Origin of the sequence: Altererythrobacter litoralis, assembly GCF_036324225.1 — a bacterium.
Lineage (GTDB): Bacteria > Pseudomonadota > Alphaproteobacteria > Sphingomonadales > Sphingomonadaceae > Erythrobacter > Erythrobacter litoralis_A.
Genome location: NZ_JAZDQV010000001.1, coordinates 284,042 through 397,665, shown reverse-complemented (window position 1 = coordinate 397,665; position 113,624 = coordinate 284,042). Strand labels below are relative to the sequence as shown.

Sequence of the window (113,624 nt, the reverse complement as noted above, 5' to 3'; positions counted from 1 at the left end):
ATCGGGTCTTCCTTGATGTCGCCTGCCGCGATGAGGCCATTGATCGCCAAGCGCAGCGCGATCCATGCGCCTGTGATCGAAGCGGTGCGGGTGCCGCCGTCAGCCTGGATCACATCGCAATCGAGCGTGATCTGGCGTTCGCCCAGCTTGCGCAGGTCGACCACGGCGCGAAGGCTGCGTCCGATCAGGCGCTGGATTTCCTGCGTGCGGCCCGATTGCTTGCCCTTGGCAGCCTCGCGCGCACCGCGGGTGTGCGTGGCACGCGGGAGCATCGAATATTCGCCCGTGACCCAGCCTTCGCCCTTGCCGCGCAGCCATGGCGGCACATTGCGCTCGACGCTGGCGGTGCAGAGCACGCGAGTGTCACCGAAACTGATCAGGCACGAACCTTCCGCGTGCTTGGTGAAACCGGTTTCGATGTTGATGGCGCGCATTTCGTCGGGCGCGCGGCCTGAAGGTCGCATATATTGCTCCAATATCTTCCCGAGACCCGCTCACCCTGAGCCTGTCGAAGGGTTGTTCTTCACTTCTCAGCCCGCGCTAAAGGAAAATCCAGTGCTTCGACAAGCTCAGCACGAACGGAAATTGAGTATGGAGCAAAGATTGCTTAGGTGAACACCATGTCTTCGCCGCCCATCTCCGAGCTGACCGACCGTGCGCGCGAGATCTTTCGCCTTGTGGTCGAAGGCTATCTCGAAAGCGGGCAGCCGGTCGGCTCGAAGACGCTCGCGCATGACAGCGGCATCAACCTTTCACCGGCTTCGATCCGCTCGGTGCTGGCCGATCTGGAGTCTGCCGGGCTCCTGGCTGCACCGCATACCAGCGCAGGGCGGATGCCGACCGAAAGCGGCCTCAGGCTGTTTGTCGACGGAATGATGCGCGTTGCGGAGCCGACACCCGAAGAGCGCGCGGCGATCGAAGGGCGGCTGAGCGGTAGCGGGCCGATCGAGCAAGCGCTGGAGCAAACCAGCGCGATCCTGTCCGACCTGTCGGGCGCGGCGGGAATGGTGATGGTGCCGACGCGCGAGGCGCGTCTGGCGCAGTTCAGCCTGCTGAAGCTCGGCCAAGGGCGGGCGCTGGCGGTGCTGGTGAGCGAAGATGGCGCCGTTGAAAATCGCGTGATCGAAATCGGGCGCGGCATCACGCCCTCCGCGCTCGAACAGGCAAGCAATTACATCACGGCACGGCTCGCGGGGCGCACAATGGCCGAGGCGTCGCGGGCGATTTCGCGCGAAATCGCGGCGGGGCAGACGCAGCTTGATGCGGCGAGCCGCGAACTGGTTGAGCGCGGCCTCGCGATCTGGAGCCGCGACGCGGCGCAGCGCCCGGTGCTGATCGTGCGCGGGCAGGCGAACCTGCTCGATGAGGCTGCGCTCCACGATATCGAGCGCGTACGCAGCCTGATCGAGGATTTGGAAAGCAAGCAATCGGTCGCCGAACTGCTTGAAACCGCGCGCGAAGCCGAAGCTACGCGCATTTTCATCGGCAGCGAGAACCGGCTGTTCGCGCTGTCGGGATCTTCTGTGATCGCTTCTCCCTATCGCGATCGCGAGGGCAGGGTGGTAGGAGTGCTGGGGGTGATCGGGCCAACGCGGTTGAATTACGCGCGCGTGATCCCCATGGTGGATTTGACCGCCCGTTCGCTGGGCAAGCTCATCGGATAGCTTTGGAACATTACGACATGAACGAGAACGACAAACCGCGCGACGAAGCGGTTGAAAAGGAACTGGAAGGCGTGCCGGAGGAATTCCTCGACAAGTCCGACGCGGAAACCGTCGAAGAAGAAACCAGCGGCCTCGACAAGGCGCTCGACCGCCTGCGCGAAGACCTGGAAGTTGCCAAGCAGGAAGTGCTCTATGCCAAGGCGGAAACGCAGAATGTGCGTCGCCGCATGGAGAAGGACATCCAGGATGCACGCGCCTATGCCGCGACCGGTTTCGCCCGCGACATGCTGAGCGTGCTCGACAATCTGGAGCGCGCCACTGCCGCGATCCCCGCCGAACTGCGCGAGGATGACAAGATGAAGGCGCTGGTCACCGGCATCGACGCAACTTTGCGCGAGCTTGAGAAGGTGTTCGGCCAGCATGGCATCAGTCGGATCGCGTCGGTCGGGCTTCCGCTCGATCCCAACCAGCACCAGGCGATGATGGAAATCCCGAGCGACGGTCATGCCCCCGGCACGGTCGTGCAGGAAATGCAGTCGGGCTACATGATCCGCGACCGTTTGCTGCGCCCCGCGATGGTGGCCGTGGCGAAGAAGCCGGACTGATAGAATTCCAATTCGGGAGAGGATGATGGGAACTGCGGTTGCGAGGGCGGCGGTTCTCGCTCTCCTGTTCACTGGCGCACCGGCATTTGCGCAAGATAGCGCAGATGACCAGCTGGCGGCGCTTGCCGACAGCTATCGCGATCACCGGCTCGCTTCGTGGGAGCGGGTCGAAAAGCCCGATGGCAGCAGCGAAGCGAGCGAGCGTATGCCATCGGTCACTCCCGAGGCATATGCGGAGCGCGCGCGCTTTGCGTCCGACGTATTGGCGAAGCTCAATGCGATCGATGAGGGCGGGTTGTCGGAAAAGGCCAGGGTCGACGCCGCTGTCCTGCGCACTCTTCTGAATGTAGAAATCGGCGACGCGCAGTTCCGTGAATGGGAAATGCCGTTCGATTCTGACAATAATTTCTGGAGCTATCTCGCTGCACCATTCCCGCTCCAATCGGTCGAAGAGTACGAGCGTTACATTTCCCGATTGCGCGACTTGCCGCGCTATTTCGAGGAGCAGAAGGCCAACGCGCGCGCCGGGTTGAAGCGTGGCTTCAGCGTACCGCGTGTCACGCTTGAAGGCCGCGATGTGTCGCTGGCGGCCTATGTCGTCGACGATCCGGAAAAGAGCGCTTTCTGGGCGGCGTTTTCGATCATGAACCCCTCAAGGATACCCACTGGCGAAGGCGTTCGTCTGCAACTGGAAGGACGCGAGGTTATCGAGCAGTCCGTTATTCCGGCCTATCGCGATTTACTGGATTTTTTCCGCAAGGAATATCTTCCCCAGACGCGCGAGACGCTCGCGGCAGAAGCGATGCCCGATGGGCCGGACTACTATCAACAGCAGATCCGGCAATATACCACGCTCGACCTGACGGCGGAGCAAATCCACCAGATCGGGCTGGAAGAGGTGGCGCGGATCACCGCCGAAATGGAGAAGGTGAAAGCGGAAGCGGGTTTCGAAGGCTCGCTGGACGAATTCGTCCATTTCCTGCGCACAGACCCGCAATTCGTCGCGCGCAACCCCGACGAGTTGATGGGCGTCTCAGCCTATGTCGCAAAGCGCGTCGACGGCAAGATCGGCGATTATTTCGGCTTCCTGCCGCGGCATCGCTTCTCGATCATCGAAGTCGATCCTGCGATCGCGCCGTTCTACACCGCAGGGCGGGGCGGGCTGAAATCCTGCCAGATGAACACTTACGACCTGCCTTCGCGCCCGCTCTACAACATTCCCGCGCTCACGCTGCACGAGTGCGCCCCGGGGCACAGTTTCCAGGCGGCGGTGGGGCTTGAGCAGCCCGAGGCGGCGCGGTTCCGGCGCGGGGTCTATTTCTCAGGGTTTGGCGAGGGCTGGGGCCTCTACACTGAGTATCTCGGCGAAGAGATGGGCATCTATCGCACGCCCTATGAGCGTTTCGGCAAGCTGAGCTACGAGATGTGGCGCGCGGTGAGGCTGGTGATCGATACCGGTATCCACCACTATGGCTGGAGCCGCGAGCAGGCGGTCGATTATCTTGCGGCGCGCACCGCGCTATCGACGCATGAAGTGAATACCGAAGTCGATCGATACATCAGTTGGCCGGGGCAGGCGCTTGCCTACAAGCTGGGCGAAATGACTATCCGCCGCGTGCGCGCCAAGGCCGAGGCCGAACTCGGGCGCAAGTTCGACATCCGCAAGTTCCACGATGTGGCGCTGTCGCTCGGCTCGGTCCCGCTATCCGTCCTGGAAGAGCGGATTGATGACTTCATCGCCGATGGCGGGCAGGGGCTTGAGGGCGTGACTTACGATTGAGCTTTCCGGGCTGCCCCTGCGATAAAGGCAGCCCGTAGTCACGTTAGACTAGCTGCGCGGCGTTCTCGTCGCGGTGTTTCTTCAGGTATTTCATGAAGGGCGTACCGCCGGTGCCGACATCGGGGTCGTTCCCTGCGATGCTGCCCATCTGCTTGTTGATATAGCTGGCCGCATATTCGAGGTGCCGTGTACGGAACCGCGCCGATTGCTCGAGGCAGGCATTGAACGCGTCCTTGAGCGACTGCGACCCTGATCCGCTGACGAAAGTGCGCAGGTTCGATTGCGCCGCGAGATCTTCGATGAAGCGGCGATGCGGCACCGGGCGATAGTGATGCAATTCGTCGAGGAACGACTTAAGCGGATCTTCACTGTGACCGACCTGGAACAGCGCATCCATCGCCGGGACGATGCTTGACTGGCTGCCCGTCTGGCCGCGCAGCGCCTGCGGCTTGCCGCCCAGCTTTTCCACGCCCTCATAAATCAGGCCGCCACCTGCCAGCGCCGGATTGTTGGCCCAGCCATGAATGTAGGGGCGCACACGGTGGAAATAGATGTAAGGATCGCAGCGTTCGGGCATGCGCGCGAAATGGCCATAAATGCGCTCCCAAGCTTGGTCCATTTCGACCAGCAACCGTTCGGCTTCCGCTTCGTCGCCTTGCTGCGCCGCAGCTACCAGCCTGGCCGCATTGTCGAGCAGCACGCCCGCTTCGGCTTCGATCGCGACATGGACCAGCACGAACCAGTTCTCGTCATCGCCACCGGCGAAGTTCTGGTACATGTAGATATTGTCGAGCGACACAGGTGCAGACTTGTCGAGCCGCGCCCAATTGTCGAGCACATAGCCCGAATAGGGCAGCAGCGGCGCCTGGCCCAGTCGGTTCGAAATCGCCACCATCGGGCGCGCAAGGTTGGCCGGGAGATAGGGCGGCGGGGTCGCTTCGCCCCAAACATAGGCCTGCACCAGGAAGGAATAATGCACCATCGCGGTGCGGACTTCTTCGTCCGGCGCCTCGACGGCCCATTCCTCAAGGACGGGGTCGGCCAACTGGTTGAGCCAATGGCGCACGCGCCCGCTCGAGATCAGGCCGGAGAGGTTACCAGCTGCCTGCTTCACGCCCGCGAAATGCGAGGGCAGGGTGACTTCATCGATTTCGTAATGCGAAAGATAGCCTCGCTCACGCGATAGGCCGTACTCCTTGATATCCATGTGGGACTCATTGGCCGGGCGCGGGTTGGGCCGCCCGGAACGGCGATTTGGTATCAATTGAAACCGACTTGCTCAAGCCGGGCCGGTGGAAAACCCTGCGCGGAGCCGGTCAGAGATGAAGCACCATCTGCAGGTTGCAGCGATCATAGGGCGTGGGCCAAACCTCCTCCGGCCCGAGCGCACGAAAACCGTAGCTTTCGTAAAGCGCAGTCGCGGCCTCAAGCTTGACATTGGTTTCAAGCCAGATCGCATCGGCCTGCCGTTCGCGGGCGAATTCGATCAGCCGCTGCAGGATGGCGGAACCGATCCCGCGCCTTTGCGCGGCGAGGTCCGTCGTCATCTTGATAACTTCGAGCCATTTCCTGCCATCGTCGGGACAATTCGACGCAGGCAAGATCGCTCCGGTGCCAACAACCCAGCCATTGGCATCGGCAATCGCGATAAAGCCGCCCTTGTCGAGGATTGCCGTTTGCGGGTGCTCAAGCTGGCGCAGGTCGGACTCTTCCAGTTCGAACAACTCTTCGATCCAGCGCTTGTTGAGCGCGGCAAAGGCCGGCGCATCGGCCGGTCGAAAGGCGCGAATATCCCAATTCCTGATCGTCACGCTCTCTCCCCTCCGAAGTCCAACAGCGCCTCATAAACGGCGGCATCGGCCACGCCTGCAACGCTTGCCCCTTTGCGCAGCAGGAATGCATGCTTCACGATCTCGGCCTGTTGTTCAATACCATAATGCGACAGGGGCCGGCCGGGCACCAGACTGTAGTCATAGCGTGCCCATGGCATGCGGTTAAGGATCAGGTGCCAGCGCCCGCGCTTCTGCACCTGCCACACATGCACCATCTCGTGGATGAAGAACCCCTGCAGCGGCAGGCTGGCAAGCGCAAAATCGTCGCAATATGCCCTGCTTAGCGGGTGGAAATGCAAGTGCCCCAGCGGCGCCATGACCATGCGGCGAGGCTGGAACGGAAACCATTTTCGCCGCCGGATGCGCACGGGCTCATAGTCGATTGCGCTTCCGAATACGGAGCGCGCCAGCGCGACTTCGCTGGAAGTAAGGGGCCGCTCGCCGCCGGGTGGGCAGGCATGGGCGGCCCCGCTTTGCTTCAAATCAACGAAAGGTCCGCTCAGCGATCATCCCCCGCAGCCTTCACATCGGCCTCGAACGAATATTTGTCGCCGCCCGAAACGGTCAGAGTCACCTCCACCTTGCCGCCCGGCTGCACGTCCGGAGACAGGTTGAATGCCATGATGTGATAACCACCCGGTTCGAAGGCAATCTTCGTGCCCTTGGTAATGGCGATCGGCATGGTCTCGCCCATCTCCATCTTGCCATTGTATTCGGCATAGGCGTGCAGCTGCGACTGTTCGGCACCGGCCACGTCGGCGCGGCGGATCGAAAGACCGCGGTCGCCCTCATAGGTCAGGTCGAAATAGACCGCCGCCGGATTGCCTGCGACTGGCGGCAGGACGAGCCGCGCGTTTTCCACACTGAGGCCCGGCACGCCCGCAGGCGCTTCAGCTACCGGTTCGGTCGTTTCGCCACACGCGGCAAGCGCCATGCTGGATGCGAGCAAGGCAGCGGCGGCAAGACGGGTCATTTTCATGCTAGGTTTCTCCCCTTGGTACAGCGTGAAAAACTAGAGTGCTGCGTCCCTTGTGCCAAGCGAAACCGCACCTATATCACCCGCATAACACACCGGACGGACTGAGCCGCCGAGCTGCTTTGCCGCTTTTGGAAAGCACATTGCGCGGTGTCCAAGAACTGAATGGATGGGAACAGAATGGCCAAAGTTATCGGTATCGACCTCGGCACCACCAACTCCTGCGTGTCGGTCATGGATGGGGGCAAGCCCAAGGTAGTCGAGAATTCGGAAGGCGCGCGCACCACGCCTTCGATCGTCGCCTTCACCAAGGATGGCGAGCGGCTCATCGGCCAGCCGGCCAAGCGCCAGGCGGTGACCAACCCCGACAACACGATTTTCGCGGTGAAGCGCCTGATCGGCCGCCGCTTCGACGATCCCATGACCAAGAAGGACATGGAACTCGTCCCCTACAACATCGTCAAGGGCAAGAATGGCGACGCCTGGGTCAATGCCGGCGGCGAAGACTATTCCCCTTCGCAGATTTCCGCCTTCATCCTGCAGAAGATGAAGGAAACCGCCGAGAGCTATCTCGGCGAAACCGTGACGCAGGCGGTCATTACCGTTCCCGCATACTTCAACGACGCGCAGCGCCAGGCGACCAAGGACGCCGGCCAGATCGCAGGCCTCGAAGTGCTGCGCATCATCAACGAGCCGACTGCTGCGGCGCTCGCCTACGGCCTCGAGAAGGACGATGGCAAGACCATCGCGGTTTACGACCTTGGTGGCGGCACCTTCGACGTCTCGATCCTCGAAATCGGTGACGGCGTGTTCGAGGTGAAGTCGACCAATGGCGACACCTTCCTGGGCGGTGAAGACTTCGACAGCACGATCGTCGAGTACCTCGCAGACGAGTTCAAGAAGAAGGAGAACATGGATCTCCGTTCGGACAAGCTCGCGTTGCAGCGTCTGAAGGAAGCTGCCGAAAAGGCGAAGATCGAGCTTTCGAGCTCGGCGCAGACCGAAATCAACCTGCCCTTCATCACCGCGCGTATGGAAGGCGGCAGCTCGACGCCGCTCCACCTCGTCGAAACGCTGACCCGCTCGAAGCTCGAACAGCTCGTGGGCGACCTCATCAAGCGCACGCTTGAGCCGTGCAAGAAGGCGCTGGCCGATGCCGGCATCGACAAGGGCGCGGTTGACGAAGTGATCCTGGTCGGCGGGATGACCCGCATGCCCAAGGTGCGCGAAGTGGTCGAAGAATTCTTCGGCAAGAAGCCGCACACCGGCGTGAACCCGGACGAAGTCGTTGCCATGGGCGCTGCGATCCAGGCCGGCGTGCTGCAGGGCGACGTCAAGGACGTGCTGCTTCTCGACGTGACTCCGCTGTCGCTGGGCATCGAAACGCTGGGTGGCGTGTTCACCCGCATGATCGATCGCAACACCACGATCCCGACCAAGAAGACGCAGGTCTATTCGACTGCCGAAGACAACCAGCAGGCAGTGACGATCCGCGTGTTCCAGGGCGAGCGCGAAATGGCGGCGGACAACAAGCTGCTCGGCCAGTTCGACCTCGTCGGCATCCCGGCCGCGCCGCGCGGCGTTCCGCAGATCGAAGTGACTTTCGACATCGACGCCAACGGCATCGTCAACGTCTCGGCGAAGGACAAGGGCACCGGCAAGGAACAGCAGATTCGCATCCAGGCTTCGGGCGGCCTTTCGGACGCCGACATCGACCAGATGGTCCGCGATGCCGAGAAGTTCGCCGAGGAAGACAAGAAGCGCCGCGAGTCCGCGGAAGCGCGCAACCAGGCGGACAGCCTGGTCCACGCGACCGAAAAGCAGCTCGAAGAGCATGGCGACAAGGTCGATGCCGATACCAGGGCAGCGGTCGAAACCGCTCTGGCCGAAGCCAAGTCTGCACTGGAAGGTGACGATGTTGCGGCGATTACCGCCAAGGCGCAGGCGCTGACCGAAGCGGCCATGAAGATGGGCCAGCAGATCTACGAGAAGGAGCAAGCTTCGGCATCGACCGCCGGTGCAGGTGATGCGGGCGCTTCGGAGCAGGCAGCTGACGAAGAAGTCGTCGACGCCGAGTTCTCCGAAGTCGACGAAGACAACAACAAGGGCTGAAGTCCTGATGAAAACCTTGCTCGCCACCGGTGCATCCCGTGCTGGTGGCGGCTAGGTTTCAAGAGGGCGGGTTCCTATGGCTTCTACCGACATCGACTATTACGAGCTGCTCGAGGTCAGTCGCGACGCCGATGGCGCGACGATCAAGAGTGCCTATCGCAAGCTGGCGATGAAGTATCACCCGGATCGCAATTCCGGGTGCACCGACAGCGAAGCGAAGTTCAAGGCGATCAACGAGGCATATGACTGCCTCAAGGATCCGCAAAAGCGCGCGACTTACGACCGCTTCGGCCATGCTGCTTTCCAGCAAGGTATGGGCAATGGCGGCGGCTTCGGCGGCGGGCGCGGGCATGGCGCTTCGGACTTCGGCGACATTGGGGACATCTTCGAAACGATCTTCGGCACTGCCTTTGGCGGTGGCGGCGGGCGGGCGCAGCCAAGGCGCGGCGCCGACCTGCGCTATGACCTTGAAGTGACGCTGGACGAGGCGTTCCACGGCAAGACAATCGAACTCGAGATCGAAGTCTCGCAGAATTGCGAAAGCTGCTCAGGTTCGGGCGCCAAACCGGGCACAGGCGAGCGTGAATGCCGCATGTGCGACGGCCATGGCAAGGTCCGCGCCAAGCAGGGCTTCTTCGTGATCGAACGCCCATGCCCGACCTGCCATGCGCGGGGCAGGGTGATCGAGGATCCGTGCAAGGAATGTCGCGGTGAAGGGCGGGTCGACCGTCCGCGTGCGATCGAGGTGGAAGTTCCGCCGGGGGTCGATACAGGTACCCGCATCCGCCTGGCAGGCAAGGGCGAGGCCGGGCCGCGCGGCGCGCCTCCGGGCGATCTCTACATCTTTGTGCATGTGAAGCCGCATCCGGTGTTCCAGCGCGACGGCACCACGCTGGCGACCCGCGTTCCGATCAGTTTCACGACAGCAGCGCTGGGTGGCACGGTCGAAATTCCCGACCTTGGCGGCGAAACCAACACGGTCGAGATTCCGGTCGGGATCCAGTCGGGCAGGCAATTGCGCGTCCGCGGTGCGGGTATGCCGGTACTTCAGGGCCGGGGCCGCGGCGATCTTGTGGTCGAAATCGCGGTCGAAACGCCCACCAGGCTTTCGAAAAAGCAGAAGGAACTGCTCCAGCAATTCCGCGATACCGAAACCGGCGAGGAATGCCCCGAAAGCAAGGGCTTCTTCGACAAGATCAAGGACGCGTTCGGCGGATAGCTAGAGTCTCGAGGTGAAGCGGGCGGCAATTTCTGCCCGCAAACCCTCGAGCAGTTTGCGCGAGCAGCGCCCGGCGGCGAGTTCTTGCTCGATGATTGCTTCGAAGGCGACGCGCTTGAAGCTGCGGCAATCGTGCTCATCGATCCCGCTCCCGCCCCCGATTGTCGAACAGACCAGGTCGATCATGCGTTCCGCGCCGTGCAGACGGCCCCAGAGATAGTCGTTCTCGCGGTAAGCGCGGCTGAAGAAGGCTCCGAAACTGTAGAATTCGATGCCTCTCAGCGTGGCACGAGCTCCACCTTCGCGGATCGACTGAGCATCCACCGGAGAAATCCGGTCGACCTTGATTGGATCGTACTCGATCACGCCTTCCTGTTGGAGGATGGGTAGCGTCGCCACATCGTAATAGGGAAAACCGAGATAGCCGAGCAGCATGCGCCGTCGCAGCGGCTTCGGCATTCGCGCCAGGGCATCCGCCAATCGGTCCTCGGCAGCATCGTCTACCTCGGGAAGCAGGCGCGTATTGGCCATGTAATCGAGCACTGCGCCCGGATCGTCGAACACTCGGCGCGCCACCGCGGGAAATTCGCTGCCGAGCGCGGCGAGCGTGTCGCGTTCGTAATAGTGGCTCAGAATCAAATAGATCTCGTTTCGGGCCGGGTCGAGCGCAACGTCCGGTATTTCGGGGTCGCGCTCCCAGTCGCGCGACAGCCTTTGCGCCAGCAGGCGCAGCCGACGGATACGGAACCCGATGTCATGCGCACGGAAGAAGGCGATTGCAGCGTCACTGGCGCCTGCTTTCGGGTCCGACAATTCGTGCAGGCCGCGCTTCAGGAGCTCTTCGCGCAAAGCGGCTTCGATGGCGCTGGGATCGGGCTGGTCCAGATCTGGAACTGCTTCGTGCACCAGTCTCGCGAGCCGTTCGACAATGCCGGTGAATTTCACATGGGCATAGGAATGGAAGGCATAGCCGGAATTCTCCGCCGCGGCCTGTTGCGCTTTGGCCCGCCACGCATGCAGCCGTTTGGGTGTGGGACGATCGAGGAAGAAGGTCCGCCCGAACAGCTTCTCGACTTCGCGGTCCACCTCTGGCCGCAGGCCCGCGAGCGTTTGCTGCAAGCGCGCGGCGTCGCGCGACTGCCGCTGGAGATGTTCCAGATTGTCGCGGATCGGCTGTTCACGCGGGAGGATCGAGATCGAACCGAAAAGCGCTGAAAAGAAACCAACCGGTTTGGGATCAGGGTCGTTCATCACCGCCACACGATCCGGGCGTGGATCGATATAGACGAAGCGGCGATCCACTTCGCGATGGCTCGGGCGGCCGTGCAGCGCAGAAATTGCGCCTTCGAAGGGCGCGTTGACCAGCACCGAACCATCGATCAACGCCACTTTTTCAGCCTCGCCCCGCCTCATGCGGACCGGCATGATCCGGTGCAGGAAGTCCGACCGTGTGGGCCATTCGCGCCCTCGCTTGGCGGCCAAGCGGTCGATCTCTGACAGTTCGAGAGGGGGAAAGGCTCCGGGAAAACTCGCGGTGGCGCGGGCGGCAAATGTCAGTTCGAGCGGATCGGCCAGTCCCATCCCGGATTGCGTGGGCGTTTGCCCGCGAAAATGGATCGGCAACCGGTGTTCGCTCTCCTCCACAACGGGCGGGCTGTTGAGCCGCAGCATGACCCGGTGGCCGCGAAAATCGGTCGAGGTCACAAACAGGTCGAGCGGATGATAGGGCGGCAGCAGGGGCGGACCCGATGGCTCGTTATGCATCGCTTCAAGTGCGTCGAACAGGAGCTTCGAAAAATTGTCGCCCGAGAACGGCGGTTGGAACCAGCGGCTGCGAATGAAGCGCGAAACCTTGCGGCGAACTTCGCTGCGCGTTTCGGGCGCGACGCTTTCCGAAACGGCATTGCCCGGACGGGTGAACAGCCACCAGGCGATCGGTTGCGCCCAGAACTTTGCGAAGCGCCACACCGGTCGGGCGTCTGGGTCCAGCAGCTTTTCAACATCGGCGTTTTTCAGCCAGAGGTCGGTGAGCGGCTCCAGCGAATGCCCTGCATAGAGCGCCTGCGACAGGAACACCGCATTGATTCCGCCAGCGCTCGCGCCCGAAAGGATGTCCGGGATGACCCGCAGCCGCATGCCGCGGTGGAGTTCAACGTGCTCAAGCAGGTCCTGGTACACCTTGCCGACCCCGCCACCGATCTTTTCGCCGGTATGGTGCGCCCGGCTCGCGCGAGCGAGATGCCACAACTCCTTGGTTACGCCGTGCATGTAGACTGCAAGGCTGACGCCGCCATAGCAGACCAGGGCAATCCGGAGTTCCTTCTGGTGCATGATGCCTTGATGGCGGGGATATCGCGCGAAGGCAATTGCGTTCTATCTATGTTCTGTTTATCGAGCGCGAATGGCCAAGACCAAGAAGCGCTATGTTTGCCAGGCTTGCGGCGGTGTGTCCCCCCGCTGGCAGGGCCAATGCCCCGAGTGTGCCGAGTGGAACACGCTGGTGGAAGACGTGCCCGCGACGGTTTTCTCGCAGAAGCACGATCTGTCGCGCGGGGGGCGCGCGGTCGATTTCGTCGAACTGAACTCACCATCCGAACTGCCGGTGCGGCGCGCCACGGGCCTTGCCGAATTCGACCGCGCGCTAGGCGGCGGACTAGTTCCGGGCTCCGCCGTGCTGATGGGCGGCGATCCTGGCATCGGCAAATCAACCCTGCTTCTCCAGACGGCCGCAACGATCGCACGAACCGGTGCGCCGGTGGTATATGTCAGCGGCGAGGAAGCCGCCGGGCAGGTACGTATGCGCGCGGCGCGCCTTGGCCTGGCCGATGCGCCGATCCGGCTCGCAGCGGAAACCTCGGTTCGCGATATACTGACCACGCTCGGGCATATGGAGCCGCCCGCACTGCTGGTGATCGATTCGATCCAGACGATGTATTCGGACACAATCGAAGGCGCGCCGGGAACGGTCAGCCAGGTGCGCGGCTGCGCTTTCGAACTGATCCGCTATGCCAAGGAAAATGGTGTCGCGCTGGTGCTGGTCGGCCATGTCACCAAGGACGGGTCGATCGCCGGCCCTCGCGTGCTCGAACACATGGTCGATGTGGTGATGAGTTTCGAAGGCGAGCGGAGCCACCAGTACCGCATCCTGCGCGCGCTCAAGAATCGCTTCGGCGCGGTCGACGAAATCGGCGTATTCTCGATGGTGAGCGAAGGACTGGATGAGGTCAGCAATCCTTCGATGCTGTTCCTTTCCGGTCGCGACCAGCCTTTGGCCGGGAGCGCAGTTTTCCCCGCGCTGGAAGGAACGCGGCCCGTGCTGGTCGAGATACAGGCGCTGATCGTGCGGCTGCAATCGGGGGCAACCCCGCGCCGCGCGGTAGTGGGCTGGGACAGCAGCCGACTTGCGATGCTGCTGGCCGTGCTGGAATCGCGCTGCGGGCTCAATTTCAGCTCCGCCGAAGTCTATCTCAATATCGCAGGTGGCTATCGCCTGTCAGATCCCGCGGCCGACCTTGCAGTGGCAGCGGCACTCGTTTCGGCGCTTGCCGACCGGCCACTGCCCGATCGCTCGGTATGGTTCGGCGAAATATCATTGGCTGGCGAGATTCGCCCCGTGGCGCATGCATCCTTGCGGCTGCGTGAAGCCGAGAAACTCGGCTTCGGCATGGCTTTCGGACCGTCCGATGTCGCGAACGGTTCGGCGAAGCTCGATTACCGCGGTATGGGACAAGTCGCGAAGCTCGTTGACCGAGTGATGGCAAACCCATAATCCACGGCGAATGAACGGTTTCGACATCATCGTGGCGATCGTGGTCGGCGTTGCGGCCATCGGCGGCTTCATGCGTGGACTGGTGCAGGAGGTGCTCTCGCTGGCAGCCTGGTTCCTGGCAGCCTTTGCGATCTATTACCTCCACACGCCGCTGACCGAGCAATTGAGCGAGTTCCTCGATACCGAGCCTGCGACATCGCTGCTCGCCTTCGCCTTGCTGCTGCTGATCCCCTATGCGGCGATGAAGGTCATCGCCAACAATGTCGGCGAGGCGTCGCGTGGATCGATCATGGGACCGATCGACCGTGTGCTGGGTTTCGGCTTCGGCCTGCTCAAGGGCGGGCTGATCATGGTTTTCGCTTTTTCCCTGCTTGTGCTCGGGTTCGATACGGTCTGGGGCTACAAGGGCCGACCGGACTGGATCACGACCGCGCGCACCTATCATGTCGTCGATGCCAGTTCGCGTGCGCTGGTCGAAACCATTTCCGAACGTCGTGAACGCTTGAAGAGCGAAGCGGAAGCGATGGAATGACCGCCGGCGCTGCGGGCAAGCTTTACACAACCGAACTGCTCTCGCTGGCGACGGAGCTTTCAGCATTTCCATTGACGGGCGATTGGGTGCTGGCTGGCGAGGCGCGATCGCGCACCTGTGGCAGCAGCATCAGGATCGGTATCGAGCCGGACGACCAGGGAAGGATCGGGAAGGTAGGGCTGGCGGTCACGGCTTGTGCGGTAGGGCAGGGGGCGGCGACGATTTTCGCCCGCGAGGCCCACCGAAAGAACGCGGGCGAAATCGCTACGGCGCTCGAAGAGATAGAGAACTGGCTCGAAGCCTCCGACGCATCCGCGCCGCAATGGCCGGGCTTCTCGGCGCTCGACGCCGCGCGCGCGCATCCGGGCAGGCATGGCGCCCTGCTGCTGCCGTGGAAGGCCGCTGTGGACGCGCTTTGCAAGGCCGGGGACTCACGCTAGAGCCAAGACACATCGCAATGGGGAGAGCGTGAAAACCATGTCAGAGGTCGCCAAACCGGCTGTTCGAGAGCCGAGCGAAAAAGAAGTCCGGCTTGTTATCGGGGCCAGTTCCGCCGGCACGATCTTCGAATGGTATGACTTCTTCATCTACGGCACGCTCGCCTACATCCTTAAGGATGCGTTCTACAACGTCGAGAACGAGACGCTTGGCCTGCTGCTGGTGTGGTCGACCTTTGCCGTCGGCTTTGCCTTCCGCCCGATCGGCGCCGTTCTCTTCGGCTATCTCGGTGACAAGCTTGGGCGCAAATACACCTTCCTCGTCACAGTGACCCTGATGGGGATCGCGACTGCAGGCGTAGGCCTGATCCCGACAGTCGATACGATCGGCGTCGTCGCGCCCATCATCGTGATCTTCCTGCGCGTGATCCAAGGGCTTGCGCTGGGCGGCGAATATGGCGGGGCCGCCATCTATGTCGCCGAACATGCGCCGCCTGAGAAGCGCGGATTCTACACGAGCTTCATCCAGGCCAGCGTGGCAGGCGGTTTCGTACTGTCGATTGCTGTGGTGCTCGCATGTCGCTTCCTGATCCCGGAAGACGATTTTGCCGCATGGGGCTGGCGCGTACCCTTCCTGCTGTCGATCATCCTGCTCGGCATTTCGCTGTGGATGCGGCTGAAGCTGTCGGAAAGCCCGGTGTTCCAGGCGATGAAGGAAGAGGGCACTATTGCCGGCAATCCCTTCATCGAAAGCTTCACCTATCCCGGGAACAAGAAGCGCATCTTCGTCGCGCTGTTCGGCATTGCCGGGATCCTGACCACGATCTGGTACACCGCCTTCTTCTCCAGCATGAGTTTCCTGCGCGGGCCGATGCATGTCGACGACCTGACGGTTGAACTGATCCTGTTCTTCGCCGGGTTGATCGTGATGAGCTTCTACCTCGTCATCGGCAAATGGTCCGACACGGTCGGGCGCAAGAAACCAATCATGATCGGTGCGGTGCTGACGCTAATCCTGCTGTTCCCCGCCTTCTGGGGCCTTGGAGCCTTCGCCAACCCCGGCCTTGAGAAGGCTGCGAAGGAAACGCCGATCGTCGTCTACGGCAGCGAGTGCACCACCGATCCGTTCGCTGAGATGTTCAACCGCGACCAGACGCGCTGCGGCAAGGTGCTCGAAACGCTAACCGCTTCGGGCGTCACCTACACCGTAGAGCCCGCGGCAGAGCTTTTGCTCACCTCGGGCGGCGAGGAAATCGCGCTCGATGAAAGCTGGTTCACCGATGGCAATGCGCGCCGCGACGGAATTCGCGCCGCGTTGTCCGAGCACGGTTTCGATTTCTCGAAGCAGCAGCCTTCCGCCGCAAACATCATCGGGATCGTGGCGGTCCTGCTTCTGCTCGGCATGCTTTCAGCGCTGACTTATGGTTCGGTCGCGGCGCTGCTGTGCGAGATGTTCCCCCCGAGCATACGCTACAGCTCGATGTCGATCCCATACCACATTGGTGCGGGATATCTCGGCGGTTTCCTGCCGCTGATTGCCGGAGTGATCGTGGCCAGCACTGGCAATATCTATTCCGGCCTCTGGTATACCTGGGGCGTAGTCGCGATCGGGATCGTAGTGCTGTGGTGGGGCGTACCCGATGGCCCACCGAGAGATTTCGAAGACTCGCATGGCTGAAGCCCCGCCGCCAAGCTTGCGGCTGACGATCGACCGGGACGCGCTGGCTCATAACTGGCGCGCGCTTGATCGCCTGTCAGGCCGTGCAAGCGCCGGAGCGGCGGTGAAGGCCGATTGCTATGGCCTTGGCTTCGACACCTGCTTGCCTGTATTGCGAGACGCTGGAGCAAAGGACTTCTTCGTGGCGCATTGGAGCGAAGTCGCGACCGTCGCGCGTCACGTCGATCCGCGCAGTATCGCTGTGCTGCATGGTCCAGCCAATCGCGCTGACGCGGATTATGCGAGGGCTAGTGGCGCAGTGCCCGTGATCAATTCGCTGCACCAGGCGAAGCAGTGGCTGGATAGCGGCGGCGGACCTTGCGACCTGATGGTCGACAGCGGGATCAACCGGCTCGGGATTTCGCTGAGCGAGGCGGGCGATCTGCTGGTTGCGCAGCTCGACGTGCGCGTTCTGATGTCGCACCTTGCCTCGTCCGATGAAGACAGCGCGTTGAATGCATGGCAGCTTGGGGCATTCCGCGAAGTGCTGCCGATGATTGCGCATAAGCGCGCCAGCCTGGCCAATAGCGCGGGGATCGCGCTTGGGCCGGATTACCATTTTGACATGACCCGCCCGGGACTGGCGCTTTATGGCGGCGTGCCGCGTGGTGAGCTGGAAAATGCCATCCGTCAGGTGGCCTATCCCGAGGCAGCCATCATCCAGACCCGCAGCATCGCGCCGGGCGATACGGTGGGATACAACGCCACCTTCACTGCTGATCGAGACATGCGAGTGGGCGTTGTCTCGATCGGATATGCAGACGGAATTCTGCGCTGCTGGGGAAATTCAGGCGCGCTGAAGCATGGCGAGCATGCGCTTCCGATACTCGGCAAGGTGTCGATGGACATGGTGGTGATCGACCTGTCTGCCGCGCCCGAATTGTCCGAAGGCGATTGGGTGCAATTGCCCTATCGCTTGCCAGACGCTGCGCAGCATACCGGCCTGTCGCAGTATGAATTGCTCACCGTCCTGGGACGGCGCCTGAAAAGCGGATAGCGCCATGTTGCGCTGCACATTGTGCAAGTGCTAAGGCCGCAGCATCGGACGCACAGGAATGCATCACATGGCCAAGAAGAATGCAGGCGAAGGCGACACCGTCATCGTCAAGAAATATGCCAATCGGCGGCTCTACAACACCAGCACTTCGAGCTACATCACGCTGGAAGACCTTGCCGCGATGGTGCGCGACAATGTCGAATTCCAGGTGCTCGATGCGAAGACGGGTGAAGACATCACCCATTCGATCCTGACCCAGATCATCATGGACGAGGAATCGAGCGGAGAGCAGATGCTGCCCGTCAGCTTCCTGCGCCAGCTGATCAGCATGTATGGCAATTCGATGCAGGCCATGATGCCCAGCTATCTCGATGCGGCGATGGCCAATTTCCGCGAGAACCAGGGCAAGATCCGCGAAGCCTTCGAAAAGGGCATCAGCAACACGCCCTTCGCCAAGATTCATGAGACAAACGTGGCCATGATGCGCGCGGCCACCGATGTGCTGATGCCCGGCACGGCCAAGCGCAGCGAGAAGCCTGCGGCCGGTTCGAGCGACGAAATTGCGGCGCTGCGCAAGCAGATGGCCGAGATGCAGAAGAAGCTGGACGAGCTGAGCAAATAGAGCAAAGGGCGGCACCCGCCGTCCGGTCCATATCCGTTACAGAAAGTATCCCCGTGTCCCAGATCCGCCACGCCCTTAACATCAAGCGCGAGGACGATTTCGCCGCCTGGTATCAGGAAGTCATCACCGCCGCAGACATGGCCGAGGAATCGGGTGTGCGCGGCTGCATGGTGATCAAGCCATGGGGCTATGGCATTTGGGAACGCATCCAGCGCCTGATGGATGATCGCATCAAGGCGGCAGGGGTGCAGAACTGCTATTTCCCGATCTTCATTCCGCTGCGCAATTTCGAGCGCGAAGCCGAGCACGTCGAAGGCTTTGCGAAGGAAATGGCGGTCGTCACCCATCACCGCCTGATCTCGGACGGGAAGGGCGGGCTGATCCCTGATCCGGAAGCAAAGCTCGAGGAACCGCTGGTTGTCCGCCCGACGTCGGAAACCATCATTGGTGACGCCATGGCGCGCTGGGTGCAGAGCTGGCGCGACCTGCCGCTTCTGACCAACCAATGGGCAAATGTCGTACGCTGGGAAATGCGCACCCGCATGTTCCTACGCACCACCGAATTCCTGTGGCAGGAAGGGCATACCGCGCATGCGGATCGCGCGGACGCTCTGGCCGAAACGCACCGCGCGCTGGAAATGTATCGCGCATGTGCCGAGGAAGACCTCGCGCTTCCGGTAATCGCTGGCGAGAAGCCCGAGAATGAGCGTTTCCCGGGCGCGGTCGAAACATGGTCGATCGAGGCCATGATGCAGGACGGCAAGGCCCTGCAGGCTGGCACCAGTCATTACCTCGGCACCAATTTCGCCCATGCCGCCGGTATCAAATACCAGGACCGCGAAGGCACCGAGCAATATTGCCACACCACCAGCTGGGGCGTTTCCACCCGCATGATCGGCGGCGTGATCATGACGCATGGCGACGATGACGGGCTGCGTGTGCCGCCGCGCATCGCGCCGCACCAGGTTGTGATCCTGCCGATGCTTCGCGAAACTCCCGAAGACGAAGCGCTGCTGGCCTATTGCGAGGAACTGCGCGCCAGGCTGGCATCGCAAAGCGCGATGGGCGAGCCCGTTCGCGTCCTGCTCGACAAGTCGCCGGGCAAGGCGGCGGGCAAGCGTTGGGACTGGGTGCGCAAGGGCGCGCCGGTGATCATCGAAGTGGGTCCGCGCGACATGGCCGAAGGCAAGGTCGCGCAGATCCGCCGCGACCGGCTGTGGAACCCTGACAATGGCAAGCCTGCCTTTGCTTTCATCGCCCGCGAGGACGCGATCGGCGCGATCGGCACCTTGCTCACCGACATCCAGCAATCGCTGTTCGATGAAGCGCGCGAACGGCGCGATGCGAACATCACTCGCGGTGTGAACTCGCTGGCAGAGGTCGAAGCGTTCTTCTCGGGCTCGGCGAAGTTCCCGGGCTGGGTCGAAGTGCAATGGTCAAAGCCGACCGGCGCTGCGCTCGAAAAGGTCGTCGAAACGCTCAAGGGGACAAAGCTAACCATCCGCAACGTGCCGCGCGATGCTGCACCGGCGGACGGCGCCTGCATCTTCACGGGCGAACCGGCCGTCGAGCGCATCCTGGTCGCGCGGGCATATTGATCCCCGCACCGTTCGCCCTGAGCTTGTCGAGGGGCCGTATTTCACTTTTGAAATCTGGCCAAAAGAAGTGCAGGGCTTCGACAGGCTCAGCCCGAACGGATTTTTGATGGCGCAAAAGCGACAAAAGCAAGGTTTTCCCAGCAAGGAACAGGTTCTCGAGTTCCTCCAGACGTCCGACACACCGGCCGGCAAGCGCGAGATCGCCAAGGCGTTCGGTCTGAAGGGGCAGGAAAAGATCGCGCTCAAGCGGCTGCTCAAGGACATGGCCGAAGAGGGCATGATCGACGGCAAGCGGACGGCCTATCACCGCATGGGCGGCGTTCCCAAGGTCACTGTACTGCGCGTGGTCGAGATCGAGGATGGTGAAGCGGTTGCCATTCCCGACAATTGGTCACCCGAGGCCCCGGGTGAACCGCCCAGGCTCACCATGCGCGAGGTCCGCGGGAAGGGTGGCAAGCAGGTTGCCGCTCTCAAGCGGGGCGACCGCGTGCTGGCGCGGACCGAAGAGACAGATCGGGGGTGGATCGCGCATCCGATGAAGAAGCTGCCCGCCCGCACCGAAGGGCTGCTGGGCGTGGTGGAGATCGACGGCAGCGGCAAGGCATGGCTCGCGCCGGTCGACAAGCGTATCCGCAATTCGTCTCCCATCACCGACCTCGGCGAGGCGGAGGAAGGCCAGCTGGTGATCGCTGAGCGCGCCGGGCGTTCCGACCGCGCCGGAGTGAAAGTGATCGAAGTGGTTGGCGATCCGCTGGCGCCTCGCAGCTTCAGCCTGATCGCCATCGCCAAGCACGGCATCCCGCACATCTTCCCTGAGCAGGCGCTGCGCGAAGCCGAAAAGGCCGTTGAACTGCCGCTGAGCGTGGACCGGCGCGAAGACCTGCGGCACTTGCCGATCGTCGCGATCGACCCCGCCGATGCGCGCGACCATGACGATGCAATCTGGGCCGAGCCGGACGGGCAGGGCGGCTTCAACGCCGTTGTCGCGATTGCCGACGTCAGCTTCTACGTTCGCGCTGGCGGCACGCTCGACCGCGAAGCGCGCAAACGCGGCAATTCGGTCTATTTCCCCGACCGCGTGGTGCCGATGCTTCCCGAAGTTCTCAGCGCCGACGTCTGCTCGCTGCGCGAAGGCGAAGACCGGGCGGCTATGGCCTGCCATTTGCGCGTGGACGAACACGGCAATGTCACCAAGTTCCGCTTCACCCGCGCCTTGGTCCGCATCTCGCACAACATTGCTTACGAAGCGGCACAGGCCGAAATCGACAGCGGGAACGCGCCCGAGCACCTGCTGAATTTGTGGGCCTGCTGGCGCGCGCTTGAACGGGCACGGCACGCGCGCGACCCGCTTGAACTGGAACTGCCCGAACGCCGCGTGGCGCTCGACGAGAAGGGGCAGATCGCCGAAATCGCGATCCGCGAGCGGCTCGATGCACACCGCGTGGTCGAGGATTTCATGATCGCGGCCAATGTTGCTGCGGCGCGCGCACTCGAGGCCAAGACCGCACCGGTGGTATATCGCCTGCACGAAGCGCCGGGGCGCGAGAAGCTGCTCGCCCTGCGCGACTACCTCGCGACTTTCGGGCGCAAGCTGTCGCTGGGCCAGGTGATCACGCCTTCGCTGTTCAACCGCATGCTCAAGGATGTGACCGACGAAAGCGAGAAGGCGCAAGTGATGGAAGCGGTGCTGCGCAGCCAGATGCAGGCCTATTACGGGCCGGCCAATGTCGGGCACTTCGGGCTGGCGCTGGGTAGCTACGCACACTTTACGTCGCCGATCCGCCGCTATGCGGACTTGCTGGTCCATCGCGCGCTGGTCGATGCCTACAAGCTCGAGCAGCCCAAGCCGAAGGGTAACCTCCCCGAAAGCACCGGCCTGTCGGACCGCGACCGGGCCAGCCTGCAGCAAGTGAGCGACGCCATCAGCCAGGCCGAGCGCCGCGCGATGGAGGCCGAGCGCGAGACGATCGACCGCTATGTGGCAGCATGGCTATCGCACCGCGTCGGCGAAGTGTTCGACACCCGTATCACCGGGGTGCAGGCGTTCGGTTTCTTCGCCACGATAGTCGGGCTGGGCGGCGACGGGCTGGTGCCTGTCTCGACGCTTGGCCGCGAGCACTTCCGTTACGAGGAAGCGGCACAAGTGCTGGTCGGCGAGACCAGCGGCACGCGCTATGCGATGGGCGACAAGCTGAAGCTGAAACTGGCTGAATCCAACCCGCTCACCGGCGCGCTCAAATTCGTGCCGGTCGATAGCGACGGGATGGAAATCGAGCCGCGCGGCAACCGGCCCCCGCCGCGCCGCGGTCCGCCCAAGGGCAAGCATATGGTCGGCAAGCGCGGCCGCCCCGGAAATATCCGGCATCAGGGCAGGGGCAAACGCTGACGCTAGCGCCTAAGCGTCGTTGGCTGCCTCGTCGAATTCCTCGGGGATAATGTAGAGCGGGCAGGGCAGTGCCCCGGCGTGCGTCGAGAAGTGGGTCACCAGCGGGCCGGGATTGCCGCCCTTGGCTGCCCCCAGCACCAGCGCGGCGATATTGCCGTGCTCGTCGAGGAATTCGCGAATCACCTTCTGGCCGCCGCCCACGGCGACTGAAATCGCGGGCATGATTCCCATCTCCGCCAGCAGGCTGCCCGCCGCCCCATGCGCCAGCATTTCCGCGCGGTCGCGCGCTTCCTGTTCGATCGTCGCCTGGATGCCGCCAAAGGCGCTGACGTTCTGTTGGGGGACCAGCGCAAGGATGTGAACGCCGCCGTCGACCGCGCCCGCGCGCCTTGCAGCATAGCGCAAGGCGGAGCGCGCCTCATCGGTTTCGTCGATCACCACCAGGAAGACCCGCATCCCCAACTCCTTCGCTGCGGGGTATCCGCTGAAAACGTATTCTTCGCAAGGTTCTTGCCCCGTGGCCCCGAATTCGGCACAGGCTTCCGTTGCGTAAAGGAAAGGGAATCTCTCCAGCAATGCCTATCGAAATCAAGATGCCTGCGCTTTCGCCGACGATGGAGGAGGGCACCCTCGCAAGATGGCTGGTGAAGCCGGGCGACGAGGTGAAGGCTGGCGACATCATGGCCGAGATCGAGACAGACAAGGCTACGATGGAATTCGAGGCCGTGGATGAAGGCACGCTGGTGTCGATCGCGGTCGAAGAAGGCAGCGAGAATGTGAAGGTCGGCACGGTGATCGCGCTGCTGGCGGAAGAGGGCGAGGATGCCAGCACCGCTGCTGCAGCCCCGGCTTCAAAGCCTGCCCCCGCACCCGCAGCTCCGGCGAGCGAAGCCCCGCAAGAAGCACCGGCGCCTGTCGCGGCTCCGGCTCCTGCGCCCGCTCCTGCAACCTCGGGCGACCGCATCGTGGCCTCGCCGCTGGCCAAGCGGATCGCCGAGCAGAAGGGGATCGACCTTTCCGGCGTGACGGGCAGCGGGCCCAATGGGCGGATCGTGAAGGCCGATGTGGAGGGCGCCAAGCCCGGTGCAGCGCCTGCTGCGACCCCTGCCGCTGCGCCTGCTCCCACGCCGTCGGTCTCGCCCACCGATCGCGGTGCGCCTTACGAAGAGCAGAAGCTCAACAATGTTCGCAAGGTCATCGCGCGGCGCCTTACCGAGGCCAAGCAGCAGATCCCGCATATCTACCTCACCGTGGATGTCCGGCTCGATGCGCTGCTCAAGTTGCGCAGCCAACTTAATGCCTCGCTCGAACCCGATGGCGTGAAGCTTTCGGTCAACGACCTGCTGATCAAGGCGCTGGCCCGCGCGCTCCAGCGCGTGCCCAAGTGCAACGTCAGTTTCCAGGGCGACGTGCTGCACCAGTACACGCGCGAGGACATCTCGGTTGCAGTAGCCGCGCCTTCGGGCCTGATCACCCCGATCATCAAGGATGCCGGGCGCAAGGGGCTGGCCCAGATCAGCACCGAGATGAAGGAACTGGCGAACAAGGCGCGCGACGGTAAGCTGCAGCCGCATGAGTACCAGGGCGGCACCGCTTCGCTTTCCAACCTCGGCATGTTCGGCACCAAGCAGTTTGACGCAGTGATCAACCCGCCGCAGGGCATGATCCTGGCGGTGGGCGCGGGCGAACAGCGGCCATGGGTGGTCGATGGCGCGCTCGCCATCGCGACCGTGATGAGCGTGACCGGCAGCTTCGATCACCGCGCCATCGACGGCGCGGACGGCGCGCAGCTGATGGACGCCTTCCGTCAGCTGGTCGAAAACCCGATGGGTCTGGTGGTTTGACGGCGGGGCTGTCCTACAGCCCGGCGGATATGCGATGGAGGCGGCATGACTTGCCTGTCGAACCGCGCCAGTTGCAGCCATTCCGCGCATTCGCACCAGCCCGAAGTTTTTAACTTCTGTACTGTGTCGCATGTGTCGCATCAGATAGAGCTTAGTCAGAGGTAATTGCAGTAATGTCAGCCAGTTATGACGTCATCGTTCTCGGCTCCGGACCCGGCGGCTATGTCGCGGCGATCCGCTGTGCGCAGCTGGGGCTGAAGACTGCCATCGTCGAGCGTGAGAACCTCGGCGGCATCTGCCTCAATTGGGGCTGCATCCCCACCAAGGCGCTGCTGCGCAGTGCCGAGATCAAGCATTACATGGACCATGCGGCCTCTTATGGATTGAAGGTGGCTGGCACGATCGAGGCTGACCTTGATGCAGTGGTGAAGCGCAGCCGCGGTGTTGCAGCACAGCTCAACCGCGGGGTCACCGGGTTGATGAAGAAGAACAAGATCACGGTGCATATGGGCGAGGGCACGCTAACCGGCCCCACGTCGCTGACGGTTAAGGGCGAGAAGGGTGAGGAAAAGCTCACCGCCAAGCATGTGATCGTCGCCACCGGTGCCCGTGCGCGCGACCTTCCTTTCGCCCCGGCTGACGGCAAGCGCATCTGGACTTATCGCACCGCGATGACTCCGCCCGAAATGCCCAAGAAGCTGCTGGTCATCGGCAGTGGGGCGATCGGAATAGAATTCGCAAGCTTCTACAATGACATGGGAGCCGAAGTTACCGTGGTCGAGATGCTCGACCGGATCGTGCCGGTTGAGGACAAGGACGTTTCGACCTTTCTTGAGAAGGCGCTGACCAAGCAAGGCATGACAATCATGACCGGGGCGGGGGTCGAGGACCTCAAGGCTAACGCGACCGGAGTAAAGGCCAAGATCAAGGACAAGGCGGGCGAGGTCAGCGAGCAGGACTTCAACCATTGCATCGTCGCTATCGGTATCGTCCCGAACACCGAGAACATCGGGCTCGAAAAGCTGGCCGATATGGATCGCGGCTTCATTCAGATCGACCCCTATGGCCGCACCAAGTCGAAGGGGCTGTGGGCGATCGGCGATTGCACGCCCGGCCCGTGGCTGGCGCATAAGGCGAGCCACGAAGGCGTGACCGCCGCCGAAGCCATCGCCAAAGAGCTCGGCAACAAGGACATGCATCCGCACCCGCTCGACCGCAACAACATCCCCGGCTGCACCTACTGCCACCCGCAAATCGCCAGCGTCGGCATGACCGAGGCCAAGGCGAAGGAAGCCGGATACGCGGTCAAGGTCGGCAACTTCCCCTTCATCGGCAATGGCAAGGCGATCGCGCTGGGCGAGGCAGAAGGCTTCATCAAGACCGTGTTCGACGCCAAGACCGGCGAACTGCTCGGCGCGCATATGATCGGCGCCGAAGTGACCGAACTGATCCAGGGCTATGTCGTGGGCAAGCAGCTCGAAACGACCGAAGCCGAATTGATGCAGGCGGTGTTCCCGCACCCGACGCTGAGCGAGATGATGCACGAAAGCGTGCTGTCGGCCTACGGGCGGGCCTTGCACATCTGACCGGTAAGGCGGAGGAGAGACGATGGCCGAATTTCTCCTCCTCGCCTTCATCCTGCTGATTGCGGGAGTCATCTCGGTCCCCATCGCGACGCGGCTCGGGCTGGGTTCGGTGCTGGGCTACCTCCTAGCAGGCATGGTGCTCGCCCCGCTGTTGGGCTTCCTTGGCGTCAACGTCACGCAGCTCCAGCATTTCGCCGAGTTCGGCGTGGTGATGATGCTGTTCATCATCGGGCTTGAGCTTGAGCCGAAGCGGCTGTGGGCCATGCGCCAGCGGCTGGTAGGGCTGGGTGGCGGCATCTATGGCCCAAAGGTCATGCTCATCGACCAGGACGCAGGTTCGGGTGGCGACTGGATGCCCTATGCATTCCGAGAAGCGGGGCTGGGCACACTGATCGGCACACACACCTGGGGCGGCTTGATCGGGATCAGCGCCAATCCTGACCTGATCGATGGCGGCTTCCTGACGGTCCCGTTCTTCCGCTTCTTCGATACGAACGGACGTTGGTCGATCGAGAACGAGGGCGTCGCGTCGGATATCCGCGTCGATCTCGATCCCGTCGCGCTGGATCGCGGACAGGACACGCAGCTCGACGCCGCGATCGCTGTGGTTCTGCAGCAGATGGAAAGCGCGACTTCCCCGGTTAAGCCGGCACCGGCCTATCCGACCGAGATTGGCTAGTGAGCGCGTAGGCAGTTCAGGCCCTTTAGACTTGCGCCGGGAGGGGGAAACCACCTTCCTGCGCAGTCTATGAAGCCGGCAATTCGTGCACGCTTGTTTGGCGTCACAGTGTGTTCTGATTTCCGCGCCCTCGCATCGACAGCGCAAAACTGTCAGAATGGAGGTTGCAAAGGCTCCAAAATTTCGATTTACTCGCCTCATAAGGAATAAACTGTGCCCGAAAATCGGGCTGGATAGTGGGGAGGAGTTTTCAATGAAGAGACTCGAATTGTATCTGGGCACCGCGGTGGTCGCCCTGGTCGCGACCCCGGTCGCGGCTCAGGACGAAACGACAGGTAACGTCATTATCGTTACCGCCCAGCGTCAGGCGCAAAGCCTGCAGGAAGTCCCGATCGCGGTTAGCGCCTTCGACGCCGAAGCGCTCGAAGCGCAACAGATCGAAAACGCCAGCGACCTTCAGCTGACGCTGCCCAACGTAACCTTCTCGAAGGGCAACTTCACCGGTTCGAGCTTCACCATCCGCGGCATCGGCGACCTTTGCGTCGGCTTCAGCTGCGACAGCGCCACCGCCATCCACATGAACTCCGCGCCACTTTTCGGCACGCGACTGTTCGAAACCGAATATTTCGACCTTGAACGGATCGAAGTCCTTCGCGGCCCGCAGGGCACACTGTTCGGACGCAACGCAACGTCGGGCGTGGTCAATATCGTGACTGCGAAGCCTGACCTGTCGGGCTTCAGCGGCGCCGCCGAATTCGAATACGGCAATTTCAACAGCATCAAGGCGAAGGGCATGATCAACATGCCCATCGGCGATACGCTGGGCATGCGCGTGGCGGGCTTCTACCTGAAGCGCGATGGCTACACCGAGAACGTCTTGGATGGACGCGACTTCGACGACCGTGACATGTATGCGGTGCGCGGTTCGCTGCGGTGGGAACCGGGCCCGGATACGACGCTGGACCTGATGGCGTTCTATTTCCGCGAAGACGACAGCCGTATGCGCATCCAGAAGCAGCTGTGCCAACGCGACCCCACTGGCGTGCTGGGCTGTCTCAATGCACGGCGCGACTTCGCCAAGACCAATTCGAACTCGACCTTCACCGGGACTTTGGGCTCTCAGGAATTCCTCAACCTTAACCTCGGCTCGCTTGGAGCTGGGTTGGGGCTCAACAGCCTGTATGGCAATGACGCGTACTGGAATTTCCAGGAGCCGGAGGACGTTCGCAAGGTCAGAACTGCGTTCAAGCCGGAATACTTCACCGACGAGCTGCAACTGCAGGCGCACCTCGACCATAATTTCGAGAACTTCAAGGTGTCGCTCGGGGCGACCTACCAGGAAACCAGCGTCGACTCGCGCCAAGATTATAACAATGGGGTCGGCGACCGTACGTTGCTTGCAACTGCCCTCGGCACCTTAAGTGGCGTATGGGCCAATCCGCTTGCGGTCGGCCCGGATATTGCGGGTTATTTCACGCCTATCACCAACGCGCTCATTCCCAACGGGCCGACCGGCGAGCTTTGCGTGTCCGACACCCGCCTCGACAATCGCGGCGCCTATGAAGGCTATTCGGTCTGTTCGGATGATTTGCTTCAGTTCGACCGTTCGACCGGCAAGGGTGAATCCTGGTCGGCAGAAGCCATCATCTCCTCGGACTTTGACGGGCCATTCAACTTCCTGCTCGGCGGTATCTACGCGCAGTCAAAGGCGACCGATGGCGACTATTTCGTCAACAGCTTCGCGATCGACTATATTACGGGTGTCCTCGGGTCGTTCACGGCCTTGGGTGCGGAACTTCCTCCGTCCTACTTGGCGACTTCATTCTATCGCAACAACACGCAGAAGTTCCAGCTCGACAGCTGGGGCATCTTTGCAGAGGGCTATCTCGAAATTTCCGATCGCCTGAAGTTGACTGCCGGTCTGCGCTACAATGACGACAAGAAGAAGCTGACGGCACGCACAACGCTCGCCAACTTCCTCAATCCTTATTCTAACGACGGTGATCCCTTCGACTCGCCGTTCGTGGGGTCTTTCGACGCTGATCCCGGGCTTGATGGAAACCAGCTGGTCCAAAGCCGCAAGGTTGCATTCAATGAGGTTACCGGGCGCGCGGTCCTCGACTACCAGATCACGCCCGACAATCTGCTCTATGCGTCCTATTCACGGGGCTACAAATCGGGAGGTATCAACCCGCCGCTGTCGCCCGTGTTCGAAGTTCCGGAAGGCTTCGGCCCTGAAAAGGTCGATGCTTTCGAAATCGGCAGCAAGAACACGATTGCCAACGGCGCGATCCAGCTGAATGCGACGGCCTTCTTCTACAAGTACAAGGGCCTGCAGCTCAGCCGCATTATCGCTCGTACGTCGGTCAACGACACGATCGACGCGGATATCTGGGGCCTCGAGCTCGAATCGATCATCCGCCCGTCGGACAACTGGTTGATCAACATGAACTTCAGCTACCTCAATGCAGAGGTGGCGGGTGACCAGTTCTTCAGCAATCCGCGCGATCCGGGCGGCGGCGATCCGAACGCTGTGATTATCAAGGACATCACCAATGGTGCCTTGTGTGCAGTTACCGGCGGCGCTGCTGGCGGGCCTGATGCCTTCGTCAATGCGATCAACCCGGCTCTGGGCCTGCAGGGTGTTACCGAGTTCCCGGCTGATGGTGGGATCGCTTCCTCGGGTGCCTTCAGCATCTGTAGTGCCCTGACAGCCCAGGCTGCCGCCATTGGTGCTTCTTTTGGTGGCATAGAAGTACTCAGCCCCGGTGTGGAACTCAACCTCAAGGGCAACAAACTGCCACAGGCGCCGACCACAAAGGCCTCTGTGGGCGCCCAATACACGCATGACTTTGCCAACGGCATGACGTTGGCACCGCGTGTGGACATCACCTATACCGGCGAACAGTATGGCAACGTGTTCAACGGCAATGTGAACCGGCTTGAATCCTTCGTACAGGCCAATGCCCAGATCCAGCTCAATTCGGCGAATGGCAGCTGGTTCCTGCGCGGTTTCGTGCAGAACATCTTCGACAGCAGCTCGGTGACTGGCCTTTATGTCACTGACGCATCGTCGGGCCTGTTCACCAACATCTTCACGCTCGAACCACGCCGCTATGGCGCTGCATTCGGCATGAAGTTCTAACACCGGATATCCGGACAGAAGGGGGCGTCGCGGTCAGCCGCGGCGCCCCTTTTTCGTGCCCACGGCGCAGTGATGATACTGAAAGTGGCGGACAGGGTGGGATTCGAACCCACGGTGAGCGTGAACCCACGGCGGTTTTCAAGACCGCTGCCTTAAACCACTCGGCCACCTGTCCGTTGGCGAAGCTCGCTAGCGCGCTTGCATGCTATTGTCACCCGCTATCAAGCGCCTAGAACCGCTTCATGGCACACGGAACCCACGACTTCGCGCCAGATCCGCGAAACCAGTCCATCCTGATCAACGTCAACGGCACTCTAGTGCCGCGGCCAGAGGCAACCGTATCGGTCTTCGATAGCGGTTTCATGCTGGGCGATGGGGTTTGGGAGGGGTTGCGTGTGCACAAGGGCCGCATCGCATTCCTCAATGCGCACCTCGACCGGCTTTACGAGGGCGCAAAGGCGATCGCGATGGACATCGGGCTCACCAAGGATGAACTCGCCGAGCGGCTTTTTGCCACCATCGACGCCAATGCGATGCGGGGTGAAGAGAGCGTGCACATACGCCTTATGGTGACGCGCGGGATCCGCTCGACCCCTTACCAGGATCCGCGCGTGGTGATTTCCCCCGCAACGATCGTGATCATTCCAGAGTACAAGGCGCCGCTTCCGGCGACGGTGGAGAAGGGCATCCGGCTCTTCACTGTCCACGTTCGCCGCGGCGATCCCGCAGTGCAGGACCAGAAGCTCAACTCGCATTCGAAGCTCAACTGCATCACTGCCTGCATCCAGGCCGCGCAAGCAGGGGCGGACGAGGCATTGATGCTCGATCCGCACGGCTTTGTTGCGACCTGCAATTCGACCCACTTCTTCATTGTGCGCAAGGGTGAGGTTTGGACCTCGACCGGTGATTATTGTCTTGGGGGGATTACGCGCGCCAATGTGATCAGAATTTGCCGGGAAGAGGGCATTCCGGTGTTCGAGAAGAATTTCTCGCTGACTGATGTCTATGGTGCGGACGAGGCGTTCGTAACCGGCACGTTCGCCGGCGTCGTTCCCGTGACCGAAGTCGATGGCCGCAAGTTGACCGAGGGAAGGGGAGCGATGGTCGAACGCCTGCAAGGGCTCTACCGTGCGCTGGTTGACCGGGACGTCGCGGAATGAGCGAAGCCATCCGCATCGCGATGTGGAGCGGCCCTCGCAATATCTCCACCGCGATGATGCGCAGTTTCGGCTCGCGGGCGGACTGCGCTGTTTCGGATGAGCCGTTCTACGGAGCGTTCCTCAAAGACAGTCGGGAAGCGCACCCCATGGCGGAAGAAGTCATCGCCGATATGGATTGCGACTGGAACAGCGTCATTGAGAAACTATCGGGCCCAATTCCCGCCGGAAAAACCGCGTGGTACCAGAAACATATGCCGCACCACATGGTCGGGCCGATCGGTATCGCAGACTTCCCGCAGCATCGCCATGCCTTCCTGATCCGTGCGCCTGAGCGGGTGGTGGCGAGCTATCGCAACAAGAACGAGCTCCACTCGCCCGAGATGCTCGGCTTTGCCAAATTGCGGGCCTATTTCGATCAGGAGGCGAACCGCATCGGGAGTCCTCCGCCGGTGGTCGATTCCGATGACATTCTCCGCAATCCGGCCGGTGTGCTGGAGAAGTTGTGCGAGGTGCTGGGCATATCCTGGGATCCGGCGATGCTTTCCTGGGCCAAAGGGCCGCATCCCGAAGATGGTATCTGGGGGGCGCATTGGTACGACAAGGTCAACGCCTCCACGGGTTTTGGTGCATCACCAGGTCCTTTGCCACTGCTGGATGATGACTTTGGCAGGCTGGCGGACGCTTGCCGGGAAGATTACGAGGCTCTGAAGCACTACGCGCTTTGTGCATGACCATGGAAAAGCCCAGTCTGAATCATGGACCATTCATCACAGGCGTGGCACTTTAGATTTATGTTCCTGAAACGCCTTGCAATTGCCGCATCACTCATCTCATTGCCCGGCGCTGCGATGCCTTTGGTTGCGCAGGATGTGGAGCAACCCCGAACTGAGCTTGGCGCAATTTCATTCGACGCATACCTGCAATTGCTGATCGCGCGGGCGCGGGCCGAGGGCGTGAGCGAACCTACCATCCAGCGCATGACCGAAGGGCTGACCCCCAACGATCGCGTGATACGGCTCGATCGCAGCCAACCGGGCACACCCTCAAGCAGCGGATATCCTCCGCTTGCACCCTATATTGCCACCCATGTGAACGCCGCGCGGATCGCGGGCGGGCGTGACGTCGTGGCATCGAACCGTTCGGCCCTACAAGCTGTCGAGGCCGAGTACGGCGTACCGGGCAGGATCATCGTCGCCATCTTCGGGCACGAGACCAGTTATGGACGGATCAGGGGCAATTTCGATCTCGCCCGTTCCTTGGCAACGCTCGCTTGGGAAGGCCGACGCCGTGAGCTTTTTGCTAATGAATTCGTCGCCTTGTTGAAGGTTGCTGACAAAGGATATGATCGTCAGGAACTCGTCGGCAGCTGGGCTGGCGCCTTTGGCAACCCGCAATTCCTGCCGAGCATTTATTTGAAGCTCGCTCGCGACGGGGATGGAGATGGCCGCGCCAATATCTTCAGCAACCGGGCCGACACCTTCGCTTCGATCGGAAACTATTTGCGCTATGCAGGCTGGCGCGAGGGACAGCCATGGGGCGTCCGCGCCATGGTTCCTGCGGGTTTTGACTGGAACGCCGTCGAAACCGAGCTTGTGTCGCCAGTTTGCCCAAGGGTTCATGGCCGGCACAGCCAATGGAAGTCGACAGCGGAATGGCGCGCCCTGGGCGTGCAGCCCCAACAGGCCATGGGCGACAATGTCCTCTCAACTCTGTTCCAGCCAGACGGGCCAGGGACGCCATCGTGGCTCCTGACGTCGAACTTCCGCGCCATCCTCGAATACAATTGCTCGAATTACTACGCGATGAGCGTTGGGCTGCTGGCTGACGAGATCGCGCGCTGAAACCACAAGAGGGAAGGGGAAACATCGCCCCGGAGCGCTCGCCTTGGCATAGCCACCTGGCTATAGCTCCGTAGCGGAGCCGAGGAGCACAAGTTGCGGGTATTTTCGATTATTGCTGGTGCCGTTGCGGTCTCGCTCGGTTTTGCGAGCGCACCAGTGCAGGCAGAGGCATCGCGACCTGCGACTTATCGCCCGCCGCTCGTGGCAGAAGCGCCGATTGCCATTCTCGTCGACATGTCGAGTGGGCAGGTTCTGCATCAACGCAATCCGGATCGGCGCTTCATGCCAGCCTCGATCACCAAGGTAATGACGGCTTTCCTTGCCTTCGAACTGATTGAGCAAGACAAACTGCGGCTCGACCAGCGTTTCACCTTTGCGCCCGCCTCGTTCAAGGTGTGGGGGAACAATGGCTCGACTATGTTCCTCAGCGCCAATGACGAATTGTCGGTTTCGGACTTGCTGCTGGGTGTTAACACCGTTTCAGCAAATGACGCCGCTGTCGTCCTTGGCGAAGGGGCGGCTGGATCGCTGGGTGGTTGGACTCACCTGATGAACGCCAAAGCTGCAGAAATCGGCATGACGCAAAGCCATTTCGGTACGCCCAACGGCCTGCCTGACGAAGGGCGCACTTTCGTTACGGCTCGCGACCTCGTGACCCTTGCAACCGCCCTGGTGGAGCGACATCCCGAACTTTACGCGCGTTACTTCGGCCATCGGCGGCTGACATATCGGGGAATCACCCAGGCCAATCACGAACCATTCACTGGCTTCGTGCGCGGAGGTGACGGGATCAAGACCGGCTTTACCAATGAAGCTGGATATGGCGTGCTTGGCTCGGCCAAAAGGGACGGCAGGCGCCTTGTTGTGGTGGTCGCAGGGGCTGACCGTGCACGGATCCGTGATCGTGCAGCGCGGGCCTATCTCGAGTGGGGATTCCGCGCCTTCGACAGCCGCCCACTGTTCGGCGAAGGGGCCAAGGTGGGTTCTGCCAAGGTACAGGATGGTGACCGCCGCAGCCTGTCACTGGTTGCCGGGAATAACATAGCCGCCGCAATGCCCCGCGGGACCAACCGCCCGATCAGCCTTGCCATTCACTACGAAGGGCCGCTGCGAGCGCCGATCGCGAAGGGCCAACGTGTTGCGGAGCTCGAGATCAGAGTCGAAGGCATGGCTTCGTCTCGTGTCCCGTTGATGGCTGGCGAGGATGTGAAGGTGGCAGGTCCGCTTGACCGCCTCGTCAACGGCTTTGCCGGGTGGCTGTCATGAACCGCGGCAAGTTTATCGCATTCGAAGGGGGCGAAGGCGCGGGCAAATCGACCCAGGCGCGGATGCTCGTCGATGCGCTGCGCGCGCGGGGGCTATTGGTCGATTTGACACGAGAGCCGGGCGGCACGCCGGGTGCCGAGGCAATTCGCGCCCTGCTGCTGGACCCACCGGGGGAGGGCTGGGGCGCCGAAGCCGAGGCGCTGCTGTTTGCCGCTGCACGTGCCGACCATGTCGCCCGGCGCATACGTCCGGCCATCGAGCGCGGCGAATGGATAATCTCGGACCGTTTCGTCGATTCAAGTCGCGCCTACCAGGGCGGGGCAGGGGCGCTGGGCGACGAGACGATCACTGCTCTCCACTCCATCGGCAGTGGTGGGTTGCGTCCTGACCTTACGATTTTGCTCGAAGCGCGCGAGGAACACGTCGCGGCAAGGCTCGCCGCGCGCGACGGCGACAATTCGGATGCCATTGGCGGCCGCGATGCGGACTACCACCGCGCTGTAGCGGCCGCATTTCGCCGCATTGCGGAGGATAACCCCCATGGCTTCGCAGTGATTGACGCAGAAGGCGATCCGGAAACAGTGCATGCACGCGTGATGGCGGCCATCGCGCCATTGCTGGAGGGTGCATGACCGATTGGCCCACTCATGAGGCAGCATGGCGCGAATGGCGCGAAGCCATGCGCGGCAGCCGCATGCATCATGGCTGGATCCTTGCGGGCAAGGCAGGCCTGGGCAAGCATGACTTCGCTTTGGCCGCTGCGCGCGAATTGGTGGCGGAGGAAGGCATTCCGCAGCCCTCCGGTACGCACCCGGATATCCTGATCCTCACGCACCTCCCCAAGGACGATAAGGAGGAGAAGAAGCGCGACGAGGGCAAACCCTTTGAGGTGAAGCGCAATATCGCCGTGGCACAGATCCGCGCTATGCAGCAGCGGCTGACGACCCGCCCAACGATTGGATCGCGCCGCGTCGTGATCATCGACCCTGCCGACGATATGGAACGGAGCGCTTCGAATGCACTGCTCAAGAGCCTTGAGGAACCGCCAGTCGGCACATTCTTCCTGCTGGTGACCCACCGCCCGGCTGGGCTGTTGCCGACGATCCGTTCGCGCTGCCGCATGCTTCGTTTCCCCGAACTCCCCGATGCGCAAATCGCCCGGCAGCTCGATGCTGAAATGCCCGGATTGGCGATGGCCGAGCGCGATGCCGCGATCGCACTTGCCGGCGGGTCGCTCGGCGCAGCGCGCAGTTTCCTTAAGATGGAGCTCGGCGGCGTTGCCCGGCTGATGCAGCGCCTCGCCCACGAGGGGGATCCCGGTTTTGCACTGCAAGCCTCGCTCGCGGATGCGGTGGGCGCGCGCCCTGACCGCGAACGGATGCGAGCCGTGCTGGACCTTGGGCGAACCACGCTGGCGGCTTCGCTGCACGATGCCAGCCCGGAAAGACGCCTCGCCCTGATCGATGCGCACCAAGCACTGGTTGAACTTGCAGCGCAAGCGCCGACCTACAATTTCGATCCCGGCCTGCTTGTAGGCGAAATCGCCAGCTTGCTTGCGCGCGCCGCTGGCGCTAGCGAGCCGGCCCATGGCTGAACCCTTCTACATCACAACTGCGATCAACTATCCCAACGGCCGGCCGCATATCGGCCATGCCTATGAAGGGATCGCGACCGATGTGGTCGCGCGTTTCCAGCGAATGCGCGGGCGCGACGTAAGGCTGGTGACGGGCACCGACGAGCACGGGCTGAAGATGGATCAGACCGCGCGCAAGGCTGGACGCGCGACGATCGATCTTGCGACCGAGATGTCGGGCTATTTTCGCGAGATGTGCGCGAAACTCGACATCGCTTACGATGACTTTGTGCGCACCACCGAGCCGCGCCACCACGCCGCTAGCATAGAGCTTTGGCGTCGCATGGAAGCCAATGGCGACCTTTACCTCGATCGCTACGAGGGCTGGTATTCGGTGCGCGACGAGGCTTTCTATGATGAAAGCGAGCTGGTCGAAGGGGAAGGGGGGGCAAAGCTTTCTCCGCAGGGCACGCCGGTCGAATGGACCGTCGAAGAAACCTGGTTCTTCCGCCTGTCGCAATATCAGGACCGGCTGCTGGCGCATTACCGCGACAATCCGGACTTCATCCGCCCAGAAAGCCGCCGGAATGAGGTGCTGCGTTTCGTCGAGGGCGGGCTGAAGGATCTGTCGGTCAGCCGCACGAGCTTCGATTGGGGCGTTCCGGTGCCGAACAGCGCCGATCATGTCATGTATGTGTGGGTCGATGCGCTCACCACCTATATGACAGGGGTCGGCTTCCCCGACGTCGATGGCGAGCTGTTCCAGCGCTACTGGCCGGCCAATATTCACATGATCGGCAAGGACATCGTGCGGTTCCACGCGGTCTATTGGCCAGCCTTCCTGATGAGTGCTGGCCTGCCGCTTCCCAAGCAGGTGTTTGCGCACGGTTTCCTGCTCGCCCGCGGCGGCGAAAAGATGAGCAAAAGCGCCGGCAATGTGGTCGATCCGATGGAGCTCGCCGAGACATACGGCGTCGACCCGCTCCGCTATTTCTTCATGCGCGAAATCGCCTTCGGCCAAGATGGCAGCTTTTCGGCCGAAGCGATCGTGACGCGCTCCAATGCCGAGCTGGCCAACAGCTTCGGCAATCTCGCACAGCGCACGCTGTCGATGATCTTCAAGAATTGCGACGGTGTGCTGAGCGATGGCTATACGCCGACCGATGCCGATCTTGCGCTCGGCAACACCGTTCGGGATGCGTGCCGCACCGAGCTTCCGCGGGAGTTCGAAACACTCAGCTTCAGCACGGGGCTGGAAGCGTGGATGCGGGCGGTGTTTGCTTGCAACCAGTATGTCGACGAACAAGCCCCATGGGCGCTGCGCAAGACCGATCCGGATCGGATGGTGGCGGTACTGATGACGCTGTTCCGCTGCGTGCGCGATCTTGCCATTGCCGTCAGGCCGGTTGTGCCGACCTCAGCCGATCGCCTGCTCGACCAGCTCGGCATTCCGGCGAATGAACGCGATTTTGCGGCGCTCGATGACGCCGAGTGGTTCGCGCGGCTGGTCAATAGCGGGTTCCGGCTTGAACAGCCGCAAGGCGTGTTCCCAAGGCTCGAATTGCCCGATAGCGAAAGCGCATGATGCTGGTCGATAGCCACTGCCATCTCGAGTACAAAGGCCTGGTCGATGACCAGGCCGGCGTGCTGGCGCGGGCGCGTGAGGCGGGCGTGGGCCAGTTCCTCAATATTTCTACTCGCAAGAGCGAATGGGAACAGGTGGTAGGCACTGCCGAACGCGAGCCCGACGTTTGGGCCAGTGTGGGCATCCATCCGCACGAGGCAGACCAGCATGCCGATCTCGGCCGTGAAGCTCTGCTGCAGGCGGCGGAGCATCCGCGCGTCATCGGGATCGGTGAAACCGGTCTCGACTATTATTACGACCGGTCTGACCGTGCTACCCAACGCGACCTGTTCCGCATGCATATCGGTGTTTCGCGTGAGACTGGTCTCCCGCTTATTATCCACACACGCGATGCGGACGGTGACACGCTTGCCATGCTCGAGGAAGAGACGGGGAAGGGGGCATTCCCTGCCTTGATCCATTGCTTCACCGCTTCGGCCGAATTCGGCCAGCGCGTGCTTGAGTTGGGGCTCAGCATCTCGCTGTCGGGCATCGTGACATTCAAGAATGCCACCGATCTGCAGGAAATCGCGAAGAAAATTCCGCATGAACGCCTGTTGGTGGAGACTGACAGCCCGTTTCTTGCCCCGGTGCCGCATCGCGGGAAACCGTGCGAACCGGCCTATGTCGCGAACACCGCGCAATTCCTGGCCGATTTGCGCGGCGAGGATGTGAACGACCTTGCCGACTATACCACCGCCAATTTCCGCAGACTGTTCAGCAAGGCAGTATTTTGAAGCTCATCGTTCTTGGCTCTGGCACTTCGACCGGCGTTCCGCGCGTCGGCCACGACTGGGGTGAATGCGATCCGAACGAACCGCGAAACAAGCGTAGCCGGGTGTCGATCATGGTTGAAAGTTCGGATGGCAGTCGCTTGTTGGTCGATACTTCGACCGATCTGAGACAGCAGCTGCTCGACAACTCCATCGACCGGATCGATGGTGTGTTCTGGACGCATGACCATGCCGATCATTGCCATGGGATCGATGACCTTCGCGTGCTGCGCTACGGTCGCGGCGGGCCGATTCCGGGATTTGCCTCGGAGGACACCGCCTACCGTCTGCGCCAGCGCTTCGGCTATGTTTTCGCAGGGCAATTTGGCTATCCCACTATAGTGACGCTGGAAGTTCTCGGCAGGTTGCGGATGCACGCCGGTTTTTCGGTCGAATGGTGCCAAATGCCGCATGGGCCCAGCGAAACCACGGGTTTTCGTTTTGAGGCGGATGGCAAGAGCATCGCTTATGCCACTGATTATAGTGAAATTACTGAGGATATGATCGATCTCTTTGATGAGGTCGATATCCTTGTAAGCGATTGCCTGAGGCGCGAACCGCATCCTACGCATGCCAATTTGGCGATGGCATTGGAATTGGCAGAACGGTGCAATGCAGGCACGCTCGTGCTCAGTCATCTCGACAAGAGCATGGACTATGCGACGCTTGAGGCTGAAACTCCGGATAACGTCGTGGTGGGTTATGACGGGTTGGAGATCTTGGCGTGAACGAGTTTTCGATTGTCCAGATCGTTTCTTTGGTCGGGTTTCTAGTCCTGGCATTGAGCGCATTGGCTTCTCACCGTTTGGATTGGGGCAAGGCAATACGTATGGGACTGATCTGGTCGGCCATTTTCGTCGGCGTCGTGCTGCTTTTCAGCATTGTTGGACCGGAAGGGTAGCCAGATTGGTCGCTGGATAGTCATTCTGTATTTAACATAATATAGATTATCGTTCTTATATCGAGCTGAGGCGGAACAACACAGAGTGACCCCCTACCAGCATCAGATCAGCCGCCTCCTTCGCATAATGGCACGCCTGCGCGATCCCGAAAACGGATGCGAATGGGATCTGGCACAAGACTTCTCCACCATCGCGCCGTACACGATCGAAGAAGCCTACGAAGTCGCCGACGCGATCGACCGCAATGATATCGCCGAACTCAAGGACGAACTCGGCGATCTACTGCTCCAAGTGGTCTTCCATGCGCGGATGGCAGAAGAAGCCGGGCATTTCGCCTTCGAGGATGTGGCAGCCTCAATCTCCGACAAGATGGAAACCCGCCATCCGCACATCTTCGGTAACGAAGCCGGAACGATGGGCGAAACCCGCTGGGAAGCGCTGAAAGCGGCTGAAAGAGAGCAGAAGGGCGCGTCGAGCGCGCTGGATGGCGTTGCCACCGCGCTTCCTGCATTGATGCGCGCCCAGAAGTTGCAAAAGCGCGCAGCCAGGACAGGTTTCGACTGGCCTGATCCAAGCGGACCCGCTGCGAAGATTAATGAAGAAATCGATGAACTTGCAGCCGCATCCTCGAAAACCGAGCAATTCGAGGAGGCTGGCGATTTCCTGTTCGCGGCGGTCAACCTCGTCCGCGCCTACGGGATAGATGCCGAAGAGGCATTGCGCGCGGCAAATAAGAAGTTCGAACGGCGGTTCCGCGCCATGGAAGGCCTCGCGGGTGAGTATTTCCCCAATCTGTCGCTCGATCAGCAGGAAGAGCTCTGGCAGCGCGTCAAGCGCACCGAAAACGGCTCATAATCGGGAGAACTGGCCCACTTGCTTCGGGGTCAACCTCACGGAAAGGCGCACCAGTGGCCCCTGCTCCCCCTCCCCACCGGCCTCCTCGGACAGAACCTCGCCATGCGCGTGGAGCCATGCGAGCCGCTTGCCATCACTCATCGGAAGCTCGAATTCGCACACTCGTGCTTCGCGGGTTAGCAGGCCGGCGACACGTTCCAGCAGTGCTTCCACACCGTCACCCGTTAAGGCGGAAATGACCAGCGCATCGCCTTGAGCCGATGCCATTTCACAAAGTTCCGCCGCCCGTTCCGGCTCCACCAGGTCAACCTTGTTCCAGGCCTCGATAATGGGGATGGAGCTTGTCTCCCCTTCCCCGTCCACGATGCCCAATTCTGCAAGCACCGACAGCACCTGCTTCTTCTGGGCTTCATGCGCCGGGTTTGCCATGTCGCGCACATGCAGGATGACATCGGCTCCGGTGACCTCTTCCAGTGTTGCGCGGAACGCCGCCACAAGCTGGGTCGGCAGGTCAGAGATGAAGCCAACCGTATCCGAAAGAATGGCCTTTTCGACGCCGGGTAGCTCGATCGCACGCATGGTGGGATCGAGCGTGGCGAATAGCAGGTCTTCCGCCATCACTTCGGCGCCGGTCAGCCGGTTGAAGAGTGTCGATTTCCCCGCGTTGGTGTAGCCGACCAGGGCGATAACGGGCCATGGCGCCCGTCCGCGGCGTTCGCGATGCAGGCCGCGTGTCCGGCGGACTTGTTCGAGTTCCTTGCGGAGCCGCGCCATTCGCTGGCGGATCATGCGCCGGTCGGCTTCGATCTGGGTTTCACCCGGGCCGCCGAGGAAGCCGAAACCGCCGCGTTGCCGCTCGAGGTGAGTCCAACTGCGCACCAACCGGCTTTGCTGGTAGTCGAGATGCGCGAGCTCGACCTGGAGCCGACCTTCGGCCGTCGCTGCGCGCTCTCCAAAAATCTCAAGGATCAGGCCGGTCCGGTCGATCACCTTGCGCTTAAGCTTTTCCTCAAGATTGCGCTGCTGGATCGGGCTGAGCGCACCGTCGACAATCACCAGTTCGGCGTCACGCAGTTCGCAATCGGTGGCGATCTGCTCGATCTGGCCCGAACCGAACAAGGTGCCGGGGCGCATCGCACGTACCGGCACGACCCGTGCATCGGCGATGACTACGCCGATCGCGAGCGCAAGCCCGCACGCCTCTTCGAGCCGCTCGGCGGCGTCGATGGCGTAAGCCTGACCGCGAATGTCGGGGCAGAGGACAAGTGCGCGCGCACCGCGCGTCACTTCCCCCAGCAGGTCGTCGTCGAAGCTCAGTCGTCCTCGCCTTCCCAGTCGTCATCGGTCAGGTCGACCGGCGAAGCAGGCTGGATTGTCGAAACGGCATGCTTGTAGGCCAGTTGCACGAAACCATCGCGTTCGAGCAACACGCAGAACAGATCATAGGCGGCGATTCGCCCCTGAAGCATGACACCGTTGACGAGGAACATGGTGACCTGAACCTCGACTTCGCTTACGCGGGTGAGGAACACATCCTGCAGCAAGCGCTGCTTGCCGCTGCCCTGCTGGCTAGCGAACTGTTCGGCATCGATCGGCTGACCGGGCATGATGGTCGAAATCGCATGCTTGTAGACAAGCTGGGATTGCCCGTCGCGCCGCAAGAGCATCGAGAAATTGTCGAACCAGGTGACGATGCCCTGCAGCTTCACGCCTTTGACAAGGAACACCGTTACCGGGATCTTGTTCTTGCGCAGCAGGTTGAGAAATGCGTCTTGCAGCTTGGCCTGCTGCTTGCCCGGATTGTCGGACTGGGCCGGTTTTTCGGGCCGGGGGCGTGCGGAGAGAGTTCGCCCGTTGGACATTATTGATGCTCCTGTTCTTGGCGGCCGCTCTTGCAGTCCGCTATCTGGGGCCGGGCCTAGGCCTGACGCCGTGTTAAGTAACTATAATGACGCCTTTGCCCGTGCTGGGCAATCCCGATTATGCCAGGTGCAGCCAGCGCCCTGGCCTTTCGGGCCATCGCTATCCATCGCGATCGGTCATGCCGAGCAGCTTCAGTTTCCTGTGCAGTGCAGATCGCTCCATCCCGATAAAGGCGGCAGTCTTCGAGATATTGCCGGAGAAGCGCCGGATCTGGACTGAAAGATACTCACGCTCGAAGCTCTCGCGCGCCTCACGCAACGGCACACCCATTACGCCTGCGAAGGATGCAGCTGCGGGCTCGCTCCCCGAACCGTTGATTTCGCCTGGTAGCATGTGCGGCTCCACCGTCTTGAGCTCTTCGCGCGGCGTCATGATGATGGTGCGCTCCACCAGATTGCGCAGCTCACGGACATTACCCGGCCAGTCGTAGGCCTGCAGCGCCGCCATCGCCTGTTCCGACACATCCGGCGGCGGAAGCCCCTGTTCAGCAGCATAGCGAGTGAAGAAATGCTCTGCCAGTGCCGGGATGTCGTCTCGCCGTTCGGATAGCGAGGGAATGCCGACCGGAACGACGTTCAGCCGGTAGAAGAGGTCTTCGCGGAAACGCTTCTCTTCCATCTCGGCTGCGAGGTCGCGCGACGTTGAGGAGACCACGCGCACGTCCACGCCGATCTGTCGGCTGCCGCCAACACGCACGAAACTCTGCTCCGTCAGGACGCGCAGGATCCGCGCTTGCGTCGACAGCGGCATGTCCGCGACTTCGTCGAGATAGAGTGTGCCGCCATCGGCCAGCTCCAGCAGGCCCGGACGAACCAGCTTGCCATCGGATTCTTCGCCGAACAGTTCCTGTTCGAAGCGTTCCGGCGTAATGCGAGCAGAATTCACAATCACAAAGGCGTGCTCGGCGCGCGGGCTCCAGCTATGCAGCAGCCTTGCTGCCACTTCCTTCCCCGCTCCCGCCGGGCCGGAAATCAGCACGCGGCTGCCAGTGCTCGCCACGCGTTTAAGCGTTGCCCGCACCGCGTTGATCGCCGACGAGTTGCCAGTGAATTCTTCGCCACGCGTGAAGCCTTCGCGCAGCTGCGTGTTCTCGCGGCGGAGCCGCTCGGTCTCCGTCGCACGCTCGACCAAGAGCAGCAGGCGTTCTGCCTCGAACGGCTTCTCGATGAAGTCCATCGCACCGCGGCCCACGGCGGATACGGCGGTGTCGATATTCCCGTGGCCGGAAAAGATGATCACCGGCAACTGGGGCTCGCGAGCCTTGATCGCATCGAGCACTTCCAGCCCGTCCATCTCGCTGCCGTGCAGCCACACATCGAGCAACACCAGGCTGGGGCGGCGTTCGTCGATCGCCGCGAGCGCGCTGGCACTGTCGCCAGCTGTGCGGCAGGCATATCCTTCGTCACTAAGTACGCCGGAAACGAGCTCGCGAATGTCGCGTTCATCGTCAACGACGAGAATTTCGAGCGCCACTATGGCATCTCCTTCTGTTCGATATTTTCGGGATGATGCGCGGTCCGTTCACCCAGCGGATCGCGCGCGAAACGCAGGACCACACGGGTCCCGCCCCCCTCGCCATTGGAAAAACTCATCTCGCCGCCATGCTCGTCGACAATCTTGTTGACGATCGCTAGGCCAAGCCCGGTGCCCTTCTCGCGGGTCGTCATATAGGGCTCGGTGATACGGTCGCGTTCTTGCGGCAGCCCCACGCCATTGTCTTCGACCGCGATCGTCAGATAGGCATCGTCATTCGCCATCGAGACCGCAATCTTGCCGCGATAGTCCGGTTCAGCATTTCGCGCGCGAGCGTCGACTGCTTCTACCGCGTTCTTGATGACATTTGTCATCGCCTGGCCGAACTGATGCCGGTCGCAACTCAGCATGCGGGCATCCAGCCCTTCGGTCGACAGGGCGAAGTCCACTTCAGGATGCGCCACTTCCTGCAGGAACAACGCCTGCCGCACGAGGTCGAGCGCATCTTCCTGCCGAAAGTTTGGCTTGGGCAGGCGCGCGAAGGAGCTGAACTCGTCGACCATCTTCCTGAGATCGCCGACTTGCCGCACGATCGTGCTGGTCAATTCGTCGAACAGTTCGCCATCGCTTTCGATCTGTCGGCGATAGCGCCGCTTTAGCCGCTCGGTTGCAAGCTGGATCGGAGTGAGCGGGTTCTTGATCTCATGGGCGATGCGCCTGGCGACGTCAGACCAAGCGGCCTGTCGCTGATCGAGCAACTGGCGCGTGATGTCCTCGAATGTGATCACGTGCCCGTCTTTCTCAGGCGCAATCTTCACGGCCAGCGTCAGCAGTTCGCTACCCTTCGAATGCGTCACGATGCCACTGCGAAGCCCGGCCTCAATCATTGCGGCAATCTGCGGGGAAAGGTCGGACAGTTCCATTCCCACCGCTGCGCCCTTCTTGTCATCCTCAAGCAGCAGATCCTGGGCGGAACCATTGATGAGGAGAACCTTGCCGGCCCCGTCGACCGAAATGACGCCGGCCGTGACGGAATCGAGCACCGCTTCCATGAACGCGCGCCGATCGTCGATCTGGCGATTGGCCTGGACCAGTGCCCGCGTCTGTTTTTCGAGCTGCGCGGTCATCCGGTTGAAGGCACGGTTGAGCAGGCCGATTTCATCAGCACCTGTGCGCCCTTCGACACGCAGCGAGAAATTGCCTGCCCCCACCTTGCGCGCCGCCGCGACGAGATCGGTCAAAGGTTCGACTTGCCGGTCGGCAAAGCGAAGTGCGAACCACACCGCCAGTCCGACCAGTGCCAGGCTGACCACGAAAAGCGCGAGGTTGAAGCGCAGTTGCAGCGCACGGGCGCGCTTGGTCAGCACTTCGTATGTGGTCGAAACCGATTGCGCCTTTTCCCAATAGTTGAAGGAATCCTCTTCGGGGCTGCGCGCATTGTAGAGGTAAATCCCGGCGTCGCGATCGATCGGAGCCAAAGCCTCGATCCGCTCAGGGCTACCTTCAACCCAGACCATGTCGCCGCTGTTGAGCCGAGGCAAACCGGCCTCAATGAACCTGTTCGGCTGGTTTCCTTCGATCGGGTTCAGGATTGCGGCAGTGCGTAGCGAACCGTCGGCAAGTTTCTGTACGATAGCGCTTTCGGAAATCTCGCGCCCCTGCGCCTGGTAGGCGTAGAAATCGGCAAAACCTTCATCGCTGACCGAACCGCGCTCAAGATAGAAGCGCATGTCGCTCGCCATGATGATGGTTCCCTCGGCGACTTCGCGCTGGTTCTGGTCATAATATCCCTGCGCCAGTTCATTGGCGTTCTTCATCAGCCCGCGCGAGTCATCCGAGAACCAGAAGTCGACGCCAGACTGGAACAGGATCGCGGCAAATCCCGCCACCAGCAGGGTCGGGACAGCTGCAATCAGCGAGAAGAAGAACACAAGTCGGACATGCAGGCGCGCAGTGCTGCCGGCTGCGCGGCGAAGTGCTAGGCGCCGGCCAAACAACACCAGCAAGGTCATGGCGGGGACCAGTGTGCCGACCAGCAGGATCGAGACCTGTGACGTGGGGAGCATTGTCCCATCGGGCGGCGCATTGGTGAAAGCGAACCAAGTGGCCCACATCGCAATCAGCAGGACGAGCGCCGAAACGCGCTCGAGCCACACGAAGATGTTCGCGCGGCGCGCAGCGAGCTGGAAGCGGCGCCACCAACGAGGTGAATGATGTGTCGGCGAACCAGCGGAATGCGACATAGTTGCAACGATACAACGGTGTTGTTGCAAATATGCAAGCTCTTTCTTGGAGCCGTGCGTCAGACCGGTCTGACGAAGCGGTCGGCGTTGATCGCCAGTTCGCCCAATCGCTTGCGCAAGGTATTCCGGTTGATCCCTAGCAGCTTGGCTGCGCGGAGCTGGTTCCCGCCGGTCCGGGCGAGAGCATATTCCATCAGTGGCTTCTCGAACGCGGCCAGCGCGTTGTGATACAGAGCGCCCGGAGGCGGATGATTGGCAGTCAGCCAAAGCTGCAAGGCACCCCCGAAATCGAGTTGCTGCTCTGTCGGACTGCTCTCGCGCTCGGGCCCGATGATGTCATCGAGCGCCTCCGCATCGATCACATCTTCGCGCGCCAGCAGCGCCAGTCGGTAGATCACATTGCGAAGCTCGCGCACGTTCCCTCTCCAACGGCGTTGCTCAAGCTTGCCCAGGGCATCGCGCGTGATCTGGCGGCGCGGCAGCCCGTCTTCGGCGGCGAGGTTGAGGAAATGCTGGGACAGCACTTCGATGTCTTCGCGCCGTTCGCGCAGCGGCGGCAGCTCGATCGGGACCACGTTCAGCCGATAGAACAAATCTTCTCGGAAGCGCCCTTCCGCGATCATCGGTGCGAGGTCGCGGTTGGTGGCAGCAATGATGCGGACATCGACTGCGATTTCCTGCCGCCCGCCAACGCGACGAATGCGGCCTGATTGAAGCGCCCGCAGCAGTCGCGTCTGCGCTTCCGGAGGCATGTCGCCGATCTCGTCGAGGAACAGCGTGCCGCCATTGGCCTGTTCGAACTTGCCGATCGCTTGCGCGACCGCTCCGGTAAATGCCCCCTTCTCATGACCGAACAGCTCGCTTTCGATCAGTTCCGACGGGATCGCGGCCGTATTGACCGCGACAAACGGGCCGGACTTGCGCGCACCAAGCTGGTGGATCGCCTCTGCGACCAATTCCTTGCCGGTGCCGGATTCGCCCGTGATCAGCACGGTCAGGTCGTTGCGGAGAACCCGCGTGATCATGCGATAAACGCCCTGCATCGCCTGGCTGCGACCAACCAGCGGCATCCCGTCACCTTCCGCGACGGGTGCGGCTTCCGCGCCAGCACGCTGGCCCGCTGCCTGTTTTACTGCACGCACCAGCTCGTCGAGATCGAACGGCTTCGGGAAATATTCGAAAGCCTGCGTCTCGCTGGCTCGCACCGCAGTATCGAGCGTGTTCTGGGCCGAAAGCACGATCACCGGCATGTCAGGGTCGACGGCACGCACTGCGTCGAGCGAGGCGATTCCGTCACCATCGCCCAACACCACATCGGTCAGCATGGCATCGAAGCGGTGGACGGCCAGCACGCGGTCGCGCGCCGCTATGCTTTCGCAATGATGGAGCGTGAAGCCTTCATCCTCCAAGGCTGCAGTAATCACGGTAGCGATCGCGCGGTCGTCCTCGACCAGAAGCACCGATCCGCTCATGCGGATTTCTCCCGATTGGCCACGGCCAGGTGGACGCGGAAATGTGTGAGGCCCAGGCGCGTGTCGCGCTCGTGGGCGATGCGGCCCTGCATGTCGCGGACCAGCTTGCGAACCAGAGCCAGCCCCAGTCCCTGCCCCGACTTCTTCGACGTAATGAAGGGCTCGAACACATGGTCGCGCAGCGCCTCATCGATACCGGGGCCGTTGTCGGTCACGGTAATTTCGATGGGCAGTTTCACCGTGCGGCCAAAGTGAACCGCACTGAAGGCAAAGCCGCTGACGAAACGGGTCCTGACCGAAACCTGAGGCTCCGGCGTGTCGCTGTTACGCAGCGCGTCACACGCGTTAGACAGCAGGTTGATCAGCACTTGTTCCAGGGCGTCACGGTTGGCCAGCACAGGGGGCAGAGACGGATCGAACTCCTCGACGATTTCGATCCCCTCATTCCCTGCCGCTCGTACAGTAGCGATAGCGGAGCGGATCGCTTCGTGAAGATTGGTCGGGCCAAGTTTCTCGGGTGTCGAACGCCCCAACTGCTGCATCCGGTCGATCAGACGCGCAATCCGGTCGACCTCGTCGGTTATCATCCGAGCGAGATGCCGCTCAGCCGGCTCGAGCTTGCGCGCGACCAATTGCGCCGCCCCCCTGATCGCCGCCAGCGGATTGCGGATCTCATGCGCGAGAATGGCGGGGGCGCCCAGGCTGGCCGCCTCCCCCTCTTGCTCACGCGCCGCATCGTCCCGCCCGGAATCCGACAGCGTAACCACGCGCCAGCCCGGATAGGCCGTCAGGGGCGAGATGGTCAGGTTCACCCGGTGCTCCTGGCCGTCGACGAACAGGCGGATGTCGCGCGCCACCAGCGAAGCATCCGGCTGTGCGAGATGATCGATCACGCGCTCGTCGATCAACTCCACCACTTCCGCGAGCGATTGCCCCAACAGGCGTTTCTCGCTCTTGCCCAGCAGCATTTCGGCGGCGTGGTTCGTCTCGGCAATGCACCCTTCGGCATCGAGCAGCAGCACAGCGAACACCATCCCGCCGATCACTGTTGCGGGATCCGGCTTCTTCTCCTGCGCCTCGACCATTGCGTTCACGCCGCGCGGCGCCTCAGGAAAGGCTCGTAGAAGCGTTCGATTTCACCGAGCACCTGGTCGGGATCGTCGATGAAGTTCACGAAATTCCGGAACTCGGCCGAACCGTGCATGCCCTTGGTATACCAGCCCAGGTGCTTGCGCGCGATCTTGGTGCCGACATCGCGCCCGTAATGCTCAAGCATGTCGTTGTAATGCTCGACCAGCGTTTTATATTGCTCGTGAAAATCCGGGCTTTCGAGCAATTCGCCCGTGCGCCACCAATTCATCACCTGGCCCAGCAACCACGGCTTGCCATAGGCTCCGCGACCGATCATCAGCCCGTCTGCGCCCGATTGCTCAAGCGCCTTTGCAGCGTCCTCGATCGTGCAGATGTCGCCATTGACGATTACGGGGATCGAAACCGCATCCTTGACCTTGCGGATGAAGGCCCAGTCGGCGCTACCTTTGTACATCTGGTTGCGCGTGCGGCCATGCACCGTGATCATCTTCACGCCGAGGTCTTCCGCGATCTTAGCCAGCTCGGGCGCATTAAGGCTGGCATGATCCCAGCCCATCCGCATCTTGACCGTGACGGGCACATTGACGGCTTTCACCGTCGCTTCCATCAGCTTCGTTGCAAGCGCCACTTCGCGCATCAGTGCGCTGCCGGCGAACTGGCCGACCACCTTGCGCACCGGGCAGCCGAAGTTGATGTCGATGATTGCCGCGCCGTTGCCTTCCTGCAGCTTTGCGGCCTCGCTCATGCTGACCGGATCGCAGCCAACGAGCTGCATGGAGACAGGCTCTTCGGCCGCGTCCCACGCTGCCTTCTGGATCGATTGACGCGTTTCGCGGATCGCGGCTTCGCTGGCGATCATCTCGGTCACGTTAAGGCCCGAGCCATAGCGCCGCACCAGCTTGCGGAACGGCAGGTCGGTCACGCCCGTCATCGGCGCGAGAACGACCGGCGTTTCGATCCGCACCGGGCCGATTTCGATCGGCTTCAGTGCCGGAGGATTGGGAAGCGAAGTCATGACAATATGCAGGTGCCTAAAATTTGGGCAGCGCATAGTGGATTGCGCTCAGCCCGTCCAGTCCTTAAGCGCTGCCCGCCGTGAACGATACCAATGCCCTTCCCTCATTCGCCGCGATTGTCGTTGCCGCCGGCAAAGGGCTGCGCGCGGGTGGCGCCCTTCCCAAGCAATTCGCCAATTGGCGCGGTAAGCCGCTTGTGCGCCATTCGGTCGAGGCGTTGCTCGATGCCGGGGCAAATCCATTGGTCGTGGTGATACCGGAGGACGGCGAGGAATTCGCAAACGCCGCCCTTCAAGGATTGGGCAGCATCGGATTGATTGAAGGCGGCGAGACCCGACAGCAGTCGGTGCGCAACGGGCTCGAAGCGCTCACCACGAGCGCGCCGGATCGCGTTCTGATCCATGATGCCGCAAGGCCCGACTTGCCAAGCTCGGTGATCGCACGCCTGCTCGGCGCGCTGAAAGACAACGCTGGCGCTATCCCCGTCTTGCCTGTGGTCGACAGCATTGCCCTGGCCAAGGGCAGCCATATGGCTGGCAAGGCCGAGCGCGAACCCATGCGCCGGGTGCAAACCCCGCAGGCTTTCCGCTATGGCGCAATTCTGGACGCCCATCGTAACTGGACTGGCGCACCAGACGCCGGAGACGACGCGCAGGTGCTTGCCGCTGCAGGCGGCAAAGTTGTGCTGGTCGATGGTGACGAACGCTTGAAGAAGATCACTTTTGCAGAGGATTTCGTGAGCGAGATGCCCATCTTCCGTATCGGATCGGGGTTCGACGTCCACCGGCTGGCGGAAGGCGAGGAGCTTTGGCTTTGCGGCGTGCATATTCCGCATGAAAAGGGCCTTGCCGGTCATTCCGACGCCGATGTGGCGCTGCATGCGCTGGTCGATGCCCTTCTTGGCGCGATCGGCGATGGCGACATCGGAACCCACTTCCCGCCCAGCGACCCGCAATGGAAAGGGGCCCCCTCCCCGCTGTTCCTTGCACACGCTGCGAAGCTGGTGTCGCAGGCAGGCTATGCAATCGGCAATGTCGACCTGACGATCATCTGCGAAGCTCCCAAGATCGGCCCCCATCGTGACGCGATGCGCGCGAAGCTGGCCGAATTGTTGGGGATCGAATTGTCGCGAGTCAGCGTCAAAGCCACCACTACCGAACGGCTCGGCTTTACCGGTCGTGGAGAAGGCATTGCGGCGCAAGCTGTGGTAAGCTTGCAGGGCATGTGACATGAGAGACGGTATGACAGAGCAAGGCAGCCTTCTTCCCTCTGAAATTGAGGAACTCGCACGCAAGGTCGTCGAGGCCAATGTCGCGGCGGGGAGAACCGTTGCCTTGGCGGAGAGTTGCACTGGCGGACTGGTGGCGGCTGCCATCACCGAGATACCCGGCTCTTCCGCCGTGCTTGACCGCGGCTTCGTGACCTATTCGAACGAAGCCAAGATGGAGAGCCTAGGTGTTCCGCTCGACATCATCGAGACTTTTGGTGCGGTCTCGATCGCCTGCGTCTGGGCGATGGCGCAAGGCGCGCTGAAGCATAGCAATGCCGATGTGGCGGTTGCGATCAGCGGGATTGCCGGTCCGGGTGGAGGTACGACCCTGAAACCCGTTGGGACGGTAGTGTTCGCGCGTGCATCGCGGGGTGACAACGCCAAGCCGGAAGGCGAATTGAAGGTGTTTGCCGATATGAACCGTGCCGAAGTGCGCCGTCACGCGGCGCTTTGCGCGCTCGAACTGCTGCTTCCATAGACTTCCGCCGCGCGCGTTTCGAAGGCCGCCACCATCTTGTGGAAGGCGCGGTCGAAATATTGCCCCGCCAGCTTCTCGAACACGCGGCTCTTGAAAGCGAACTCGACGCTGAAATCGACTTCGCAACCGCCATCGGGGTGCGGGCGAAATATCCATGTGTTGTCGAGATCGCGAAGTGGGCCGTCGACGTAATGTACGTCGATCATGCGCGGCCGCTCTTTCTCCACTCGCGACGTGAATTTTTCGCGCAAGGATTTGAAACCAACCACCATGTCGGCGATCATCTCGGTCTCGCTGTCCGAGCGCACGCGAGTGGCGATTACCCAAGGCAGGAACTCGGGATAACGAGCCACATCGGCCACAAGGTCGAACATCTGCTCCGCGCTGTATGGCAGGCGGCGCGTTTCGCGGATGCCTGGCATCAGGCGCCTTGCCTGGCCTCGCGCGCTGCTTCCGCCTTGGCGAGCTTTTCTGCACGCGCGGCCTTCATCTCCGCGAAATCCTCGCCCGCGTGATAGCTCGAACGGGTCAGCGGGCTTGCAGCCACCTGCAGGAAGCCCTTTGCCCGCGCGATCGCGCCATAGGCCTTGAACGCATCGGGAGTGACGAATTCCTCAACCGTCGCGTGGCGCGGAGTCGGTTGGAGATATTGCCCCATGGTGATGAAATCGACTTCAGCGCTGCGCATGTCGTCCATCACCTGGTGAACTTCGAGCCGCTGCTCTCCCAAGCCCAGCATGATCCCCGACTTGGTGAAGATCATCGGATCGTGGTGCTTCACCTCTTCGAGCAGTCGCAATGACGCGTAATAGCGGGCCCCCGGCCGAATGGTCGGATAAAGGCGCGGCACAGTTTCGAGGTTATGGTTGTAAACGTCTGGACCGGCTTCACAAATCGCCTCGACCGCCGCGCGCATCTTGCCACGGAAATCGGGCGTCAGGATCTCGATAGTGGTATCCGGCGTCTCGCGGCGAAGCGCCTTGACCACTTTCACGAACTGCCCTGCCCCGCCATCGGGCAGGTCGTCGCGGTCGACGCTGGTAATGACGATGTGTTCGAGCCCCATCTTGCCTGCCGCGATCGCGACATTCTCTGGCTCCATCGGATCGACCATGCGCGGCATGCCGGTCTTGACGTTGCAGAAGGCGCAGGCGCGCGTGCAAACATCGCCCAGGATCATCACTGTCGCGTGCTTCTTGGTCCAGCATTCGCCGATATTCGGGCAAGCGGCCTCTTCGCAAACAGTGTTGAGGTTCAATTCGCGCATGAGCTTGCGCGTCTGGTTGTATCCCTCGCTCACCGGAGCTTTCACCCGGATCCAGTCCGGCTTGCGTTGACGCGCGGGGCGCGGTGCTTCGCTGCCCTGTGGCGGGGATGATAGGTCGTTCATGGCGCCCATCTAGGGAAAGGGCGTGCTCGGCGCAACAACTGCATCTTGCCGAATTACGTATGCTTGGCTAACCGGCGCCTCATGGACGCTAGCACGCTACAGACCTTCACTTCACCGGTAGTTCTGTTCTTCGTTCTCGGTGTTGCCGCAGCGTTCGCACGATCAGACCTCGCCATACCTGAAGCAATTGCCAAGGGCATGTCGCTTTATCTCATGGCCGCAATCGGCCTGAAGGGCGGCGTCGCGGTCTCCAAGTCCGGCATAGACGGCACAGTTCTAGCAGCGCTCGGCGCGGGCATCGCCGCAAGCTTCCTGATCCCCTTTCTGGCCTATGCAGTCCTGAAGGGCTTCGGCAGGCTCGACCGGATCAACGCAGGCGCAGTTGCCGCGCATTACGGCTCCGTCAGCGTGGTCACCTTCGTAACCGCGGTTGAAATTCTCGATGCGCAGTCGAAGCCGCCGGGAGGCTATATGGTGGCAGTAATGGCCGCGATGGAAACGCCGGCCATCCTCACTGGCCTTCTGCTCGCCCGCGGACTCGGCAGCCAGGGTGGGCAGCCCAAGGGCGAACTGCTCCACGAAGTGTTCTTCAATGCCTCTGTGGTGCTGCTCCTCGGCGCTTTCGGCATCGGATTGATAGGCGGAGCAGACGGATTTGCGGAAGTCAGCCCCTTCTTCGAAGCGGGCTTCAAGGGTGTTCTTTGCATCTTCCTGCTCGACATGGGCCTTATCGCTGCACGGCGCATGATGGATGCGCGCGCACTCACCTGGCGACTTGCGGCGATTGCCATTGGCTTGCCCTTGTTGAACGGATTTCTCGGGACCGCGCTGGGGACAGTGATCGGGCTCGACGTCGGCTCTGCCGCGGCGCTCGGCGTGCTCTGCGCAAGCGCAAGCTATATTGCGGTACCGGCGGCGATGCGCCTTGCCCTTCCCGAGGCTGACCCGGGGATTTACCTCACCATGTCGCTCAGCCTCACTTTCCCCTTCAATATCCTCATCAATATCGGCCTGATTAGCGCCACCGCCAGCCTGCTCGCCGGTATAGGAGCTGCCGCACCATGATTGAAACGGTTACCCGCAAGCGCATCGAAATCCTTACGGACACCGCTTTGGTGAAGCGCGTAACCGACGCGATCGACCGTGTGGAAATCACCGGCTGGACAGTCACCCCGGTATTGTCGGGCAAGGGCCGCGAAGGTCGCTGGCGCGAAGAGCGCGTGATGGGCACCGACAAGGTCCTTGTCCTGACCATCGCTGCCGAAGACAAGGCTATGCGTCTTGCCGAAGAGATTGCGCCGATACTGACCTCTCATGGCTTGCTGTTCAGTATGTGGGATGTGCAGGTGATCCGCGGCGAACGTTTCTGAGGCTGTTGATGGGGGGAGCCAGAGATGCCTGAATTCGCAGCCTTGCTGAATGGCTATCGCCGCTTCCGTAATGACGGCTATCCCCGCCAACGCGCACGCTATGACCAGTTGGTTGCAGAAGGGCAAAGCCCCAAGTTGATGATCATTGGCTGCTCGGACAGCCGGGTCGATCCGGCTCAGATTTTCGATGTCGATCCGGGCGAGATTTTCGTCGTGCGCAATGTTGCGGCTTTGGTCCCGCCATTCGAGACGACGCCCGGCCACCATGGCGTTTCCGCTGCCGTCGAATTCGCCGTACAAATGCTTCAAGTGAAGCAAATCCTGGTGATGGGCCACGGCAGGTGCGGCGGTTGCAAAGCCGCGCTCACGCAAGACCTGCATGGCAACGAGCCCGGCGAAGGCGGCTTCGTCGCAGACTGGATCCATTTGCTCGACGAAGCCCGCGAGCCGGTGGCCGCAGAGCATGGCACCGTAGGCCGGGCCGCAGAACGCGCGATGGAGCTTGAAGCAGTCAAGGTTAGCCTTGCGAATTTGCGTACCTTCCCCTGGATCGCGGAAAAGGAGGCCAGCGGCGCATTGAAGCTTCGCGGCGCGTTCTTCGCGATCTCCGAAGGTGTGCTCTATGTTCTGAACGACGAAAGCGGCGAATTCGAGCCAATCGAATAATCGCTTGCCGCCAGTCGGTGCCCGTCCCACTTAAGGGGCATGTCAGAAATCAATGCAAAGAACATCGCGTTGCTGATCGACGCTGACAATATCGATCCCAATGGCATCGACGCTGTCCTCACCGTTCTCGCTGAACTCGGACAGGTGAACATCCGGCGGGCCTACGGCAATTGGGCGAAGGACGCATTGCGGCGCTGGGCCGAATTGACCAACCGCTATGGAATCCGCCCTCACCAGCAATTCGACCTCACCCGGGGCAAAAACGCCACCGACATGGCGATGACGATCGATGCCATAGACTTGCTCTACCAGGGCAAGGTCGATGGCTTCGGGATCATGAGCAGCGACAGCGACTTCACACCGCTAGTATCTCGCCTGAGGCAGGATGGCCTGCCCGTTTATTGCTTCGGCGATGGCAAAACACCTGAAGCGCTGCGCACCGCCTGCACGCGATTCATCGACGTGGGCAAGCTGATGCGCGGTGAAGCGACCAGCGGCAGCGCGCCCGGAAAGGGCGAGAATGCCGTCGATGAAGAGCTTATCGAGCTTCTCGGCGGTGCCTGGAAGGCTGCGCAGCGCGACGAGGAAGGCTTCGCCAAGCTGCAGGAAGTAGGTCAGATTGCAGGCAACCGCTCCAGCTTCGACGTCCGCAACTACGGCTTCCGTCGCCTGTCGGAACTGCTCCAGTCGCTCGATCGCTTCGAGCTCAAACGCGGCACAGACGGGCAGCTATACGTCAAGCGCCTCAGGTAATCAGCCTGTCCCAAAGGAAAAGGCGCGGCTCCCGAGTGGGAACCGCGCCTCTGTGTATTGGCTTGGAAACGGATCAGTCGCCGGGCGCAGGTTCCGGCGCGGCGGCAGGAGCCGACGCGTTCTTCTTCTGCGTGGCATAGGCCGCCCACAGGCGAGCGATGGGATCGCGCTTGCCGCCGATCTTGCGGAAAGTAGCGATCGCCTCGTCATACTTGGCCTGCTCGGTCTGAGCGATACCAAGGCGCGTCTGCACTTCGGCGGTATTTACGCCAGGCATGCCCAGCGCCTTAGTGTAGAACTCCTCGGCCTTGGGGTACTGGCTGTAGCTGAGGAAAGTGTCGCCCGCCGCCACGACGGTACGAAGAACTGCAGTTGCCGCGCGCGCGTCCTTTTCCAGCGCCGGCAATTCGTGTTCGTCTGCTGCAATGCGGCCATTTGCGATCTGCAGTGCATCTGCGAGGTAGATATCGTCGCGGCTTGCGCGGCCGGAATTGAACGCATCGTCGACCACCCGCTTGACTTCCTTCGGAAGGCGGCGCGCGTCAGCGGCTTCGACATAGTCGCTGTATTCGTACTTTTCCTGCAGGGCCCCGACCCGCAGCGACAGGCGCAGCAGATCGAGCATTTCCGGGCCTTCGAACGAATTCATGTTGCGTGCGATATTGATCGCGTCGCGCCAGTTGGTCGCAGAGGGGTAATCGATCACCCAACCGGTCACGAACTCATAGACCTGCGGCGTGACCTTGTTGTTATAACCAACGCTCAGTCCGCGGCGATACCAGGTTTCGTCAACCGTCTGCCCTTCAGACTTCGCCTTGGCGATTGCCTGCGCAAGGTAGTTCAAGCCGTCCGCGTAGCGCTGTTCCGAAATGAAGCTCTCCGCCATCGCCGTTTGCATGTCGGCGACAGTCAACTCGGGGGTAGTAAACTGTGCGTCGATCGCCTTCTGCAGGAAGACGCGCGATTCCGCGGACTGACGCTGTGCGTTCGCCAGCTGGTAAGCGATGAAGTTGAAGCGGCCGACCTGCTCGGGTGCCACCTTGCCGCTTTCGAGCATCAGTGCCATTCCCTGCAACTGCAGCGTCTGGTCGCCAGTCTTCGCGCCGGCATTGTAGATCAGTCCGCCGGTTGCATTCTTCTCGTCCGGAGAAACCGTCAGCGCAAGCAGCGCCGGGAACTGGGTCTTGGCAGTTACAACGTCACCACCTTCAGTGTTCACGGCCGCTTGCAGCGGCTGGAACATTGCCACGAATTCCTTCGAATATGCGGCTGCTTCAGGCTTCTTCTTTTCCTTCTTTTCACGCTGGGCAAAAGCCGGCTCGGCCACAACGCCGCTCAACACGGCCGTACCCGTCGCAAGCGCGATCGCCAGCGCCAGATTCGAAACCGGCTTCTTGCCCGTGCGGCTGCTAGAAACGAAAAAACGCATTGAATTCTCTCCTGGAACCAAACCCTGGGCGCCCGAAAAAGACGCTTCCATCTGTCATGCGGCGCAGCAATGGCCTGCTTGTCCGCATTTTGCAATTCCCGCTATGCGCAGGGGGCTGAACGGGCTTTGAATGAGGCGTGCAGGATTACGTTCATGCGGCGGCCCGGACTTTGCGCCTTTGTGTGGAAAAAGGCCCGATGTTCCACTTATGATCCCGGTGAGCGGTGGCGAAAATCGCTCCCCTCCTCTACATGGGATGAAGCCTTTCTGCGGCCCGAAGCAAAGCTAGATCGGACCTGATTTGAACGACGATACTGAGACCCTTCCCCCGCCCCATCCCTTGGGCGAATTCGAGCGCGTCGACATCGTCGACGAGATGAAGACGAGTTACCTCGATTACGCGATGAGCGTGATCGTGAGCCGCGCGCTGCCTGACGTGCGCGACGGCCTCAAGCCGGTGCACCGGCGCATCCTTTTCGCCAGCCAGGAAGGTGGATTCGTCGCCGGCAGGCCCTACCGCAAGAGCGCCAAGATCGTTGGCGACGTGATGGGTAACTACCACCCGCACGGTGACGCCGCGATCTACGACGCACTGGCGCGTATGACGCAGCCATGGTCGATGCGCGTTCCACTGGTCGACGGCCAGGGCAACTTCGGTTCGATGGACCCCGATCCACCGGCATCGATGCGTTACACCGAAGCGCGCCTTGCCCGCGTCGCCAATTCGTTGCTCGACGATCTCGACAAGGATACGGTCGATTTTACCGACAACTATGACGGATCGCGCCGCGAGCCGACCGTGTTGCCTGCCCGCTTCCCCAATTTGCTGGTCAATGGCGCCGGCGGGATTGCGGTGGGCATGGCGACCAACGTGCCGCCGCACAATCTGGGCGAAGTGATCGACGGCTGCCTTGCCTATATCGAAAACCCGGCGATCACGACCGAAGAACTGATCGCTTACATTCCCGGGCCCGACTTCCCGACCGGACCGCTGATCCTGGGCCAATCAGGCAGCAAGGCCGCCTATACCACCGGCCGCGGCTCGATCCTGATGCGCGCGCGGCACGAAATCGAGACCGGTCGCGGCGATCGCCAATCCATCGTGCTCACCTCGATCCCCTATCAGGTCGGCAAATCGGGCCTCGTCGAGAAAATCGCCGACGCCGCCAAGGAAAAGCGGATCGAGGGCATTTCCGACATTCGCGACGAATCGAGCCGCGAAGGCGTGCGCGTGGTGATCGACCTCAAGCGCGATGCCACACCTGAAGTCGTGCTCAACCAGTTGTGGCGCCACACTCCGGCGCAAGCGAGCTTCCCTGCCAACATGCTCGCGATCCGCGGCGGCAGGCCGGAAACGCTGACGCTGCGCGAGTTCATCCAGGCCTTCATCAACTTCCGCGAGGAAGTGATTACGCGCCGCACCAAGTTCGAGCTGAACAAGGCGCGTGAACGGGCGCACATCTTGCTGGGCCTCGTGGTCGCAGTGTCGAACCTCGACGAAGTGGTTGCGATGATCCGCGGTTCGTCCAATCCGGCGGACGCGCGCGCGAAGCTGCTCGCCAAGGAATGGCCGATTGGCGATATCGCCCAGTATATCCGGCTGGTCGAAGCGATCGAGCCCAATGCCGAGCAGGAAGGCGGCACCTATCGCCTCAGCGAACGGCAGGTGAAGGCCATTCTCGATCTTCGACTCCATCGCCTGACTGCATTGGGCCGCGACGAGATCGGCGACGAGCTCAAGGAACTGTCGCTGGCGATCGAGGAATATCTCTCGATCCTGGCCGATCGCGTGAAGCTCTATCGCGTGATGCGCGGCGAACTCGAGGAAGTTCGCGCCACCTATGCCACGCCGCGCATGTCCGAAATCGCACCTGCGTGGGACGGGCTCGAAGACGAAGACCTGATCGAGCGCGAGGACATGGTCGTGACGGTAACGCTCGATGGCTACATCAAGCGCACGCCGCTTTCGACCTTCCGGGCGCAGCGTCGCGGCGGCAAGGGCCGCGCCGGCATGTCCACCAAGGATGAGGATGCCATTGCCGAGATGTTCGTGACCAGCACGCACAATCCGGTGCTGTTCTTCTCGACTGCGGGCAAGGTCTATCGCCTCAAGGTATGGAAGCTGCCTGAAGGCGGCCCCAACACGCGCGGTCGGCCGATTGTCAATATGCTCCCTGCCCTCGACGATGGCGAAACCATCCGCACTGTGCTGCCGCTGCCCGAGGATGAGGATAGCTGGGGCGCGCTGAGCGTGGTGTTCGCCACGGCCAAGGGCAATGTCCGCCGCAACGGGATGGACGCCTTCACCAACATCCCCTCGAACGGCAAATTTGCCATGAAGTTCGACGAGGACAGCGATGATCGCCTGATCGGCGTGGCCTTGCTCGAAGCAAGCGACGACGTGTTGCTGGCCAGCAAGCAGGGCAAGGCGATCCGCTTTGCCGGGGACGATGTGCGCGAATTCCAGTCGCGCACTTCCACCGGCGTACGCGGCATGAATCTGAAGGGCGACGATGAAGTCGTCTCGCTTTCGATCCTGCACCGCGTCGGCACCGATGCCGAAGAACGCGAGCAGTACCTCCGTTTCGCCCCATGGAAGGCGGAGAAGGAAGGGGAGCCCGAGCTGGCTGCCGATCGTGTCGCCGAATTGCAGGAACGCGAGCAGTTCATCCTCACTGTCTGCGCCAATGGCTATGGCAAGGTCTCGTCAGCCTACGAATATCGCCGGATCGGGCGTGGCGGCCAGGGCATCACCAATATCGACAACATCCGCCGCAATGGGCCGGTGGTGGCAAGCTTCCCCGTGCGCCATGGCCAGCAACTGATGCTCGTGACCGACCAGGCCAAGCTGATCCGCCTGCCGCTGGACCTGCGCCATCTCACCGAAGAGGGCGATGCCGCTGAAAAGGCCTTCCGGGTCATCGGGCGCAGTTCCGCAGGCGTGCGCCTGTTCAACGTGGCCGAGGGCGAAACCATCGTCAGCGCGGTGTTGATCGACGAGACCGAAGAACCCGAGAATGAAGCCGAAGAGGCTGTCGTCGAGGAAATGGTTGGGCGCGGCGCTGCCGAAACCGAACCTTACACCCCGCCGCAGTCCGACTCGGATATCGAGGGCGAACCGGGGGGATGAACATGACAGTCACCCCGTCAGGGCAAGCTTGCGGTGCGCGCGTCACCGGGGTTGACCTTGGCGGGGAGCTGTCGTCCGAACTGATATCGGAAATTCGACGGGCATGGCTTGAGCACCGGGTATTGGCATTTCCCGGGCAGCAAATGGACGATGACGCGCTTGAGCGCTTCACTGTCGCAATGGGCGGGTTTGGCGAGGATCCCTTCTTCGCACCTATCGAAGGGCGCGAGCATATCGCTGCAATCCTGCGAGAGGCCGACGAAAAGACGCCTTTGTTCGCGGAAAACTGGCATAGCGACTGGAGCTTCCTGCCCCGCCCGCCTGCCGGCACTTGCCTGCTCTCCGTGGATATACCGCCGATTGGCGGAGACACGCTGTTCGCCGATCAGATTGCGGCCTTTGCCGCGCTACCCGAAGGGCGGAAAGCCTATCTCAGGACGCTCACCGCGATCCATAGCGCGCAATTGGCCTATGCGCCCGAAGGGGCATATGGCGAGAAGGACGAGGGCCGCTCGATGGCGATCCGGCCGAATGAAAGCGCACGCGCCACCCAAACGCATCCTTTGGTCCAGCGTCATCCGGAAACCGGCGAGGAAGCGCTGTTCTCTACCTTGGGCTATATCATCGCCATCGAGGGCATGGCACAGGCCGAGACGATGGCACTACTTTCAGAACTGGCAAAGTGGCAGGGGCGCGAAGAGTTCACCTATCGCCACCGGTGGGAACCGGGAATGCTGGTGATCTGGGACAACCGCAGCGTGTTGCACAAGGCCACCGGCGGTTACGAAGGCCACCGCCGCGAATTGCACCGCACCACAATTGCTGCTTACGGCAGCTGATCGTCTTCCTCAGCCAATTCGTGGCGCAAAGTCTGCACCACGCCGGTCGCGATAAGGAACTGCCCGCCGAAGTAGCACGGCCAGATCAAATAGTCGGGCAAAACGCCAAGGTCGAACGTGCCCAGATTGCTGAAGATAAGCCAGTCCGACACAACGAACAGCACGGCACCGATGCCCACACGGTATCGAGGAAAGCGGCTCATCCAGGCGGTTGCCGCCATCAAACCCAGCGCCGCCGCATAGAGCGTGACCATCGCGTCCCCGCTCAGGAACCAGCTCACCAGCGGCGTACCGACCAGCAGAGCCGCCGCCAGCGCCGTCTGGCTCACGGCATGATGCTCGCGCGGATTGCGCAGGTACAACCAGGTCGCAATCAAATGTCCTACGAAGAACAGCCCGCCGCCCAATCTGAAATCAAACTCGATGCCCATATCGCCCAGCGCACCGAACATCATTACGGCAGCGATCAGGGTAGCATTGGTCCCGTTGGCACGACGGATCGCGTAGAACGCGAGGCAGCCGACCGCGAGCCCCTTGATCGCGGTCCGCCATATTTCGGCCAGAACGCTGTCCTGTACGAAATAGAAGGCAAGCGCCGCGACTATGCTCGCAAGCAGCCAGGGGCGATGTTCGATCAACGCGCGTTTGGGCATGGTTTCTCCCTATCGGCGCAGTCTTGGACTTGATGAATCACGGGAGCAAGCTCTAGGTGCAGCCCGAAATGCACCAATCCACCACTCATGACGTTCACATAATCGGCGGCGGGCTCGCGGGCAGCGAGGCTGCGTGGCAACTCGCGAAGCGCGGCTTCAAGGTCCGCCTTTCGGAAATGCGCGGTTCCGGCGAGATGACGCCGGCACACCAGACGGACGGTCTCGCCGAACTGGTCTGCTCGAACAGTTTCCGCTCCGACGATGACGAGAAGAACGCGGTGGGCCTGCTGCACCATGAAATGAGGCGGCTCGATTCGCTCATCATGCGCGCCGGAGAATTGGCGCGCGTGCCGGCGGGCAGCGCAATGGCCGTAGACCGCGATGTGTTCTCGAACGAGGTCACGCGGACGCTCTCAGAGCATCCCAATATCACCGTGGTGCGAGAGCGGATCGATAGCTTGCCGGATTCCGGGATGACCATCGTCGCGACCGGCCCACTCACCGCGCAAGCGCTGGCTGACAGCATCGTCGCCGCGACGGGGCAGGAACGCCTGGCATTCTTCGATGCCATCGCACCGATCGTCCACCGCGACAGCATCGACATGGACATCGCCTGGATCCAGTCGCGCTGGAACAAGCGCACGGAAGCCTCAAATGAGGATGGCGACTACATCAACTGCCCGATGACAAAGGAGCAATATCTCGCTTTTCATCAGGGGCTGCTGGATGGCGAAAAGACCGAGTTCCGCGAGTGGGAAAAGGAAACGCCCTATTTCGACGGCTGCATGCCGATCGAAGTGATGGCTGAGCGCGGTGTCGATACTCTGCGCTTCGGGCCGATGAAACCGGTCGGACTCGACAACCCGCGCGACGCTACGCCCGAATTCCCGCAGGGCCGCTGGCCTTATGCCGTCGTCCAGTTGCGACAGGACAATAAGCTCGGCACGCTATGGAACATGGTCGGCTTCCAGACCAAGCTCAAATACGGTGCCCAGATCGAGCTGTTCCGTACCATCCCCGGGCTGGAGAATGCCGAATTCGCGCGGCTTGGCGGCCTTCACCGCAACACATTCCTCAATTCTCCGCTGGTGCTCGACCGGCAGCTCCGGCTGCGCAATGCACCGCATGTCCGCTTCGCCGGGCAGGTGACCGGATGCGAAGGCTATGTCGAAAGCAGCGCTGTCGGCCTCATCGCGGGCATGATGGCTGCGTTCGAACTGGCCGGACGCGAATGGGCTCCGCTTCCCACCACTACCGCGATGGGGGCCTTGCTGAGTCACATTACCGGCGATGCCGAGGCCGAGACATTCCAGCCCATGAACGTCAATTTCGGCCTGTTTCCGCCGCTGCATGACGTGAAGAAGAAGGCGCGCAAGGAGGCCTACACTGGCCGGGCCAAGCAGGATTTCGGCGACTGGCTCGGCACCATCGGCGAGGCGGTGCCAGCCTAATCCTCAGCACTTACAGGCAGGGCGACGCGCCGGAGCCTTCGGGGCGGTTGTGGCGAATTCCTTTGCGGTAAGCCTGCCATTGCCGTCGGCATCCGCCGTATCGAACCGGTCGGCGGTGGTTACGGCCCATTCCTCGAAGGTCAGGAGATTATTCCCGTCCTTGTCGAGCGCACGAAAAGCTTCGCTACGCGTTGAAAGCATCTCGTTGCGCGTGATCACCAGGTCGCGATTGCGATCGTAGCGGAAGAAACGACGCTGCTCGCGCGTCAATTCGCTTGCTTCCGGTGGTTCCGGTCCGGTGAGATCGGCTGGATCGCCGATCGGCAAGCTATTGGAATCGCGCAGCGGCTCTGGCAACGGCGGAGGCGGCGCATTGGCCTCGACTTCCGCCCTTCCCTGCCACCAATAGAGCCCCACGCTGGCCAGCATCAGGCCAAGGAACAAACCCAGTAAAATGCGCGACATACGACCCTCTTCTCTCGCGAGCAGGCAGGATACAGCGGTTTCAACGGCCTAGCAAACACACGCGCAGCGCGATCAGCGCAGCGCCCCTTCCCTCCATCAATGGGCGCCCTCCTCGCTTCATTGATCGCAGCGCCAGCGCCTCAAGCACCGCCAATCCGCGTAAGTCCCGGGGAATTACCCCTGCAGCATTCGCGTGCCCGATGCCAGCAGCGATAAGGGCCTGTCGTTCGCTATCATTACGAACATGCGAGGCGGCATCCGCAGCCGCCCAGCGAACGCCCGCGGCATGCACACGCTCACCTGTATCGGCTCCATATTTCTCCGTGAGGTGACGGGCCGGTTCTGCCCTCCCTAGGCAGAACCGAGCTGCAAATTCGCCGGTGAGGCGATCTGCAACGAGAAACTCTTCCCATGCTTCGACGAGTTTGAGCAGCGGCGCTTCCGCTCCAGCCCAATGCATGCTGACAGCATCGAGCGTGACATCCCCCGAAGGGCGCTCAGCAACGGCCCTGCCCAATGCTTCGCGCCACCAGGCGAGCCGCATCTGGCCCAGCATTGGCTCGCTGCTCTTCGCGACAAGCTGCCCCAACCTGCGGTCAAGCGCGAACCAAGCTGCCATCATCGGGCGCAAAACCGCATGAGAATGCGCGATCGCCATGCGCTGTTCGGGCGGAAATTCGGCTATCAGGGCGGTATCCATACGCGAGGGGTTCATACACACCACAGGGTTGTGTCAACCATTGGCATTGCGGCCAAGGGCCCAAGGCATTGTCGTTTTTTCTGATTTCATAACGCACCGTTAACCATGCAGTTTAGCGATGCAATTACAGGCTAGAGCGTAACAGCCCAGCTTCAATGAGAAGGTACGGGCGCAATGGCATTCCTGCGTGATTTCAAAAAGCGGCTGTGTCGCTCGACCAGTGGCAATGCAACGCTGATGGTTGCGCTGGGCATGCCGGCATTGATCGGTGGAACCGGTTTCGCCGTGGACACCGCGCAGTGGTATATGTGGAAGCGCGAAATGCAGTTCGCAGCTGACCAGGCCGCCGTCGCCGGAGCATGGGCCCGTGCGGTTGAAGACACCGAAGACACTTACGACGTCCGCGCGATCCAGGAATTCAATGCCAACGTCCAGCAAACCGGCGAATTTGTGGGGACGCCGGAAGTCACCCTAGCCAACTATGCCGGCGGTGTTCAGAACAGCGTCGCGGTTACGGTCACGGCCTCCAGAACACTTCCCTTCTCCAGCTTCCTCACGGGCAAAGGGGTGACCATTCGCGCCTATGCCCAGGCCAAGTTCGAGGACGGAACAACCTACACCAGCTGCCTCGTCGCGGTCGACGAAGAGGCAGACGGCGCGATCACGATCGGCGGTTCGACAGTGCTTACGGCGCAATGCGGCCTCGCCGCGCTGTCGAAGTCGGATGAAGCGGTCACCGTCAATGGCAGCCCCACCATCGACGCAGGCTGGGTTCTCGCCGCGGGCGGCATCGACGACTGGTTCGACGAAAATACCGACGACACGATCCTCGAATATGTCGATGGCCTTGAGGATCCGTTTGCCGAACTGAGCCCACCCAACCCGGCCGAAAGCCAGGTGAACCGCACCTACAACTGCGTGCGAAGCCGCGCGACTACGACTGCGGACATCATCTCGACGCTCAACGTCAGCTATTCCTATTACAAGGGCTCGGGTCGAACCAGCGCAAGCCCGACAGGATGGGCAACGCCCAAGTCTGGTTACACCAGCAATTCTTCCCAAGACGATGTCGTGGTGCCCGAGGGTACGACCGCTGGCGCGGTCACGACGACGAATTCGAACTGGGACAAGTTGACCGGCACCGGCAACAACACGATCTGGGAGGTCGAGACGCGCGAAGAAACAAAGACCTATTCGGACATCAATGTTTCCGGCGGCGGAAATGCTGCGGCAGTGGTCCCGGGAACATATACCGACCTGAAGGTACGGTGCGACACCACCTTTGCGACTGGCGTCTACATCCTCGACGGCGGCGAGTTGGAGATCAACGGACAGTACCAGGTGACCGGATCGAACGTGATGTTCGTGCTCAAGAATGGCGCCGGACTCAAGATCAACGGGGGCGCAAACATCAACCTCACCGCGATCCAGGCTTCCGATCTTACCGCACGCGGCGTGCCGCGGGAGCAGGCGAACAAGCTCGCCGGGATGCTGATCTTCGAAGACCGCAATTCCGAGGGCAATAGCGGCAATATGATCAACGGGAATGCCGCGACTGTGCTGAACGGCGCGGTCTATCTCCCGGTAAGCAATATCTCGATGTCGGGTACGGCAAGCGTGACCAGCCAGTGCCTGATGATCGCCGCAAGCACGATCACCATGACCGGCAACCTTGACATGTCGACGTTCTGCCCACCCGGAATGAGCGAGGACACAATTGTCGGCGTAACGAAGCCAAATGTGAGGCTTGTCGCATGATGGCCCGGTCTACCCGCACACTGGCCGCCCTGCGCAAGGATGAGCGTGGCTCGATGGTGATCGAAACAGCCATCGTCGCCCCGGTGTTGATCCTGATGGCACTCGGTGGATTCGAATCGAGCCGCATTGTCGCGCGTCAGACCGAATTGCAGACGGCGGTTGCCGAAGCTGCGGCGATCGTGCGCGCATCGCCGCCAACGACTGCCACACAGCGGACCACTGTACGCGATGTCGTCAGGGCTTCGGTCGGCCTCGAACCCGATCAGGTGACTGTCGTGCAGAAGTTCCGCTGCGGCACTGACGAAGATATCGTCGCGCAGGACAGCTCTTGCACGCCGGGAGTTGCCGTCTACGACTATATAGAAGTTGTGGTGACCGACACCTACACGCCGACCTGGACGCAGTTCGGAGTCGGCAGCCCGATCAATTACCGTGTTGAACGACTGGTGTTCATCTCATGATCCGGCTCGCTCGCTTCTCTCGCAAGCTTCGCAAGTCGCGCGACGGTGCCGTCGCGGTCGAATTCGGCCTGCTCGCCACAATCATGATCACGATGTTGCTTGGCGTGTTTCAGGTCGGGATCGGCATGCAGAACTATAACGCTGTCCGGAACGTGTCAGCCGAAGTCGCACGCTATGCCATGGTCCAGTACGAAACCGGCAACAAGCTGAGCAATTCGCAAATCAGGACCTTCGCGCTCTCAACTGCGCGCAGCGCGCCATACCTGCTCGATCACACGCGGGTGGAAGCCACTGTGCTCGATGCCTCGCCTCAGCGAGTGGCCGGGGCAAAGGAGCTGAACCTGCAGATCCGTTACCAGGTTCCGATCATCATCGGGTTCCTGGGTATCCCGGATCCACAGATCGCATACAACCGGCCGATCTTCCTGCTCGAAGACTGACGGATCGCAACGCCTTACCTGCGGTAACAGACCTTCTTCGCTGCCGCGACGATCCGCGGAGCATCGATGATGGCCAGCTTCTCGAGATTAGCCGCATAGGGCAACGGCACGTCCTCATCGCAAACGCGCAGCACCGGCGCATCGAGATGGTCGAACCCGTCTTCCATGCATATCGCCATGACTTCTGACGCGATCGAGCAGGTGGGCCAGCCTTCCTCCGCGATCACCATGCGGTTGGTCTTGGCGAGCGAAGTGAGGATAGCTTCCTTGTCGAGCGGGCGCAGCGTGCGCAGGTCGATCACTTCGGCATCGATGCCTTCCTCGGCCAGCTGGGCCGCAGCATCAAGCGCCAGCCCGACGCCGATCGAATAGCTTACGATCGTAACGTCCTTGCCTTCGCGCATGATCCGCGCCTTGCCGATCGGCAGCACGTAATCGTCAAGATCGGGCACGTCGAAACTGCGGCCATAGACCAGCTCGTTTTCGAGGAAGACGACCGGGTCTTCGCTGCGGATCGCGGCCTTCATCAGCCCCTTGGCGTCAGCGCTGTCATAGGGAGCGATCACGATCAGGCCGGGGACTGAGGCGTACCAGGGGCCATAGTTCTGGCTGTGCTGCGCGCCGACACGGCTCGCTGCGCCATTCGGGCCGCGGAACACAACCGGGCAGCGCATCTGGCCGCCCGACATGTAGTTGGTCTTGGCTGCCGAATTGATGATGTGGTCGATTGCCTGCATGGCGAAGTTGAACGTCATGAATTCGACGATCGGGCGGAGGCCGCCCATCGCAGCGCCAGCGCCGATCCCGGCGAAGCCATATTCGGTAATCGGAGTGTCGATCACGCGCTTGGGCCCGAACTCGTCGAGCAGGCCCTGCGTCACCTTGTAGGCACCCTGATATTCGGCGACTTCCTCGCCCATCACGAACACGCGCGGGTCACGGCGCATTTCCTCCGCCATCCCGTCACGAAGGGCTTCGCGCACCGAAGTGCTGGTGAAGCTGGTGCCTTCGGGGATTGCCGGATCTGCCTTGGCAACAGTCGCGGCCGGGCGAACGGGCGCTGCGGCAGGTGCCGGTGCAGGCTCGGGAGCAGGCGCCGGAGCCGCTTCAGCGGGAGCTTCCGCTCCGCCCTCGCCTTCGAGCAGTGCGATCACTGTGCCGACCTTCACGTTTTCCGTTCCTTCGGGCACCATGATCTTGCCGAGCACGCCGTCGTCGATGGCTTCGAATTCCATCGTCGCCTTGTCGGTTTCGATCTCGGCGATAATGTCGCCGGGTGCGATCTGGTCGCCTTCCTTCTTCAGCCAGCGGGCAAGCGTGCCCTCTTCCATGGTGGGCGACAGCGCGGGCATCTTGAGTTCGATAGCCATGGCTCAATACTCCTCCACCAATACATCGGTGTAGAGTTCGGTCGCATCGGGTTCCGGCGAAGTCTCCGCAAAATCGGCGCTTTCGGCCACGCGCGCACGGATCGCCTTGTCGATCGCCTTCAGGTTGTCTTCCGTCTTGCCCATTTCGAGCAGCACTTTCTTGAGGCCTTCGATCGGGTCCTTGTGTTCGCGCACATCCTGCACTTCCTCACGGCTGCGATATTTCGCCGGGTCGGACATCGAGTGGCCGCGATAGCGATAGGTGTTGAGCTCCATCAGCACCGGGCCCTTGCCCTCGCGCACATGCTTGAAGGCGATTTCGGCGGCGCCGCGCACTTCGAGCACGTCCATCCCGTTGACCTTCATGCCCGGAATGCGGAACGCCGTGCCGCGGCGGTGAAACTCGGTTTCGGCCGAGCTGCGCCGCACTGCCGTGCCCATGGCATACTGATTGTTCTCTACCACGAAGACGATCGGCAGGTTCCACAGCGAAGCCATGTTAAAGGTCTCATAGACTTGGCCCTGGTTCGCCGCGCCGTCACCGAAATAGGCAAGGCACAGCCCGCCATCCTCATTGTACTTGTGCGCGAGCGCGAGCCCGCCGCCCAGCGCTACCTGCGCACCGACGATGCCGTGCCCGCCGTAGAATTTGTGCTCGGTCGAGAACATGTGCATCGACCCACCCTTGCCCTTCGAAATCCCGGCCTGGCGCCCGGTCAGCTCAGCCATGATGACGTTGGGATCAATGCTATAGGCCAGCATGTGGCCATGGTCGCGATAGCCGGTGATCACGCTATCGAGCCCTTCGGTCAGTGCCGACTGGAGCCCCACAGCAACCGCTTCCTGCCCGATGTAGAGGTGGCAGAAGCCCCCGATCAGGCCGAGGCCATAAAGCTGGCCGGCCTTTTCCTCGAAACGGCGGATAAGCAGCATCTGCTCATAGAAGTGCAGCATTTCCTCCACGCTCGCGGCGTAGCGCGGATTCTTGTCATGCGAATCCTGCAGCGAGTGAAGTTTGAATTCCAGATCGTCCGACGCCGATTTGCTGGGCGACGATGTGCGCTTCTTCGCGGGTTTGGCCAACGCTCAAATCCTTGCAGTTCTTGTTCGTCCCGGGGAGGTGGGAATGGGTGTCGCTATAGGCGCAAGCTTCACGTTGACGCAACGTCAAGCGCGGTTCTTGCATACGAAATCTTCAGCTTAAGGTTACCTGGCTTCGGACGTCTCGTCCTCAAGCGTGATCACGATCTCGTCTGGATGCACGACGTTGAGATTGCGCCGCAGCAATTCGCCCACCAGGTCGGGGTCCGCACCATCGGGGTTAAGGCGAGCGACCTTGTTCTTGAGGAGGTCGCGTTCCTGCGTCAGCTGCGCGACCTGCGCCTGGCGCTGGTCGAGCAGTTTCTCATTGTCGTTCCACGCAAGCAGGCCCGACGGCCCGGCAATCGCCAATGCGCTTAGGATCAGCAGCACGCCAAGGGCCAAGCCCTGGCGAAGCTGTTCTTTCGGCACGCGCCGCTTTGATCCCGCGTTTCGCATTAACACCACAGAATCACAGTTAACGCAGTCGATCAAGCGGTTTGTGCTGCAAATCAGTAAGAACGCGGCAGGCCGAGCACATGTTCGGCCAGATAGGAGAGGATCAAATTCGTCGAGATGGGTGCAACGGTGTAAAGCCGCGCCTCGCGGAACTTGCGCTCCACGTCATATTCCTCGGCGAATCCGAATCCTCCGAAGGTCTGCACGCACATGTCCGCCGCGGCCCAGCTCGCTTCCGATGCGAGCATCTTGGCCATATTGGCTTCTTCGCCCGGATTGCCGCCCTTGTCGTAAACCTGCGCCGCATAATGGACCATCAATTCGGCGGCGCGCATCTGCGCATAACAACGCGCAATCGGGAACTGCACACCCTGGTTCTGCCCGATCGGCCGCCCGAACACGGAACGATCCCCGGCATAGGCCTTCGCCTTCTCGATGAACCACTTCGCATCGCCGATGCATTCCGCCCCGATCAGGATTCGCTCGGCGTTCATGCCCGAAAGTATGTAGCGGAAACCCTTCCCCTCCTCGCCGATCAGGCTCGAAGCGGGGATACGCATATCGTCGAAAAACACTTCGCAGGTCGAATGGTTCATCATCGTGCGAATGGGCTTGATGGTCATCCCCTTGCCGACGACCTCGCGCATATCGACGAGGAAGATCGAAAGCCCCTCGGTGCGTTTCTCGACCTGGTCGCGCGGGGTGGTGCGCGCCAGCAGCAGCATCAGGTCCGAATGTTCGGCCCGGCTGGTCCAAATCTTCTGCCCGTTGACGACATAGTGATCGCCGTCACGGACTGCCCGCGTCTTAAGCGACAAAGTGTCGGTGCCGCTGGTGGGCTCGGACACGCCGAAGGCCTGCAATCTTAACTCGCCGCTCGCGATCTTGGGAAGATACTCGGCCTTCTGCGCTTCGCTGCCATAGCGCAGCAGCGTGTTCATGATGTACATTTGCGCATGCGCCGCGCCGCCATTGCAGCCCGATGCCTGGATTTCCTCCATGATCACCGCCGCCGCATCAAGCTTCAGTCCGCTGCCACCGAACTCCTCGGGGATCAGCGCGGCAAGGAAGCCCGAACGGGTCAGAGCATCGACGAATTCGGCGGGATAGTCGCGCGTGCGATCCTTCTCGCGCCAATATTCTCCCGGAAACTCGTCACACAGCGCACGCACCGCGCGGCGGATTTCGGCCAGTTCTTCGCTTTCGTGCATGTTTTTCGGTTGCCCTTGCCTGTCTTGCGGGCTGCTTGCCCAAGTGCGGCGCGCAAGTCCACCTCATCAGTTTGCTATTGCGGCGGAACCATCGGCCCTTGCACGAGCACATGGCTGCTCTATCCATAAGGAAGGCAAAGGGGAAAACGCAGATGATCAGCCAGATCGACTATCAGGTCACCAATATGTGGAACGGTTTCGTCGCGACCATCCCCGTGATCGTGATCGCCATTATCGTGCTGCTGCTGACGGGCATCGTTGCCGGATCGGCGGTGAAGATCACCGACAAGATCACCGGCAAGGCCGAACTCAGGCCCTCGCTCCGCAACCTTACCGAAACTTTGGTGAAGCTCGGCATATGGCTGTTGGGCTTCACTATCGCCGCAATTGTCATCTTCCCTGACCTGACGCCGGGTAGCCTGTTTGCCGGGCTCGGCATTGGCGCAGTCGCCATCGGCTTCGCTTTCCAGGATATCTTCGAAAACTTCCTGGCCGGCGTGCTGATCATGCTGCGCGAAAAAATGCGCATCGGCGATGTGATCGAATGCGAAGGCATCAGCGGCGAGGTCGAGCACATCACCCTGCGAGAAACGCATATCCGCGCCGCATCGGGCGAACTGACGGTGGTGCCCAATTCGATCCTGTTCAAGAACCCGGTCGAAATCCTCACCGACGTCGACCAGCGCTGCCACACCGTCGTAGTGGGCGTGTCCTACGACACCGATCTCGACAAGGCGGCCGAAGTTATCCGCAAGGCCGTCGAAACGGTCGACGCCGTCGATGTGGCCAAAGGCATCGATGTGTTTGCGAGCGAGTTCAACACCAGCTCGATCGACTTCCTTGTGCGTTGGTGGGCCGGTTCATCTCCGCGCGACGGGCACGAAAGCCGCGACAAGATCGTGCGCGCGATCAAGCAGGCTCTCGATAATGCGGGGATCGAAATCCCCTTCCCCTATGTTACGCACACCTTCAAGCAGCAGGTTCCGCTGGGCGATCGCTCGGGGGCGGAGGCCTGATCTCCGGCGCGAGTTGAAGGGAACGAGTGACAGATGAGCGCGCCAGCCTATCTCAGCCGCGCGCAGGAATACGGGCTCGCCGCAACGACCGCTGTGGTCACTGCGAATGCCTATTACATCCACCCGATCATCGGCGAAGTGGCGCGCACTTTCGGGGTCGATCACGCGGCGATCGGGATCGTACCCGCGCTCAACCAGGTGGCGCTCGCACTCGGGATATTCCTGCTGCTGCCGCTGGGCGATCGCTATTCCAACCGCAGCCTGTGCATCCTGTTCGTGAGCCTGCAGAGCATGGCCATGATTGGAATGGCGCTGGCGGGCGAGTTCGCGCTCTTCACTCTCGCATCGACCTTTTTGGGCTTCGTCACGATTGCCCCCTATCTCCTGCCCGCCTTCGCTTCGAAGCGGGTAGCACCTGAGCGGCTGGGCCAGGTCACGGCGCTGCTCGCTGCAGGCGTGATCTTCGGAATACTGGTCGCGCGGGTAGGTTCCGGCATCGTGGCCGAACATTATGGCTGGCGTACGGTCTACTGGATCGCCGCCACACTGATGGTGGCAGTCACGCTGTTCCTGCCGATCTCCATGCGCAGCGAGACCGCGAGCGAGAAACGTCCACAGGGCAGCTATGGCAACTTGCTGGCCAGCGTGTTCACCCTCGCCCGCCAGCACCGCGAAGTCTTGCTTTCGGCCTCGATCCAGGGGCTGAACTTCGCAATGTTCACGGCCACATGGCTGGCGCTTGCCCTGCACCTGACCAGCCCGGAGATGGGCTATGGCGTCGATACAGTGGGTTATCTCGCCGGCATCGCCGCCGTCAGCGTCATGTCGACGCCGCGGATCGGGCGCTGGGCAGACCGGGTGGGGCCGCGCCGCGCACGCTTCATGCTGACCGTGCTGCAACTCGTCGGCACGTCGCTGCTCTACCCTTTCGGCACCGGTGCGCCGGCGATTATCGTGCCGCTGATCATCGTCAATCTGGTCGGGCCCGGGGTCGACGTGACCGGGCGAATGACCTTCCTTTCGCTTGCGCCGGAAATCCGCACTCGGCTGACCACGATCTACGTCGTCATCATGTTCATCGGCGGCGGGACCGGGAGCATTCTCGGCACCGCGTCATACGATTGGGGCGGATGGGGAGCGACCTGCGCGATGGTCGTGTGCGCGTCGGCGATCAATTTCATGCTCGCCTTCATCGCCTGGAGGAAATGGTGCGCCCGACAGGATTCGAACCTGTGGCCCCCAGATTAGGAATCTGGTGCTCTATCCTGCTGAGCTACGGGCGCCCGGGGCCCGTTTAGGCACGAGACGCCGCTAAAGCAATCAGTTGAGTTCGTCAGGCGGCGCGATCGGAAATGGCAGGGGCGCTACCGGGATTCCTTCGTCGGCGAGGCCCTGTGCTTCCTCCACGCTAGCGCGCCCGTGGATCGGTTTCTCGTCCGCTTCGCCATAATGCATCTTGCGCGATACTTCCGCGAACTTGTCACCTACCCAGGTGCTTTGCTTGAGCACTTTGGCCTGCGCTTCGGCGAGTTTCGCCAGCGCCTGCTGCACTTCGGCTGGCAAAGGACGGTTCGCGACTTGCTGGCTGGCGGGAGCGGTGTGATCGCTTCGCGTATTGCCCTTGGCCGGGACCGCCGGAGCCATCGGCGCCTTGTTCACCTCGCCGCTGCCGCATTGCGGGCAGGACACAAGCCCGCGCTCGCGCTGCTCGGCATAATCGCCGGATGAACCGAACCAGCCCTCGAAACGATGGCCGTCGTCGCAGATAAGGTCATACACGATCATTGCAGCGCCTATTTGGCGATCGGACGGCGGTTGGCAAGGCTCGGCAGTTGTTCGCGCACTTCGGCAAGGCGCGAAAGATCGATATCGGCAAAGCCCAACCCGGGCCCGCTTCCATCTTCCGGGCCACCCATATCGAGCAACACTTCGCCCCACGGATCGACCACCAGCGAATGACCATAGGTCGTCCGCCCGTCCTCGTGGTGCCCGACCTGCGCGGCGGCAATGACGAAGGCACTGGCCTCGATTGCGCGGGCGCGCTGCAGCACGTGCCAATGCGCCTTTCCGGTCGGCACGGTAAAGGCGGCGGGAATCGCGATGGCATCGCAGCGTCGCCGCCCCAATTTCTCGAACAGCGCCGGGAAGCGGAGATCGTAGCAAATGGTAAGGCCGAGCCGACCCAGCGGCGTATCCTCCACCGTCACCACTTCCTCGCCCGGAGCATAGGCTGCGCTTTCGCGCCAGCTCTCGCCAGTTGCCAGCGCAACGTCGAACATGTGGATCTTGTCGTAACGGGCGCGAACGGCACCGTCCGGCCCGATCAGGAAGCTGCGGTTGGCCCAACGGCCATCGCTGCGAGCAATCGCCAGCGAACCGAGTGCGACATTTATCCCGGCACCTGCCGCGGCAGTGCAGACAGCCGCCAGCACGGGATTGTCCGCTTCGGGAACGATATGTTTGGCCCCGCGCTGCCGGTCGCGATCAAGCAGGCCACTCATCTCCGGCGTGAAGAGGATCTCCGCCCCGCCCGCCTTCGCTTCGCCAATCGCTGACACAAGCGTCGCGGCATTGGCTTCAGGGTCGATCCCCGAGCACATCTGCAAGACAGCGATCCGCGGCATGGCGCCGGTCAGCCCGCCAGCAAGGCGTCGAGCTTGCCCTCGCGTTCGAGCGCGGCCAGATCGTCCGACCCGCCGACGTGGTAGTCGCCAATGAAGATCTGCGGCACAGTCATCGCATTGGGCGCACGCTCAAGCATTTCGGCGCGCTTGGGCCCACCCATAGTAATGTCATATTCCGTGTAGTCGACACCCTTGCGGTCGAGCAGGTGCTTGGCCCTGACGCAATATCCGCATGCGAACTTGGTGTAGATTTCGACTTTCGGTGTTGTCATTCCCGTTGCGATCCTTCGATCCTTGAACTGCTGCTAATTTCCTTGCTGCGGTGGCTGCCACAGCCTCTTGAAAGCTCTGGTGTGTCCCTTATCTGGATGATGTTGCCGCCCGCCGCAATGGGGGCGAACAACATCACGCCGGGATGCTGCCTCGTGCAGGTCCTGAAAACGTCAAATTGCTCAAGTGAGGATTTGTACCATGTCACGTTTCGATCTTACCCCCTATCGCCGCAGCACCGTCGGTTTCGACCGCCTGTTCGACCTCCTCGAAAACCAGGCGCGGCTCAATTCGGGCGACAATTACCCCCCCTTCAACATCGAGCGGCGCAGCGAAGATCGCTATCGCATCACGCTGGCCGTCGCCGGCTTCCGCCCGGAAGACATCGATATCACTGCCCAGCAGAACCTGCTGGTGATCCAGGGCAAGCGCCGCGATGAAGCGCCCGCGGGTGAATTGCTGCATGTCGGAATTGCCAATCGCGGCTTCGAACGCCGCTTCGAACTGGCGGATTATGTCCGCGTAGAAAGCGCTGACCTCGCTGACGGTCTTCTGACGATCGAACTGCTGCGCGAAGTGCCCGAAGCGATGAAGCCGAAGAAGATTGCCGTGAACGGGCAGACCCGGCTCAAGGCCGTGCCCACCGGCGACGACGCGGTCGACGCCGCCTGATTGCGGAACAAACACAAAGCCGAAGACAAATGAAAAGGGGGCGGATCGTTGGTCCGCCCCCTCTGCGACTCATGGTCGCCTCGTCCAGCCTGTGACGTCCGGGTCGCAGAAGACGACACCGGCCGGTGCGAGCTCTTTGCGCCTGCGAAAATTTCGCGCGGCGGTAATCCTGTTGGGCAGAACTTCTTTACCCCACCCCGAAAAAAGTCCGTCGTAAAACCAAGCTTTTGCTCGAGTGTGATCGTTATCTTGCGCAAGAAATGTGCGCATGCCTTGTAAGAATCCGACATTAAATGACGCCGGCTCGCGAAAAATGCATTTCACCCCGCATATCAGCAGGTTGGCTGACCGAAGTTTTTCGAACTAACTCGGACTTTCACACACTTGTGTCCCCCAAATAGGGGTCAAACGAGGCGCGACTGTTCCAATGCAGCCGCCACGAACCCGGCGAAGAGCGGGTGCGGGTCGAACGGCTTGGACTTGAGCTCGGGATGGAACTGCACCCCGACGAACCACGGATGATCGGGCCTCTCGACGATTTCGGGCAGTAATCCGTCGGGCGACATCCCCGAGAAAATCAGCCCTTCAGCCTCGAGCGGCTCGATATAGCGGCTGTTCACTTCGTAGCGATGCCTGTGCCGCTCCGAGATCGAAGTGGCTCCGCCATAAATCTGCGAGACATGGCTATTGGCGGAGAGCTTCGCCTCATATGCCCCGAGCCGCATGGTGCCGCCCAAATCGCCGCCTGCTTCGCGGGTCTGCAAGCCTTCCTGGCTCATCCATTCACTGATGATGCCCACCACCGGTTCGCTGGTTTCACCGAATTCGGTCGATGAAGCTTTCTCAAAGCCAGCGGCCCGCGCGGCTTCGATACAGGCCATTTGCATGCCCAGGCAGATACCGAAGAAAGGCACATTGCGCTCTCGCGCGAACCGCACGCTGGCGATTTTTCCTTCGCTGCCGCGCTCGCCGAAACCGCCCGGCACCAATATGGCATGCAGCGGCTCAAGCTGCGCCGCGATGTCAGCGTCACCCTGCTCGAAGATCTCGGCGTCGATCCAGCGGATGTTGACCTTGGCCCGGTTGGCGAGCCCGCCGTGGACCAGCGCTTCGTTGAGGCTCTTGTAGGCATCCGGCAGGCCGACGTATTTGCCGACCACGCCGATGGTGACTTCGCCTTCGGGGTTGAAATAGCGGTCGGTCACATCTTCCCACGCCGACAGATTGGGCTCAGGCGCATCGGTTATGCCGAAGGCGCGCAGCACTTCCGCATCGAGCCCTTCCTGATGGTATTGCAGGGGCACCGAATAGATCGACGGCGCATCGAGCGCGGGAATGACCGCTTCGGCGCGGACGTTGCAGAATTGGGCGATCTTGCGCCGCTCGCCAGCGGGAATCGGATGTTCGGCGCGGCACAGCAGCACGTCGGGCTTGATGCCCAGGCTGGCCAGTTCGCGCACCGAATGCTGCGTGGGCTTGGTCTTCAACTCGCCTGCCGCTGCAATATAGGGAACCAGCGTGACGTGAACCGAAACGGTCTGGAACGGTTCGAGCTCGTTCCTGAGCTGGCGGATCGCTTCCATGAACGGCAGCGATTCGATGTCGCCCACGGTGCCGCCGATCTCGCACAGGATGAAATCGTGATCGTCCTGACCTGCGAGCGCGAATTCCTTGATCGCATCGGTCACGTGCGGGATCACCTGCACGGTTGCGCCCAGATAGTCGCCGCGCCGCTCCTTCGCGATGATGTCGCGATAAACCCGGCCTGAAGTGATGTTGTCGCTCTGCCGCGCGGAAACGCCAGTGAAGCGCTCATAGTGGCCAAGGTCGAGATCGGTCTCTGCCCCGTCGTCGGTCACATAGACCTCACCGTGCTGATACGGGCTCATGGTGCCCGGATCGACATTGAGATAGGGATCAAACTTGCGAATGCGGACCTTGAATCCGCGCGCCTGCAGCAGAGCGCCGAGGCTCGCTGCCATGAGACCTTTTCCGAGCGAGGAGACCACGCCGCCGGTGATAAATATGTACCGCGCCATGGGAGTCGGGCCTTAATCGGTGAAACGGATTCGATGCAAGCGAATTGGACTGCGGAAACCTCCGCAATCCACAATCGCACGATTTAGGTGGATTATTCGGTCGCGCCGGAGAGCGGATCGGCCGGTGTCGCCGGTGCCTGCTGCACAGGTGCACCAAGCGGATCGCCCGTCGGAGCCAGCGGATCGACTGGAGCCGCGGGAACCACGGTGCGATCGAGCGTCGAGCTGATTTCGTCACCGCCGGTGGTTTCTACTGCGACAGCGGCAAGCGCGATCGAAAGAACGACGAACAGGATCGCCAGCCAGCGGGTCGAGCGGGTGAGGAAGTCAGCCGCGCCGCGCGCGCCCATCAGCCCGCCAGGGCTGCCGCCTATGCCCAAACCACCGCCTTCGGAGCGTTGCATCAGGATCACGCCCACCAATGCGGCGGCGACGATCGCCTGGACGACGGTCAGGAACAGGAATAGCGACATATTCATCTACTTTCGGTTGCTGGCCCGCATTTAGGGCCGCGAAGCGTATTGGACAAGTGCAGCGCGCAGGAGCGGATCAGCCCTCGTGCGCGTCACCCGCCGCAAGTGCGATGCCCATGAAGCTGTCAGCCGTCAGGCTGGCGCCGCCAACCAATGCGCCGTTCACTTCATCGGCAGCAAGGATAGCCTTGGCGTTGTCAGGCTTGACCGAGCCGCCATAGAGGATGCGCACCGCGCTGCCCTGCTCTTCGCCATAGAGCGAGACGAGCAGCTTGCGGATTTCGCGATGCATCTCGGAAATGTCGTCGGTCGTGGCATTGTTGCCGGTGCCGATCGCCCAGATGGGCTCGTAGGCAACGGTCAGCCGCTCGCCTGCATCGGCCATTTCGGGAAGCGAGGCCTTGAGCTGGCCGGTGACGAACTGGATCGCCTTGCCGGCGTCGCGCGTCGGTGCATCTTCGCCGCAGCACATGATCACGCGCATGCCAGCGTCGAGCGCAGCCTGCGCCTTTTCGCGCACCAGATCATTGCTTTCGCCATGACCCACGCGCCGTTCGCTATGGCCGACGATCACGAATTTCGCCCCGGCATCGGCCAGCATTGTGGCGGAAATGTCACCAGTGAAGGCGCCATCGATGCCCGGATGGCAATCCTGCGCGCCCACTCCGATCTGCTCCACTTCGCGGTGAACCGCGTGGATCAGCGTGTAGGGAGGCGCCAGCGCGACTTCGACCTTCATGTGCCGCTGCGCCGCACGATCGATCGCGCGCGCTTCGGACAGCATCGCGCGCGTGCCGTTCATTTTCCAATTGCCAACAATATAGGGCCTGCCGGCCATCTCGTATTCCTGTCTGTTGCGAATCCAGCCCCTAGATATAGGGTCTGCAGGGCGGGCCCCGCTAGCCGACCTTTCCAATCCAGTCAAAACCGTTTGTCACCTGTTGCGGCAAGACCTCAGGGCCGATAAAGCGCACGCCGATAGTCACTTCCCCGCATCCCTGCGGGAACAGCAGTCGCGGACCCCGTCTTTCATGATCACCTTCTTTCGCCAGTTCTTCGGTTCCAAGCTTGGCCTTGGCCTGACCCTCGGCTTCCTTGCCCTGATCGCCTTCGCCTTCGCCAGCAGCGATGTCGCGAATACCGGCACCTTCGGCGGGGTCTCCGGCGGCGACCGCGTAGCGGTGGTCGGCAGCGAAAAGATCGGCACCGCCGATTTCTTCCGCTCGGCAAATTCGGCGATGGACCAGGTCCGGCAAGAGAACCCGACGATCACCATGGCCAGCTTCATCGCGCAGGGCGGGCTCGATGAAGTGCTCAAGCAGATGATCGATCGCTCTGCTGTCGGGGCCTATGCAGAGAAGTACGGGATGCGCGCGGGCGCAAACCTCGTGAACAGCGAAATCCTGCAGATCGGCGCCTTCCGCGGGCCCGACGGCAATTTCAGCAATGACGCTTTCCAGGCGGCGCTGCGCCAGCAAGGGTTGAGCGAAGCCATCGTGCGCCGCGACCTGGCCGACAGCCTGCTCGCACGCCAGATCTTCGTCCCTGCACTCAGCGGTGTGCAGATGCCGCAGAAAATGGCGATGCTTTATGCCGCGCTGCTGCGTGAACGCCGCGATGGCACCGTGGGCTTCATACCGAGCGCGGTGTTCGCACCGACCGGCGAGCCCAGTGCCGCGCAGCTTGATGCCTTCTACAAGGCGAACCGCGCGAATTATGTCCTGCCCGAACGGCGCGCGCTGCGCTATGCGACTTTCGGCGTCGACAGCCTCGATAGCAGCATCACCCCCACAGCTGCCGAAATCGCCGCGCGCTACGAGCGCGACAAGGCACAGTATTCTGCGCGCGAAGACCGTAGCTTTACCCAGCTGATCGTGCCGACGCAGGATGCGGCAAACGCGCTGCGCCAGCGGGTAGCGGCAGGCGCATCGCTCGAAGCGGTCGCTCGCGAAGCAGGCTTCAGCACCACAAGGGTCGGCCCGTTCGACCAGGCTGCCTATGCCAATCTTGCCGGAGCCGATGTTGCTGCAGCAGCTTTTGCGGCGCCAAGCGGCCAGATCGCAGTGCCAGCGCGCAGTACACTGGGCTGGTACGTCGTGCGGGTAGACAATGTGAACCGGATAGCCGAACGCTCGCTCGCTTCGGTCACACCCGAAATCACAGCCGCATTGCTGGTAGAAAAGCGTGCCGCGGCTCTCGCGGACCTCAGCGCACGGATCGAAGAGCAGATCGACGACGGTGTCGCATTCTCGCAGATCGCCCAGCAGCTTGGCGTGGAAGCCAACACTACTCCGCCGCTCACTGCGGACGGGCGCGTGTTCGGCAATCCGAGCCAGTCGATCGCACCGCAATTGCGCGGGGCATTGGGCACAGCCTTCCAGATGGATGAAGGCGAGCCGCAGCTGGCAGAGCTAGAACGCGGCGCGAACTACATCATCTTCGAAGTGTCCGAGATTACTCCTTCGGCCGCGGCACCGCTGGCCGATATCCGCCAGCGCGTCGTGGTCGACTGGCGCCTGTCGGAAGGCGCCAAGAAGGCGCGCGAAGCGGCCGATCGGGTGCTGGGCCGGATGAAGGGCGACACCACACTTGCCGCCGCGCTTGCAGGCGAAAAGGTCGCCCTGCCGCCGGTCGACAACGTCAGCCTGAATCGTGAGGAGCTGCTGGCGCAGGGGCAACAAATCCCACCAGCCTTGGCGCTCCTGTTCAGCATGGCGGAAGGCACAACCAAGCGGCTCGAGGCGCCCAACAATCTTGGCTGGTTCGTGGTCGACCTCGCCGATATCGAGACACCGGAAGTCGCCGCCAACGATCCGCTGATCGTTGCCGCGCGGCAGCAATTGCGCGGCGCGATCGGCGACGAATTGTCCGAACAGCTGACCAATGCGATGCGGGCCGAACTCGGGGTTGAAACCAACCAGGCAGCGGTCGACGCAGTGCGGCGCCAGCTCACCGGCGAAAACTGAGGGAGCGGGGCGTTTGCCATACGCCACGCGAACGCACCTCCCGGCTAATGCCGCCGCAGCCAGCGAGGCGCTTGCCGCCGGCAAGCCTGCCCTCGTCTGGCGCAAAGTCATCGCTGACACGGAAACCCCGGTCGGGGCCGCGGCCAAGCTGATCGAGCCGGAACGCGGCGATTTCCTGCTCGAATCGGTCGAAGGCGGCGAAGTGCGAGGGCGGTACAGCCTGCTCGGGCTCGATCCGGACCTGGTGTTCCGCGCCAGCGGAGACGAGGCTGAGATCAACCGGCAGTGGCAGCATGACCGCGCCGCATTCAGCCCCTGCGAAACGGGCAGCCTTGCCTCATTGCGTGCGCTGGCCGATGCCTGCCGCATCGACGTGCCAGAGGAACTGCCGCCTGCGCTCGCCTGCCTCGTCGGCTATTTCGGCTTCGAAACCGTAGGGCTGGTGGAGGACCTCCCGCGTGCCCCGGCAAGCCCGCTCGAATTGCCGGACATGCTGTTCGTGCGCCCCACCCTTATCTTCGTGTTCGACGGGCTGACCGACACGCTCTTCGCAATCGCGCCGATCTGGCAGGCGGCCGATCCGGCAGCGGCAATCGAGCGTGCGGGCGAGCGGATCGACGAAGCACTGCTTCGCCTTGGAAGCGCCGCCGCACTACGCAGCAAGGCCGCCGACCTGCCCGAAATGGCGCTCGAACCGGCCATGGCGGCGGACGATTACAAGGCCATGGTGCTGCGCGCGAAGGAATACATCACTGCGGGCGACATCTTCCAGGTCGTGCTGGCGCAGCGCTTCACCTGCCCCTTCCCGCTCCCGCCGATCGAACTCTATCGCGCTCTACGGCGCGTGAACCCTTCGCCCTTCCTCTATTTCCTCGACCTGCCCGGCTTCGCGGTGGTCGGCTCCAGCCCCGAAATTCTCGTCCGCGTAAGGCACGGAGAAGTCACGATCAGGCCCATCGCCGGCACGCGCCCGCGTGGCGCCACCCCGGCAGAGGATGTCGCCAACGAAGCCAGCCTGCTTGCCGATCCGAAGGAACGCGCCGAGCATCTCATGCTGCTCGATCTGGGGCGCAATGATGTCGGCAGGGTGGCAGCGCGCGGCACCGTCGCCGTTACCGATAGCTTCACCATCGAACGCTACAGCCATGTGATGCATATCGTCAGCAATGTCGTGGGCCAGCTCGATCCGTCGCGCGATGCGATCGATGCCCTGTTCGCAGGTTTCCCCGCGGGGACCGTCAGCGGCGCACCCAAGATCCGCGCGTGCCAGATCATTGCCGAGCTGGAACCTGAAGCGCGCGGAGCTTACGCCGGGGGCGTCGGCTATTTCGCGCCTGACGGTTCAGTCGACAGCTGCATCGTGCTGCGCACCGCAGTCGTGAAGGACGGGGTAATGAATGTCCAGGCTGGCGCCGGGATCGTTGCCGACAGCGAACCGGATTACGAACTGGCCGAATGCAAGGCCAAGGCAGGAGCCCTGATCGCCGCGGCGCGCGAAGCGGCGCGTGTCGCCAGCGAACCGAGTTTCGGACAATGAATGGATCGACCATGAAAGCTTTCGCACGTCTCTTTTGTTCGCTCGTGTTGCTTGTCGGACTGGCCCTGGCAATGCCGCTGCAGGCACAGGACTGGGTCGCTAAGGCTCAGCAGCACACGATCGAGCTGCCCGATTTCACCTTCCACACCGGCGAAAAGCTGCCTTCGGTGAAGATGCATGTCTACACGCTGGGTACGCCCCGGCGCGACAGCGAAGGCCGTGTCACCAATGCCATAATGCTGCTTCACGGAACGGGCGGTAACGGCACTTCATTGCTGGCCCCTCATTTCGGAGACGAACTGTTCGGCGAAGGCCAGCTGTTCGATATCGGCAAATATTACATCATATCGCCCGACAATCTTGGCCATGGGCAAAGTTCCAAGCCCAGCGACGGGCTGCGGGCGCAATTCCCGCGTTATGATTACAGCGACATGGTGCTGGCCCAGCATCGCATACTGACCGAAGGCCTTGGCGTAGACCGGCTCTATCTCGTGCTCGGCACGTCAATGGGCTGCATGCATTCCTTCGTCTGGGGGCCGAGCTATCCCGGCTTCGTCGAGCGCTTTGTGCCGCTGGCGTGTAATGCGATCGAGATCGCCGGTCGCAACCGCATGTTCCGCCAGATGGTTATAGACGGATTCAGGAACGATCCGGAGTATCGCGGCGGCGATTATGCCGATGGATCGGCGCTCCGCACAGGCCAAGCTACCAATGCCAACATCCTGCTGCTGGCTGGCAGCAATCCCTATCGCATGCAGGCGGAGTTGCCGACCCGCGATGCCGCCGTGGAAGCGCTTCATCGCGCGCGGGAGGCAGTCGCCGCGCGAAATGTCGACCCCAATGATGCGATCTACCAGCTCGACAGTTCGCGAAATTACAACCCTGCGCCGCAACTGCACTTGATCACTGCGCCCGTGCTATGGATCAATTCGGCCGACGATTTCATCAATCCGCCGGGGCTTGGCGACCCTGAAGCGCTGGCGCAGCAGATGCCGCATGCGCGCTTCGTGCTGATACCGGCATCGGCGGAAACCTATGGCCACGGCACGCATAGCCGCCCGAAGCTTTGGAAAGCGGAACTCGAACGTTTCCTGTCGGAAAATCCGTGAGCCCGGTACCGACCCGATTGGGAGTATGATGCGAACCATTGCCCTCATCGCCCTGCCCCTGGCGCTCGCTGCCTGCGAAATGCAGGGCGGCGATCCCGTCACGCGCACCGAGATCGGCCCCAAGTCCGAAGAGCGGGTGCAGTTGCGGCGGCAGGCTTCGGCCTGCGAGGTGACGGTATTCGAAGGCGTCCCGCTGACGCATTGCATCGCCGACCCGGCGAAACACACGATATCGGCTGTGCTCGCCGACCCGCAGGGCACGCCGTATCGCTCGCTCAAGACTTACGGTGCCGCTCTTGGACAGCAGGCTTCGGTCGTCGCATTCGCTACCAATGTCGGGATGTTCGATGCAGAGGGCCAGCCTATCGGCTATTACGTCGAACGGGGCGAACGCCTGAAGGAACTCAGCCGTGAGGACGGGTCGGGCAATTTCTATCTGAAACCCAATGGCGTGTTCTATGGAACGGGCGGAAAATGGGAAATCAGGACAGCGGACGACTTCTTCTCCAACGTCGGCGACCGGCCGCAATTCGGCACGCAGTCGGGTCCAATGCTGGTAATCGGCGGGGAGCTACATCCCGAAGTCCAGGATGACGGCCCTTCGCGCACAATCCGCAATGGCGTAGGCGTCGATGCCGAAGGAAAAGCGCATTTCGTGATTTCGGAAGCGCCGATCAGCTTCGGGCAGCTCGCCCGCTATTTCCGCGACGAGCTCAAGACCCCCAACGCGCTCTATCTCGACGGCAGCGTTTCGGCGCTGTGGGACCCGGTGACCGAGCGTCTCGATGAAGGGCCCTCGATCGGCCCGATGCTGGTCGTGACGAGGAAGGAGTAGGCGATGAAATACGCACGGACGCTCTATCCCGAGATCGAACCCTATGCGACCGGCATGCTCGACGTGGGCGACGGACATGTGATCTATTGGGAGCGCTGCGGCACGCCCGGCGCGAAGCCCGTGGTATTCCTCCACGGAGGCCCGGGATCGGGATGCAGCTCCGGCCAGCGCAGGCAGTTCGATCCGGAACTCTACGACATCCTGCTGTTCGACCAGCGCGGATGCGGACGCTCGACGCCCTTTGCCTGCCTTGAGCACAATACCACCTGGCACCTCGTCGCCGATATCGAGCGCCTGCGCGAAATGTGCGGGCATGACCGCTGGATGGTGTTCGGCGGGAGCTGGGGCTCCACCCTGTCGCTCAGCTATGCCCAGACGCACCCGGAGCGCGTCACCGAACTGGCGCTGCGCGGAATCTTCCTCTCGCAGCAAAGCGAGCTCGACTGGCTGATGAAATATGGCGCGAGCGAGCTCTATCCCGAGCAATGGGAGAAATTCGTCGGCCTGATACCCGAAGACGAGCGAGACGACCTGACCGAGGCCTATCATCGCCGCCTCACTAGCGACGACCATGCGGTGCAGCTCGCCGCGGCCAAGGAATGGAGCATGTGGGAAGGCGTGACCGTCACCCTGCTGCCCGATCCGGCGATGCTTGAGGAGTTCACCGACGACCAGCACGCGATCGCGATCGCCCGGATCGAGAACCACTATTTCCGCCACAAGTGCTGGCTGGAGGAAGGCCAGCTCCTCAAGAACGCGCATCGGCTGAAGGGCATTCCCGGCGTCATCGTGCAGGGGCGGCATGACTGCTGCACGCCCCCCGCAGCGGCCTGGGCTCTCAAGCAGGCCTGGCCCGAAGTCGATTTGCAGATCGTGCCCGACGGCGGGCATCTCTACACCGAGCCGGGGGTCACCGACGGGCTGGTCGGCGCGACCGATCGCTTCGCCGGGAAAACCGCCTGATAGCAAAACTGTCTTGATCGCCGCCGCCCAAACGGCGATGGCCTGCCCGCAATGATCCTGGTTATCGACAATTACGACAGCTTCACCTTCAACCTGGTCCATTATCTGATGGAACTGGGTGCCGAGGTGCGGGTGGAACGCAATGACGCGCTGAGCGCCGCCGATGCGATCCGCACCAATGCCGCCGGCTTCCTGATCTCCCCCGGCCCTTGCACGCCCAACGAAGCGGGGATCAGCCTCGACCTGGTCGCCGCCTGCGCCGATGCGGGCAAACCGCTGCTGGGCGTGTGCCTTGGCCACCAGTCGATCGGCCAGCATTTCGGCGGAACGGTGCAGCGCGGCGGGCTGATGCATGGCAAGACCTCGCCGGTCAGCCATGACAACAGCGGCGTGTTCGAAGGCATCCCCTCGCCCTTCACCGCCACGCGCTATCACAGCCTCGTGGTCGAGAACCCGCCCGAAGAGCTGATCGTGAACGCCACTTCGGACGACGGTTTCACCATGGGCTTCCGCCATCGCGACTTGCCGATCCACGGGGTGCAATTCCACCCCGAAAGCATCGCGACAGAGCATGGCCACGAGATGCTGGCCAATTTCCTGCGGATCTGCGGCATGGATGCGAGGCTGCCCGCATGAGGCATCTTCCCCTCGCCGTTCCGCATATGAGCGAAACCGAGGCCGAAGAGGTCTTCGGCTGGATCCTCGACGGCGAAGCAAGTGAAGAGGAGATCGCGCGCTTCCTGCTGGCGATGACCGACCGCAGCGAAACCGCAGAGGAAATCGCAGGCGCCGCCCGCGCGCTGCGTGCTCGACTGATCCCGGTTGCTGCGCCCGAAGGCACGGTCGACTGCTGCGGCACCGGCGGTGACGGGCACCACACGCTCAACGTCTCCACTGCAGTTAGCCTTGTCGTCGCAGCGTGCGGAGTCCCTGTCGCAAAGCATGGCAACCGCGCCGCTTCATCGAAAGCGGGCGCAGCCGACACGCTCGAGGCGCTCGGGCTCGACATGGACGCAGCCGGGCGCACGGCCGAAAAGACCCTCGCCGAGATCGGCATCTGCTTCCTCTTCGCGAAGAACCACCACCCGGCGATGGGGCGTATCCAGCCCATTCGCCAGAAGCTGGGCAAGCGCACGATCTTCAACCTGATGGGCCCGCTTTCGAACCCCGCCGGGGTCAAGCGCCAGCTGATCGGGATCGCACGCCCCGGCTATGTGCCGATCTATGCGGATGCGAAGGCGCGGCTGGGCACCGAGCGCACCTTCATCGTTTCGGGCGACGAGAGCATCGACGAGCTCAGCCTTGCAGGCGGCAACGAACTGGCCGACGTGACCGGCAATGATTTCGAGATGCGCCGTGTCTCCGCCGACATGGCTGGCTTGGAACATGCGCCGGTGGAAGCGATCCGCGGCGGCGATCCGGCGCACAACGCCAAGGCACTCAAGGCGCTGCTCGATGGCATGCCCGGCGCCTATCGCGATGCCGTGCTCTTCAACGCGGCGGGCACGCTGATCGTTGCAGGCCGGACCGAAGACTGGCGCGAAGGCGCCGCCATGGCGGCCGAGGCGCTCGACAGCGGCAAAGCCGCGCACTTGCTCGCGCGCTGGATCGAATTGGCCAAGTGAACGCCGCGATGAACAAACTTCAGGAAATCTGCGCCACCAAGCGGATCGAAGTCGCCCAGCGGCGTGCCGAACGCTCCGGCACCGCGCTCGACCATGCCGCTGCCGGGCAATCGGCTCCGCGCGGTTTCGAAGCGGCATTGCGCGTAAAAGCCACCAGCGGTTTTGCTCTGATCGCGGAGATCAAAAAGGCATCGCCTTCCAAGGGCCTGATCCGGGCGGATTTCCAACCCGCCGCCCATGCCCGCGCCTACCAGCAAGGCGGTGCAGCCTGCCTCTCGGTGCTCACCGATGCGCCCTATTTCCAGGGGCACGAGGATTTCCTGGTCGAAGCGCGCGGCGCCTGCGACCTGCCGGTGCTGCGCAAGGACTTCATGGTCGACCCGTGGCAGGTCGCCGAAGCCCGCAGCATCGGGGCCGATGCGATCCTGATCATCGTCGCCGCGCTGGAAGACGCGGAAATGGCCGAGATCGAGGCTGCTGCAATCGAACGCGGGATGGACGTGCTGGTCGAGGTTCACGACGAAGCCGAAATGGAGCGTGCCGCGCGCCTCCAATCCCGGCTGATCGGGGTCAACAACCGCGACCTGCGCACATTCGTAACCGACCTTGCGGTTACCGAGCGGCTTGCCCCGCTTGTACCCGAAGGCACGCTGCTCGTCGGCGAAAGCGGGATCAATTCGTATCAGGAATGCCAGCGGCTCGCCCTATCGGGCGTGCGCACCTTCCTGGTGGGTGAAAGCCTGATGCGGCAGGACGATGTTGAGGCAGCCACGCGGGCACTGCTCGAAGGTTGAACTGTCCTACACGCAGAGTTTGCGGCATAGGTGAGTGGATGAAGCTCCGCCCCGCCCTCCCTAGGTCGCCTCTTGCCGCCATGCTGTCGGGCAGGCGGTTTTTTAATTCCTGAACTATGTCGCATGTGTCGCATGGCTCGACTGTTCGATCCGCAAGGAACCAATCCATGAGCAAGCGCCTGACCCATATTGACGAGATCGGCACTGCACGGATGGTCGATGTCGGCGCCAAGCCGGCCACGGCGCGCATGGCCAGGGCTGGCGGATACATTCGCATGAATGCGGAGGCTCTCGCAGCGATCAAGGCTGGCAACGCGCCCAAGGGCGACGTTCTTGGGACGGCGCGAATCGCCGCGATCATGGCTGCCAAGAAGACCGGCGAGCTGATCCCGCTGTGCCACCCGCTCGCTATCGACGCGGTCGATGTCGATTTCGCCTATGGGAGTGACGGCATCCGCGTAACCGCCACTGCTTCGCTAACCGGCAAGACCGGGGTGGAAATGGAAGCGATGGTCGCCGCGTCGGTCGCGCTGCTGACGATTTACGACATGGCCAAGGCACTCGATAAAGGCATGGCGATCGGTGACGTGCGCCTGCTTGAGAAGACCGGCGGAAAGTCGGGGCATTGGGTCGCCGATTGACCGATAGCCCTGCCCTCACACTTGAAGAAGCGCAGGCGCGCGTGCTCGCCCTGGCGCCGGCAATGCCGGTCAAACGGGTCGCGGCGACTGAGGCAGTCGGGCGTTATCTGGCCGAAGATCTGGTTGCGCGGCGCGCCCAGCCCTCGGCCGACCTCTCGGCGATGGATGGCTATGCGCTTTGCGGGGTCGGCAGTTGGCGGATAGTCGGCGAAAGCCGCGCGGGGGCGCCCTTCGACAGCAAGCTGATGTGGGGCCAGTGTGTGCGCATTTCGACCGGAGCGCATATGCCAGCAGGTGCCGATCGCGTGCTGATCCGGGAAGAGGCAGAACTGCTTCAGCCCGATCTCGTCACTGTCTCGCATGATATCCCGCCGGGGCAGCATGTCCGCAAGTGCGGTTTCGACTTCGCAGAGGGGGACAAGGTGCTCGCCGCAGGAACCCGGATCGGCCCGGCGCAGCTCGCGCTGGCGATCAGTGCCGGGCATGGCCAGCTTCCTGTACGCCGTGCGCCGCGCGTGGCCGTGCTCGACAGCGGCGACGAACTTGCAGCCGATCCTGCCGATTGCGGCGATCACCAGATCCCAGCGAGCAATGGGGCAATGATCGCGGCCATGCTGGGCGCGCTTGGCTGCGAGGTGCTGCGGATTGGTCCGGTGGCGGACGATGCTGAGGCGCTGGCAGCTGCCCTGGAGCAAGCAGAAGGCGCGGATATCCTTGTCACCTCCGGCGGCGCCTCGGTTGGCGATCATGATTTGATTCGCCCGGCGCTCGAAGCCTGGGGCGCCCGGATCGATTTCTGGAAGGTCGCGATGAAGCCGGGGAAGCCGGTTATGGTCGCAACGCGCGGGACGCAGGTGATCCTTGGCCTGCCCGGCAATCCGGTGTCGAGCTTCGTCACCTGCTTTCACTTCGTGATGCCACTGGTGCGTGCGGCAATGGGCGCCTCCATGCCGGTTCCGCGCAAGGCGATGCTGGTGTGCGGAACCGAATTGCCGGCAATTGGCGGTAGGCGCGAATTCCTGCGCGCTGCGTGGGACGGAACATCGGCCACGCTGGTCGATTCGCAGGATTCTTCGGCGCTCGCTTCGCTTGCTGCAGCGAATTGCCTGATCGACCGGCCTGCCGGGAGTGAGATGGTCGAAGCGGGAACATCTGTTCCGGCATACCTGTTGGAAAATGGCGGAATTGCTTGACTTGGCGAATCGGGTTGCCTAATTGTTCTACATTCGTTCACCATGTTCAGGTGGGCGTGGAACAGGCGGCCAAGGGAGGTTTTCGCCATGCTGACTGCCAAGCAGCACGAACTCATCCGTTTCATCCAGCAGCGGCTTGAGGAAACGGGCATTTCACCTTCATTCGAGGAAATGAAGGAAGCGCTCGATCTCAAGAGCAAGTCAGGCGTGCACCGGCTGATTTCCGCTTTGGAGGAGCGTGGCTTCATCCGTCGCCTGGCCAATCGGGCGCGTGCGCTCGAAGTGATCCGCATGCCGGAAGATGCCGTGCCTGCAGCCAAGCGCAGTGCACCTGCCAATGATTCCGTGTCGGTAGCGCGTGCAGCGCAACCCGCCATGCGCGAGCCGGCCAATGACGTGATTGAGATCCCCCTGCATGGCCGCATCGCCGCGGGCGCGCCGATCGAAGCGCTTGAAGGACAGGCGAGCATGCCGGTTCCTGCCGCCTTGCTCGGCCCGGGCGAGCATTACGCGCTCGAAGTATCTGGCGACTCGATGGTCGAGGCGGGCATTTTCGATGGCGATTATGCGCTGGTGCGGCGCACAGATACTGCGCGCGATGGCGAGATCGTGGTCGCGCTGGTGCGCAACGAGGAAGCGACGCTCAAGTACCTGCGCCGTGTGAACGGGATGATCCAGCTTGATCCTGCCAATGGGGCCTATGAGCCGCAGGTCTATCGGCCTGACGAAGTGGTGGTTCAGGGCAAGCTCGCGGGCCTGCTGCGCCGTTACCACTGATTGACCTGATAGCGCGCCGGGCACTGTCCCCCAACTTGTCGGCTAGCTCCCCGGCTAGTCTCGACGTCCGGCGCGCCACCATCCATGCTCGCCCTGATGGTCGGCAACCCTCCGGATCGCTTCATCTTCGAGCACGATCGCGATCCCGCCAGAGCGCTGCAGGAAGCGCCGGTCGGCCTTGAGCCAGCGGGGTCGGCATGATCGGGGAAGCCATCGGTCGGCGACCACGATATCCGCCCGCTCGCATGCTGCGGCAAGCGCCCGCTCTTCGATCTGCAGATTGTTTCGGGCGAGCAACAAGCTCCAATTGCGCCCTCCACGCTCGATCGAGGCGACGCAGAAATCCTCACTGCAGCGCGAACCCGGCCAGTCGGCAAGCAGCACCGGCTCGGCCTCCACTCCAACCAATTCCAGCAGATTGTCCCGCGTGTAACTCGAACGGCTATCGCGCAGGGTGACAAGTCGCGTCCCCTCACCATCCTTGCCGGGCACCGTGATGCCGACATGCCGTCCGTCGCCTGAGATCAGGACGTCAGGCACTGGGGTGGCGACAAAGAAAGCGGTCGCGATTGCAGCCGGAACCAGTCCCAACAACCGTCGCTGGCCTTTCCAGAGCGCCAGCCACAGCCCGCCCGCTATGAACATGGCGAAGGTGATTCCGCCCATTTGCGGCATCAGCTTGACCGCTCCCGGTTGCGCAGCGGTCCAATGCGCTATCGCAAGGAGCAGTTCAATCGATTGGCCAACGAGCCACCACACCGGCGCACCCAGCCCCACCAGGTCCAACAGCAGGGCAATCGCGATCAGCGGCATGGTGATGAAGGTTACCAGCGGGATCGCAACGACATTGGCAAATGCGCCATAGACCCCCGCCCGATGGAAATGGAACAGCACGATCGGCATCAAGGCGATCTCGATCACCAGCCCCGTAACCAAAAGCATTCCCCCTCGCCGCCCTACCCAGGCCAGCCACCCCTCTTCGCGCGGTGCGAGGAAAGCCTTCACCGGGGCGCTGTTGTGCAGCGCGACGATTGCGATCACCGCAGCAAAGCTCATCTGGAAACTGGGACCTACGAGCGCCTCCGGCCAAACCAGCATCACTGCAAAGCCGGCTACGGCAATCATCCGCAAGGACAGCGGGTCACGTCCCAACGCAAGGGCACCGAGTACCAGCAATGCAGCGATACAACTCCTCACCGTGGGCACTTCGGCACCGGTCAGCAGCGTATATCCAATACCTGCCAAAGCGCCGATCGCGGCCGCTGCGATGGGCAGGCGCACTCTCAGCGCCAGCCCCGGCCACAAAGCGAGAAGCTTCATCGCGAGCAAATAGGCCCCGCCGATCACCGCGCTAACATGCAGCCCGCTGATCGAGAGCAGATGGGTGAGCCCGGCATCACGCATGGCGTCTTCATCGGCTACGGAGATCGCCCCGCGATCTCCGCTTGCGAACGCGGCGGCAATGCTTCCGGGAGCACCGGAAAGGTGGCTTCGAACATGCCCGGACAGTGCGCGCTGGACAGACGCCAACCCGCCCTCCTCTGGAGGCGCAGACTGCACAACCTCGATGGCCCCCATGGCGCTGCCGGTTGCAGAAAGGCCCTGGAACCAGGCCGCCCGCGCGAAATCATAACTCCCCGGAAGCATCGGTGGTGCAGGCGGCATCAGCCTGGCGCGCACCCGCACAACCGCACCTTCGGCAATGCGAGCGTCCATCTGCTCGATCGGCACATTGATACGCAGCTTTCGTGCCTCGCCGGTCTCCGCATCGCGCACCGCCAAAATCAGCCGCACCCGATCCTCGGCCGGTCGGTCCTCGCGCTCAAGCACATAGCCCTGCAAGCGCTCGACGCGCGGATAGTCGATCGCATGCGCGCCAACTGCTTCCGAGCGCATCCAAACCACTGCGATCCCTGCGGCAAAGAACAGGCCAATCGCCACCAGCGACTGGCGCAGATGAGCCCTGCTGGCTCCATTGGCGGCTATGCCGTCACGCCACAATGCCGCTCCAGCCAAGGCCAGCAAGAGGCCAGCGCCAATACCCGCGCTCCATTGCCACGGCGTGTCGAGAACAAACCACGACGCGATACCCAAGGCGAACACCACGGCCAGCCACGGCCCGCGATCGAACCCGGCGCTGGCTAGAAATTGCTCGGCATTCTCCACGAGACTGGACATGCGCGGCACCTTGCGCCAATGGCGCTGCACTGCAGCATCGCCGGCGTCGGCTCCATTCGCTATCGGTACCACGGGCGTATGGGGCGTCGCCATCCAGGCATTTGAAAGGAATCAGAGACTTATGGCAAGCGAAAGCGGCGCGCGGACCGATGCAGTGGTCACCCGCTTTGCCCCTTCACCAACCGGTTTCCTTCATATCGGCGGCGCGCGTACCGCGCTGTTCAACTGGCTGTTCGCTCGCCACCACGGCGGCAAGACGCTGCTGCGGATCGAGGATACCGATCGCAAGCGCTCCACGCAGGAAGCGATCGAGGCAATTCTCGACGGGCTGGACTGGCTCGGGCTCGACTATGACGAAGCCCCCGTGTTCCAATCGGAGCGCGGCTCACGCCATGTCGAAGTGGCCGAAAAGCTGCTTGAGCACGGCTTCGCCTATAAGTGCTACGCAACCCAGGAAGAGCTCGAAGAGATGCGCGCCGCACAGCGCGCCGCCAAGCAGCCAATCCGTTATGACGGGCGTTGGCGCCATCGTGACGCATCCGAAGCTCCGCTGGGTACACCCTTCGTCGTTCGCCTCAAGACACCTGAAGAAGGCGAAACGACTATCGAGGACAAGGTCCAGGGTAAAGTCATTGTCCGCAACGAAGAGCTGGACGACTACATCCTGCTGCGTGCGGATGGCACGCCCACCTATATGCTCGCAGTCGTCGTCGACGATCACGACATGGGCGTGACCCACATCATTCGCGGCGACGATCACCTCAACAATGCTTTCCGCCAGCTCCCCATCTATCGCGCAATGGAGCAGATCGAAGGCGGATGGCCCGATCCGATCTATGCGCATATCCCGCTGATCCACGGTTCTGACGGTGCAAAATTGTCGAAACGGCACGGCGCGCTTGGCGTCGAGAGTTACCGCGACGAGATGGGTATCCTACCGGAAGCCCTGTTCAACTACCTCCTCAGGCTCGGCTGGGGCCATGGCGATCGCGAAGAGTTCACTCGCGAAGAAGCTATCGACGCGTTCGACATCGACGGCGTGGGCAAAAGCGCCTCGCGCTTCGACCTCAAGAAGCTTGAGCATCTGAATGGCCATTACATCCGCCAGGCAGACGATGCCCGACTGGCGCAAATCTGCGCGCCGATGATCGGTACAAATGCCGATCTCGATCTTCTCACTCGGGCTATGCCGGTTCTCAAAGTTCGCGCAAAGAACCTTCTGGAACTTGCTGAAGGTGCAGCCTTTTTATTCGCCAAGCGACCTCTCGAGCTGACCGAAAAGGCAGCTGAGCTGCTGGATGGCGAAGCCCGCCAGCGTCTTGGGCTACTTTCGGCGCGCCTCAAGGCGGAAAATAGCTGGACAATCGAGGCTCTCGAAGCCACTACGAAAGCATTCGCCGAGGAACTTGAACTGGGCCTCGGCAAGCTCGCGCAGCCATTGCGCGCGGCCCTTACCGGAACGACGACCTCGCCCGGTATCTTCGATGTTCTGGTCCTTCTGGGACGGGAAGAAGCGTTGGCACGGATCGACGCGCAGGCGGCTGCAGCGGGCTGACGGCACGCAGGGCCAGCGAGCGCAGGATTGAAGGAGAATTACGTTGGCGGACAAGAACGCAAAGCTTGAACTGGGGGGTCAGACCTACGAGTTCCCCGTCCTTGAAGGTAGCGTGGGCCCGGATGTCATCGATATCCGCAAGCTTTACGGCCAGACCGGCGCCTTCACCTTCGATCCTGGCTACAAATCGACTGCGAGCTGCGAAAGCGCGCTAACCTATATCGACGGTGATGAAGGTGTCCTGCTCCACCGCGGATATCCGATCGGCCAGCTCGCCGAACATTCGTCCTTCATGGAAGTCGCATATCTCTTGCTGAACGGCGAACTGCCCAAGTCGGACCAGCTCGACGATTTCACTTACACGATCACCCGCCACACCATGCTGCACGAACAGCTGTTGCAGTTCTATCGTGGCTTCCGCCGCGACGCGCACCCGATGGCTGTGATGTGCGGCGTGGTCGGGGCACTGTCTGCCTTCTACCACGACAGCACCGACATTTCGGATCCGCATCAGCGCAAGATTGCCAGCCACCGCCTGATTGCCAAGATGCCGACCATCGCGGCGATGGCCTACAAGTACTCGATCGGCCAGCCCTTCATCTATCCGGACAACTCGCTGTCCTACACGGGCAACTTCCTGAAGATGACCTTCGGCGTGCCTGCAGAAGAATATGAAGTGATCCCGGCGGTCGAACGCGCGATGGATCGCATCTTCATCCTGCATGCCGACCACGAGCAGAATGCTTCGACTTCGACCGTGCGCCTCGCCGGTTCTTCGGGTGCGAACCCGTTTGCCTGTATCGCGGCCGGCATCGCTTGCCTGTGGGGCCCGGCCCATGGTGGCGCGAACGAAGCCGCGCTCAATATGCTCAAGGAAATCGGCACGCCCGATCGCATTCCGCACTATATCGAGCGCGCCAAGGACAAGAACGACCCGTTCCGCCTGATGGGCTTCGGCCACCGCGTCTACAAGAACTACGATCCGCGTGCGACGGTTATGCAGAAGACTGTGCGCGAAGTGTTCGATGCGCTGAAGGTCAAGGACCCGCTGTTCGAAACCGCCCTCCGTCTCGAAGAAATCGCGCTTAGCGACGACTACTTCATCGAGAAGAAGCTGTTCCCGAATGTCGACTTCTACTCGGGCATCATCCTGTCCGCGATCGGCTTCCCCACCACCATGTTCACCGCGCTCTTCGCGCTGGCCCGCACGGTTGGCTGGGTCGCCCAGTGGAACGAGATGATCTCGGATCCAGGCCAGGTGATCGGCCGGCCGCGCCAGCTCTACACCGGCCCGGCGGAGCGCGATTACGTGCCCGTCAGCCAGCGCTGAGCCATGGCGAAGCGTATCCTCAAGCTCGTCTTGCAGGTTTTCGGCGTCGCGCTGATCCTGTCGGGCGGGCTGTGGACGCTCCAAGGGCTCGGCATTGTGATGTGGCCGGCCGAAAGCTTCATGCTGGCTGACCGCAGTTGGGCGCTATACGGCGGCATTACCGTGCTGGTGGGCGCGATCCTGATCTGGGCTTCAGGCCGCATCCGCAGCTGAACTTGCGCGTGCCTACCTTGTCGCCTTAGTCTGTCGGAGGCAGCGACAGGATGAAGCAGGCGCCCTTCCCGGCTTCGCTTTCGACAAGCAATTCGCCGCCCATCGCCTGCGCAAGCCGCCGCGAGATATAGAGCCCCAGCCCCGAGCCGCCATCCCCGGATCGGCCGAGCCGCTCGAACTTCCCGAACACGCGCTCTTGCTGCTCGCGGGTCAGGCCCGGCCCTTGATCCCGCACAGTCACACAGGCCGCGCCCCCACGCCATGGCCCAACAGAAATCTCTACCCTTGTGCCTTCGGGTGAATAATTGATGGCATTGCCCAGCAGGTTCAGTAGCACCTGCAACACGCGGCGCGCTTCGCCAGTGGCAGCAAACGAGCCTCCATCATCGGGTGCGACGAGGGAAATGTTCTTGGCCTGCGCCCGCGTCGCGAGCATGCCCGCCGCTTCGCGCGCCAGCTTGGCCAGATCGATCGCCTGCTTGCTCGTCGAGAAACCCGGTGCCTCAACCGCTTCGAGATCCCCAAGATCGTCAAGCAAGGTCGACAGATGCTTGCCCGCCGCAACAATATCCCCGGCGTACCCCACATACTCCTCGCGCAATGGACCAGCGAGGCGTGAGCGAATCGTCTCTGCATTGGCAATGATCCGCGCCACGGGCTTGCGCAAAGCCGGGGTCAGTGCATCGCCGATCAGTCGGCTATTGGCATCATCGCCTGGCCCATCATCGTCTTGCGATTGCGGAACCGGCTGTTCGGCCACAAGCAGAAGCTCGAAACCGCGCGGCACAATTTGGTCAGTGCCAAGCGGGATCAGGCGCGCGCGCCAATCGCGCAGCGACCCGTCGACACGGCATTTGACCCCATCGAGCAGTCGCCAGTGCAGTGGCTGGCGGTGCGAAATTCCGATCAATTCGACATACTCGACCCACGGCTTTCCCGCCTGGGTCCGTGTCAGGCCGATCAGTTTGGCGAGGTCCGGAGCCGTGCCTTCGCCCGCCAACAGCCGCTGATTGCCATCGAGCCTTGCCGAGAATTCCGCAGTCGCGCGATCGATCGCATCCTGCCGTTCGGTAGCTTCGCGATCGTCTTCAGGAGGAAAGGCCTCGCGGCGCCAGTTTTCGATCAGTATCTCGCATCCATCATTGCCCTCACCCGCTTGCGGATGGATGCGGACAAAACCCGATACGCGTGCATCGCCGTCTTGCGCCGAAAACTCGCGCGCGATCCGCAAGCTCATGCGGCGGCCTTGCTGCACCAATTCGAGCAGCTCGGGCACAGCCAGCTTGCCGGGTATGCGCCCGCCGCAGCGTTGCTGCAGCTCGGCCAGCGGCTGATCCGCAGTCAGCAGCCGGTCCTCGCTGTCGGTCAGCCCGCGCGCGGCCAGAAGGGAATCGGGTGCAACCATCGCTTCAGCTGCCGCGTCCGGCAGCGGCCCCCTTTAGCAGCGCCACGGCCTCTTCGGGGGCAACGTCTACGATGCCTTGCGGCACCGCCAGATCGCGATGAATTACCACGAACTGCCGTGCAATTTCCTCGGACTTCAGCCCTCCGCTGCGCAAAGCGAGCGCCAAGCGGACCAACTGGCGCTCGTGGCATGACAGGATCGCCAGTTCGCGCGCCTGGCGCGACGTACGCGCCAGCGCAGTGGCAAACAGAGCGAGCCCTGCGTGTTCAAGGTCAAGCGCAGCGCGAATCCCGCCTGAAAGCCCCCCGATGAGCCGTGTAAGCAGGCCAAGGCGGCTCACGCTTTCGTCATAACTGGCGCGCAACACCTGCTCCGCCCTGTCATAAGCTCCGGGCTCCGAAGCGGCGCAGACCTTCCGGCCAAGCGCCAGCACTTCCAGGAACAATTCGGATGGCAACTCGCCCAGCGGCATGTCCATCCGCCGCTGCGCCTGCACGAAGCGCGCCTGTGCGCTCATCGTCGCCATCGCCAGTTCTGCGGTCGATTCGTCTGGAGATGCGATCAACTCCTGCAAAAGCGGAGTTAGGACCTGGTCAATCGAGCCGCCTTGTTCGAGCCGCTCACCCAACTGGCTTTCCATCGCAATGGCGTAGCAATGGCTCACAACGATGCCGCTCGCGGCCAGTCGCGCGGCCAATTCGGCCTGCATCCCATGCCCGAGATGGCAGTCCTTTTCTCCAAATTCGGCATGCGCGGCAATCACTTGGCGAGCAAGATCTCCCAGCATGCCCCGCATACGGGCCAGCACATCCTCGCTCACCAGCGCCTGTCCGGGAGAGGCCAGCAAATGGCTCAACACGGGTGCGACGCCGGACAACGCAACATCGCCTCGCGCCAGCTCCTGGCGCAAGGCGTCGCCCGCCCGCATCTGATCCTGTGGGTCCATCACAGCCTCTTTCATCGCCTGCTTATAGCGCGGCATGGTTAAGCCAGCGTTATCTGCGATTTCCGACGGAAAAACAGGCAGAAGCCAAGCGTAGCCACGCAAAGGGCGGCCATTGTCTGCTCAAGCGAACCGAACCAGGCGGAAACCAGAAGGACAAACGCGACGCTCGTTCGGTCGCGCCAGGCATTCTCCCCGCGGGCCGGAGCCAATGTCGCAGCTAGCCGTAGCAGGCCTATCAGCATCAGCGGCAGGAACACGCGTTCCAATGCGTTGTAGGCCGTGGCCGGAAGGGTAAGCACCGCCAGCAGCGCGAGGTCGAGCAGGTTATGCAGGAGCCGCGCCCTGCTCGCCGCACCGCCAGTCCCGCGCAAGCGGGATTTCAGCCCGGCAAGCGCCTCGCCGGATGCAAAGGCGAAGCTGCCCGCAAGGAAGCTCGCAACAGCAGGGAAGGCATAGTCATAGCTGGCGGATGCGATCGCGCCAACAAGGCCGAGCGCACCCAACACCATGGCGATCGTGCCCCCGCGCTCCAACCCATCGGGCGCAAGCGCGCGCGCCAGCCTCCGGCTTAGCGCAAGGCCGGGTGCGCTCCATGACACCTGCTCCACGCTGCGATCGAGCAAGGTCTCTTCTCGCTGGGCCAGTGCCGCGCGTTCTCGCACCAGCAGCCAATCCCCGCTTTCGAGCGCCTCCTCATCTAGGGGAATGAGCCGCGTGCCTGCCTGCAAGGCCAGGCGAAGAAGCAAGGAGATTGTATCGCTATCTGGCGGCATATCAGCCAGTTGCTGGGCGATATTGGCACGGGTCACGATGATGCCACCCCATGCATGGCTGGCATCTATGCGTTCAAATCCAGCCTCGATTCCCACATCGTCAGGCAAGGCAACCACCCCGCGCCCCTGCCCCATGAGTTCACGAACAAGTTCGCGATCCGCGACCAGCCCATCGGCAATCACAACCAGTTCCTGGTCTGCCGTCAGCAAGCCAACCAGTGGCAGCGGGCCGCGAACCATCTGGAAATCGAGCCCGAAACCCTCGACCTGTTCGCGAACTTCGTCGAGTTGCTCGCTCTCCCCATCGGCCAGGCACACGATCCGCGAGCATCCAAGGTCGCGCGCAAGATCTACCTGCCATGAGAGGAGGAAGCGTCCGCCGAGGCGCTGGAAGGCGCGCGGCCGCCCGCCCTGGGTCAATTCGAGTGTCGATAGCAATGCGGTGCGCAAAGCAGCTGATCCCCCAATTCCGGTTGATCATCCATAGGCGGAGCGCAACCGCGCTGCCAAGCCGCAGTTTTTCGTTGGATCAGGCCTGCGCTGGCGCGCGCCAACCGAGCCGTGCGATCGCCTGCTCTATTTCCCGCACGGCTCCGGGTTCACCGGGCACAGCATTCAACGCGGCTTCTGCCGCCTCCAGCAGTTCCTCTGCATGAAAGCTCGCGGCAAGCCCCTTCAGGCGCATGGCCGCAACTTGCCAATTCCCGTCGCAGCGCGCGCGCCGCAGCAAGTCGAGCTGGCGTTCGGCACTATCGACAAGTGCCGAGCGTAGCTCCGCCATCAGGGCAAGGTCCTGCCCCGCAGCCGCTGCCAATGTGGCATCAAGAGAACCGCTTTCATAAGCCATGGGATCGCGGATAGGCCATCAAGGGTTAAAGCGGGGTTTATCCTTTCGCAGAATCGGCTAGATTCCCTGCATGACCGGGGGATCCCATATCCGGGCCATTGGCCCAGAAGCGGCGCAGAACGCGCCTGAGCAAGCAATCGAGCATGTCTCGGATGAACCGATCATCCTGCAGGAGGAGTGGGTCGAAGAAGAGCCTGAACCCACCATGCGTCGGCGCTGGTACGACTGGATCGTGCCCGTTTCCGCCGTGCTTGCGATAGCCGGCTGGACTGGCTTCTACGGTTGGGCGTTCCAAGATCAGTTGCTCGCCCTGCCTAGTCCGCAAGGCTGGGTTCCCCTGATCGTTGACTGGTCGGTTCCGGTCTTGCTCATCGCCACCCTCTGGCTGCTCTCGATGCGACTGAGCCGCCGCGAAGCGGCGCGGTTTGGGGATGCAGCCAACCTCCTGCGGCAGGAATCGCGCGAGCTCGAAGATCGCCTTGCCGTGGTAAACCGCGAGCTCTCGCTCGCTCGCGAGTTCCTTGGGAGCCAGTCGCGCGAACTCGAATCGCTCGGCAGGATTGCATCCGAACGGCTATCCACCCACGCCAGTACCCTGCAATCGCTCATCAAGAACAACGGCGCTCAGGTGGAAGCGATCGCAAGTGTCAGCGATACAGCGCTGGCAAACATAGGGAAATTGCGCGACGACTTGCCTGTTATTGCCAATTCCGCACGCGACGTATCTAACCAGATCGGCCAGACCGGTCGCGCTGCGCAAGAGCAGCTGGAAAAGCTGGTTGTCGGGTTCGAGCGACTCAATGACTTTGGCAAGGCAAGCGGGCGGCAGGTCAACGCGCTCAGCGAACAAATCGAAGCCACCATTGGGCGCTTCGAAGGCCAGCTCACCCAGATCGAGCAGGTAACTGAAAGCCGCTTCGCGCTGATGGCCGAAAAGAGCGAGGAATTCAGGGTCGAACTGGATGGTCGCGAGGTCGATGCCCTGGCTGCCATGCGGCACCGGGCCGACGAGTTTCGCACATCGATCGGTGCGCTTGGCGAGCAATTGGCGTTGGATGCCGAGAACGGGCTGTCAGCACTCAAGGCCCAGGTTCAGACCCTGGCCGATGAAGCTGCGAAGGTTACCGCGTCGCTCAATGATGCGCAGGAAAATGCCATTGCGGGCCTCGATGAGCATAAGCAGCGGTTATACAAGGATATTGCCGAGGTGGTCGCGCGAATCGACCAGCTAGACCTGCATGCCGTTGCTGCCGGAAGGCGTCGCCTGGAAACATTCGCGCAGGAAACCGAACATCTCGATGCCCAGATCGCGGCGCGCGATGCCAGGTTTGCAGAAGCTGTCGCGCGCCGCCAGGACGAGTTCGATACGCGGGAGGCGCAGGCAAGCGAGGTGCTGGCCCAGCGCCTGACCGAACTCGACGAGATGCTGGCCGAGCGCAACGAAGCGCAGGCTGCCCAGCTGGAACAGCTTGTCGCGCATGGTTCGAGTGTTGCGGCCAAAATACAGGAACTCAGTGGCTTGCTCAGTGCCGTTGCGGAGCAATCGCAGCGGACGGAAACCACGCTCGGCGCAGGCATGGGCGATCTTGCAGAACGGCTTGGCCAGAGCCGCAGCGACCTGACCGAGACCGCGAATACTCTCGCCGAACTCACTGAAAGCGGGATCCGGCTACTAGAGATTATCCAATCGGGCGCTCGTGAAACGCGCGAAGCCCTGCCCAAGGCAATCGACCAGGCTGCCGCTCGCCTGGGCGAAGTCGAGCAGCGTGCGCTTCTCTTGAAGGAGAATGTCGATGCCGCTCATGAGCGAGGCAGCGGGTTAAACGACTACGTTATCGCCGCGAGAGAAAACGTCGCCCAGACTGCCGAGGATGTCGGAGCATTGCACGAACGCGTTGCAAAGCAATCCGACGAGAGCATGGCGAGGATCGCAGCGTTGCGCGATGCACTGGGAGAGCTTGAGCAAGATAGCGAGCGGGTGTCTGCCCGCACCGGCGAAGACTTGCGCAAGGCCATCGTCCAGCTGGAAGAGGCCGCGCGGCACGCCTTTGCCGCACTCGAAAGCGGTTCTGACGAAAAACTGGCGGAAGTTGCGGAGCAGATCGGTGCTCGTGCCTCTGCCGCGATCGAGCGTTCGCTTCAGGCGGAAGGTGCCGCCGCAGTCGAGCGACTTGAGGAAGCTTCCCTGCGCGCCTCGACTGCCGGCAAGGACATCGCGGCCAATCTGCGCGACCAGCTCGCCAAGGTGAACGAACTGGCGGCCAACCTTGAACAGCGTGTGGTGCGCGCACGCGAACTTGCGCAGGAACAGGTCGACAATGATTTCGCCCGGCGAATGGCGCTCATCACCGAGAGCCTCAATTCCAATGCGATCGATATCGCCAAGGCGCTTTCAGCCGATGTGGCGGACACCGCATGGGCGTCTTACCTCAAGGGTGATCGCGGTATCTTCACGCGCCGTGCTGTGCGGCTGGTCGACAATAGCGAAGCGCGCGAGATCATGGAGCTTTACGAGTCCGACCAAGCCTTCCGCGAACACGTCAGCCGCTACATCCATGATTTCGAGAGTATGCTGCGCAGCGTCCTCTCGACGCGGGACGGCAATGCGCTGGGCGTCACCTTGCTCAGCTCCGACATGGGCAAGCTCTATGTCGCACTGGCGCAAGCGATCGAACGACTGCGCGACTGAGGGTAAAGGCCCGGGACCGAAGGTTAAGGCTTGCTCTGCTCCGCGCTGGGTGGTGCCGGGAAGAAATCGATGTCTTCGGCTGTGATCCAGCCATACTGGTAATTGAGCACGTAAAGCCCGGTCAGCAGGGCAGCAACAAAGGTGGCGCGCATCGCGTGCCGCCCCGGCCGGAAGTTAGCTGGTGCACTGTCGGCCTGTCCCGGGATCTTCTCCAACCCGGCTTCATCATGCGTCTTCACGCCAAAAGGCAGCATGACAAAGGCCGTCATCACCCAGAACAGGGCGTAAATGGCCAGGATCGACGTCCACGCCATCATTGTTCGATCCCCAGCATGATCACCCTCACCTGTGGTCGCTTGCCGGACCAGCGCTGCGCCGCACGCCGCGCGGCAAGCCGCGCAGTCTCGTGCACCGTCGCCGTATCGCGCGCCACCTTGCCGCGGAGAGCGCTGATTGCCTTGCGGATATCTTCTGCGGCTTCTTCGAGGAAATTCGGCATATCTTCATCGAGGGGGAGACCGACAGCCTCCACCGTCGGCTCAAGCGCGCTATCCAGCACAACGATCACCAGCCCGTCACGCGCGATCCGGCGGCGCATGGTGACTGCCTCGCCATCGGCCGGCGCGATGATATCGCCGTCGAGGACTAGCCGCCCTGCCCGCACCTCGGCCAGCTTGCCCGGCGCCCCCGGCGCGAGGCGCACGATGTCGCCATTGCCTTGCACGACCGCCGCGGGGATGCCGCATTTTCGACCAAGCCGCGCCTGCTCGTGCATATGCCGCATCTCGCCATGCACCGGCACAAGCAATTGCGGCCGCAGCCAGCCATAGAGCGCTTCGAGTTCGGGGCGCCCGGGATGGCCAGATACGTGGATTGCACTCTGCCGGTCAGTCACCATCACGATCCCGCGCTGGGCCAGCTGGTTCTGTACTCGCCCGATGGCAAGCTCATTGCCCGGTATCTGGCGGCTCGAGAACAGAACCACGTCCCCCGAAACCAGCTCGATCGGATGGTTCTCGTCCGCAATCCGCGCAAGCGCGGCCCGCGGCTCGCCCTGCCCGCCAGTGGCGAGGATAAGCACTTCCCCCCGCGGCAGGCTCATCGCAGTGTCGAAATCGACCGTTTCGGGGAAGTCCTGCAAATAGCCGGTAGCTTGCGCGACTTCGATGATGCGATCGAGCGAACGCCCGGCCACGCAAAGCTGGCGCCCCGTCTCGCGCGCGACATCTCCCAAGGTCTGAAGGCGAGCTACGTTGGAGGCGAAGGTTGTCACCAGCACGCGCTTTCCGGCGTGTCGCGCAACCTCTTCCATCAACCCGCGATACACTGCACCTTCGGAGCCGCTGGGGTTGGGATTGAAGACATTGGTCGAATCGCACACGAGCGCGAGGATCCCATCGTCACCCATGGCGACCAGTTCTTCCTCCGTGGTCGGCTCCCCGATGATCGGCTCCTCGTCGAGCTTCCAGTCGCCTGTGTGGAACACGCGCCCGTAAGGCGTCTCGATCAGCAGCGCATTCCCTTCCGCGATCGAATGCGCGAGCGGAACATAGGTGACTGTGAACGGGCCGAGGTTGAGGGTGCCATGGTCGTCCTCGATCACATACAGGTCGACGCTGTCGGCCAGCCCTGCCTCTTCCAGCTTGTGCTGGACGAGGTCGGCGGTGAACGGCGTGGCGTAAAGCGGAACGCCCAATTCGGCCGCGAAATACGGCACTGCGCCGATATGATCCTCATGCGCATGCGTCAGCACGATGCCGAGCAGGTCCTTGGCGCGCTCCTCGATGAACTCGAGATCGGCGAAGACCAGCTCGATCCCGGGATATTGGTCGCCCGAGAACGTCATCCCCAGATCGACCATCATCCACTTGCCCTGGCAACCGTAGAGATTGACGTTCATGCCAATCTCGCCCGATCCACCGAGGGCAAGGAAAAGCAATTCGTCCTCGGGACTGAAATTTTTCTTCATCGAATGGTCCGGCTCAGGCCCCTGCCCGCGCGGCAAGGATCGCGAGCCCTTCGAGCGTCAAATCGGCGTCGACCGCGTCGAAAATGCCGGTGTGCTCGTCGAACAGGATTGCGAGGCCGCCGGTTGCGACAACCTTTGCAGGGCGTCCGATTTGCTCGCGCATGCGGGCGATAAGGCCCTCCATCATGGCGACATAGCCCCAGAACACTCCGATCAGCATCTGGTCTTCGGTGTTGCGGCCGATCACGTTGTTGTTGCCCGGGTTCCTGATGGCGATGCGCGGCAACTTGGCCGTGTTGTTCACCAATGCATCGAGCGACAGATTGATCCCGGGAGCGATGATCCCGCCCTTGTAGGCACCCGTAAAATCCACCGCGTCGAACGTAGTCGCGGTGCCGAAATCTACCACGATCAGGTCGCCGCCATACTTCTCATGCGCGGCAATGGCGTTGAGCGCGCGGTCTGCGCCAAGCGAGCGCGGCTCGTCGACGTCAACGGCGATGCCCCAGTCCGCATCGCCTTGCCCGGCAATCAGGGGCGTGACTCCGAAGTACTTCTCAGCCAGCACGCTGATGTTGTGGATCGCGCGCGGGACTACCGATCCAATGATGATCTGCTTGATCCGGCTCTTTTCGACACCTTCGATCGCCAAGAGCTGGAGCAACCACACTGCATACTCATCGCCGGTCCGCCGGGGATCGGTAGCTATGCGCCAGCGCGCCTTAATCTCGCCGCCGTCAAACAGGGCGAAGACCACATTTGTGTTTCCAACATCGACTGCGAGCAGCATCCTGCTTCCCCTATTCGATTACCACATCACCGGCGTGGACGGCCTGCGTCTTGCCATCGGCACGGCGCAACAGCAAGGCGCCGCTCGCGTCGAGCCCGGCAAATTCACCCGCCAGCGCTTCTCCGCTCGCATCGTGAACCTTCAGCGGTGTTCCGGGCCGGTGTGCAGCGGCCTGCCAGCGGCGCAACAGCAATTCGAGCCCGTGGCTGCGCCAGCGGACGATTTCAGCCTCGAATGCCGCAGCAAGCCGCTCAGCAAAGTCGGCGGGCGCCGGAGGGGTCGTGACGTCAGCCAGGGCGATTGTCCTGCGATCGGGCAATTGCGGCGCAGCGCGCAAATTCACTCCTATGCCCACGACGACCGCCCCCCCCGTAGCTTCGAGCAGAATGCCCGCAAGCTTGGCTCCACCAAGCAGCACGTCATTGGGCCATTTGAGCATCAATGCAGAGGGATCAGGGCAAAGCGGCAGAACGGCCTCATAGACCGCGAGACCGGTCGCCAGCGCCAGCGAATGCGCAGGCGGGTCGCCCGGTCCCGGCCTGACGACGGTCGAGCCCATGAAATTGCCCGCCCCGTCAAACCACTGGCGGCCTTGCCGTCCGCGTCCCGCGACTTGCCGCTGTGCAACAAGCCAATCGCCTTCCCGCACATGCTCTCCTGCGCCGAGGCGCGAAAGCAAGTCAGCATTGGTGGAGCCGGTCTGCTCTACGAAGGTGATCACACGCCGAGGAACAGTGCGCTGGCAGCCTTGTCAGCAAGATCGCCCAGCGAAGGCGTGAGCAGGTAGCCGAGCGGCGAAATGATCAACGAGGTGATGCCAAGCACCGCCCAATGGCTGGCATTGCTCTTGCCCGTTACGACGCCCTTGGATTCGTCGAACATGATCACCTTGCACACCTTGAGGTAGTAGAAGGCGCCGATCACGCTGGCGGCAATGCCGAGCGCGGCGAGCACGATCATGTCGGCTTCCACCGCGGCCTGGAACACCACGAACTTGCCCCAGAAGCCGAACAGCGGCGGGATACCAGCCAGGCTCAGCATCAGGAAGAACAGGCACCATGACAGCAGCGGCTGTTCGCGCACCATGCCGGACATGCTGGAAATGCTTTCCACCGGTGCGCCCTCTGCATCCTTGAGCATCAGCACCGCTACGAAGCTGCCGAGCGACATCGCCATGTAGATCCACAGGTAGACCAGCATCGCGCTGGCACCCTGCGCGGTTGCCGCGGCAAGCCCGATGAGGATGAAGCCAACATTGTTGATCGAGGAGAAGGCGAGCAGGCGCTTGATGTTGTCCTGCCCGATCGCGCCGAGTGCACCCACAACGATCGAAGCGAGCGCAAGGAAGATCACGATCTGGCGCCAGGCATCGACCTGGCTGCCAAACACCTCCAGCGCGACCCGCGCGATCAGCGCAACTGCGGCCACCTTGGGAGCCGTGGCGAAGAAGGCGCTCACCGGAGTTGGCGCGCCTTCGTAAACGTCCGGGGTCCACATGTGGAACGGGACGGCAGAGATCTTGAATGCCAGCCCTGCCAACACGAAGACGATGCCGAACAGGGCCCCGGTCGAAAGTTCACCCGAGATTGCCGCTGCCACGCCAACGAAGCTGGTGCTGCCGGTGAAGCCGTAAAGCAGGCTCATCCCGTAAAGCAGGATGCCGCTGGCGAGCGCGCCAAGCACGAAATACTTCAGGCCCGCTTCGGCCGATTTGTCGTCATTGCGGAGGATGGATGCCAGGACATAGGCCGCGAGGCTGTTAAGCTCGAGCCCGACATAGAGCGTGATCAAGTCGCCCGCGGAGACCATGATGCTCATGCCCAGCGAAGCGAAGACCACCAGCACCGGATATTCGGCGCGCATCGCCTTGAGCCGGTCGAAATAGGCGGGCGCGACGAGCAGGCAGCCGATTGCGCCGAGATAGATCAGCGCCTTGGCGAAGCCGGCATAGGCATCGGCGCGGAACAAATCGCCAAAGGCAGAAGTGGCCGGGCCAACCAGCCCGTCATGGAGCGTCGGGACCAACAGTACGCCCGCACCAAACAGGCCGATGCAAGCGAGGTAAGTGACCAGCTGTGCACGCCTGTCACCACCCCACGCGGCAACGAGCAGCAGAACCAGGCCTGTGCCGGTGAGGACGAGTTCAGGCGCGATCAGCGCAAAGGAGGCTGCAAAGTCCATTAGTGGGCTCCCTCCCCAGCTTCCCCGCCTTCATGCGGCATTTCATTGGCAATGTGACCGGTCGGCACGCCGACAACCAGCTGGCTGTCACCCGCCGGCGCAGCACGCGCGATCCGCGCTTCGAGCGATGCGATGTCCTGCCGCATCGGGGCAAGGAAGCTTTCGGGGTAGACGCCCATCCACAGCACTGCGGCCGCAATCGGAGCGAGCATCGCCCATTCGCGCTTGTCGAGATCGAGCATAGCGGCGGCATCGGCGTTCTTCTGCTCGCCAAAGGCCACGCGGCGATAGAGATAGAGCATGTAAGCCGCGCCCAGGATGATGCCGGTCGTGCAGGCCAGAGCCACCCAAGTCGACACCTTGTAGATACCCGCCAGCGCTAGGAATTCGCCAATGAAGTTGCTGGTGCCCGGCAGGCCCACGCTCGCCATGGTGAACAGCATGAAGAACAGCGCGTAATAGGGCATGTTGATCGAGAGGCCGCCGTAGCGGTCGATCTCGCGCGTATGCAACCGGTCGTAAATCACGCCCACGCACAGGAACAGCGCGCCCGAAACGAGCCCGTGGCCCAGCATCACCATCATTGCGCCTTCAAGGCCCTGCACGTTGAAGGCGAACAGGCCGGCGGTGACGATCGCCATGTGCGCAACCGACGAATAGGCGATCAGCTTCTTCATATCGTGCTGAACCAGCGCGACGAGCGAAGTGTAGATCACGGCGACGATCGAGAGGCCGAACACCAGCCAGGCCAGCTGCGCGCTCGCTTCCGGGAACATCGGCAGGCTGAAGCGGATGAAGCCGTAGCCGCCGAGCTTCAACAGCACGCCGGCAAGGATCACCGAACCGGCAGTGGGCGCCTGCACGTGCGCGTCAGGCAGCCAGGTATGCACCGGCCACATCGGCATCTTCACCGCGAAGCTGGCGAAGAAGGCAAGCCACAGCCAGGTTTGCGCCCCGGCCGGGAAGTCATACTGCATCAGTGTCGGGATGTCCGAAGTGCCTGCGGTGTTGACCATCCAGAACATGGCGATCAGCATCAGGACCGAGCCGAGCAGCGTGTAGAGGAAGAACTTGTAGCTCGCGTAAATGCGGTTGTCCCCGCCCCACACGCCAATGATCAGGTACATAGGAATGAGGCCGGCTTCGAAGAAGATGTAGAACAGGAACAGGTCCTGCGCGGCGAACACGCCGATCATCAGCACTTCCATGATCAGGAAGGCAGCCATGTATTCGCCGACGCGCTTGGTGATCGCTTCCCAACTGGCGAGGATACAGATCGGCATCAGGAACACGCTGAGCATGATCAGCATCAGCGCGATCCCGTCGATCCCCAGCGCATAGCTGAAGCCCGCGAACAGAGGTGCCGTTTCGACGAACTGCCACTGGGCGCCGCCGATCTCGTAATTGACCCACAGCACCACGCCCAATGCGAGATTGGCGAGCGTCGCCACCAGCGCGGTCATCCGCGCCGCCTGCGCTTCAAGGAAGAAGCAGGCGATACCCGCAACCAGCGGGACCAGCAGCATCACGGAAAGGATCGGAAACCCGTCCATCAGAAGAGAACCCAAGTAATCGCGGCGACCAAGCCCAACAGCATGATCAGCGCGTAGCTATAGAGATATCCGGACTGCACCTTCTTCGCGACAACGGCGCCCTGCTGCACAAGCCAGGCAGCGCCGTTCGGTCCGAACCGGTCGATCGTGCCGACATCGCCCATCTGCCAGAAGATGCGGCCCAGCCAGAAGGCCGGTTTGACGAAGAGGAAGTTGTAGAGCTCGTCGAAGTACCACTTGTTGTACACGAACTGGTGCACGACGCGGAATTGCTCGACGAACTTGCCCGGGATCGACGTGTTCCTGATGTAGGCCCACCAGGCCGTGACGAAGCCCAGCAACATCACGATGGTGGCCGTCAGCTTCACCCACAGCGGCACGCCATGAAGCGCATGGATCAAGTTCGCGTTGTAATAGATCGACCCGGCCCAGAAGTCCTCGCCGTCGATGAACGCCCCCTTGAAGACGAAACCGGCGAAGATCGCGCCTACAGTCAACGCTCCCAGCGGCACCAGCATCGACAGCGGGCTTTCATGCGGATGGTAGCCACCTGTGGTGTCTTCGCCCGCCTGCTCCGGAGTCTTGTGGACGGTGTGCTGGATGTGTTCGCTCTCGATCCAGCGCGGCTTGCCGTAGAATGTGAGGAACACCAGTCGCCAGCTATAGAAGCTGGTGAGCAGCGCCGCACCCGCACCGGCCCAGAATGCGAAGTTGGCCATGCCGGTGCCGCGCGCAAATGCCGCCTCGAGGATTGCGTCCTTCGAATAGAAGCCCGCGAAACCGAACACGCCAAGAACGCCTACACCGGTGATTGCCAGCGTGCCTGCCATCATCGCCCAGAAGGTGAACGGGATGTGCTTACGCAGGCCGCCGTAATAGCGCATGTCCTGCTCGTGATGCATCGCATGGATCACCGATCCGGCACCAAGGAACAGCAGAGCCTTGAAGAAGGCATGCGTGAACAGGTGAAACATCGCCGCGCCATAAGCGCCGACGCCCGCCGCGAAGAACATGTAGCCCAGCTGCGAACAGGTCGAATAAGCGATGACGCGCTTGATATCCCACTGCGTGGTGCCGATCGTTGCGGCGAAGAAGCAGGTGGCAGCACCGATGAACACCACGAAACCGAGCGCGACTGGCGCAGCCTCGAACATGGGCGACAGGCGGCAAACCATGAACACGCCCGCGGTCACCATGGTCGCGGCATGGATCAGTGCGGAAACCGGGGTCGGGCCTTCCATCGCATCGGGCAACCAGGTGTGGAGGCCGAGTTGCGCCGATTTGCCCATCGCGCCGATGAACAGCAGGATGCACAAAATATCCATCGTGTGCATGCGGTAGCCAAGGAAACCGATGGTCGATCCGGTCATGCCCGGCGCCGCGGCAAGGATTTCCGGGATCGAAGTCGTCTGGAATACCAGATAGGTGCCGAAAATGCCCAGCATGAAGCCAAGGTCGCCGACACGGTTGACCACGAAGGCCTTGATCGCTGCGGCATTGGCGCTGGGCTTCTTGAACCAGAAGCCGATCAGCAAATAGCTGGCCAGGCCCACGCCTTCCCATCCGAAGAACATCTGGACGAGGTTGTCCGCCGTCACCAGCATCAGCATGGCGAAGGTGAACAGCGAGAGATAAGCGAAGAAGCGCGGCTGGTCCGGGTCTTCCTCCATGTACCCCCATGAATAGAGGTGCACGAGAGCGGAAACGCTGGTGATCACCACCAGCATCACGGCCGTAAGCGTGTCGACGCGCAGCGCCCAGTCGAAGGTGAGTGTGCCGCTCTCAACCCATTTGAGGACCGGTACGACGGTCGCTTCGGCACTTCCGGTGAGGAAGCCGATGAAGATTGGCCAGCTCAGCGCACAGGAAGCGAACAGCGCTCCAGTCGTGATCGACTTGCTGACCGTATTGCCAAGCATGCGGTTGCCCAACCCCGCGACGATTGCCGCGAGCAAAGGCAGGAAAACGATGAGAAGGATCGATTGCACCTGCGATTATCCCTTCATCTGCGTGGCGTCGTCGACGGCAATGGTGCCGCGGTTACGGAAATAGATCACGAGGATCGCCAACCCGATCGCGGCCTCTGCCGCAGCGACGGTCAGCACGAACATCGCGAACACCTGGCCCACGAGGTCGTTCATGAAGGCGCTGAAGGCGACAAGATTGATGTTCACCGACAGCAGGATCAGTTCGACCGCCATCAAGATCACGATCACGTTCTTGCGATTGAGGAAAATCCCCAACACGCCCAGCACGAACAGGATCGCGCTGACGGTGATGTAATGTTCGATACCAATCACAGCTCGACCCCCTGCCCCACTTCGGGCTGTTTCATGATGGTGGCGTCTTCCGGACGGCGGCGGATTTGCTTGCCGATATCCTGCCGTGCGCGCGTGCCATCGGGGAGCTGGCGGTGCGTCAGCGCGATCGCTCCGATCATCGCCACCAGCAGGATGATGCCGGCCACTTCGAACAGGAAGATATAACGGCCATAGAGCAGCGCGCCGATCGCTTCGATATTGCTCGCGCCCAGCGGCTGCGCCGCGCTGCCATCGGGCGTGCCCAGATCGATCCCGCCGGCGTTCGTTGCGACGAGGCCCACGAAGAGTTCGAGGAACAGGATCAAAGCAATCAGCAGCCCGAGCGGGAAGTTCTTGACGAAACCGGCGCGCATTGCGGCGAAATCGATGTTGAGCATCATCACCACGAACAGGAACAGCACCGCGACGGCGCCGACATAGACGATCACCAGCAGCATCGCGATGAATTCGGCGCCCACCAGCACCATCAGGCCAGCGGCGTTAAAAAAGGCCAGGATCAGCCACAGCACCGAGTGCACCGGGTTGCGTGCCGTGATCACCAGCAACGCGCTGGCGATCATCAGACCTGCAAACAGGTAGAAGGATAAGGTTTGGATCATGATCCCTGTTTCCCGTTCCGGCGCCGCCTAGCGATAGGGCGCATCGGCCTCAAGATTGGCGGCAATCGCACGTTCCCACTTGTCCCCGTTGGCGAGCAGTTTCGCCTTGTCGTAGAGAAGCTCTTCGCGCGTTTCGGTGGCGTATTCGAAGTTCGGACCCTCGACGATCGCATCCACCGGGCAGGCTTCCTGGCAGAAGCCGCAATAGATGCACTTCGTCATGTCGATGTCGTAACGCGTGGTGCGGCGGCTGCCGTCCTCGCGCGGTTCGGCCTCGATCGTAATCGCCTGGGCCGGGCAGATCGCTTCGCACAGCTTGCAGGCAATGCAGCGCTCTTCGCCATTGGGATAGCGACGCAACGCATGCTCGCCCCGGAAGCGCGGGCTCAGCGGGTTCTTCTCGAAGGGATAGTTGATCGTCGCCTTCGGCTTGAAGAAGTACTTCAGCGTCAGCGCGTGGGCCTTCAGGAATTCCCACAGCGTGAACGACTTTATGAGATGCGCGACGGTGCTCATGCGAAATGCCCTGTGGCCATGAGATAGCCCGAAATAACGGCGACGAAGATCAGACTCATCGGCAGGAAAACCTTCCAGCCAAGCCGCATCAGCTGGTCATAGCGGAAGCGCGGAACCGTCGCCCAGATCCAGCTGAACATGAAGAAGAACACAAAGGTCTTGAGCAGCAGCCAGACGATCCCCGGCACCGCGTAAAGCGGCGCCCAGTCGACCGGCGGCAGCCATCCGCCGAAGAACAGCACCGCATTGAGCATGCACATCAGCAGGATGTTGGCGTATTCACCCAGCCAGAACAGCGCGAAGCTCATCGAGGAATATTCGGTCTGGAAACCCGCGACGAGTTCGGATTCCGCTTCGGTCAGGTCGAACGGCGCGCGCGCGGTTTCCGCGAGGCAGCTGATGAAGAACACCACCCACATCGGGAACAGCAGCGGGTTGAAGAAGAACCCGTTGACGAAACCGAGCCCGTGGCCCTGCTGCGCTTCGATAATGCCGTTGAGGTTGAACGTGCCCGCCCAGAGCACCACGCAGACAAGGATGAAGCCGATCGAGACTTCATAGCTGATCATCTGCGCGGCGGCGCGCATCGCGGAGAAGAATGGGTATTTCGAGTTGGAAGCCCAACCCGCCATTACCACGCCGTAAACGCCTAGCGAGCTGATCGCGAGGATGTAGAGCAGGCCGACATTGATATCCGCCAGCACCATCTGCGCGTCGAACGGCATCACCGCCCAGGCCGCCAGCGCGACGGTGAAGGTCACGATCGGTGCGAGCAGGAAGATGCCCTTGTTGGACGCAGCCGGGACAATCGTTTCCTGGAGGAACACCTTCAACCCGTCGGCAAAGCTTTGAAGCAGACCAAATGGGCCGACCACATTGGGCCCGCGCCGCAGCATTACTGCAGCCAGCACCTTGCGGTCGACGTAAATTATCATCGCCACCGCCAGCAACAAGGGCAGTGTAATCAGCAGGATGCCGCTGATCGTGGCGACGAACCACGCCCATTCGTAGGGCATCCACTGTTGGAAGAATTCGGTCATTTCTTCTTCCTGCCCTTCAGCTTTTCTTCCTTTTCGGCGAAAGCCTGGTTGCGCCAGCCATTGTCGGCGCTCGACCTGTGGCTACGATCTTCGCGGAAGGCGCGCCACACGGCGTAACCGCCGAAACCTGCCAGCGCCAAGGGGATCACAGGAACAGCCATTACTCTGCGGCCTCCTTCAACTCGTCGCCATGGAGCAGCTCGGCCGAGCACTGCTGCATCACCGCGCTGGCGCGGGCGATCGGATTTGTCAGGTAGAAGTCCTTGATCGGGTAGAACTCGATCACGCCTTCCGCCTTGGCCTTGGGATCGGGTTTGGGCAGCGGGCCATAATCGGCCAGCCCTTCCACGCCCAACGCGGGCACTTCCTTGGCCATCGCGGCCCGCAATTCGGCGAAGCTGTCGAAACCGACCGAAACGCCCAGCGCATCGGCCAGCGCGCGCAGGATGGTCCAGTCTTCTCGCGCGTCGCCGGGCGCGAAGACAGCCTTCTCGGCGAACTGCACCCGTCCTTCAGCATTGACATAGGTGCCATGCTTTTCGGCATAGCTGGCCGCAGGCAGCACGATGTCCGCAGCATGTGCGCCCTTGTCGCCGTGATGGCCGATGTAGACCTTCAGCGCATCGGCATAGGGTTCGAAATCCATTTCGTCCGCGCCCAGTGCCAGCAGCACCTTGGGCTTGGCGGCCGCAATGTCCTTCATCCCGCCCTTCTGCGTGAAGCCGAGCATGAGCGATCCCATGCGTGCAGCGGAGAAGTGGAGGACGTTGAAACCGTTCCAGCCATCCTTGACGCAGCCGAGCTTCTCGGACGCTGCAAGCCCTGCCTGCAGCGCGCCCTTGGCCACCGCCATGCCGCCCAGGATGATCGCCGGGCGCTCAGCCGCCTTGAAATGGTCGACCAGATCCTTCGGCAGGTTCGACAGCAGCGACAGGTCGCTGCCGAGGAAGGTTGCGTGGTAAGTCGTGTCCCAGGCCGGACCGATGATGTAGATCTTCGCACCGCGCTTTGCCGCCTTGCGAAGGCGAACATTGAGCAGCGGGGCTTCCCAGCGGACATGGCTGCCCACGATCAGGATCGCATCGGCAGTTTCGATCCC

Annotated in this window: 106 protein-coding genes and 2 tRNA genes (2 of these 108 running past the window's edge); 58 read left to right on the top strand and 50 right to left on the bottom strand. The window is 62.1% G+C overall.

What is annotated here, in order from left to right:
* A protein-coding gene (rph, locus tag VRS74_RS01915) for a ribonuclease PH (RefSeq protein ID WP_354143558.1) crosses the window boundary here: on the bottom strand, nucleotides 1-464 show its 5' portion. It extends 250 nt beyond the left edge of the window; 464 of the gene's 714 nt are visible here — the first part of the coding sequence; the start codon lies at nucleotides 462-464; its stop codon lies beyond the left edge, outside the window.
* 156 nt (nucleotides 465-620) lie between these two features.
* Here rph and hrcA point away from each other — a divergent pair, with 156 nt between their 5' ends.
* From hrcA to VRS74_RS01900, 3 genes are read left to right on the top strand one after another with little or no spacing between them, the layout of a single operon-like run.
* A complete protein-coding gene (gene hrcA, locus VRS74_RS01910) occupies nucleotides 621-1,664 on the top strand; it encodes a heat-inducible transcriptional repressor HrcA (RefSeq protein WP_354143542.1) in 1,044 nt (347 codons plus the stop codon).
* A gap of 17 nt (nucleotides 1,665-1,681) precedes the next feature.
* Nucleotides 1,682-2,269, top strand: a complete 588-nt coding sequence (gene grpE, locus VRS74_RS01905) for a nucleotide exchange factor GrpE (RefSeq protein ID WP_354143541.1) — start codon at nucleotides 1,682-1,684, stop codon at nucleotides 2,267-2,269.
* A 25-nt stretch (nucleotides 2,270-2,294) separates the two neighbouring features.
* The gene (locus VRS74_RS01900; RefSeq protein ID WP_354143540.1) at nucleotides 2,295-4,049 is read left to right on the top strand and encodes a DUF885 domain-containing protein; all 1,755 of its coding nucleotides are present in this window, start codon (nucleotides 2,295-2,297) and stop codon (nucleotides 4,047-4,049) included.
* 43 nt (nucleotides 4,050-4,092) lie between these two features.
* On the opposite strand, the gene VRS74_RS01895 is transcribed toward VRS74_RS01900, so the two are convergent.
* From VRS74_RS01895 to VRS74_RS01880, 4 genes are all read right to left on the bottom strand, one after another.
* Nucleotides 4,093-5,256 (bottom strand): PrnB family protein, encoded by a 1,164-nt coding sequence (locus VRS74_RS01895; RefSeq protein ID WP_354143539.1) that lies wholly within the window; start codon nucleotides 5,254-5,256, stop codon nucleotides 4,093-4,095.
* Nucleotides 5,257-5,365: 109 nt separating this feature from the next.
* A complete protein-coding gene (locus VRS74_RS01890) occupies nucleotides 5,366-5,860 on the bottom strand; it encodes a GNAT family N-acetyltransferase (RefSeq protein WP_354143538.1) in 495 nt (164 codons plus the stop codon).
* Complete coding sequence (locus VRS74_RS01885) at nucleotides 5,857-6,363, bottom strand: vgr related protein (RefSeq protein ID WP_354143537.1); 507 nt, start codon at nucleotides 6,361-6,363, stop codon at nucleotides 5,857-5,859. The genes VRS74_RS01890 and VRS74_RS01885 overlap by 4 nt, the downstream gene beginning before the upstream one ends.
* Before the next feature lie 17 nt (nucleotides 6,364-6,380).
* Nucleotides 6,381-6,860 carry a copper chaperone PCu(A)C gene (locus tag VRS74_RS01880; protein WP_354143536.1) on the bottom strand — a complete coding sequence of 160 codons (480 nt, stop codon included), beginning with the start codon at nucleotides 6,858-6,860 and terminating at the stop codon, nucleotides 6,381-6,383.
* A 177-nt stretch (nucleotides 6,861-7,037) separates the two neighbouring features.
* Between VRS74_RS01880 and dnaK the strand changes: the two genes are divergently transcribed.
* Together dnaK and dnaJ are read left to right on the top strand one after the other, a co-directional pair.
* Nucleotides 7,038-8,969 carry a molecular chaperone DnaK gene (gene dnaK / locus VRS74_RS01875; protein WP_354143535.1) on the top strand — a complete coding sequence of 644 codons (1,932 nt, stop codon included), beginning with the start codon at nucleotides 7,038-7,040 and terminating at the stop codon, nucleotides 8,967-8,969.
* Nucleotides 8,970-9,045: 76 nt separating this feature from the next.
* Entirely contained in the window at nucleotides 9,046-10,188 is a 1,143-nt protein-coding gene (dnaJ, locus tag VRS74_RS01870; RefSeq protein WP_354143534.1) for a molecular chaperone DnaJ, read from the top strand.
* On the opposite strand, the gene VRS74_RS01865 is transcribed toward dnaJ, so the two are convergent.
* Complete coding sequence (locus tag VRS74_RS01865; protein WP_354143533.1) at nucleotides 10,189-12,519, bottom strand: patatin-like protein; 2,331 nt, start codon at nucleotides 12,517-12,519, stop codon at nucleotides 10,189-10,191.
* A gap of 70 nt (nucleotides 12,520-12,589) precedes the next feature.
* Between VRS74_RS01865 and radA the strand changes: the two genes are divergently transcribed.
* The 8 genes from radA (at nucleotide 12,590) to rnr (ending at nucleotide 22,246) form a co-directional block, all read left to right on the top strand.
* Nucleotides 12,590-13,957 carry a DNA repair protein RadA gene (gene radA / locus VRS74_RS01860; RefSeq protein WP_354143532.1) on the top strand — a complete coding sequence of 456 codons (1,368 nt, stop codon included), beginning with the start codon at nucleotides 12,590-12,592 and terminating at the stop codon, nucleotides 13,955-13,957.
* A gap of 10 nt (nucleotides 13,958-13,967) precedes the next feature.
* Complete coding sequence (locus VRS74_RS01855) at nucleotides 13,968-14,489, top strand: CvpA family protein (protein ID WP_354143531.1); 522 nt, start codon at nucleotides 13,968-13,970, stop codon at nucleotides 14,487-14,489.
* The gene (locus tag VRS74_RS01850) at nucleotides 14,486-14,929 is read left to right on the top strand and encodes an iron-sulfur cluster assembly scaffold protein (protein ID WP_354143530.1); all 444 of its coding nucleotides are present in this window, start codon (nucleotides 14,486-14,488) and stop codon (nucleotides 14,927-14,929) included. Before VRS74_RS01855 ends, VRS74_RS01850 begins: the two co-directional genes overlap by 4 nt.
* A gap of 37 nt (nucleotides 14,930-14,966) precedes the next feature.
* Complete coding sequence (locus VRS74_RS01845; protein ID WP_354143529.1) at nucleotides 14,967-16,604, top strand: MFS transporter; 1,638 nt, start codon at nucleotides 14,967-14,969, stop codon at nucleotides 16,602-16,604.
* Nucleotides 16,597-17,640 carry an alanine racemase gene (gene alr / locus VRS74_RS01840; RefSeq protein ID WP_354143528.1) on the top strand — a complete coding sequence of 348 codons (1,044 nt, stop codon included), beginning with the start codon at nucleotides 16,597-16,599 and terminating at the stop codon, nucleotides 17,638-17,640. Before VRS74_RS01845 ends, alr begins: the two co-directional genes overlap by 8 nt.
* 67 nt (nucleotides 17,641-17,707) lie before the next feature.
* Entirely contained in the window at nucleotides 17,708-18,262 is a 555-nt protein-coding gene (gene phaR, locus VRS74_RS01835) for a polyhydroxyalkanoate synthesis repressor PhaR (RefSeq protein WP_354143527.1), read from the top strand.
* Between the two features lie 53 nt (nucleotides 18,263-18,315).
* Complete coding sequence (gene proS, locus VRS74_RS01830; protein ID WP_354143526.1) at nucleotides 18,316-19,860, top strand: proline--tRNA ligase; 1,545 nt, start codon at nucleotides 18,316-18,318, stop codon at nucleotides 19,858-19,860.
* 106 nt (nucleotides 19,861-19,966) lie between these two features.
* The gene (gene rnr, locus VRS74_RS01825; protein ID WP_354143525.1) at nucleotides 19,967-22,246 is read left to right on the top strand and encodes a ribonuclease R; all 2,280 of its coding nucleotides are present in this window, start codon (nucleotides 19,967-19,969) and stop codon (nucleotides 22,244-22,246) included.
* A 9-nt stretch (nucleotides 22,247-22,255) separates the two neighbouring features.
* On the opposite strand, the gene VRS74_RS01820 is transcribed toward rnr, so the two are convergent.
* Nucleotides 22,256-22,702, bottom strand: a complete 447-nt coding sequence (locus VRS74_RS01820) for a universal stress protein (protein WP_354143524.1) — start codon at nucleotides 22,700-22,702, stop codon at nucleotides 22,256-22,258.
* A 119-nt stretch (nucleotides 22,703-22,821) separates the two neighbouring features.
* Between VRS74_RS01820 and VRS74_RS01815 the strand changes: the two genes are divergently transcribed.
* The 4 genes from VRS74_RS01815 to VRS74_RS01800 all read left to right on the top strand — a co-directional run bounded on the left by VRS74_RS01815 (nucleotide 22,822) and on the right by VRS74_RS01800 (nucleotide 29,500).
* The gene (locus VRS74_RS01815) at nucleotides 22,822-24,090 is read left to right on the top strand and encodes a pyruvate dehydrogenase complex dihydrolipoamide acetyltransferase (RefSeq protein ID WP_354143523.1); all 1,269 of its coding nucleotides are present in this window, start codon (nucleotides 22,822-22,824) and stop codon (nucleotides 24,088-24,090) included.
* A gap of 173 nt (nucleotides 24,091-24,263) precedes the next feature.
* Complete coding sequence (gene lpdA, locus VRS74_RS01810; protein ID WP_354143522.1) at nucleotides 24,264-25,676, top strand: dihydrolipoyl dehydrogenase; 1,413 nt, start codon at nucleotides 24,264-24,266, stop codon at nucleotides 25,674-25,676.
* A gap of 22 nt (nucleotides 25,677-25,698) precedes the next feature.
* Entirely contained in the window at nucleotides 25,699-26,355 is a 657-nt protein-coding gene (locus tag VRS74_RS01805) for a S41 family peptidase (RefSeq protein WP_354143521.1), read from the top strand.
* A gap of 253 nt (nucleotides 26,356-26,608) precedes the next feature.
* Nucleotides 26,609-29,500, top strand: a complete 2,892-nt coding sequence (locus VRS74_RS01800; protein ID WP_354143520.1) for a TonB-dependent receptor — start codon at nucleotides 26,609-26,611, stop codon at nucleotides 29,498-29,500.
* An 85-nt stretch (nucleotides 29,501-29,585) separates the two neighbouring features.
* Here the strand turns inward: VRS74_RS01800 and VRS74_RS01795 are convergent.
* A tRNA-Ser gene (locus VRS74_RS01795) sits at nucleotides 29,586-29,675 on the bottom strand.
* Between the two features lie 67 nt (nucleotides 29,676-29,742).
* Between VRS74_RS01795 and VRS74_RS01790 the strand changes: the two genes are divergently transcribed.
* The 11 genes from VRS74_RS01790 (at nucleotide 29,743) to mazG (ending at nucleotide 39,494) form a co-directional block, all read left to right on the top strand.
* The gene (locus VRS74_RS01790) at nucleotides 29,743-30,660 is read left to right on the top strand and encodes an aminotransferase class IV (RefSeq protein ID WP_354143519.1); all 918 of its coding nucleotides are present in this window, start codon (nucleotides 29,743-29,745) and stop codon (nucleotides 30,658-30,660) included.
* Nucleotides 30,657-31,391, top strand: coding sequence for a sulfotransferase-like domain-containing protein (locus tag VRS74_RS01785; RefSeq protein ID WP_354143518.1), 735 nt, complete (start codon nucleotides 30,657-30,659; stop codon nucleotides 31,389-31,391). Before VRS74_RS01790 ends, VRS74_RS01785 begins: the two co-directional genes overlap by 4 nt.
* Before the next feature lie 60 nt (nucleotides 31,392-31,451).
* Entirely contained in the window at nucleotides 31,452-32,501 is a 1,050-nt protein-coding gene (locus VRS74_RS01780) for a lytic murein transglycosylase (protein WP_354143517.1), read from the top strand.
* Between the two features lie 93 nt (nucleotides 32,502-32,594).
* Nucleotides 32,595-33,767, top strand: a complete 1,173-nt coding sequence (locus VRS74_RS01775; protein WP_354143516.1) for a D-alanyl-D-alanine carboxypeptidase family protein — start codon at nucleotides 32,595-32,597, stop codon at nucleotides 33,765-33,767.
* Nucleotides 33,764-34,399 (top strand): dTMP kinase, encoded by a 636-nt coding sequence (gene tmk, locus VRS74_RS01770; protein WP_354143515.1) that lies wholly within the window; start codon nucleotides 33,764-33,766, stop codon nucleotides 34,397-34,399. Before VRS74_RS01775 ends, tmk begins: the two co-directional genes overlap by 4 nt.
* Complete coding sequence (locus tag VRS74_RS01765; RefSeq protein WP_354143514.1) at nucleotides 34,396-35,361, top strand: DNA polymerase III delta subunit-related protein; 966 nt, start codon at nucleotides 34,396-34,398, stop codon at nucleotides 35,359-35,361. Before tmk ends, VRS74_RS01765 begins: the two co-directional genes overlap by 4 nt.
* Nucleotides 35,354-36,925, top strand: a complete 1,572-nt coding sequence (metG, locus tag VRS74_RS01760) for a methionine--tRNA ligase (RefSeq protein WP_354143513.1) — start codon at nucleotides 35,354-35,356, stop codon at nucleotides 36,923-36,925. Before VRS74_RS01765 ends, metG begins: the two co-directional genes overlap by 8 nt.
* Complete coding sequence (locus tag VRS74_RS01755) at nucleotides 36,925-37,701, top strand: TatD family hydrolase (RefSeq protein ID WP_354143557.1); 777 nt, start codon at nucleotides 36,925-36,927, stop codon at nucleotides 37,699-37,701. The genes metG and VRS74_RS01755 overlap by 1 nt, the downstream gene beginning before the upstream one ends.
* Nucleotides 37,698-38,465, top strand: coding sequence for an MBL fold metallo-hydrolase (locus VRS74_RS01750; RefSeq protein ID WP_354143512.1), 768 nt, complete (start codon nucleotides 37,698-37,700; stop codon nucleotides 38,463-38,465). The genes VRS74_RS01755 and VRS74_RS01750 overlap by 4 nt, the downstream gene beginning before the upstream one ends.
* Entirely contained in the window at nucleotides 38,462-38,638 is a 177-nt protein-coding gene (locus VRS74_RS01745) for a hypothetical protein (RefSeq protein ID WP_354143511.1), read from the top strand. The genes VRS74_RS01750 and VRS74_RS01745 overlap by 4 nt, the downstream gene beginning before the upstream one ends.
* 85 nt (nucleotides 38,639-38,723) lie before the next feature.
* Complete coding sequence (mazG, locus tag VRS74_RS01740; RefSeq protein ID WP_354143510.1) at nucleotides 38,724-39,494, top strand: nucleoside triphosphate pyrophosphohydrolase; 771 nt, start codon at nucleotides 38,724-38,726, stop codon at nucleotides 39,492-39,494.
* Here mazG and hflX read toward each other — a convergent pair.
* The 7 genes from hflX to dusB form a co-directional block, all read right to left on the bottom strand.
* Nucleotides 39,489-40,781 carry a GTPase HflX gene (gene hflX, locus VRS74_RS01735; RefSeq protein WP_354143509.1) on the bottom strand — a complete coding sequence of 431 codons (1,293 nt, stop codon included), beginning with the start codon at nucleotides 40,779-40,781 and terminating at the stop codon, nucleotides 39,489-39,491. The genes mazG and hflX overlap by 6 nt on opposite strands.
* Before the next feature lie 26 nt (nucleotides 40,782-40,807).
* Nucleotides 40,808-41,356 (bottom strand): RNA chaperone Hfq, encoded by a 549-nt coding sequence (gene hfq, locus VRS74_RS01730; protein WP_354143508.1) that lies wholly within the window; start codon nucleotides 41,354-41,356, stop codon nucleotides 40,808-40,810.
* A gap of 160 nt (nucleotides 41,357-41,516) precedes the next feature.
* Complete coding sequence (ntrX, locus tag VRS74_RS01725; RefSeq protein WP_354143507.1) at nucleotides 41,517-42,890, bottom strand: nitrogen assimilation response regulator NtrX; 1,374 nt, start codon at nucleotides 42,888-42,890, stop codon at nucleotides 41,517-41,519.
* Entirely contained in the window at nucleotides 42,890-45,133 is a 2,244-nt protein-coding gene (locus VRS74_RS01720; RefSeq protein WP_354143506.1) for a sensor histidine kinase, read from the bottom strand. Before VRS74_RS01720 ends, ntrX begins: the two co-directional genes overlap by 1 nt.
* A gap of 59 nt (nucleotides 45,134-45,192) precedes the next feature.
* Complete coding sequence (locus tag VRS74_RS01715) at nucleotides 45,193-46,605, bottom strand: sigma-54-dependent transcriptional regulator (protein WP_354143505.1); 1,413 nt, start codon at nucleotides 46,603-46,605, stop codon at nucleotides 45,193-45,195.
* A complete protein-coding gene (locus VRS74_RS01710; RefSeq protein WP_354143556.1) occupies nucleotides 46,602-47,690 on the bottom strand; it encodes a two-component system sensor histidine kinase NtrB in 1,089 nt (362 codons plus the stop codon). The genes VRS74_RS01715 and VRS74_RS01710 overlap by 4 nt, the downstream gene beginning before the upstream one ends.
* A gap of 5 nt (nucleotides 47,691-47,695) precedes the next feature.
* Nucleotides 47,696-48,712, bottom strand: coding sequence for a tRNA dihydrouridine synthase DusB (gene dusB, locus VRS74_RS01705; protein ID WP_354143504.1), 1,017 nt, complete (start codon nucleotides 48,710-48,712; stop codon nucleotides 47,696-47,698).
* Between the two features lie 80 nt (nucleotides 48,713-48,792).
* Here dusB and VRS74_RS01700 point away from each other — a divergent pair, with 80 nt between their 5' ends.
* Both VRS74_RS01700 and VRS74_RS01695 read left to right on the top strand, forming a co-directional pair.
* Nucleotides 48,793-49,941: a bifunctional 2-C-methyl-D-erythritol 4-phosphate cytidylyltransferase/2-C-methyl-D-erythritol 2,4-cyclodiphosphate synthase gene (locus tag VRS74_RS01700; protein WP_354143503.1), complete on the top strand. Its 1,149-nt coding sequence runs from the start codon at nucleotides 48,793-48,795 to the stop codon at nucleotides 49,939-49,941.
* Between the two features lies 1 nt (nucleotide 49,942).
* Nucleotides 49,943-50,461, top strand: a complete 519-nt coding sequence (locus VRS74_RS01695; RefSeq protein WP_354143502.1) for a CinA family protein — start codon at nucleotides 49,943-49,945, stop codon at nucleotides 50,459-50,461.
* On the opposite strand, the gene VRS74_RS01690 is transcribed toward VRS74_RS01695, so the two are convergent.
* On the bottom strand, nucleotides 50,422-50,883 hold the full coding sequence (locus tag VRS74_RS01690) for a type II toxin-antitoxin system RatA family toxin (protein WP_354143501.1): 462 nt from the start codon (nucleotides 50,881-50,883) through the stop codon (nucleotides 50,422-50,424). The genes VRS74_RS01695 and VRS74_RS01690 overlap by 40 nt on opposite strands.
* On the bottom strand, nucleotides 50,883-51,851 hold the full coding sequence (gene lipA, locus VRS74_RS01685; RefSeq protein WP_435521359.1) for a lipoyl synthase: 969 nt from the start codon (nucleotides 51,849-51,851) through the stop codon (nucleotides 50,883-50,885). The genes VRS74_RS01690 and lipA overlap by 1 nt, the downstream gene beginning before the upstream one ends.
* Nucleotides 51,852-51,932: 81 nt before the next feature.
* On the opposite strand from lipA, the gene VRS74_RS01680 reads away from it, so the two are divergent.
* The 4 genes from VRS74_RS01680 to VRS74_RS01665 are packed head-to-tail and all read left to right on the top strand — an operon-like array spanning nucleotide 51,933 to nucleotide 54,640.
* Nucleotides 51,933-52,916, top strand: coding sequence for a sodium-dependent bicarbonate transport family permease (locus VRS74_RS01680; protein ID WP_354143499.1), 984 nt, complete (start codon nucleotides 51,933-51,935; stop codon nucleotides 52,914-52,916).
* Nucleotides 52,913-53,221, top strand: a complete 309-nt coding sequence (locus VRS74_RS01675) for a P-II family nitrogen regulator (RefSeq protein ID WP_354143498.1) — start codon at nucleotides 52,913-52,915, stop codon at nucleotides 53,219-53,221. Before VRS74_RS01680 ends, VRS74_RS01675 begins: the two co-directional genes overlap by 4 nt.
* A gap of 24 nt (nucleotides 53,222-53,245) precedes the next feature.
* Complete coding sequence (locus tag VRS74_RS01670) at nucleotides 53,246-53,887, top strand: carbonic anhydrase (protein WP_354143497.1); 642 nt, start codon at nucleotides 53,246-53,248, stop codon at nucleotides 53,885-53,887.
* Between the two features lie 39 nt (nucleotides 53,888-53,926).
* Entirely contained in the window at nucleotides 53,927-54,640 is a 714-nt protein-coding gene (locus VRS74_RS01665; protein WP_354143496.1) for an NYN domain-containing protein, read from the top strand.
* Nucleotides 54,641-54,713: 73 nt separating this feature from the next.
* Here VRS74_RS01665 and VRS74_RS01660 read toward each other — a convergent pair whose 3' ends face one another.
* Nucleotides 54,714-56,069 carry a hypothetical protein gene (locus VRS74_RS01660; protein WP_354143495.1) on the bottom strand — a complete coding sequence of 452 codons (1,356 nt, stop codon included), beginning with the start codon at nucleotides 56,067-56,069 and terminating at the stop codon, nucleotides 54,714-54,716.
* Between the two features lie 301 nt (nucleotides 56,070-56,370).
* Between VRS74_RS01660 and gyrA the strand changes: the two genes are divergently transcribed.
* Entirely contained in the window at nucleotides 56,371-59,199 is a 2,829-nt protein-coding gene (gyrA, locus tag VRS74_RS01655) for a DNA gyrase subunit A (protein WP_354143494.1), read from the top strand.
* Complete coding sequence (locus VRS74_RS01650; protein ID WP_354143493.1) at nucleotides 59,196-60,038, top strand: TauD/TfdA dioxygenase family protein; 843 nt, start codon at nucleotides 59,196-59,198, stop codon at nucleotides 60,036-60,038. Before gyrA ends, VRS74_RS01650 begins: the two co-directional genes overlap by 4 nt.
* Here the strand turns inward: VRS74_RS01650 and VRS74_RS01645 are convergent.
* Entirely contained in the window at nucleotides 60,026-60,691 is a 666-nt protein-coding gene (locus VRS74_RS01645; protein WP_354143492.1) for a lysoplasmalogenase family protein, read from the bottom strand. The two genes, VRS74_RS01650 and VRS74_RS01645, sit on opposite strands and share 13 nt — an antisense overlap.
* Before the next feature lie 68 nt (nucleotides 60,692-60,759).
* Between VRS74_RS01645 and trmFO the strand changes: the two genes are divergently transcribed.
* Nucleotides 60,760-62,142, top strand: a complete 1,383-nt coding sequence (trmFO, locus tag VRS74_RS01640; protein ID WP_354143491.1) for a methylenetetrahydrofolate--tRNA-(uracil(54)-C(5))-methyltransferase (FADH(2)-oxidizing) TrmFO — start codon at nucleotides 60,760-60,762, stop codon at nucleotides 62,140-62,142.
* Between the two features lie 3 nt (nucleotides 62,143-62,145).
* Here trmFO and VRS74_RS01635 read toward each other — a convergent pair whose 3' ends face one another.
* Together VRS74_RS01635 and VRS74_RS01630 are read right to left on the bottom strand one after the other, a co-directional pair.
* Nucleotides 62,146-62,607 (bottom strand): EF-hand domain-containing protein, encoded by a 462-nt coding sequence (locus VRS74_RS01635; protein ID WP_354143490.1) that lies wholly within the window; start codon nucleotides 62,605-62,607, stop codon nucleotides 62,146-62,148.
* A gap of 40 nt (nucleotides 62,608-62,647) precedes the next feature.
* Complete coding sequence (locus VRS74_RS01630; protein WP_354143489.1) at nucleotides 62,648-63,307, bottom strand: hypothetical protein; 660 nt, start codon at nucleotides 63,305-63,307, stop codon at nucleotides 62,648-62,650.
* Between the two features lie 174 nt (nucleotides 63,308-63,481).
* On the opposite strand from VRS74_RS01630, the gene VRS74_RS01625 reads away from it, so the two are divergent.
* Genes VRS74_RS01625 through VRS74_RS01615 form a run of 3 tightly spaced genes read left to right on the top strand, consistent with a single transcriptional unit; the run spans nucleotide 63,482 to nucleotide 65,966 of the window.
* Nucleotides 63,482-65,065: a pilus assembly protein TadG-related protein gene (locus tag VRS74_RS01625; RefSeq protein ID WP_354143488.1), complete on the top strand. Its 1,584-nt coding sequence runs from the start codon at nucleotides 63,482-63,484 to the stop codon at nucleotides 65,063-65,065.
* On the top strand, nucleotides 65,062-65,526 hold the full coding sequence (locus VRS74_RS01620; protein WP_354143487.1) for a TadE/TadG family type IV pilus assembly protein: 465 nt from the start codon (nucleotides 65,062-65,064) through the stop codon (nucleotides 65,524-65,526). The genes VRS74_RS01625 and VRS74_RS01620 overlap by 4 nt, the downstream gene beginning before the upstream one ends.
* A complete protein-coding gene (locus VRS74_RS01615) occupies nucleotides 65,523-65,966 on the top strand; it encodes a TadE/TadG family type IV pilus assembly protein (protein ID WP_354143486.1) in 444 nt (147 codons plus the stop codon). Before VRS74_RS01620 ends, VRS74_RS01615 begins: the two co-directional genes overlap by 4 nt.
* Nucleotides 65,967-65,980: 14 nt before the next feature.
* Here the strand turns inward: VRS74_RS01615 and VRS74_RS01610 are convergent, their stop codons facing one another.
* From VRS74_RS01610 to VRS74_RS01595, 4 genes are all read right to left on the bottom strand, one after another.
* Nucleotides 65,981-67,336: a pyruvate dehydrogenase complex E1 component subunit beta gene (locus tag VRS74_RS01610; RefSeq protein ID WP_354143485.1), complete on the bottom strand. Its 1,356-nt coding sequence runs from the start codon at nucleotides 67,334-67,336 to the stop codon at nucleotides 65,981-65,983.
* A gap of 3 nt (nucleotides 67,337-67,339) precedes the next feature.
* Nucleotides 67,340-68,419, bottom strand: a complete 1,080-nt coding sequence (pdhA, locus tag VRS74_RS01605; RefSeq protein ID WP_354143484.1) for a pyruvate dehydrogenase (acetyl-transferring) E1 component subunit alpha — start codon at nucleotides 68,417-68,419, stop codon at nucleotides 67,340-67,342.
* 123 nt (nucleotides 68,420-68,542) lie between these two features.
* Nucleotides 68,543-68,848, bottom strand: coding sequence for an FtsB family cell division protein (locus VRS74_RS01600; RefSeq protein WP_354143483.1), 306 nt, complete (start codon nucleotides 68,846-68,848; stop codon nucleotides 68,543-68,545).
* 80 nt (nucleotides 68,849-68,928) lie between these two features.
* Nucleotides 68,929-70,086, bottom strand: coding sequence for an acyl-CoA dehydrogenase family protein (locus VRS74_RS01595; RefSeq protein ID WP_354143482.1), 1,158 nt, complete (start codon nucleotides 70,084-70,086; stop codon nucleotides 68,929-68,931).
* Nucleotides 70,087-70,238: 152 nt separating this feature from the next.
* Here VRS74_RS01595 and VRS74_RS01590 point away from each other — a divergent pair, with 152 nt between their 5' ends.
* Complete coding sequence (locus tag VRS74_RS01590; protein WP_354143481.1) at nucleotides 70,239-71,102, top strand: mechanosensitive ion channel family protein; 864 nt, start codon at nucleotides 70,239-70,241, stop codon at nucleotides 71,100-71,102.
* A gap of 33 nt (nucleotides 71,103-71,135) precedes the next feature.
* On the top strand, nucleotides 71,136-72,350 hold the full coding sequence (locus VRS74_RS01585) for an MFS transporter (RefSeq protein WP_354143555.1): 1,215 nt from the start codon (nucleotides 71,136-71,138) through the stop codon (nucleotides 72,348-72,350).
* Here VRS74_RS01585 and VRS74_RS01580 read toward each other — a convergent pair.
* The 4 genes from VRS74_RS01580 to grxC form a co-directional block, all read right to left on the bottom strand.
* Nucleotides 72,309-72,385, bottom strand: a tRNA-Arg gene (locus VRS74_RS01580). The genes VRS74_RS01585 and VRS74_RS01580 overlap by 42 nt on opposite strands.
* Nucleotides 72,386-72,422: 37 nt before the next feature.
* The gene (locus VRS74_RS01575) at nucleotides 72,423-72,887 is read right to left on the bottom strand and encodes a DUF1178 family protein (protein ID WP_354143480.1); all 465 of its coding nucleotides are present in this window, start codon (nucleotides 72,885-72,887) and stop codon (nucleotides 72,423-72,425) included.
* 8 nt (nucleotides 72,888-72,895) lie between these two features.
* Nucleotides 72,896-73,726, bottom strand: coding sequence for a carbon-nitrogen hydrolase family protein (locus VRS74_RS01570; protein ID WP_354143479.1), 831 nt, complete (start codon nucleotides 73,724-73,726; stop codon nucleotides 72,896-72,898).
* 8 nt (nucleotides 73,727-73,734) lie between these two features.
* Nucleotides 73,735-73,998 (bottom strand): glutaredoxin 3, encoded by a 264-nt coding sequence (gene grxC, locus VRS74_RS01565; protein WP_354143478.1) that lies wholly within the window; start codon nucleotides 73,996-73,998, stop codon nucleotides 73,735-73,737.
* 199 nt (nucleotides 73,999-74,197) lie between these two features.
* Here grxC and VRS74_RS01560 point away from each other — a divergent pair, with 199 nt between their 5' ends.
* The gene (locus tag VRS74_RS01560) at nucleotides 74,198-74,668 is read left to right on the top strand and encodes an Hsp20 family protein (protein ID WP_354143477.1); all 471 of its coding nucleotides are present in this window, start codon (nucleotides 74,198-74,200) and stop codon (nucleotides 74,666-74,668) included.
* Nucleotides 74,669-75,072: 404 nt separating this feature from the next.
* Here the strand turns inward: VRS74_RS01560 and pyrG are convergent, their stop codons facing one another.
* The 3 genes from pyrG to tpiA form a co-directional block, all read right to left on the bottom strand.
* On the bottom strand, nucleotides 75,073-76,707 hold the full coding sequence (pyrG, locus tag VRS74_RS01555) for a CTP synthase (RefSeq protein WP_354143476.1): 1,635 nt from the start codon (nucleotides 76,705-76,707) through the stop codon (nucleotides 75,073-75,075).
* A 92-nt stretch (nucleotides 76,708-76,799) separates the two neighbouring features.
* Entirely contained in the window at nucleotides 76,800-77,180 is a 381-nt protein-coding gene (gene secG, locus VRS74_RS01550; RefSeq protein WP_354143554.1) for a preprotein translocase subunit SecG, read from the bottom strand.
* A 76-nt stretch (nucleotides 77,181-77,256) separates the two neighbouring features.
* Nucleotides 77,257-78,018, bottom strand: a complete 762-nt coding sequence (gene tpiA, locus VRS74_RS01545) for a triose-phosphate isomerase (protein ID WP_354143475.1) — start codon at nucleotides 78,016-78,018, stop codon at nucleotides 77,257-77,259.
* 193 nt (nucleotides 78,019-78,211) lie between these two features.
* Between tpiA and VRS74_RS01540 the strand changes: the two genes are divergently transcribed.
* The 11 genes from VRS74_RS01540 to lexA all read left to right on the top strand — a co-directional run bounded on the left by VRS74_RS01540 (nucleotide 78,212) and on the right by lexA (nucleotide 89,620).
* On the top strand, nucleotides 78,212-80,146 hold the full coding sequence (locus VRS74_RS01540) for a peptidylprolyl isomerase (protein ID WP_354143474.1): 1,935 nt from the start codon (nucleotides 78,212-78,214) through the stop codon (nucleotides 80,144-80,146).
* Nucleotides 80,147-80,159: 13 nt separating this feature from the next.
* Complete coding sequence (gene trpE / locus VRS74_RS01535) at nucleotides 80,160-81,683, top strand: anthranilate synthase component I (RefSeq protein WP_354143473.1); 1,524 nt, start codon at nucleotides 80,160-80,162, stop codon at nucleotides 81,681-81,683.
* 11 nt (nucleotides 81,684-81,694) lie between these two features.
* Nucleotides 81,695-82,792: an alpha/beta fold hydrolase gene (locus VRS74_RS01530; protein WP_354143472.1), complete on the top strand. Its 1,098-nt coding sequence runs from the start codon at nucleotides 81,695-81,697 to the stop codon at nucleotides 82,790-82,792.
* A gap of 28 nt (nucleotides 82,793-82,820) precedes the next feature.
* A complete protein-coding gene (locus VRS74_RS01525; protein ID WP_354143471.1) occupies nucleotides 82,821-83,627 on the top strand; it encodes a phosphodiester glycosidase family protein in 807 nt (268 codons plus the stop codon).
* A 3-nt stretch (nucleotides 83,628-83,630) separates the two neighbouring features.
* A complete protein-coding gene (pip, locus tag VRS74_RS01520; RefSeq protein WP_354143470.1) occupies nucleotides 83,631-84,590 on the top strand; it encodes a prolyl aminopeptidase in 960 nt (319 codons plus the stop codon).
* Between the two features lie 51 nt (nucleotides 84,591-84,641).
* Entirely contained in the window at nucleotides 84,642-85,226 is a 585-nt protein-coding gene (locus tag VRS74_RS01515; RefSeq protein ID WP_354143469.1) for an anthranilate synthase component II, read from the top strand.
* On the top strand, nucleotides 85,223-86,215 hold the full coding sequence (gene trpD / locus VRS74_RS01510; protein ID WP_354143468.1) for an anthranilate phosphoribosyltransferase: 993 nt from the start codon (nucleotides 85,223-85,225) through the stop codon (nucleotides 86,213-86,215). Before VRS74_RS01515 ends, trpD begins: the two co-directional genes overlap by 4 nt.
* Before the next feature lie 8 nt (nucleotides 86,216-86,223).
* A complete protein-coding gene (gene trpC, locus VRS74_RS01505) occupies nucleotides 86,224-87,009 on the top strand; it encodes an indole-3-glycerol phosphate synthase TrpC (protein ID WP_354143467.1) in 786 nt (261 codons plus the stop codon).
* Nucleotides 87,010-87,176: 167 nt separating this feature from the next.
* Nucleotides 87,177-87,650 carry a cyclic pyranopterin monophosphate synthase MoaC gene (moaC, locus tag VRS74_RS01500; protein ID WP_354143466.1) on the top strand — a complete coding sequence of 158 codons (474 nt, stop codon included), beginning with the start codon at nucleotides 87,177-87,179 and terminating at the stop codon, nucleotides 87,648-87,650.
* Nucleotides 87,647-88,843, top strand: coding sequence for a molybdopterin molybdotransferase MoeA (locus tag VRS74_RS01495; RefSeq protein WP_354143465.1), 1,197 nt, complete (start codon nucleotides 87,647-87,649; stop codon nucleotides 88,841-88,843). The genes moaC and VRS74_RS01495 overlap by 4 nt, the downstream gene beginning before the upstream one ends.
* 87 nt (nucleotides 88,844-88,930) lie before the next feature.
* Complete coding sequence (lexA, locus tag VRS74_RS01490) at nucleotides 88,931-89,620, top strand: transcriptional repressor LexA (RefSeq protein WP_354143464.1); 690 nt, start codon at nucleotides 88,931-88,933, stop codon at nucleotides 89,618-89,620.
* Nucleotides 89,621-89,674: 54 nt separating this feature from the next.
* Here lexA and VRS74_RS01485 read toward each other — a convergent pair whose 3' ends face one another.
* On the bottom strand, nucleotides 89,675-91,891 hold the full coding sequence (locus VRS74_RS01485; protein WP_354143463.1) for a ComEC/Rec2 family competence protein: 2,217 nt from the start codon (nucleotides 91,889-91,891) through the stop codon (nucleotides 89,675-89,677).
* A gap of 28 nt (nucleotides 91,892-91,919) precedes the next feature.
* Between VRS74_RS01485 and gltX the strand changes: the two genes are divergently transcribed.
* The 3 genes from gltX to VRS74_RS01470 are packed head-to-tail and all read left to right on the top strand — an operon-like array spanning nucleotide 91,920 to nucleotide 94,896.
* Nucleotides 91,920-93,353 carry a glutamate--tRNA ligase gene (gene gltX / locus VRS74_RS01480; protein ID WP_354143462.1) on the top strand — a complete coding sequence of 478 codons (1,434 nt, stop codon included), beginning with the start codon at nucleotides 91,920-91,922 and terminating at the stop codon, nucleotides 93,351-93,353.
* Between the two features lie 43 nt (nucleotides 93,354-93,396).
* Entirely contained in the window at nucleotides 93,397-94,683 is a 1,287-nt protein-coding gene (locus VRS74_RS01475) for a citrate synthase (RefSeq protein WP_354143461.1), read from the top strand.
* A gap of 3 nt (nucleotides 94,684-94,686) precedes the next feature.
* A complete protein-coding gene (locus tag VRS74_RS01470) occupies nucleotides 94,687-94,896 on the top strand; it encodes a hypothetical protein (RefSeq protein ID WP_354143460.1) in 210 nt (69 codons plus the stop codon).
* Between the two features lie 25 nt (nucleotides 94,897-94,921).
* Here the strand turns inward: VRS74_RS01470 and VRS74_RS01465 are convergent, their stop codons facing one another.
* The 4 genes from VRS74_RS01465 to VRS74_RS01450 all read right to left on the bottom strand — a co-directional run bounded on the left by VRS74_RS01465 (nucleotide 94,922) and on the right by VRS74_RS01450 (nucleotide 98,867).
* Nucleotides 94,922-96,301: a sensor histidine kinase gene (locus tag VRS74_RS01465; protein ID WP_354143459.1), complete on the bottom strand. Its 1,380-nt coding sequence runs from the start codon at nucleotides 96,299-96,301 to the stop codon at nucleotides 94,922-94,924.
* Nucleotides 96,302-96,305: 4 nt separating this feature from the next.
* On the bottom strand, nucleotides 96,306-97,283 hold the full coding sequence (locus VRS74_RS01460) for a hypothetical protein (RefSeq protein WP_354143458.1): 978 nt from the start codon (nucleotides 97,281-97,283) through the stop codon (nucleotides 96,306-96,308).
* 2 nt (nucleotides 97,284-97,285) lie between these two features.
* Nucleotides 97,286-98,458: a hypothetical protein gene (locus tag VRS74_RS01455; RefSeq protein ID WP_354143457.1), complete on the bottom strand. Its 1,173-nt coding sequence runs from the start codon at nucleotides 98,456-98,458 to the stop codon at nucleotides 97,286-97,288.
* Nucleotides 98,459-98,549: 91 nt separating this feature from the next.
* Complete coding sequence (locus VRS74_RS01450) at nucleotides 98,550-98,867, bottom strand: Hpt domain-containing protein (RefSeq protein ID WP_354143456.1); 318 nt, start codon at nucleotides 98,865-98,867, stop codon at nucleotides 98,550-98,552.
* A 70-nt stretch (nucleotides 98,868-98,937) separates the two neighbouring features.
* Here VRS74_RS01450 and VRS74_RS01445 point away from each other — a divergent pair, with 70 nt between their 5' ends.
* Nucleotides 98,938-101,556, top strand: coding sequence for a coiled-coil domain-containing protein (locus VRS74_RS01445; RefSeq protein ID WP_354143455.1), 2,619 nt, complete (start codon nucleotides 98,938-98,940; stop codon nucleotides 101,554-101,556).
* 23 nt (nucleotides 101,557-101,579) lie between these two features.
* Here the strand turns inward: VRS74_RS01445 and VRS74_RS01440 are convergent, their stop codons facing one another.
* The 13 genes in view from VRS74_RS01440 to nuoG are tightly spaced (at most 27 nt apart) and all read right to left on the bottom strand, a layout consistent with a single transcriptional unit that may run on beyond the window.
* The gene (locus VRS74_RS01440) at nucleotides 101,580-101,870 is read right to left on the bottom strand and encodes a DUF1467 family protein (RefSeq protein WP_354143553.1); all 291 of its coding nucleotides are present in this window, start codon (nucleotides 101,868-101,870) and stop codon (nucleotides 101,580-101,582) included.
* Nucleotides 101,870-103,525: a ribonuclease J gene (locus tag VRS74_RS01435; protein WP_354143454.1), complete on the bottom strand. Its 1,656-nt coding sequence runs from the start codon at nucleotides 103,523-103,525 to the stop codon at nucleotides 101,870-101,872. The genes VRS74_RS01440 and VRS74_RS01435 overlap by 1 nt, the downstream gene beginning before the upstream one ends.
* Nucleotides 103,526-103,538: 13 nt before the next feature.
* Nucleotides 103,539-104,315, bottom strand: a complete 777-nt coding sequence (locus tag VRS74_RS01430) for a type III pantothenate kinase (protein ID WP_354143453.1) — start codon at nucleotides 104,313-104,315, stop codon at nucleotides 103,539-103,541.
* A gap of 10 nt (nucleotides 104,316-104,325) precedes the next feature.
* Nucleotides 104,326-105,036: a biotin--[acetyl-CoA-carboxylase] ligase gene (locus VRS74_RS01425; protein ID WP_354143452.1), complete on the bottom strand. Its 711-nt coding sequence runs from the start codon at nucleotides 105,034-105,036 to the stop codon at nucleotides 104,326-104,328.
* A complete protein-coding gene (nuoN, locus tag VRS74_RS01420) occupies nucleotides 105,033-106,496 on the bottom strand; it encodes an NADH-quinone oxidoreductase subunit NuoN (protein ID WP_354143451.1) in 1,464 nt (487 codons plus the stop codon). Before nuoN ends, VRS74_RS01425 begins: the two co-directional genes overlap by 4 nt.
* A complete protein-coding gene (locus VRS74_RS01415) occupies nucleotides 106,496-108,049 on the bottom strand; it encodes an NADH-quinone oxidoreductase subunit M (protein ID WP_354143450.1) in 1,554 nt (517 codons plus the stop codon). The genes nuoN and VRS74_RS01415 overlap by 1 nt, the downstream gene beginning before the upstream one ends.
* On the bottom strand, nucleotides 108,049-110,037 hold the full coding sequence (gene nuoL, locus VRS74_RS01410; protein ID WP_354143449.1) for an NADH-quinone oxidoreductase subunit L: 1,989 nt from the start codon (nucleotides 110,035-110,037) through the stop codon (nucleotides 108,049-108,051). Before nuoL ends, VRS74_RS01415 begins: the two co-directional genes overlap by 1 nt.
* 6 nt (nucleotides 110,038-110,043) lie before the next feature.
* Entirely contained in the window at nucleotides 110,044-110,349 is a 306-nt protein-coding gene (nuoK, locus tag VRS74_RS01405) for an NADH-quinone oxidoreductase subunit NuoK (protein ID WP_354143448.1), read from the bottom strand.
* The gene (locus VRS74_RS01400; RefSeq protein ID WP_354143447.1) at nucleotides 110,346-110,969 is read right to left on the bottom strand and encodes an NADH-quinone oxidoreductase subunit J; all 624 of its coding nucleotides are present in this window, start codon (nucleotides 110,967-110,969) and stop codon (nucleotides 110,346-110,348) included. Before VRS74_RS01400 ends, nuoK begins: the two co-directional genes overlap by 4 nt.
* 27 nt (nucleotides 110,970-110,996) lie before the next feature.
* On the bottom strand, nucleotides 110,997-111,485 hold the full coding sequence (nuoI, locus tag VRS74_RS01395) for an NADH-quinone oxidoreductase subunit NuoI (protein WP_354143446.1): 489 nt from the start codon (nucleotides 111,483-111,485) through the stop codon (nucleotides 110,997-110,999).
* On the bottom strand, nucleotides 111,482-112,525 hold the full coding sequence (gene nuoH, locus VRS74_RS01390) for an NADH-quinone oxidoreductase subunit NuoH (RefSeq protein WP_354143445.1): 1,044 nt from the start codon (nucleotides 112,523-112,525) through the stop codon (nucleotides 111,482-111,484). The genes nuoI and nuoH overlap by 4 nt, the downstream gene beginning before the upstream one ends.
* On the bottom strand, nucleotides 112,522-112,686 hold the full coding sequence (locus tag VRS74_RS01385; protein WP_354143444.1) for a hypothetical protein: 165 nt from the start codon (nucleotides 112,684-112,686) through the stop codon (nucleotides 112,522-112,524). The genes nuoH and VRS74_RS01385 overlap by 4 nt, the downstream gene beginning before the upstream one ends.
* Nucleotides 112,686-113,624, bottom strand: partial view of an NADH-quinone oxidoreductase subunit NuoG gene (gene nuoG / locus VRS74_RS01380; protein ID WP_354143443.1) — the end only. Its footprint extends 1,077 nt past the window's final position; the window shows 939 of its 2,016 coding nt (coding positions 1,078-2,016); the start codon falls outside the window, past its right edge — the gene reads right to left on this strand; the stop codon is at nucleotides 112,686-112,688. The genes VRS74_RS01385 and nuoG overlap by 1 nt, the downstream gene beginning before the upstream one ends.

What these genes read in the sequence shown, in the direction of transcription:
- VRS74_RS01590 (WP_354143481.1), top strand. Translation starts at nt 70,239, where the DNA reads ATGATCAGCCAGATCGACTATCAGGTCACCAATATGTGGAACGGTTTC.
- metG (WP_354143513.1), top strand. Translation starts at nt 35,354, where the DNA reads ATGGCTGAACCCTTCTACATCACAACTGCGATCAACTATCCCAACGGC.
- VRS74_RS01465 (WP_354143459.1), bottom strand. Translation starts at nt 96,301, where the DNA reads ATGGTTGCACCCGATTCCCTTCTGGCCGCGCGCGGGCTGACCGACAGC.
- VRS74_RS01560 (WP_354143477.1), top strand. Translation starts at nt 74,198, where the DNA reads ATGTCACGTTTCGATCTTACCCCCTATCGCCGCAGCACCGTCGGTTTC.
- VRS74_RS01850 (WP_354143530.1), top strand. Translation starts at nt 14,486, where the DNA reads ATGACCGCCGGCGCTGCGGGCAAGCTTTACACAACCGAACTGCTCTCG.
- lipA (WP_435521359.1), bottom strand. Translation starts at nt 51,851, where the DNA reads ATGAACGACCTATCATCCCCGCCACAGGGCAGCGAAGCACCGCGCCCC.
- VRS74_RS01595 (WP_354143482.1), bottom strand. Translation starts at nt 70,086, where the DNA reads ATGCACGAAAGCGAAGAACTGGCCGAAATCCGCCGCGCGGTGCGTGCG.
- VRS74_RS01525 (WP_354143471.1), top strand. Translation starts at nt 82,821, where the DNA reads ATGCGAACCATTGCCCTCATCGCCCTGCCCCTGGCGCTCGCTGCCTGC.
- VRS74_RS01715 (WP_354143505.1), bottom strand. Translation starts at nt 46,605, where the DNA reads ATGAGCGGATCGGTGCTTCTGGTCGAGGACGACCGCGCGATCGCTACC.
- trpD (WP_354143468.1), top strand. Translation starts at nt 85,223, where the DNA reads ATGAGGCATCTTCCCCTCGCCGTTCCGCATATGAGCGAAACCGAGGCC.
- VRS74_RS01445 (WP_354143455.1), top strand. Translation starts at nt 98,938, where the DNA reads ATGACCGGGGGATCCCATATCCGGGCCATTGGCCCAGAAGCGGCGCAG.
- VRS74_RS01385 (WP_354143444.1), bottom strand. Translation starts at nt 112,686, where the DNA reads ATGGCTGTTCCTGTGATCCCCTTGGCGCTGGCAGGTTTCGGCGGTTAC.
- VRS74_RS01670 (WP_354143497.1), top strand. Translation starts at nt 53,246, where the DNA reads ATGCCTGAATTCGCAGCCTTGCTGAATGGCTATCGCCGCTTCCGTAAT.
- gltX (WP_354143462.1), top strand. Translation starts at nt 91,920, where the DNA reads ATGGCAAGCGAAAGCGGCGCGCGGACCGATGCAGTGGTCACCCGCTTT.
- VRS74_RS01440 (WP_354143553.1), bottom strand. Translation starts at nt 101,870, where the DNA reads ATGGCGTGGACGTCGATCCTGGCCATTTACGCCCTGTTCTGGGTGATG.
- VRS74_RS01780 (WP_354143517.1), top strand. Translation starts at nt 31,452, where the DNA reads ATGTTCCTGAAACGCCTTGCAATTGCCGCATCACTCATCTCATTGCCC.
- rnr (WP_354143525.1), top strand. Translation starts at nt 19,967, where the DNA reads ATGGCGCAAAAGCGACAAAAGCAAGGTTTTCCCAGCAAGGAACAGGTT.
- VRS74_RS01855 (WP_354143531.1), top strand. Translation starts at nt 13,968, where the DNA reads ATGAACGGTTTCGACATCATCGTGGCGATCGTGGTCGGCGTTGCGGCC.
- nuoH (WP_354143445.1), bottom strand. Translation starts at nt 112,525, where the DNA reads ATGACCGAATTCTTCCAACAGTGGATGCCCTACGAATGGGCGTGGTTC.
- pyrG (WP_354143476.1), bottom strand. Translation starts at nt 76,707, where the DNA reads ATGGCGCGGTACATATTTATCACCGGCGGCGTGGTCTCCTCGCTCGGA.
- VRS74_RS01610 (WP_354143485.1), bottom strand. Translation starts at nt 67,336, where the DNA reads ATGGCTATCGAACTCAAGATGCCCGCGCTGTCGCCCACCATGGAAGAG.
- hrcA (WP_354143542.1), top strand. Translation starts at nt 621, where the DNA reads ATGTCTTCGCCGCCCATCTCCGAGCTGACCGACCGTGCGCGCGAGATC.
- VRS74_RS01660 (WP_354143495.1), bottom strand. Translation starts at nt 56,069, where the DNA reads ATGCGTTTTTTCGTTTCTAGCAGCCGCACGGGCAAGAAGCCGGTTTCG.
- nuoN (WP_354143451.1), bottom strand. Translation starts at nt 106,496, where the DNA reads ATGGACTTTGCAGCCTCCTTTGCGCTGATCGCGCCTGAACTCGTCCTC.
- VRS74_RS01630 (WP_354143489.1), bottom strand. Translation starts at nt 63,307, where the DNA reads ATGGATACCGCCCTGATAGCCGAATTTCCGCCCGAACAGCGCATGGCG.
- VRS74_RS01415 (WP_354143450.1), bottom strand. Translation starts at nt 108,049, where the DNA reads ATGGACGGGTTTCCGATCCTTTCCGTGATGCTGCTGGTCCCGCTGGTT.
- VRS74_RS01645 (WP_354143492.1), bottom strand. Translation starts at nt 60,691, where the DNA reads ATGCCCAAACGCGCGTTGATCGAACATCGCCCCTGGCTGCTTGCGAGC.
- moaC (WP_354143466.1), top strand. Translation starts at nt 87,177, where the DNA reads ATGAGCAAGCGCCTGACCCATATTGACGAGATCGGCACTGCACGGATG.
- VRS74_RS01485 (WP_354143463.1), bottom strand. Translation starts at nt 91,891, where the DNA reads ATGGCGACGCCCCATACGCCCGTGGTACCGATAGCGAATGGAGCCGAC.
- VRS74_RS01755 (WP_354143557.1), top strand. Translation starts at nt 36,925, where the DNA reads ATGCTGGTCGATAGCCACTGCCATCTCGAGTACAAAGGCCTGGTCGAT.
- lexA (WP_354143464.1), top strand. Translation starts at nt 88,931, where the DNA reads ATGCTGACTGCCAAGCAGCACGAACTCATCCGTTTCATCCAGCAGCGG.
- VRS74_RS01805 (WP_354143521.1), top strand. Translation starts at nt 25,699, where the DNA reads ATGGCCGAATTTCTCCTCCTCGCCTTCATCCTGCTGATTGCGGGAGTC.
- nuoI (WP_354143446.1), bottom strand. Translation starts at nt 111,485, where the DNA reads ATGAGCACCGTCGCGCATCTCATAAAGTCGTTCACGCTGTGGGAATTC.
- VRS74_RS01435 (WP_354143454.1), bottom strand. Translation starts at nt 103,525, where the DNA reads ATGAAGAAAAATTTCAGTCCCGAGGACGAATTGCTTTTCCTTGCCCTC.
- VRS74_RS01720 (WP_354143506.1), bottom strand. Translation starts at nt 45,133, where the DNA reads ATGTCGCATTCCGCTGGTTCGCCGACACATCATTCACCTCGTTGGTGG.
- VRS74_RS01820 (WP_354143524.1), bottom strand. Translation starts at nt 22,702, where the DNA reads ATGCGGGTCTTCCTGGTGGTGATCGACGAAACCGATGAGGCGCGCTCC.
- dusB (WP_354143504.1), bottom strand. Translation starts at nt 48,712, where the DNA reads ATGACTTCGCTTCCCAATCCTCCGGCACTGAAGCCGATCGAAATCGGC.
- pip (WP_354143470.1), top strand. Translation starts at nt 83,631, where the DNA reads ATGAAATACGCACGGACGCTCTATCCCGAGATCGAACCCTATGCGACC.
- grpE (WP_354143541.1), top strand. Translation starts at nt 1,682, where the DNA reads ATGAACGAGAACGACAAACCGCGCGACGAAGCGGTTGAAAAGGAACTG.
- VRS74_RS01880 (WP_354143536.1), bottom strand. Translation starts at nt 6,860, where the DNA reads ATGAAAATGACCCGTCTTGCCGCCGCTGCCTTGCTCGCATCCAGCATG.
- phaR (WP_354143527.1), top strand. Translation starts at nt 17,708, where the DNA reads ATGGCCAAGAAGAATGCAGGCGAAGGCGACACCGTCATCGTCAAGAAA.
- VRS74_RS01815 (WP_354143523.1), top strand. Translation starts at nt 22,822, where the DNA reads ATGCCTATCGAAATCAAGATGCCTGCGCTTTCGCCGACGATGGAGGAG.
- VRS74_RS01675 (WP_354143498.1), top strand. Translation starts at nt 52,913, where the DNA reads ATGATTGAAACGGTTACCCGCAAGCGCATCGAAATCCTTACGGACACC.
- grxC (WP_354143478.1), bottom strand. Translation starts at nt 73,998, where the DNA reads ATGACAACACCGAAAGTCGAAATCTACACCAAGTTCGCATGCGGATAT.
- lpdA (WP_354143522.1), top strand. Translation starts at nt 24,264, where the DNA reads ATGTCAGCCAGTTATGACGTCATCGTTCTCGGCTCCGGACCCGGCGGC.
- VRS74_RS01460 (WP_354143458.1), bottom strand. Translation starts at nt 97,283, where the DNA reads ATGCCGCGCTATAAGCAGGCGATGAAAGAGGCTGTGATGGACCCACAG.
- VRS74_RS01585 (WP_354143555.1), top strand. Translation starts at nt 71,136, where the DNA reads ATGAGCGCGCCAGCCTATCTCAGCCGCGCGCAGGAATACGGGCTCGCC.
- VRS74_RS01575 (WP_354143480.1), bottom strand. Translation starts at nt 72,887, where the DNA reads ATGATCGTGTATGACCTTATCTGCGACGACGGCCATCGTTTCGAGGGC.
- secG (WP_354143554.1), bottom strand. Translation starts at nt 77,180, where the DNA reads ATGTCGCTATTCCTGTTCCTGACCGTCGTCCAGGCGATCGTCGCCGCC.
- VRS74_RS01895 (WP_354143539.1), bottom strand. Translation starts at nt 5,256, where the DNA reads ATGGATATCAAGGAGTACGGCCTATCGCGTGAGCGAGGCTATCTTTCG.
- VRS74_RS01625 (WP_354143488.1), top strand. Translation starts at nt 63,482, where the DNA reads ATGGCATTCCTGCGTGATTTCAAAAAGCGGCTGTGTCGCTCGACCAGT.
- VRS74_RS01765 (WP_354143514.1), top strand. Translation starts at nt 34,396, where the DNA reads ATGACCGATTGGCCCACTCATGAGGCAGCATGGCGCGAATGGCGCGAA.
- VRS74_RS01865 (WP_354143533.1), bottom strand. Translation starts at nt 12,519, where the DNA reads ATGCACCAGAAGGAACTCCGGATTGCCCTGGTCTGCTATGGCGGCGTC.
- VRS74_RS01530 (WP_354143472.1), top strand. Translation starts at nt 81,695, where the DNA reads ATGAAAGCTTTCGCACGTCTCTTTTGTTCGCTCGTGTTGCTTGTCGGA.
- VRS74_RS01695 (WP_354143502.1), top strand. Translation starts at nt 49,943, where the DNA reads ATGAGAGACGGTATGACAGAGCAAGGCAGCCTTCTTCCCTCTGAAATT.
- VRS74_RS01540 (WP_354143474.1), top strand. Translation starts at nt 78,212, where the DNA reads ATGATCACCTTCTTTCGCCAGTTCTTCGGTTCCAAGCTTGGCCTTGGC.
- dnaJ (WP_354143534.1), top strand. Translation starts at nt 9,046, where the DNA reads ATGGCTTCTACCGACATCGACTATTACGAGCTGCTCGAGGTCAGTCGC.
- VRS74_RS01785 (WP_354143518.1), top strand. Translation starts at nt 30,657, where the DNA reads ATGAGCGAAGCCATCCGCATCGCGATGTGGAGCGGCCCTCGCAATATC.
- VRS74_RS01620 (WP_354143487.1), top strand. Translation starts at nt 65,062, where the DNA reads ATGATGGCCCGGTCTACCCGCACACTGGCCGCCCTGCGCAAGGATGAG.
- VRS74_RS01800 (WP_354143520.1), top strand. Translation starts at nt 26,609, where the DNA reads ATGAAGAGACTCGAATTGTATCTGGGCACCGCGGTGGTCGCCCTGGTC.
- radA (WP_354143532.1), top strand. Translation starts at nt 12,590, where the DNA reads ATGGCCAAGACCAAGAAGCGCTATGTTTGCCAGGCTTGCGGCGGTGTG.
- VRS74_RS01430 (WP_354143453.1), bottom strand. Translation starts at nt 104,315, where the DNA reads ATGCTGCTCGCAGTCGATGTTGGAAACACAAATGTGGTCTTCGCCCTG.
- alr (WP_354143528.1), top strand. Translation starts at nt 16,597, where the DNA reads ATGGCTGAAGCCCCGCCGCCAAGCTTGCGGCTGACGATCGACCGGGAC.
- tmk (WP_354143515.1), top strand. Translation starts at nt 33,764, where the DNA reads ATGAACCGCGGCAAGTTTATCGCATTCGAAGGGGGCGAAGGCGCGGGC.
- VRS74_RS01790 (WP_354143519.1), top strand. Translation starts at nt 29,743, where the DNA reads ATGGCACACGGAACCCACGACTTCGCGCCAGATCCGCGAAACCAGTCC.
- tpiA (WP_354143475.1), bottom strand. Translation starts at nt 78,018, where the DNA reads ATGGCCGGCAGGCCCTATATTGTTGGCAATTGGAAAATGAACGGCACG.
- VRS74_RS01400 (WP_354143447.1), bottom strand. Translation starts at nt 110,969, where the DNA reads ATGATCCAAACCTTATCCTTCTACCTGTTTGCAGGTCTGATGATCGCC.
- VRS74_RS01680 (WP_354143499.1), top strand. Translation starts at nt 51,933, where the DNA reads ATGGACGCTAGCACGCTACAGACCTTCACTTCACCGGTAGTTCTGTTC.
- trmFO (WP_354143491.1), top strand. Translation starts at nt 60,760, where the DNA reads ATGCACCAATCCACCACTCATGACGTTCACATAATCGGCGGCGGGCTC.
- VRS74_RS01665 (WP_354143496.1), top strand. Translation starts at nt 53,927, where the DNA reads ATGTCAGAAATCAATGCAAAGAACATCGCGTTGCTGATCGACGCTGAC.
- VRS74_RS01690 (WP_354143501.1), bottom strand. Translation starts at nt 50,883, where the DNA reads ATGCCAGGCATCCGCGAAACGCGCCGCCTGCCATACAGCGCGGAGCAG.
- VRS74_RS01845 (WP_354143529.1), top strand. Translation starts at nt 14,967, where the DNA reads ATGTCAGAGGTCGCCAAACCGGCTGTTCGAGAGCCGAGCGAAAAAGAA.
- VRS74_RS01515 (WP_354143469.1), top strand. Translation starts at nt 84,642, where the DNA reads ATGATCCTGGTTATCGACAATTACGACAGCTTCACCTTCAACCTGGTC.
- VRS74_RS01570 (WP_354143479.1), bottom strand. Translation starts at nt 73,726, where the DNA reads ATGCCGCGGATCGCTGTCTTGCAGATGTGCTCGGGGATCGACCCTGAA.
- dnaK (WP_354143535.1), top strand. Translation starts at nt 7,038, where the DNA reads ATGGCCAAAGTTATCGGTATCGACCTCGGCACCACCAACTCCTGCGTG.
- trpC (WP_354143467.1), top strand. Translation starts at nt 86,224, where the DNA reads ATGAACAAACTTCAGGAAATCTGCGCCACCAAGCGGATCGAAGTCGCC.
- VRS74_RS01470 (WP_354143460.1), top strand. Translation starts at nt 94,687, where the DNA reads ATGGCGAAGCGTATCCTCAAGCTCGTCTTGCAGGTTTTCGGCGTCGCG.
- VRS74_RS01615 (WP_354143486.1), top strand. Translation starts at nt 65,523, where the DNA reads ATGATCCGGCTCGCTCGCTTCTCTCGCAAGCTTCGCAAGTCGCGCGAC.
- VRS74_RS01710 (WP_354143556.1), bottom strand. Translation starts at nt 47,690, where the DNA reads ATGGTCGAGGCGCAGGAGAAGAAGCCGGATCCCGCAACAGTGATCGGC.
- VRS74_RS01900 (WP_354143540.1), top strand. Translation starts at nt 2,295, where the DNA reads ATGGGAACTGCGGTTGCGAGGGCGGCGGTTCTCGCTCTCCTGTTCACT.
- hfq (WP_354143508.1), bottom strand. Translation starts at nt 41,356, where the DNA reads ATGTCCAACGGGCGAACTCTCTCCGCACGCCCCCGGCCCGAAAAACCG.
- VRS74_RS01450 (WP_354143456.1), bottom strand. Translation starts at nt 98,867, where the DNA reads ATGGCTTATGAAAGCGGTTCTCTTGATGCCACATTGGCAGCGGCTGCG.
- VRS74_RS01650 (WP_354143493.1), top strand. Translation starts at nt 59,196, where the DNA reads ATGAACATGACAGTCACCCCGTCAGGGCAAGCTTGCGGTGCGCGCGTC.
- VRS74_RS01635 (WP_354143490.1), bottom strand. Translation starts at nt 62,607, where the DNA reads ATGTCGCGCATTTTACTGGGTTTGTTCCTTGGCCTGATGCTGGCCAGC.